The organism is Achromobacter sp. ACM02 (assembly GCF_014851605.1).
In the GTDB taxonomy this organism is placed as follows: domain Bacteria; phylum Pseudomonadota; class Gammaproteobacteria; order Burkholderiales; family Burkholderiaceae_B; genus Achromobacter; species Achromobacter aegrifaciens.
Genome location: NZ_JACUZY010000002.1, coordinates 57,179 through 168,650, shown reverse-complemented (window position 1 = coordinate 168,650; position 111,472 = coordinate 57,179). Strand labels below are relative to the sequence as shown.

107 protein-coding genes and 2 riboswitches (2 of these 109 cut by a window edge) are annotated in these 111,472 nt (G+C 66.8%); of the genes, 35 read left to right on the top strand and 72 right to left on the bottom strand.

Annotated features, from left to right (window positions below):
- Positions 1-416 carry the 3' end of a 3-hydroxybutyryl-CoA dehydrogenase gene (locus IB258_RS05615; protein ID WP_370539813.1) on the top strand. 580 nt of this gene lie to the left of the window's left edge, so 416 of the gene's 996 nt are visible here — the last part of the coding sequence; its start codon lies beyond the left edge, outside the window; its stop codon occupies positions 414-416.
- Between the two features lie 5 nt (positions 417-421).
- Here IB258_RS05615 and ampC read toward each other — a convergent pair whose 3' ends face one another.
- A complete protein-coding gene (gene ampC / locus IB258_RS05610) occupies positions 422-1,582 on the bottom strand; it encodes a class C beta-lactamase (RefSeq protein WP_370539812.1) in 1,161 nt (386 codons plus the stop codon).
- Positions 1,583-1,710: 128 nt separating this feature from the next.
- A riboswitch (glycine riboswitch) is annotated at positions 1,711-1,802 on the top strand.
- Position 1,803: 1 nt separating this feature from the next.
- A riboswitch (glycine riboswitch) is annotated at positions 1,804-1,895 on the top strand.
- Between the two features lie 44 nt (positions 1,896-1,939).
- Between ampC and IB258_RS05605 the strand changes: the two genes are divergently transcribed.
- Positions 1,940-3,169, top strand: coding sequence for a D-amino acid dehydrogenase (locus IB258_RS05605; RefSeq protein ID WP_119449954.1), 1,230 nt, complete (start codon positions 1,940-1,942; stop codon positions 3,167-3,169).
- Between the two features lie 37 nt (positions 3,170-3,206).
- Here IB258_RS05605 and IB258_RS05600 read toward each other — a convergent pair whose 3' ends face one another.
- Positions 3,207-4,517, bottom strand: coding sequence for an amidohydrolase family protein (locus tag IB258_RS05600; RefSeq protein WP_175181816.1), 1,311 nt, complete (start codon positions 4,515-4,517; stop codon positions 3,207-3,209).
- A 66-nt stretch (positions 4,518-4,583) separates the two neighbouring features.
- On the bottom strand, positions 4,584-5,366 hold the full coding sequence (locus IB258_RS05595) for an alpha/beta fold hydrolase (protein WP_192352276.1): 783 nt from the start codon (positions 5,364-5,366) through the stop codon (positions 4,584-4,586).
- Between the two features lie 258 nt (positions 5,367-5,624).
- Between IB258_RS05595 and IB258_RS05590 the strand changes: the two genes are divergently transcribed.
- Positions 5,625-6,479 carry a helix-turn-helix domain-containing protein gene (locus tag IB258_RS05590; protein WP_054452761.1) on the top strand — a complete coding sequence of 285 codons (855 nt, stop codon included), beginning with the start codon at positions 5,625-5,627 and terminating at the stop codon, positions 6,477-6,479.
- A 34-nt stretch (positions 6,480-6,513) separates the two neighbouring features.
- On the opposite strand, the gene nadB is transcribed toward IB258_RS05590, so the two are convergent.
- The 7 genes from nadB to IB258_RS05555 form a co-directional block, all read right to left on the bottom strand.
- Entirely contained in the window at positions 6,514-8,076 is a 1,563-nt protein-coding gene (gene nadB, locus IB258_RS05585) for an L-aspartate oxidase (RefSeq protein WP_119449957.1), read from the bottom strand.
- Between the two features lie 20 nt (positions 8,077-8,096).
- Positions 8,097-9,236 carry a quinolinate synthase NadA gene (gene nadA, locus IB258_RS05580; protein WP_125470548.1) on the bottom strand — a complete coding sequence of 380 codons (1,140 nt, stop codon included), beginning with the start codon at positions 9,234-9,236 and terminating at the stop codon, positions 8,097-8,099.
- A 146-nt stretch (positions 9,237-9,382) separates the two neighbouring features.
- Positions 9,383-10,171: a PhzF family phenazine biosynthesis protein gene (locus IB258_RS05575; protein ID WP_175163126.1), complete on the bottom strand. Its 789-nt coding sequence runs from the start codon at positions 10,169-10,171 to the stop codon at positions 9,383-9,385.
- Between the two features lie 93 nt (positions 10,172-10,264).
- Complete coding sequence (locus tag IB258_RS05570) at positions 10,265-10,762, bottom strand: transporter suffix domain-containing protein (RefSeq protein WP_119449960.1); 498 nt, start codon at positions 10,760-10,762, stop codon at positions 10,265-10,267.
- A 13-nt stretch (positions 10,763-10,775) separates the two neighbouring features.
- Positions 10,776-11,834 carry a DUF2955 domain-containing protein gene (locus IB258_RS05565; RefSeq protein ID WP_175214097.1) on the bottom strand — a complete coding sequence of 353 codons (1,059 nt, stop codon included), beginning with the start codon at positions 11,832-11,834 and terminating at the stop codon, positions 10,776-10,778.
- A complete protein-coding gene (locus IB258_RS05560; protein WP_175181812.1) occupies positions 11,824-12,933 on the bottom strand; it encodes an HlyD family secretion protein in 1,110 nt (369 codons plus the stop codon). Before IB258_RS05560 ends, IB258_RS05565 begins: the two co-directional genes overlap by 11 nt.
- Positions 12,926-14,473, bottom strand: coding sequence for an efflux transporter outer membrane subunit (locus IB258_RS05555; RefSeq protein ID WP_054452776.1), 1,548 nt, complete (start codon positions 14,471-14,473; stop codon positions 12,926-12,928). Before IB258_RS05555 ends, IB258_RS05560 begins: the two co-directional genes overlap by 8 nt.
- A gap of 246 nt (positions 14,474-14,719) precedes the next feature.
- Here IB258_RS05555 and ppk2 point away from each other — a divergent pair, with 246 nt between their 5' ends.
- The 3 genes from ppk2 to IB258_RS05540 all read left to right on the top strand — a co-directional run bounded on the left by ppk2 (position 14,720) and on the right by IB258_RS05540 (position 16,419).
- Positions 14,720-15,541, top strand: a complete 822-nt coding sequence (gene ppk2 / locus IB258_RS05550; RefSeq protein ID WP_119449962.1) for a polyphosphate kinase 2 — start codon at positions 14,720-14,722, stop codon at positions 15,539-15,541.
- Positions 15,542-15,584: 43 nt separating this feature from the next.
- Entirely contained in the window at positions 15,585-15,839 is a 255-nt protein-coding gene (locus IB258_RS05545) for a hypothetical protein (RefSeq protein WP_054452780.1), read from the top strand.
- Between the two features lie 133 nt (positions 15,840-15,972).
- Complete coding sequence (locus IB258_RS05540) at positions 15,973-16,419, top strand: SRPBCC family protein (RefSeq protein ID WP_054452782.1); 447 nt, start codon at positions 15,973-15,975, stop codon at positions 16,417-16,419.
- 19 nt (positions 16,420-16,438) lie between these two features.
- Here the strand turns inward: IB258_RS05540 and IB258_RS05535 are convergent, their stop codons facing one another.
- Positions 16,439-17,023, bottom strand: a complete 585-nt coding sequence (locus tag IB258_RS05535; protein WP_119449963.1) for a cyclopropane-fatty-acyl-phospholipid synthase family protein — start codon at positions 17,021-17,023, stop codon at positions 16,439-16,441.
- A gap of 125 nt (positions 17,024-17,148) precedes the next feature.
- Here IB258_RS05535 and IB258_RS05530 point away from each other — a divergent pair, with 125 nt between their 5' ends.
- Complete coding sequence (locus IB258_RS05530) at positions 17,149-17,604, top strand: DUF1801 domain-containing protein (protein WP_192352275.1); 456 nt, start codon at positions 17,149-17,151, stop codon at positions 17,602-17,604.
- A 38-nt stretch (positions 17,605-17,642) separates the two neighbouring features.
- Here IB258_RS05530 and IB258_RS05525 read toward each other — a convergent pair whose 3' ends face one another.
- On the bottom strand, positions 17,643-18,599 hold the full coding sequence (locus IB258_RS05525) for a LysR family transcriptional regulator (protein ID WP_054452788.1): 957 nt from the start codon (positions 18,597-18,599) through the stop codon (positions 17,643-17,645).
- A 160-nt stretch (positions 18,600-18,759) separates the two neighbouring features.
- On the opposite strand from IB258_RS05525, the gene IB258_RS05520 reads away from it, so the two are divergent.
- Together IB258_RS05520 and IB258_RS05515 are read left to right on the top strand one after the other, a co-directional pair.
- Positions 18,760-19,770, top strand: a complete 1,011-nt coding sequence (locus tag IB258_RS05520) for a tripartite tricarboxylate transporter substrate binding protein (protein WP_119449964.1) — start codon at positions 18,760-18,762, stop codon at positions 19,768-19,770.
- Between the two features lie 28 nt (positions 19,771-19,798).
- Complete coding sequence (locus IB258_RS05515) at positions 19,799-21,514, top strand: amidohydrolase family protein (RefSeq protein WP_119449965.1); 1,716 nt, start codon at positions 19,799-19,801, stop codon at positions 21,512-21,514.
- Between the two features lie 34 nt (positions 21,515-21,548).
- On the opposite strand, the gene IB258_RS05510 is transcribed toward IB258_RS05515, so the two are convergent.
- Positions 21,549-22,469, bottom strand: coding sequence for a LysR family transcriptional regulator (locus tag IB258_RS05510; RefSeq protein WP_125470557.1), 921 nt, complete (start codon positions 22,467-22,469; stop codon positions 21,549-21,551).
- A 140-nt stretch (positions 22,470-22,609) separates the two neighbouring features.
- Between IB258_RS05510 and IB258_RS05505 the strand changes: the two genes are divergently transcribed.
- Positions 22,610-23,014, top strand: a complete 405-nt coding sequence (locus IB258_RS05505; protein WP_054452797.1) for a RidA family protein — start codon at positions 22,610-22,612, stop codon at positions 23,012-23,014.
- 15 nt (positions 23,015-23,029) lie between these two features.
- Here IB258_RS05505 and IB258_RS05500 read toward each other — a convergent pair whose 3' ends face one another.
- Positions 23,030-23,677: an IclR family transcriptional regulator gene (locus tag IB258_RS05500; protein ID WP_225590294.1), complete on the bottom strand. Its 648-nt coding sequence runs from the start codon at positions 23,675-23,677 to the stop codon at positions 23,030-23,032.
- A 94-nt stretch (positions 23,678-23,771) separates the two neighbouring features.
- On the opposite strand from IB258_RS05500, the gene IB258_RS05495 reads away from it, so the two are divergent.
- On the top strand, positions 23,772-24,740 hold the full coding sequence (locus IB258_RS05495; protein ID WP_119449967.1) for a tripartite tricarboxylate transporter substrate binding protein: 969 nt from the start codon (positions 23,772-23,774) through the stop codon (positions 24,738-24,740).
- Positions 24,741-24,754: 14 nt separating this feature from the next.
- Positions 24,755-25,630, top strand: coding sequence for a TauD/TfdA family dioxygenase (locus tag IB258_RS05490; protein WP_175181806.1), 876 nt, complete (start codon positions 24,755-24,757; stop codon positions 25,628-25,630).
- Positions 25,631-25,657: 27 nt separating this feature from the next.
- On the opposite strand, the gene IB258_RS05485 is transcribed toward IB258_RS05490, so the two are convergent.
- Complete coding sequence (locus IB258_RS05485; protein WP_119449968.1) at positions 25,658-26,137, bottom strand: thioesterase family protein; 480 nt, start codon at positions 26,135-26,137, stop codon at positions 25,658-25,660.
- 360 nt (positions 26,138-26,497) lie between these two features.
- Here IB258_RS05485 and IB258_RS05480 point away from each other — a divergent pair, with 360 nt between their 5' ends.
- Positions 26,498-27,052 carry a hypothetical protein gene (locus IB258_RS05480; protein ID WP_054452807.1) on the top strand — a complete coding sequence of 185 codons (555 nt, stop codon included), beginning with the start codon at positions 26,498-26,500 and terminating at the stop codon, positions 27,050-27,052.
- 64 nt (positions 27,053-27,116) lie between these two features.
- Here IB258_RS05480 and IB258_RS05475 read toward each other — a convergent pair whose 3' ends face one another.
- Positions 27,117-28,097, bottom strand: a complete 981-nt coding sequence (locus tag IB258_RS05475) for a GlxA family transcriptional regulator (RefSeq protein ID WP_125470559.1) — start codon at positions 28,095-28,097, stop codon at positions 27,117-27,119.
- 170 nt (positions 28,098-28,267) lie between these two features.
- Between IB258_RS05475 and IB258_RS05470 the strand changes: the two genes are divergently transcribed.
- Positions 28,268-28,624 carry a DUF1428 domain-containing protein gene (locus tag IB258_RS05470; protein WP_054452811.1) on the top strand — a complete coding sequence of 119 codons (357 nt, stop codon included), beginning with the start codon at positions 28,268-28,270 and terminating at the stop codon, positions 28,622-28,624.
- Between the two features lie 51 nt (positions 28,625-28,675).
- Positions 28,676-29,179 carry a VOC family protein gene (locus IB258_RS05465; RefSeq protein ID WP_125470560.1) on the top strand — a complete coding sequence of 168 codons (504 nt, stop codon included), beginning with the start codon at positions 28,676-28,678 and terminating at the stop codon, positions 29,177-29,179.
- Here the strand turns inward: IB258_RS05465 and IB258_RS05460 are convergent.
- Together IB258_RS05460 and IB258_RS05455 are read right to left on the bottom strand one after the other, a co-directional pair.
- Positions 29,176-29,697, bottom strand: a complete 522-nt coding sequence (locus IB258_RS05460) for a DUF1993 family protein (protein WP_119449970.1) — start codon at positions 29,695-29,697, stop codon at positions 29,176-29,178. The two genes, IB258_RS05465 and IB258_RS05460, sit on opposite strands and share 4 nt — an antisense overlap.
- A gap of 113 nt (positions 29,698-29,810) precedes the next feature.
- Complete coding sequence (locus tag IB258_RS05455; RefSeq protein WP_054452817.1) at positions 29,811-30,893, bottom strand: PHB depolymerase family esterase; 1,083 nt, start codon at positions 30,891-30,893, stop codon at positions 29,811-29,813.
- A gap of 209 nt (positions 30,894-31,102) precedes the next feature.
- Between IB258_RS05455 and IB258_RS05450 the strand changes: the two genes are divergently transcribed.
- Positions 31,103-31,747 (top strand): hemolysin III family protein, encoded by a 645-nt coding sequence (locus tag IB258_RS05450; protein WP_192352273.1) that lies wholly within the window; start codon positions 31,103-31,105, stop codon positions 31,745-31,747.
- Positions 31,748-31,765: 18 nt separating this feature from the next.
- Here the strand turns inward: IB258_RS05450 and IB258_RS05445 are convergent, their stop codons facing one another.
- Together IB258_RS05445 and IB258_RS05440 are read right to left on the bottom strand one after the other, a co-directional pair.
- A complete protein-coding gene (locus IB258_RS05445) occupies positions 31,766-32,953 on the bottom strand; it encodes an NAD(P)/FAD-dependent oxidoreductase (protein ID WP_192352272.1) in 1,188 nt (395 codons plus the stop codon).
- 63 nt (positions 32,954-33,016) lie between these two features.
- Positions 33,017-33,784, bottom strand: a complete 768-nt coding sequence (locus tag IB258_RS05440; RefSeq protein WP_119449973.1) for a helix-turn-helix domain-containing protein — start codon at positions 33,782-33,784, stop codon at positions 33,017-33,019.
- A 151-nt stretch (positions 33,785-33,935) separates the two neighbouring features.
- On the opposite strand from IB258_RS05440, the gene IB258_RS05435 reads away from it, so the two are divergent.
- Positions 33,936-34,748 (top strand): sulfite exporter TauE/SafE family protein, encoded by an 813-nt coding sequence (locus tag IB258_RS05435; protein ID WP_119449974.1) that lies wholly within the window; start codon positions 33,936-33,938, stop codon positions 34,746-34,748.
- Between the two features lie 209 nt (positions 34,749-34,957).
- Positions 34,958-35,371 carry a DUF4168 domain-containing protein gene (locus IB258_RS05430; protein WP_054452827.1) on the top strand — a complete coding sequence of 138 codons (414 nt, stop codon included), beginning with the start codon at positions 34,958-34,960 and terminating at the stop codon, positions 35,369-35,371.
- A gap of 40 nt (positions 35,372-35,411) precedes the next feature.
- Here IB258_RS05430 and IB258_RS05425 read toward each other — a convergent pair whose 3' ends face one another.
- Entirely contained in the window at positions 35,412-35,852 is a 441-nt protein-coding gene (locus IB258_RS05425) for a helix-turn-helix domain-containing protein (RefSeq protein WP_125470565.1), read from the bottom strand.
- 80 nt (positions 35,853-35,932) lie between these two features.
- Between IB258_RS05425 and IB258_RS05420 the strand changes: the two genes are divergently transcribed.
- From IB258_RS05420 to IB258_RS05410, 3 genes are all read left to right on the top strand, one after another.
- Positions 35,933-36,427, top strand: a complete 495-nt coding sequence (locus IB258_RS05420) for a DUF2938 domain-containing protein (RefSeq protein WP_192352271.1) — start codon at positions 35,933-35,935, stop codon at positions 36,425-36,427.
- Positions 36,428-36,509: 82 nt separating this feature from the next.
- Positions 36,510-37,061 (top strand): GNAT family N-acetyltransferase, encoded by a 552-nt coding sequence (locus IB258_RS05415; RefSeq protein WP_233564528.1) that lies wholly within the window; start codon positions 36,510-36,512, stop codon positions 37,059-37,061.
- An 89-nt stretch (positions 37,062-37,150) separates the two neighbouring features.
- The gene (locus tag IB258_RS05410) at positions 37,151-37,849 is read left to right on the top strand and encodes a glutathione S-transferase family protein (RefSeq protein ID WP_054452837.1); all 699 of its coding nucleotides are present in this window, start codon (positions 37,151-37,153) and stop codon (positions 37,847-37,849) included.
- Positions 37,850-37,874: 25 nt separating this feature from the next.
- Here the strand turns inward: IB258_RS05410 and IB258_RS05405 are convergent, their stop codons facing one another.
- The 6 genes from IB258_RS05405 to IB258_RS05380 form a co-directional block, all read right to left on the bottom strand.
- Positions 37,875-38,636, bottom strand: coding sequence for an ABC transporter permease (locus tag IB258_RS05405; protein WP_042794334.1), 762 nt, complete (start codon positions 38,634-38,636; stop codon positions 37,875-37,877).
- On the bottom strand, positions 38,633-39,556 hold the full coding sequence (locus IB258_RS05400) for an ABC transporter ATP-binding protein (RefSeq protein ID WP_054452839.1): 924 nt from the start codon (positions 39,554-39,556) through the stop codon (positions 38,633-38,635). The genes IB258_RS05405 and IB258_RS05400 overlap by 4 nt, the downstream gene beginning before the upstream one ends.
- 104 nt (positions 39,557-39,660) lie before the next feature.
- Positions 39,661-40,590, bottom strand: a complete 930-nt coding sequence (locus IB258_RS05395) for a dihydrodipicolinate synthase family protein (RefSeq protein ID WP_054453666.1) — start codon at positions 40,588-40,590, stop codon at positions 39,661-39,663.
- Positions 40,591-40,592: 2 nt separating this feature from the next.
- Positions 40,593-41,765, bottom strand: a complete 1,173-nt coding sequence (locus IB258_RS05390; RefSeq protein WP_192352270.1) for an L-rhamnonate dehydratase — start codon at positions 41,763-41,765, stop codon at positions 40,593-40,595.
- A gap of 45 nt (positions 41,766-41,810) precedes the next feature.
- The gene (locus IB258_RS05385) at positions 41,811-42,845 is read right to left on the bottom strand and encodes a 4-hydroxythreonine-4-phosphate dehydrogenase PdxA (RefSeq protein ID WP_192352269.1); all 1,035 of its coding nucleotides are present in this window, start codon (positions 42,843-42,845) and stop codon (positions 41,811-41,813) included.
- 7 nt (positions 42,846-42,852) lie between these two features.
- Positions 42,853-43,827 carry a tripartite tricarboxylate transporter substrate binding protein gene (locus IB258_RS05380; RefSeq protein WP_119449980.1) on the bottom strand — a complete coding sequence of 325 codons (975 nt, stop codon included), beginning with the start codon at positions 43,825-43,827 and terminating at the stop codon, positions 42,853-42,855.
- A gap of 125 nt (positions 43,828-43,952) precedes the next feature.
- On the opposite strand from IB258_RS05380, the gene IB258_RS05375 reads away from it, so the two are divergent.
- Both IB258_RS05375 and IB258_RS05370 read left to right on the top strand, forming a co-directional pair.
- A complete protein-coding gene (locus tag IB258_RS05375) occupies positions 43,953-44,885 on the top strand; it encodes a LysR family transcriptional regulator (RefSeq protein WP_192352268.1) in 933 nt (310 codons plus the stop codon).
- A gap of 109 nt (positions 44,886-44,994) precedes the next feature.
- A complete protein-coding gene (locus IB258_RS05370; RefSeq protein ID WP_119449981.1) occupies positions 44,995-45,336 on the top strand; it encodes a zinc ribbon domain-containing protein YjdM in 342 nt (113 codons plus the stop codon).
- 46 nt (positions 45,337-45,382) lie between these two features.
- Here IB258_RS05370 and IB258_RS05365 read toward each other — a convergent pair whose 3' ends face one another.
- From IB258_RS05365 to IB258_RS05320, 10 genes are all read right to left on the bottom strand, one after another.
- The gene (locus tag IB258_RS05365; protein WP_054452851.1) at positions 45,383-45,619 is read right to left on the bottom strand and encodes a hypothetical protein; all 237 of its coding nucleotides are present in this window, start codon (positions 45,617-45,619) and stop codon (positions 45,383-45,385) included.
- Positions 45,620-45,634: 15 nt separating this feature from the next.
- Positions 45,635-45,844, bottom strand: a complete 210-nt coding sequence (locus IB258_RS05360; protein ID WP_054452853.1) for a FixH family protein — start codon at positions 45,842-45,844, stop codon at positions 45,635-45,637.
- A gap of 20 nt (positions 45,845-45,864) precedes the next feature.
- The gene (gene ccoG / locus IB258_RS05355) at positions 45,865-47,355 is read right to left on the bottom strand and encodes a cytochrome c oxidase accessory protein CcoG (RefSeq protein ID WP_054452855.1); all 1,491 of its coding nucleotides are present in this window, start codon (positions 47,353-47,355) and stop codon (positions 45,865-45,867) included.
- Between the two features lie 76 nt (positions 47,356-47,431).
- The gene (ccoP, locus tag IB258_RS05350; RefSeq protein ID WP_054452857.1) at positions 47,432-48,382 is read right to left on the bottom strand and encodes a cytochrome-c oxidase, cbb3-type subunit III; all 951 of its coding nucleotides are present in this window, start codon (positions 48,380-48,382) and stop codon (positions 47,432-47,434) included.
- Positions 48,379-48,555, bottom strand: coding sequence for a CcoQ/FixQ family Cbb3-type cytochrome c oxidase assembly chaperone (locus IB258_RS05345; protein ID WP_192352267.1), 177 nt, complete (start codon positions 48,553-48,555; stop codon positions 48,379-48,381). Before IB258_RS05345 ends, ccoP begins: the two co-directional genes overlap by 4 nt.
- Before the next feature lie 2 nt (positions 48,556-48,557).
- Positions 48,558-49,292: a cytochrome-c oxidase, cbb3-type subunit II gene (ccoO, locus tag IB258_RS05340; RefSeq protein WP_054453668.1), complete on the bottom strand. Its 735-nt coding sequence runs from the start codon at positions 49,290-49,292 to the stop codon at positions 48,558-48,560.
- A 10-nt stretch (positions 49,293-49,302) separates the two neighbouring features.
- Positions 49,303-50,790: a cytochrome-c oxidase, cbb3-type subunit I gene (ccoN, locus tag IB258_RS05335; protein ID WP_054452861.1), complete on the bottom strand. Its 1,488-nt coding sequence runs from the start codon at positions 50,788-50,790 to the stop codon at positions 49,303-49,305.
- 149 nt (positions 50,791-50,939) lie between these two features.
- Positions 50,940-51,101, bottom strand: coding sequence for a cbb3-type cytochrome oxidase assembly protein CcoS (gene ccoS, locus IB258_RS05330; RefSeq protein ID WP_042794347.1), 162 nt, complete (start codon positions 51,099-51,101; stop codon positions 50,940-50,942).
- The gene (locus IB258_RS05325) at positions 51,098-52,072 is read right to left on the bottom strand and encodes a hypothetical protein (protein ID WP_119449982.1); all 975 of its coding nucleotides are present in this window, start codon (positions 52,070-52,072) and stop codon (positions 51,098-51,100) included. Before IB258_RS05325 ends, ccoS begins: the two co-directional genes overlap by 4 nt.
- A gap of 98 nt (positions 52,073-52,170) precedes the next feature.
- Complete coding sequence (locus IB258_RS05320; RefSeq protein WP_175163155.1) at positions 52,171-53,439, bottom strand: adenosylmethionine--8-amino-7-oxononanoate transaminase; 1,269 nt, start codon at positions 53,437-53,439, stop codon at positions 52,171-52,173.
- A gap of 146 nt (positions 53,440-53,585) precedes the next feature.
- Between IB258_RS05320 and IB258_RS05315 the strand changes: the two genes are divergently transcribed.
- The 5 genes from IB258_RS05315 to IB258_RS05295 all read left to right on the top strand — a co-directional run bounded on the left by IB258_RS05315 (position 53,586) and on the right by IB258_RS05295 (position 66,097).
- On the top strand, positions 53,586-54,773 hold the full coding sequence (locus IB258_RS05315; protein WP_054452865.1) for an aminotransferase class I/II-fold pyridoxal phosphate-dependent enzyme: 1,188 nt from the start codon (positions 53,586-53,588) through the stop codon (positions 54,771-54,773).
- A gap of 26 nt (positions 54,774-54,799) precedes the next feature.
- On the top strand, positions 54,800-55,456 hold the full coding sequence (locus IB258_RS05310; protein ID WP_225590293.1) for an alpha/beta fold hydrolase: 657 nt from the start codon (positions 54,800-54,802) through the stop codon (positions 55,454-55,456).
- On the top strand, positions 55,453-56,889 hold the full coding sequence (gene bioD, locus IB258_RS05305) for a dethiobiotin synthase (protein WP_192328738.1): 1,437 nt from the start codon (positions 55,453-55,455) through the stop codon (positions 56,887-56,889). The genes IB258_RS05310 and bioD overlap by 4 nt, the downstream gene beginning before the upstream one ends.
- A gap of 376 nt (positions 56,890-57,265) precedes the next feature.
- Entirely contained in the window at positions 57,266-61,438 is a 4,173-nt protein-coding gene (locus IB258_RS05300) for a hypothetical protein (RefSeq protein ID WP_192352266.1), read from the top strand.
- A gap of 9 nt (positions 61,439-61,447) precedes the next feature.
- Positions 61,448-66,097 carry a hypothetical protein gene (locus IB258_RS05295; protein WP_192352265.1) on the top strand — a complete coding sequence of 1,550 codons (4,650 nt, stop codon included), beginning with the start codon at positions 61,448-61,450 and terminating at the stop codon, positions 66,095-66,097.
- 73 nt (positions 66,098-66,170) lie between these two features.
- On the opposite strand, the gene aceA is transcribed toward IB258_RS05295, so the two are convergent.
- Positions 66,171-67,490, bottom strand: coding sequence for an isocitrate lyase (gene aceA / locus IB258_RS05290; protein ID WP_042794353.1), 1,320 nt, complete (start codon positions 67,488-67,490; stop codon positions 66,171-66,173).
- Positions 67,491-67,814: 324 nt separating this feature from the next.
- Here aceA and queF point away from each other — a divergent pair, with 324 nt between their 5' ends.
- Positions 67,815-68,639 (top strand): NADPH-dependent 7-cyano-7-deazaguanine reductase QueF, encoded by an 825-nt coding sequence (gene queF / locus IB258_RS05285; protein WP_054452874.1) that lies wholly within the window; start codon positions 67,815-67,817, stop codon positions 68,637-68,639.
- Between the two features lie 15 nt (positions 68,640-68,654).
- On the opposite strand, the gene IB258_RS05280 is transcribed toward queF, so the two are convergent.
- The 13 genes from IB258_RS05280 to IB258_RS05220 all read right to left on the bottom strand — a co-directional run bounded on the left by IB258_RS05280 (position 68,655) and on the right by IB258_RS05220 (position 84,761).
- On the bottom strand, positions 68,655-69,656 hold the full coding sequence (locus IB258_RS05280) for a cytochrome-c peroxidase (RefSeq protein WP_054452876.1): 1,002 nt from the start codon (positions 69,654-69,656) through the stop codon (positions 68,655-68,657).
- Positions 69,657-69,767: 111 nt separating this feature from the next.
- The gene (locus IB258_RS05275) at positions 69,768-71,072 is read right to left on the bottom strand and encodes an MFS transporter (RefSeq protein ID WP_175181793.1); all 1,305 of its coding nucleotides are present in this window, start codon (positions 71,070-71,072) and stop codon (positions 69,768-69,770) included.
- A 201-nt stretch (positions 71,073-71,273) separates the two neighbouring features.
- On the bottom strand, positions 71,274-71,846 hold the full coding sequence (gene pgsA / locus IB258_RS05270) for a CDP-diacylglycerol--glycerol-3-phosphate 3-phosphatidyltransferase (RefSeq protein WP_119449989.1): 573 nt from the start codon (positions 71,844-71,846) through the stop codon (positions 71,274-71,276).
- Between the two features lie 177 nt (positions 71,847-72,023).
- On the bottom strand, positions 72,024-73,850 hold the full coding sequence (gene uvrC / locus IB258_RS05265) for an excinuclease ABC subunit UvrC (protein ID WP_054452880.1): 1,827 nt from the start codon (positions 73,848-73,850) through the stop codon (positions 72,024-72,026).
- Positions 73,813-74,871 (bottom strand): beta-N-acetylhexosaminidase, encoded by a 1,059-nt coding sequence (nagZ, locus tag IB258_RS05260; RefSeq protein ID WP_175181792.1) that lies wholly within the window; start codon positions 74,869-74,871, stop codon positions 73,813-73,815. The genes uvrC and nagZ overlap by 38 nt, the downstream gene beginning before the upstream one ends.
- 57 nt (positions 74,872-74,928) lie before the next feature.
- Positions 74,929-75,360, bottom strand: coding sequence for a holo-ACP synthase (gene acpS / locus IB258_RS05255; protein ID WP_054452884.1), 432 nt, complete (start codon positions 75,358-75,360; stop codon positions 74,929-74,931).
- A 48-nt stretch (positions 75,361-75,408) separates the two neighbouring features.
- Positions 75,409-76,149: a pyridoxine 5'-phosphate synthase gene (gene pdxJ / locus IB258_RS05250; RefSeq protein ID WP_054452886.1), complete on the bottom strand. Its 741-nt coding sequence runs from the start codon at positions 76,147-76,149 to the stop codon at positions 75,409-75,411.
- Positions 76,146-77,633 carry an efflux transporter outer membrane subunit gene (locus IB258_RS05245; protein WP_054452888.1) on the bottom strand — a complete coding sequence of 496 codons (1,488 nt, stop codon included), beginning with the start codon at positions 77,631-77,633 and terminating at the stop codon, positions 76,146-76,148. Before IB258_RS05245 ends, pdxJ begins: the two co-directional genes overlap by 4 nt.
- Positions 77,630-80,860, bottom strand: coding sequence for a multidrug efflux RND transporter permease subunit (locus IB258_RS05240; RefSeq protein WP_119449990.1), 3,231 nt, complete (start codon positions 80,858-80,860; stop codon positions 77,630-77,632). Before IB258_RS05240 ends, IB258_RS05245 begins: the two co-directional genes overlap by 4 nt.
- A gap of 62 nt (positions 80,861-80,922) precedes the next feature.
- Positions 80,923-82,185, bottom strand: a complete 1,263-nt coding sequence (locus IB258_RS05235; protein ID WP_054452892.1) for an efflux RND transporter periplasmic adaptor subunit — start codon at positions 82,183-82,185, stop codon at positions 80,923-80,925.
- A 196-nt stretch (positions 82,186-82,381) separates the two neighbouring features.
- Positions 82,382-82,747: a winged helix-turn-helix domain-containing protein gene (locus tag IB258_RS05230; protein ID WP_054452894.1), complete on the bottom strand. Its 366-nt coding sequence runs from the start codon at positions 82,745-82,747 to the stop codon at positions 82,382-82,384.
- Positions 82,748-82,943: 196 nt separating this feature from the next.
- A complete protein-coding gene (locus tag IB258_RS05225; RefSeq protein WP_054452896.1) occupies positions 82,944-84,137 on the bottom strand; it encodes a patatin-like phospholipase family protein in 1,194 nt (397 codons plus the stop codon).
- Positions 84,138-84,170: 33 nt separating this feature from the next.
- Positions 84,171-84,761 carry a DUF4136 domain-containing protein gene (locus IB258_RS05220; protein WP_192352264.1) on the bottom strand — a complete coding sequence of 197 codons (591 nt, stop codon included), beginning with the start codon at positions 84,759-84,761 and terminating at the stop codon, positions 84,171-84,173.
- 158 nt (positions 84,762-84,919) lie between these two features.
- On the opposite strand from IB258_RS05220, the gene IB258_RS05215 reads away from it, so the two are divergent.
- Positions 84,920-85,714 (top strand): TOBE domain-containing protein, encoded by a 795-nt coding sequence (locus tag IB258_RS05215; protein ID WP_054452900.1) that lies wholly within the window; start codon positions 84,920-84,922, stop codon positions 85,712-85,714.
- A 5-nt stretch (positions 85,715-85,719) separates the two neighbouring features.
- On the opposite strand, the gene IB258_RS05210 is transcribed toward IB258_RS05215, so the two are convergent.
- From IB258_RS05210 to IB258_RS05175, 8 genes are all read right to left on the bottom strand, one after another.
- Entirely contained in the window at positions 85,720-86,406 is a 687-nt protein-coding gene (locus IB258_RS05210; RefSeq protein WP_088153547.1) for an ATP-binding cassette domain-containing protein, read from the bottom strand.
- Positions 86,403-87,089 (bottom strand): molybdate ABC transporter permease subunit, encoded by a 687-nt coding sequence (gene modB / locus IB258_RS05205; RefSeq protein ID WP_054452904.1) that lies wholly within the window; start codon positions 87,087-87,089, stop codon positions 86,403-86,405. Before modB ends, IB258_RS05210 begins: the two co-directional genes overlap by 4 nt.
- A gap of 23 nt (positions 87,090-87,112) precedes the next feature.
- A complete protein-coding gene (modA, locus tag IB258_RS05200; RefSeq protein ID WP_054452906.1) occupies positions 87,113-87,871 on the bottom strand; it encodes a molybdate ABC transporter substrate-binding protein in 759 nt (252 codons plus the stop codon).
- A gap of 117 nt (positions 87,872-87,988) precedes the next feature.
- A complete protein-coding gene (gene speD, locus IB258_RS05195) occupies positions 87,989-88,339 on the bottom strand; it encodes an adenosylmethionine decarboxylase (RefSeq protein WP_054452908.1) in 351 nt (116 codons plus the stop codon).
- The gene (locus IB258_RS05190; RefSeq protein WP_175163941.1) at positions 88,336-88,497 is read right to left on the bottom strand and encodes a hypothetical protein; all 162 of its coding nucleotides are present in this window, start codon (positions 88,495-88,497) and stop codon (positions 88,336-88,338) included. Before IB258_RS05190 ends, speD begins: the two co-directional genes overlap by 4 nt.
- Before the next feature lie 5 nt (positions 88,498-88,502).
- Positions 88,503-89,972, bottom strand: a complete 1,470-nt coding sequence (locus tag IB258_RS05185) for a DUF4178 domain-containing protein (RefSeq protein ID WP_192352263.1) — start codon at positions 89,970-89,972, stop codon at positions 88,503-88,505.
- Positions 89,973-89,978: 6 nt separating this feature from the next.
- Positions 89,979-91,007 (bottom strand): SPFH domain-containing protein, encoded by a 1,029-nt coding sequence (locus tag IB258_RS05180; protein WP_054452912.1) that lies wholly within the window; start codon positions 91,005-91,007, stop codon positions 89,979-89,981.
- A gap of 41 nt (positions 91,008-91,048) precedes the next feature.
- A complete protein-coding gene (locus tag IB258_RS05175) occupies positions 91,049-91,435 on the bottom strand; it encodes a DUF350 domain-containing protein (protein WP_054452914.1) in 387 nt (128 codons plus the stop codon).
- 89 nt (positions 91,436-91,524) lie between these two features.
- On the opposite strand from IB258_RS05175, the gene IB258_RS05170 reads away from it, so the two are divergent.
- The 3 genes from IB258_RS05170 to IB258_RS05160 all read left to right on the top strand — a co-directional run bounded on the left by IB258_RS05170 (position 91,525) and on the right by IB258_RS05160 (position 96,014).
- On the top strand, positions 91,525-93,036 hold the full coding sequence (locus tag IB258_RS05170; RefSeq protein ID WP_054452916.1) for a polyamine aminopropyltransferase: 1,512 nt from the start codon (positions 91,525-91,527) through the stop codon (positions 93,034-93,036).
- A complete protein-coding gene (locus IB258_RS05165) occupies positions 93,036-94,670 on the top strand; it encodes an NAD(P)/FAD-dependent oxidoreductase (RefSeq protein WP_192352262.1) in 1,635 nt (544 codons plus the stop codon). Before IB258_RS05170 ends, IB258_RS05165 begins: the two co-directional genes overlap by 1 nt.
- Positions 94,671-94,766: 96 nt before the next feature.
- Positions 94,767-96,014, top strand: a complete 1,248-nt coding sequence (locus tag IB258_RS05160; protein WP_192352261.1) for an FAD-binding oxidoreductase — start codon at positions 94,767-94,769, stop codon at positions 96,012-96,014.
- 48 nt (positions 96,015-96,062) lie between these two features.
- Here IB258_RS05160 and IB258_RS05155 read toward each other — a convergent pair whose 3' ends face one another.
- The 3 genes from IB258_RS05155 to IB258_RS05145 form a co-directional block, all read right to left on the bottom strand.
- Complete coding sequence (locus IB258_RS05155; RefSeq protein ID WP_013395026.1) at positions 96,063-96,857, bottom strand: ABC transporter ATP-binding protein; 795 nt, start codon at positions 96,855-96,857, stop codon at positions 96,063-96,065.
- Positions 96,858-97,003: 146 nt separating this feature from the next.
- Positions 97,004-97,891, bottom strand: coding sequence for an ABC transporter permease (locus tag IB258_RS05150; RefSeq protein ID WP_054452922.1), 888 nt, complete (start codon positions 97,889-97,891; stop codon positions 97,004-97,006).
- A 418-nt stretch (positions 97,892-98,309) separates the two neighbouring features.
- Complete coding sequence (locus IB258_RS05145) at positions 98,310-99,281, bottom strand: ABC transporter substrate-binding protein (RefSeq protein ID WP_054452924.1); 972 nt, start codon at positions 99,279-99,281, stop codon at positions 98,310-98,312.
- A 272-nt stretch (positions 99,282-99,553) separates the two neighbouring features.
- On the opposite strand from IB258_RS05145, the gene IB258_RS05140 reads away from it, so the two are divergent.
- Together IB258_RS05140 and IB258_RS05135 are read left to right on the top strand one after the other, a co-directional pair.
- Positions 99,554-100,510, top strand: coding sequence for an aldo/keto reductase (locus IB258_RS05140; protein WP_054452926.1), 957 nt, complete (start codon positions 99,554-99,556; stop codon positions 100,508-100,510).
- A gap of 143 nt (positions 100,511-100,653) precedes the next feature.
- Positions 100,654-101,667: a CAAX protease gene (locus tag IB258_RS05135; protein WP_225590292.1), complete on the top strand. Its 1,014-nt coding sequence runs from the start codon at positions 100,654-100,656 to the stop codon at positions 101,665-101,667.
- A gap of 22 nt (positions 101,668-101,689) precedes the next feature.
- Here IB258_RS05135 and IB258_RS05130 read toward each other — a convergent pair whose 3' ends face one another.
- The 10 genes from IB258_RS05130 to IB258_RS05085 all read right to left on the bottom strand — a co-directional run.
- Positions 101,690-102,661 carry a tripartite tricarboxylate transporter substrate binding protein gene (locus IB258_RS05130; RefSeq protein ID WP_119449996.1) on the bottom strand — a complete coding sequence of 324 codons (972 nt, stop codon included), beginning with the start codon at positions 102,659-102,661 and terminating at the stop codon, positions 101,690-101,692.
- Positions 102,662-102,853: 192 nt separating this feature from the next.
- A complete protein-coding gene (locus IB258_RS05125; RefSeq protein ID WP_192352260.1) occupies positions 102,854-104,395 on the bottom strand; it encodes a malonyl-CoA synthase in 1,542 nt (513 codons plus the stop codon).
- A gap of 5 nt (positions 104,396-104,400) precedes the next feature.
- Positions 104,401-105,192 carry an enoyl-CoA hydratase/isomerase family protein gene (locus IB258_RS05120; RefSeq protein WP_054452933.1) on the bottom strand — a complete coding sequence of 264 codons (792 nt, stop codon included), beginning with the start codon at positions 105,190-105,192 and terminating at the stop codon, positions 104,401-104,403.
- A 45-nt stretch (positions 105,193-105,237) separates the two neighbouring features.
- On the bottom strand, positions 105,238-106,554 hold the full coding sequence (locus IB258_RS05115) for a malonyl-CoA decarboxylase domain-containing protein (RefSeq protein WP_192352259.1): 1,317 nt from the start codon (positions 106,552-106,554) through the stop codon (positions 105,238-105,240).
- Entirely contained in the window at positions 106,505-107,257 is a 753-nt protein-coding gene (locus tag IB258_RS05110) for a GntR family transcriptional regulator (RefSeq protein WP_175163182.1), read from the bottom strand. The genes IB258_RS05115 and IB258_RS05110 overlap by 50 nt, the downstream gene beginning before the upstream one ends.
- A gap of 167 nt (positions 107,258-107,424) precedes the next feature.
- Positions 107,425-108,195, bottom strand: a complete 771-nt coding sequence (locus IB258_RS05105; RefSeq protein WP_059372341.1) for a hypothetical protein — start codon at positions 108,193-108,195, stop codon at positions 107,425-107,427.
- Between the two features lie 33 nt (positions 108,196-108,228).
- Positions 108,229-109,260 (bottom strand): acyl-CoA dehydrogenase family protein, encoded by a 1,032-nt coding sequence (locus tag IB258_RS05100; RefSeq protein ID WP_175163178.1) that lies wholly within the window; start codon positions 109,258-109,260, stop codon positions 108,229-108,231.
- Positions 109,261-109,265: 5 nt separating this feature from the next.
- Positions 109,266-110,453 (bottom strand): acyl-CoA dehydrogenase family protein, encoded by a 1,188-nt coding sequence (locus tag IB258_RS05095; protein ID WP_192352258.1) that lies wholly within the window; start codon positions 110,451-110,453, stop codon positions 109,266-109,268.
- Between the two features lie 4 nt (positions 110,454-110,457).
- Positions 110,458-111,426, bottom strand: coding sequence for a tripartite tricarboxylate transporter substrate binding protein (locus IB258_RS05090; protein ID WP_125473428.1), 969 nt, complete (start codon positions 111,424-111,426; stop codon positions 110,458-110,460).
- Positions 111,427-111,455: 29 nt separating this feature from the next.
- Positions 111,456-111,472 carry the 3' portion of an acetate--CoA ligase family protein gene (locus IB258_RS05085; RefSeq protein WP_192352257.1) on the bottom strand. The gene runs 2,068 nt beyond the window's last position, so only the last 17 of its 2,085 coding nucleotides appear in the window; its start codon lies beyond the right edge, outside the window; the stop codon is at positions 111,456-111,458.

Sequence of the window (111,472 nt, the reverse complement as noted above, 5' to 3'; positions counted from 1 at the left end):
CGGGCTACATCGTGCCCCGCATCCAGGCCCTGGCCATGAACGAAGCGGCCCGCATGGTGGAGGAAGGCGTGGCCAGCGCCGAAGACATCGACACGGCCGTGCGCCTGGGCTTCGGCCTGCGTTTTTCGGTTCTGGGGCTGCTGGAGTTCATCGACTGGGGCGGCGGCGACATCCTCTACTACGCCTCGCGCTACCTCGCCGATGCCATCGATCCGCGCTTCGCCTCGCCTGCGGTCATCGCCCGCAATATGGAACAAGGGCGCAACGGGCTGCGCGACGGCCAGGGCTTCTATGACTACGCCGGCATGGACGTGAATGCCTACAAGATGGAGCGGCTGGCGCAATTGTGCAAGCGCCTGGAAGTGATGGACCTGCTGCCCCGCTACGGCGCGGCGAGGCAGCCGCCCGCGCGATAGCGGGCCTACTGCTCCAGTTCGCCCAGGATCCGGTACGCCAGCCGGACCCTGGCCTCGTTGGGATAATTCCGGTTGGCCAGTATCACGATGCCCAGCTTCTTCGACGGCACGAACGCCACATAGCCGCCGAAGCCATTGGTCGAACCCGTCTTGTTGATCCACACGGCCTCCTGCGGCGGCAGCGGCGGGTTCAACGCCGACACAGGCTGGCTCTGGCTGTTGTAATTGCCAGCATTGGCCGTCAACAGCGCGTCCAGCGTTGCCGGATAGCGCAATTGCTCCCAGGCCAGGTCCTGGGTCATGTCGCCCAGCTGGTAATAACCGACGTGCGTCTGCGCGATTGCGCCGCGCAGTTCGGCATCCGCAAGGTTCAAGCCCATGTTCGCGTCGACGAAACGGATCAGGTCGCGTGCGCTGGTCTTCACGCCGTAGGCTTCGTCGGCCAGCACGCCCGGATTCACGCGCACGGGCGCATCCTGCTTGTTGTAGCCCTGCGCGTAGTCCGCCATCCTGGCGGCGGGCACGTCGATGTAGGTGCTGGTCAGGCCCAGCTTCGGAAACAGGTCCCGTTCCATGGCCGCCTTGAACGGCCGGTTCAGGCTCTTGGCCGCCACCATGCCCAGCATGCCGATACTGGGGTTGGCGTAGGTGCGATACGTGCCAGCGGCATGCTCGGGCTTCCAGGCCTTGAGATAGGCCATCAGCTGCGCCTGGTTCTTGATCGCGTCGGGCACCTGCAAGGGGAAGCCGCCGGTCGTGTGCGTCCCCAGGTTGATCAGGCTCAGCTTGGCGAAGTCGCTGCCGGCGAGCTCCGGCAGGTACTTGGCCGGACTGTCGCTCAAGGCCAGGCGGCCGCGCACCTGTGCATAGGCTGCCAGGGTTGCCGTGTAGGTCTTGCTGATGGAGCCGATCTCGTACAGCGTATCGCTGCCGGCCGGCCTGCCGGTCTGCCTGGACGCCACGCCATAGTTGTAGAAATGCTGCGCCCCGTTGCGGGTCACGGCGATCGACATGCCCGCAATGCCGTGTTCGCGCATGACGGCCTGGACCGCCTCGTCGACCTTGCGGTCCGTCTCTGCCTGGCCGGCCTGCGCCAGCGCGCAGCCTGCGGCCATCAGCGCAAACAATCCCGTGCGCAGCATGCTGTTCAAGCGCATTCTCGTCATTCCCTGTCGTGTCGGATCCGTGGCGCCGCGACGGCGGCGCGCATGCATCGTAGCGCGATGCGACGCCTTATTGGTACTAACCCTTGGTCTCATCCCAGGGGAATTTGGCTATTCTCGCCTCGTCGATCCAAAACCCCGCAGAAGAGACCTGCCCCCGCGGCAGGCGCCGACGGAGCAACCGCCCCGGAAACTCTCAGGCAAACAGGACTGCGCGGTCTAGACAATCTGGAGAGAGGCGCCAAGCGCGCCCACCGAAGGGGAACCCGCCGCCGTCTGCGCCGCGGGTGAAGCTCTCAGGTACAGAGACAGATGGGGTGCTGCGGCCGGGTGGCCGCGGCCACTCAATCTGGAGCCATCATGCCCCGCATCGCCATCATTGGCGCCGGTATCACCGGCGTCACGTCCGCCTATGCCTTGAGCAAACTGGGATATCACGTCACTGTCTATGACCGCCAGCGCTATCCGGCCATGGAGACCTCCTACGCCAACGGCGGCCAGTTGTCGGCCAGCAACGCCGAGGTCTGGAACAGCACCGCCACCATCATGAAAGGCCTGCGCTGGCTCGGCCGCCACAACGCCCCGCTGCTGCTCAATCCCCGCTTCAGCTGGCACAAGTACTCCTGGCTGGCGCAGTTCATCGGACAGATCCGCAACTACCGCCGCAACACGATCGAGACCACCCGGCTGGCCATCGCCGCGCGCCAGCATCTGTACGCCATGGCGGAAGAAGAAGGCATAGATTTCGACCTGGAGCGCCGCGGCATCCTGCACATCTACCACGACGCCGCCAGCTTCGAGACCGCGCGCCGCGCCAATGCCCTGCTGCAGGAAGGCGGGCTGGAGCGCTACGCGGTCTCGCCCGAGGAAGCGCGCAGCATCGAACCCACGCTGCAAACCGCCTGCCATGGCGGCTTCTACACGCCTTCGGACGCCACCGGCGACATCCACAAGTTCACCAGCGGCCTGGCCCGCGCCTGCGAACGCCGCGGCGTGCGCTTCGCGCAGGACGCGGACATCCGCAACATCAGCCTGGACGGCGCGCCCTACGTGCTCGACGTCGTACGCGAAGGCGGCACGCGCCGCGAACAGCACGAGGCCGACGCCATCGTCGTCTGCGCCGGCGCCGTCAGCCGGCAGTTCGCCAGGCAGCTGGGCGACACGCTCAACATCTACCCGGTCAAGGGCTACTCCATCAGCGTGCATCTGGACGACGCCGCCAGCCAGGCGGCCGCGCCGCGCGTCAGCCTGCTGGACGAAGCCGCCAAGATCGTCACCAGCCGCCTCGGCGACCGCTTCCGCGTGGCCGGCACGGCGGAGTTCAATGGCTTCAACATGGACATCCGCGCGGAGCGCGTGCAGCCCCTGGTGGACTGGACCCGCAAGCACTTCCCCGGCATCCGCACCTCGCGCGTGGTGCCGTGGTGCGGGCTGCGCCCCATGACTCCAAGCATGATGCCCCGCGTGGGCCCAGGCAGGCGGCCCGGCGTGTTTTACAACACGGGGCATGGGCACCTGGGCTGGACCTTGTCGGCGGCGACGGCGCAGATGCTGGCAGCTAGCGTGAGGGAGGGGGTGGGAGAGGCTTGAGCGGGTGAACGCGGCGCCTGGAAAGGCGCCGCCAGACTCACAACACCAGCGCAGCTTCCCTGCCCGCCTCGGCACGCAGCGGCTCCGCATCCAACCCCTGCCGGGAAATGTCCTTACACACCTCCCCATCCTTCATCACCAGCAAGATCCGCTCCGGATCCACCAGCAACGACAGATCCTTCAGCGGATCCCCATCGACCATGACCACGTCCGCCAGATAGCCAGGGCGCAGCATGCCCAATTCGTGCGGACGTTGCATGATCTCGCCGCCCAGCCGGGTGGCGGACACGAGCGCTTCGGTCGGGGTCATGCCGATGTAGTCCACGAAGTACTGGAGGTCGCGGGCGTTGGTGCCGTGGGGCATCCAGGCAAAACCGTAGTCGCCGCCGGGCAGGATGCGGATGCCGCGCTTGTGCATCTTGCGCAGCGACTCCGAGGCGATTTCCAGCTCGCGCTTGTAGCCCATCTGTTCGGCGATGGCGGGCGTGATGCCGTATTCGGAAGCGTTGAAGGCGGTGCGGATCAGCCAGCCTATGCCGGGCGCAACGAAATGGCGGTCCTTGTTGGCTTCCAGCATGTCGAGCGCCTCTTCGTCGGCAAAGCTGGCGTGGTAGATCATCTCGATGCCATGGCGCACGCATTGCTTGACTGACTCGCTGGAGCGCGCGTGCGCCGCGACCCGCTTGCCATAGCGCTTGGCCTCGTTCGCCAGCATGGCGATCTCGTCTTCGGCGAAGGGCGACATCTCGGCCGGCAGGCCGGCGATGTACTCGCCCGACAGGTTGATCTTCAGGTGGTCGACGCCGTACTTGATGAAGGTGCGCGCCGAGCGCCGGATCTCTTCGGGGCCACAGCACACGCTGCCGAAGCTCAGTTCGTCGAACGGCATGTGCGGCAGCGAGTTGTCGCCCAGCGCGCCTATGGTGGTGATCTCCTGGCTGCCCGCCAGGTAGCGCGGCCCCGGGCATTCGCCGGCATTGATGGCATTGCGCAGCACCACGTCCAGGCGCGGCTTGGCCGCGGCCGCGCCGATGGCCGAGGTCCAGCCCATTTCCAGATAGCGTTTGGCCACGCGCACGCACCAGAGTATGTGCTCTTCCGGCGGCATGAACTGGATCGCGGCCAGCGTGGGCTGGTCGTTCCAGGAAAAATGCGTATGCGCTTCCGTCATGCCCGGCATCAGGAAGCGGCCGCGCCCATCGATGATGCGCGCGCCCTCCCGGCTCACCTGCTCGGGCGTGCGCGCGACCTGCGAAATGCGTGCGCCGTCGATCAGCACCTCGCCTTGAAAAGGCTGCTTGCCGCTGCCATCGAAGATGACGACGTTGGTAATGGCAATTCTGGACATGACAGGTCTCCTCCGGCCCGCGTTTGGGGGCCGATTTCTTATGTTGAAACGCCAGGAAAACGTGGCTTAGCGCAGCGCCGCGTGGAACTCCCGCAGGGCCTCGATGCAGGCCTGGGGCTTTTCGTAAGTGGTCCAGTGGCCGCATCCGTCCAGCACGATGCGGCGGCTGCCTGCCATGCGCGCGGCCAGGGCCTCGACATTGCCGGGCGGCGCCACGCCGTCCTGATCGCCGGTGACCAGCAGGGCCGGTGCGCCGATAGTCTCGACGGCGGCCGGCTGCGCATCCGCCAGCGCCTCGCAGCTCTGCGCATAGCCTTGCGGCGGTTGGCGCATCACGCTCTCGCGCACGAGCGCCAGCACGGCGGGTTGATCCTGCTTGGTCTGGGCGCTGGTCGCGCCTTTGACGATGGCGTCGGCGATCTCCTGCATGGCCGCGTCGCCGCCGCGCGCCAGCTCCGCACGCGCGCGGATGCCGGGCCGGCCCGCGTCGGACGGAGCGGCCAGCGGGCCGAACAGGGCCAGCGACTTGACCCTGCCCGGATGCGCCACGGCAAGATGCTGGGCCACGACGGTTCCGAGCGAATGGGCGGCGACATGCGCCACATCGATATCCAATGCGTCCAGCAGTCCGACCAACGCGTCCACGTAGGTAGCGATGGACAGGCGCTTTTCGCCCAGCGGCGAACGAGCGCTGCCCGGTAGATCAGGACGGATCACGCGGAAACCGTCGAAGGCGCCCATGACGGGCGTCCAGGTATTCGATGAACCGCCCAGGCCGTGTATGCACAACAGTGCCGGCCCTTCGCCGTCGATTTCCACGGCCATGCCGTTGACGTGTTGCGTGCTCATGCTGCCGCCTCCCTTTATCTGAACAGTCGCTGTTTGCATCGGCACCGCGCCGGCAATTTTTCAGGACTGTATCGGCGCAGGCGGTGGCGCGCTTATCGCTGCGTGCGCGGACTTATCGCAGAGTCAGATTTTGTGCCTAGTGAATACACCTAGCGCGGACAAACGCGTAAACGCCCATAAAATTCCCTGAGCGCCGCACCCGCCCGCACGCAGGCCCTGGCTTGCGCGACGAGGCGATAAGAAAAACGGGAGACAGACATGCAGGAGACCTACGCCTTGCACGAAGGCGCGTTCGGCCGCGCCGTTGTGCTGGAACTGCGCGACGACCTGATCGCGCACGCGCATGCGGAAGTGCAGCTGGCCCTGTGGCTGGGCGGCGCGCGCGTGCTGGGGCATGTCGGCCAGACTCCGGTCCCCTACAGCGAACACCTGGCGCTAGGCACCAATACGTACGAATCGCACGACGCCAGGCTACTCGAACGGTCGGGCCCGGCCATCTTCCTGGTGCTCTACATCGCCAAGCCCTGGCTGGACGAACGGCGGGCCGCCACGGGGCGGCCATTCCACTTCGCCGCGCCGGGCGTGCCCATCGACGCGGCGGTGCGCCAGGGCTGTTGGCGCTTGCTGGACAAGATCGTGGCGCCGCAGGACCACCCCGGCGCGGACCTGGATGCCGAAGTCGAGGCCTTGCTGCAAGCGGCAATCGAATCGTCGATCGAACCGGAGCGCCCACGCAACCAGATGCCCGCGACGCCGGCGCTGGACCGCCGGCTGCGCGCGGCGATCGCCTACATGCGCGAGCACGCCCATGAACCCATCACGGCCGAAGAAGTCGCCAGCCGCGTGGGCCTGTCGCGCGGCCATTTCTTCGCGCTGTTCCGCGATCAGCTCAACACCACGCCGCAAGTTTTCTGGAGCGCCGTGCGCGTCGAAGAAGCCGTGCGCCTGCTGGTACACCAGGAGCAGCCCCTGACCTCCGTAGCGCTGGACCTGGGCTTCTCCACGCCCGGCAATTTCTCCCGCTTCTTCCGCGAGCACATGGGCGTGTCGCCGTCGCGTTTCAGGCGCGCGGCGACGGGCGCGGCGCAGCATCTGCTGACCGGGGTTTCCTGAGCCGCTGGCCGGCCGGACACTGCCCTGCCCGCGCCTAGGCGGTTGCGGCAGGCGCGCGCAGCCGCAAATCCACGGCGTCCTGGCCCGGACGATCGCGGTTGAAATGCGCCCCGCGGCTTTCACCCCGCGCACTCGCCGCCCGCACGATGAGATCAGCCGCCAGAGCCAGGTTGCGCAGCTCCAGCAGTTCCAGGCTCAAGCCCTCGCGCAACAGCCGCGCTTCCGTCTGTGCTCGCAGCGGACCAATGAAGGCCGCCGCACGCGCCAGCGATGCATCGCTGCGCAGCACGCCCACGTCCCGGCTCATCAGTTGTCGCAGGTCGCGCCGCAGCCGCGCCAGATCGGGCGACGCCGGCACGGCGATTGCGTCGGGTGCCGGAGTTCTGCGGGAAACATCGGCCCGCTTCTGCCCGAGTATGTCTTGCGCCGCAGCCCGCCCCGTCACCACACATTCCAGCAACGAATTGCTGGCCAGGCGGTTGGCGCCATGCAGCCCGGTGCAGGCGGCCTCGCCCACCGCGTACAGGCCGGGCAGGTTGCTGCGCCCGGCCATGTCGGCGGCGATGCCGCCGCAGGTGTAATGCGCGGCGGGCGCAACCGGGATGGAAGCCGTCGTGATGTCGATGCCCAGCGCCAGGCAGCGCGCCCGGATGGTGGGAAAGTGTTCCCGCAGGAATTGCGGCGATTGGTGGCTGATGTCCAGCTGCACGCATTCCAACCCATGGCGTTCCATCTCGCCCTGGATCGCGCGGGCCACGATGTCGCGCGGCGCCAGCTCGGCGCGCGCATCGTGCGCCGGCATGAAGCGCGCGCCGTTGGGCAGGCGTAGCACACCGCCCTCGCCGCGCACGGCCTCGGAGATGAGGAATCCGCCCGCCTGCGCGTGGTGCAGGCCGGTAGGATGGAATTGCGTGAACTCCATGTTGGCGATCTGGCAGCCCGCGCGCCAGGCCATGGCGATGCCGTCGCCGGTCGCGGCCGGCGGCGCGGTCGTCGTCTGGTATGCCTGCCCCGCGCCCCCCGTGGCCAGCACGACATGGCCGGCCGTTGCGTCGAAGATCCGCCCGCTGCGCAGGTCCAGCAGGCGCACGCCGCGGCAGCGCGCCGCGGCCGTACCCGCGGCGCCGTCCAGAATCAGGTCCACGGCGCAATGCGCCTGCAGCAGCGTGATGCCGGATTGCCGCCGCACTCGGTCCTCCAGCGCCGCGACGATGGCGCTGCCGGTCGCGTCCGCCGCGTGCGCGATGCGGCGCAGGCCGTGCCCGCCTTCGCGCGTCAGATGCAAGCCGCCTTGCTCCAGGGTAAACGCGACGCCCTGCTCCTGCAGCCAGACGATCGCGCCGCAGGCCCGGGAGATGATGTGCCGCGTGGCCGGCAAGTCGCACAGGCCTGCGCCCGCGACCAGGGTGTCGCTGACATGCGCCTCGATGCTGTCGTCCGCGCCCAGCGGCGCGGCGATGCCGCCCTGGGCGCGGTTGCTGGCGCTGTCGCGCAACTCGCCCTTCGACACGAGGGCGACCCGCCTGCGCGGGGCCAGTTCCAGCGCCGCGGCCATGCCGGCCAGGCCGCTGCCGATGATGATGACGTCGAATTCCATGAGCGGACCTCCGGTAGTCCTTAGGCCGGCCCGACGCTGGCGTATAGCGCCGTGTCGCGTGCGAAGTCGCCGCTGGCCTGCACGCGGCGCTTGCGTTGTTCCGCGAAGTCCAGCATGCGGTCGATCGGCGCCTTGGCGCGCAGGCCCAGCGCGGGGTCCAGCGTGATCTCGTTGCGGCCGTGCTCCAGTGTCTCGGCAAGGTTGCCCAAGGCGTTCATCGCCATCCAGGGGCAATGCGCGCAGCTCTTGCAGCTGGCGCTGTTGCCCGCGGTGGGCGCGGCCAGGAAGGTCTTGCCGGGCGCCTGCGCGCGCATCTTGTGCAGGATGCCCTGGTCGGTCGCGACGATCAGCAGCCCGGCGTCGAACTTGCGCGCGGCCTCGATCAGCTGGGTGGTCGAGCCCACCACGTCCGCCTGCGCCAGCACCGCCGCGGGAGATTCCGGATGCGCCAGCACCTTGGCCTGGGGATGCTCGGCGCGCAGCAGCTCCAGTTCGGTGCCCTTGAACTCGTCATGCACCAGGCAGGACCCCTGCCACAGCAGCATGTCGGCGCCGGTCTGGCGTTGCACGTAGTCGCCCAGATGGCGGTCCGGCGCCCAAAGGATTTTCTCGCCGCGCGCATGCAGGTCGGCGATCACGTCGAGCGCGATCGACGAGGTGACGACCCAGTCCGCGCGCGCCTTCACCTCTGCGCTGGTATTGGCGTAGACCACCACCGTCCGGTCCGGATGGGCATCGCACCAGGCGGCGAAATCGGCGGCCGGACAGCCCAGGTCCAACGAGCAGGTGGCGTCCAGGTCCGGCATCAGGATGCGCTTGTCCGGGCTCAGGATCTTGGCGGTCTCGCCCATGAAGCGCACGCCGGCCACCACCAGCGTGCGGGCCTCGTGGTCGCGGCCGAAGCGAGCCATTTCCAGCGAGTCGCCGACGCAGCCGCCGGTCTGTTCGGCCAGCTCCTGCAACTCCGCATCGACGTAATAGTGGGCGACCAGCACGGCGCGTTCACGCGCCAGGAGTTCGCGTATGCGCGCCACGCAGGCGGCGCGTTCATTGGCTGGCAAGGGTTCGGGCACGCGGGCCCAGGCCTGGCCGACGGCGCTGGGGCAGCTAGTCGTGGCAGGCAGATCGAATTCGACGTACCGGCGGTTGGGGGTGTCCATGGACGCGTCTCCTCGCGAAATATTATGCTCATATTGAGCATTTAATGGTCAAAAAAAGAGCACGGTTTATGCTAGTGTTGAGCATAAACCGTGTCAACGTCTCTTTTGTTACGCCGCCGCGCGCCTGCGCCGCGGCCCGCCAGGCCTCAGATGAAGATCGAGCCGCGCAGGTACAGCGCCGCCTGGCCGCTGATGATCACCCGGCCGTTATCCAGCACCTCGCATTGCAACTGGCCCTTGCGCGCCCCGCCCTGCTGCGCGCTCAGGCTGCGCTTGCCCAGGCGCTGGGCCCAGTACGGCGCCAGCGAGGTGTGCGCCGATCCGGTCACCGGATCCTCGTTCACGCCCACCCGCGGCCCGAACCAGCGCGTCACGAAATCGAATTGCGCCGACGGCGCCGTCACCGCCACGCCGCGCGTCTCGAAAGCCGCCAGCGCGGCGAAGTCCGGCTTCAAGGCATCGATCCGCGTTTCATCGTCGATCACCACCAGATAGTCGTCCGTCTTGTAGAACGCCTGCGCGCCCGGCAGGCCCAGCGCCTGCAGCAGACCCGGCGGGATCTCCTGCGCTTCGGGCCGCTTGGCCGGAAAATCCATCGCCAGCCGGTCGCCCGCGCGGCGCACCTGCAGTTCGCCGCTGCGCGTGGCAAAGCGCAGCACGTCTTCCGTTGCGCCCAGCTGTTCGAACAGCACCCAGGCCGACGCCAGCGTGGCATGGCCGCACAGGTCCACCTCCACCGCGGGCGTGAACCAGCGCAGCTCGTAGACATCGCCCTTGCGCACGAAGTAGGCGGTTTCGGACAGATTGTTTTCTTCCGCGATGCGTTGCAGCGTTTCGTCCGGCAGCCATGCCTGCAGCGGCACGACCGCCGCCGGATTGCCGCCAAAGGGCGCGGCGGTGAAAGCGTCTACCTGATAGATGTCGAGTTGCGGCATGGCGGATCCTGGTTGATGGCTGAGGTTACGCGTCGGAACGCAAGCCGGCATTTTCCTATGAAAACGCCGGCTCCGGCCGTGGCGGCCCGCCCGCTACACCGTCCGCACGAACAGGCCGCGCAGCTTGCTCCAGAAATCCCCGCCCAGCACGAAGAAGCTGGCGATCAGCATGATGTCTCCGACCAGCTGGGCCTGCCACAGATTGGGCCGCAGGCCCGGCCACATTTCGTCGATGTAGGGTTCCAGCACCGAGGTCAGGATGGGCAGGAAGAACATGACCAGGCCGATGGCATGGCGCACGGGGCCGACCTTCTGCACGGGCGCCAGCTTCTTGGCATGGCCGAACACGATGGACTTCAGCCGTTGGAAGCCTTCCTTGCCCATGACGGCGATGCAGCTCAGCAGCAGCACCTTGTTGGCGATGAAGATGGTGCCGGTCAGCGCGGCGATGCGCGGGCCTGGCACGTCCAGGTAGCCCGCCACCGGGATGAGGAACCACAGGGCGAAGGCGATGATGAACAAACCTATCCCGCATTTGAAGCGCCAGCCCGCTGCGGGCGCGGGTTGGACCGGTTCGTCTGGCAATGGCATGGCTGCCTCCTGGTCAAGCGTTTGAGGGGACTGCGGTTGAAGGATTCGCTCCAGGCTTCGGGCTGCCCGACGCCCGCGATTCGAGCAGGCGCAGCATCAGGCAGGCGTAGAGCGTGACGCCGATGAACAAGCCCATGCGCACCGCGAACGCGGTATAGACGTCCTTGCCGGCGGCGCTATCCTGCACCGACTGGCCCAGCAGGATGATGAGCGTCACCAGCGTGTTCAGCCAGAAGCTGGGGGGATGGCGGGTCGGACTCAGCCGGTAGAGCTTGCGCGCGGCGATGAGGCCGAACAGCAGCATCCAGAGAAAGAACATCCAGAGGTTCACGAACAGGCTGAGGGCGCACCAGAAAGCCACTGCCAGCGCGCCGCCCAGCAAGGTCGAGCCCAGCAGTTCGCGGGCCGCGCCCTGCGCGGCGGTGACGCAGCTCTGCCGCCCCAGGCTGACCGATTTCAGGATGATGGGCATGTAGCCCAGCGGGTCGGTCAGCGCCAGCAGGAACGCCGGCATCACAACGAGCGAGGCGCGCAAGGCCAGGCGGCTGGCCTGGTCGGGCGGCAGCACGGGCGCCGCCGGCGGCGCGGGCGCGGCCGCCGGCTCGGGAAACAGCAGGTGGCAGCCGCCCAACACCAGGACCGCGACCAGCAACCCTTTGCCCAGCGCCTCGATCACCAGGGAAGCCAAGGCGAAGTCGACGGTGCCGGCGGCGGAGATCATGGTCAGCCCGATGATGAGGAAGGTCGACAACAAGCCATTGCCGCCGCGCAGCCCGTGGCGAAAAGCGAAAAAAAGGCAAAGGGCGATGAGCAGCACGCCGCTCAAGGGGTAGTAGCGCAGCAAGGGACTCAGCAGCAATCCGATCGCGGTGGTAAGAAGCGCCATCAGCATCAGGCCCAGCCCGCTCCTGAACGAGAGGGGCCGGTTCATCGACGCCAGCAACATGACGCCCAGCACCGGCGCGACCATGGCGATGGGCAGGTCCAGGCCATAGCTGATGGCCGTGCAGAAAGCCGCGCCCGCGCCCACACGCAGCGCGCGGCGTCCGCGAGGATCGGGATCAGTACGCATAGGAAAGCCAGCTCATCAGCCGCATGTACGCGCGGCCCAGCAGGTTGAGCGGATTGCCGGAACTGGGAAACGCCATGACCTCGGCCTGGCCGCCCACGCGCACGCCGCTCAAAGCCGGCAGGTCGTCGCGATCGAATTCCACGATCACGGGAAAGCGCTGCGCGGGCCGCAGCCAGTCGCGGCTGTTCTGCACCGTGGGCAAGGCGCCGGGCGGCGTGCCCGGTCCCACATTGACGCCATACCCAACGCTGCGCACGCGGCCCTTGAAGATTTGCCCGGGCAGCGCGTCCAGGATGATGGACACCGGCGTGCCGGGCTCTACGTGGCCCAGGTTGTTCTCGGTCATTTCAGCGCTGATCCAGACGTCGTGGATCGCGATCAGCGTCATGACGGGGTTGCCGGCGGCCGCGAACTGCCCGGTGTCGGTGCGCAGGTCGGTGATCAGGCCCGCCGAACGCGCCCGCACCTGCGTGTTGGCCAGGTCCAGCTCGGCCTTTTCCAGGGCAGCGGCGGCGCTGCGCAGCTTGGCGTTGTCTTCCTCGCTGCCGCCTTCCTGTTCGCGCGCGCGCTGCACCTCGGCGCGCGCGGCCGCGACCTGGCTGATGGCCTGCGTCAGATTCGCCCGCGCGATTTCCAGCCGCCGCAGCGATACGGTGCCCTGGTCCTCGCGGTACAGCCGTTCGAGCCGCGTGCTGTCCTGGCGGGCCTTCAGCTCATTGGCCTGCGCCGCGCGCAAGGAAGCCTGTGCCGAATCGATGCCCGCCGTGCCGGCGCCGATCTGCCGGCGCGTGGACTCCAGGTCGGCGCGGGCGCGATCCACGGCGATGCGGTAGTGCTCCGGGTCGACGTCGAACAGCGTCGCGCCGGCCTCGACATCCTGGTTGTTGCGCACGTACACCCGCGTCACGCGCCCCGATACCTCGGAAGCCACCGGCACGACAAAGGCCTGCACCCGCGCCTGCTGCGTGTAAGGCGTATAGCGGTCGGCCAGCAGATACCAGGCCAGGCTCAGCACGATGAACAGAACCGTCCATCGGACGCCCTTTTTCGCGGGATCGGGCGCGGGGGCTGCGGCGGGCTGGGACGGCGAGTCACTCATCGGGTCGCACCTTTTGCGCGGACAGGGCTGTTGGGGAGGCAGGCGCCGGCTCGGATAGCAGATCGCCCCAATCGGTACGCTGCCGCATCTGTTCGCGGGTCGCCGGGTCGAGCACCGGTTCCGCGCTATACCAGCCGCCACCCATCGCCTTGTACAGCGCGATGAGATCGCTTACGGCGCCGCCCCGGTTCACGACGTAGGCGTCCTGCTGGACGGCCAGTGCCTGCTGCGCGTCCAGCACCCGCTGGAAATCGGTATAGCCTTCGCGGTAGAGCGCGTTGGCCAGCGTGAGCGAACGCCCCGCGGCCTGCGCCGACTGTTGCAGGATGCCGTCGCGCTCCAGCGCCTTGATCAGGCCGCTGGCCGCGTCGTCGGCTTCGCGCGCCGCCTGCCGGACGTCGTCCTGGTAGGCCACGATCAGTTGCTGCAGCCGGGCATCCTGCACCCGCACATTGTTCTGCAGGCGGCCGTGGTCGAATACGTTCCAGCTGAGGACCGGGCCGGCCAGCAGCGCCGCGCCGCCCGCCGTGCCCGCCAGCGAGGTGGCGGACCAGGCGATGCTGCCCAGCAGGGTCAGCGAAGGATAGAGGTCCGCTGCGGCCACCCCCACCTGTGCCGACTGTGCGGCGATGCGCAGTTCGGCTGCGCGGATGTCGGGACGGCGCAGCAGCAGGTTGGCGGGCACGTCCTGCAGCACGGCGCGGTCGATCAGCGGCACCTCCGCCGTCTTGTTGTCCAGTTCCGGCATGGGTCCGGGCGGCCGGCCGACCAGGACCGCCAGGGCGTTGCGGGTCCGCATGATCTGGCTTTCGAATTCGGGAATGGTGCCCAGCGTGCTCAGGTACTGCGTGCGGGCCTGCTGCAGGTCCAGTTCGTCGGTCTCGCCGCTGCGGAACAGCTTTTGCGTGATCTCGTAGCTGCGCTTCTGGATGGCGGCATTGTCGCGGGCGATCCGCAGCCGCGCCTCGGCGGTGCGCAGCGCGTAGTAGCTTTCGGCCACCTGGGCGTGCAGCAGCACCAGCACGTCGTCGCGATTGGCCTGGGCCTCGAAGTACAGGGCGTCGGCCGACTCGATGGCGCGGCTGAACCGGCCCCAGAAGTCCAGCTCCCAGCCTATGTCGAAGCCGGCGCTGTATTGCCAGAAGCTGCTGGGGCGCGGATTGCCTTCGGCCGAGCGCGAGGACCGGTGCTGATACAGGGCATTGGCCCCGATCACTTGCGATTGCGGGTAGCGTCCGCTTTGGGCGATGCCCAGCTGCGCGCGCGCTTCCATGATGCGCAGGCCGGCGATGCGCAGGCCCGCGTTGTTGGCATCGGCCTGGGCGATCAGGGCTTCCAGGACGGGGTCGCCGAAAATCTGCCACCACTGCCGGGCGTCCGGCTGCTGTTGCTGGAGGCTGGCCTGCTGCAGCGCGGGAGTGCTCCAGTCCGCGACCCAGCTGGTGCGCTGGGGCTCGAAGTCCGGCCCCACACGCATGCAGCCGCCCAGGCAGAGCATGCCGATCAGCAACAGCCGATTCAAACAGATCAGCGGCGACATCGGTTATCGGGTCCGTGTAGAGCCTGACCGCCATGGTCCACGACGCAGCTCCGACCTTGCCGGAGCGCTGTGCGCGAATTGATTCTATTGGCCTTTTCCGCTTCTCGCCAGAGGATAGTATCGATGCAAGCACTAAATAAAACGAACTGCTCCTACCTGCCTGTGTACAAAGGGCAACGGTCGGCGCTAAAGTGAAAAATTCCAACGTTCCGACCGTTTCCCCGCAGCATATTCTGGAGTGCCATCATGAACGCTCAGAAGAAGGCAGCAGCAGAGGACAAGCAGCCGGCGCAAGCCAAGCTTTCGGGAAAGCAATACGCCGAGGAACTGGCCCGGCTGCACGTGGAGCTGGTCAAGCTCCAGGAATGGGTCAGCCAGACGGGCGCCAAGGTCTGCATCATTTTCGAAGGACGCGACGGCGCCGGCAAAGGCGGAACGATCAAGGCGATCACGGAGCGGGTCAGCCCGCGCGTCTTCCGCGTGATCGCCCTGCCCGCCCCTTCGGACCGCGAGAAAACCCAGATGTACATGCAGCGCTACCTGCCTTACCTCCCGGCGGCGGGCGAGGTCGTGATCTTCGACCGCAGTTGGTACAACCGGGCCGGCGTCGAACGGGTAATGGGGTTCTGCTCCAAGGACGACGTCAAGATCTTCCTGAAAGGCGTGCCGCTGGTCGAACGGGCCATCGTGGGCTCGGGCATCATCCTGCTCAAGTATTGGCTGGAGGTCAGCGAAGAAGAACAGACCCGCCGGCTCCAGGCCCGCATCAACGACGAGCGCAAGATCTGGAAGCTGACCAAAATGGACCTGGATTCGTACAGCCGCTGGTACGACTACTCGCGCGCCCGCGACGACATGTTCGCGGCCACCGATACCGGCGTGGCGCCCTGGTATGTTGCGCAATCCGACGACAAGAAAAAGGTGCGCCTGAACATCATCAGCCACCTGCTCGCCCGCATCCCCTACAAGCGCATGCCGCGGGCCAAGGTGAAGCTGCCCAAGCGGCAGAAAGCCGGCGGCTACCGCGACCCGGGACATCCCTTGCGCATGGTCCCCGCCAAATTCTGAGCGGTGCGCCTCTGACGCCCGCAGGCTTCCAAGGAGAACGCTCATGGCCGCCCTGCTGATCAACCATGTGGAAGAAAGCACCTCCGACGAGGACATCCGCGGTTTTCTCATGAAATACGGCTTTCCATCCTGCGACCGCATCCAGCGGGTGCCTAGCGAGGGCGAACGGCCCGCGGTCCTGGTGACGTTCGATGGCGCCGGGCCCGAGGAGCTGCGCGCGCTGGCGCCCCGCATACACCAGGTGTTCTGGAAGAACCATACGATCGCCGTGCTGGTGATGCGCGAGCCCATCGAATAAAGGTCCGCATCGGCCCGGCCAATCGTGACCAGATGTGCCGTTTAAGGGTTTCCCCCAGGATTTCGGTTGTCGATTTCCGGTCAACTCGTACGTCGTGTCAGTACGCACAACTTTCCTGAAAGGCGAACTTACCATGACTACCGGAACCGTAACCCTGCATCGCGTCATGCGCGCGCCGGCCGAACGCATCTATCGGGCCTTCCTGGAACCCGACGCGATCGCGCGCTGGCTCCCTCCTTACGGCTACACCTGCCAGGTCCATCAACTGGATGCAAAGGTCGGCGGCATGCACAAGATGTCGTTCCGCAACTTCGGCACGGGCCACAGCCACGACTTCGGCGGCGAGTACCTGGAATTGTCGCCGGGCCAGAAGATCCGGTACTCGGACCAGTTCGACGATCCGAACCTGCCCGGCCGCATGCAGACCACCGTTACGCTGCGGCAGGTCGCCTGCGGCACGGAGGTAAGCATCGTGCAGGAAGGCATACCGGCGGCGATACCGCCGGAGATGTGCTACCTGGGCTGGCAGGAGTCGCTGGCGCAGCTGATGCGGCTGGTCGAACCGGAGATTCCCGATTGAGGAGTGGGCCTGGCCGCCCTCACGTCTTTCTGGCGATGAACTGCACCACGCATGCCGGACCCGTGTGGAATATGCCTTCGACCACGTCGCGTTCGATTTCCTGCGAAAGCAGCACCTGGCAATTCGGGAAGTCCTGCTCCAGGTCCTCGCGCGCCATGAGCATGTCCGCATCTGGAGGCCCGCCCGTGCCGCGACCCAACTGCGCTTTCCGGTATGCCTCCAGCAGGATGATGCCGCCTGGCCGCAGGGAGCGTTCCGCCAGGCGGTGCAGCCTCCTGCGCACGTGGCTGGGCATGTGGGCGAAGATCGACACCACCGCGCCGAAGGATGCCGGCGGCGGCTCGTACCCGGCGAAGTCCGCCGTTTCGGTGCGGATCGATACGCCCTTCGCCCCCGCCAGCCTGCGCGCCTTGGCGAGTCCAACGGCGGAACCGTCCACACCAAGCACGTCCAGGCCCAGCGAGGCCAGGAAGACGGCGTTGCGCCCCTCTCCCTCGGCCAGGCTGAGCACCGGCCCGGACAGCAAGCCGGCGTTTTCCGCCAGGAAAGCGTTCGGCTCGGTTCCATACACGTATTCGTCGACGGCGTAGCGTTCATCCCACATATGCTTGAACTCCCAGGTTGTTGGTCACGGCTCAGGGCAAGGGAACACTCCCGTCCGTCTCGTGCCGGAATGCAGATAGTCTTTCACTTCAAGTCGACTTGAGGTCAAGCGAAAGGAGCCCACGCATGGCAGAAAAATCCACGGCGAAATCCGTGAAGGCCACCAAGAAAGCAGATTCGCAACCCGTCCTGCTGTCCGGCGGCAATCCGCAGATCGCCAAGGGCGCGGGCGACGCGCCGGTGCAGGCCTATATCGCGGCCATGCCTGGCTGGAAGAGCGATCTCGGACGCCGCCTGGACGCCTTGATCGAGCGCGCAGCGCCCGGCGTGCAGAAGGCGGTCAAGTGGAATTCGCCGCTGTATGGCATGGACGGCCAGGCCTGGTTCCTGAGCATCCATTGCTTTACCAAGTACGTGAAGGTGGCGTTCTTTCGCGGCGCGCAGCTGCGGCCCGTGCCGCCGGGACCGTCCAAGAGCCAGGACACGCGCTATCTGGATATCCGTGAGGACGATGAGCTGGACGAAGCGCAGTTCATGGACTGGGTGCAGCAGGCCTGCGCGCTGCCCGGCGAGCGGATGTAGGCGCGGCCCCTGGCATTCAGCCCCCTTGGGCCGCGACGCTAGCGCCGCGCCCGGCGCGTTTTCCCGGAGACGGCCTGCGGCGCGGCCGCGCCCGACAGCAGGTCCTGCACCAGCTCGATGACCCGCTCGGCGGTCGGGGACAGGGTACGGCGCGCGCGGTGGATGACGCTGTAGGTCAGCGGGCCGGCGGCGGGATAGGACAGCGGCAAGGGCTCCAGCACACCCTGCGCAAGTTCGGACGCGATAGCCTCGCGCGTGCAGAACAGCACCACGTCGCTGCCCAGCGCCACCTCGCGCAACGTCGCGACGCTATCGCATTCGAAGGCGATGGGCAGGTCTTCCGGCCGTGCCACCTGATACAGCCGGGCCAGGTACTCGCGCGCCCGCAGCGGCAGGTCGGTGGCGGCCAGCCGGTACTGCGCCAGCGCGGCGCGCAGGCGCGGCTTGCCCAGGCCCTGCAGCGGATGGCCGGCGCGCGTGAACAGGCCGCCATGCTGCGGAGGCAAGGGCCGCACCGAAAAGTCGTCGGGCGGCGGCAGGCTGTGCGTCACGGCCACCGCGAAATCCAGCTTGTCCTGCAGCAGCTTGTCCAGCAGGCGCTGCCAGCTTTCGATCTCGACGTGCACGCTCAGGCCCGGATGCTCGCGCGCGATGCGCACCAGCAGCGGCGACAGGAATCCGGCCGCCGGAAACGCCCCCACGCCCAGGTTCACCCGGCCGGTGTCGTGGCCGCGGATCAACTCGGCTTCGCGCCGCAGGTCGCGGGTTTCTGCCAGGATGCGCTGCGCGCGCTCCAGCACCATGCACCCGGCCTGCGTGGGCGTGACGCCCGTGGACGCCCGGTCCACCAGCACCAGGCCCAGTGAGTCCTCCAGCGACTGGATGCTGCGCGTCAGCGCGGACTGCGTCAGATGCAGCCGCTGCGCCGCGCGGGAGTAGTGCTTTTCCTCGACGAGCACGGCGTAGTGCTGGAGCGACCGTATTGTGAGGCTCATGTATTTTTCTCATCAATATTGCGCCAAATATGCATTTGATTGAGCGCAAAGGCAAGACTACAAAAGACTTGCAGCGACGGAAGATTGCAGCACCGGCGCCCTGTGGTGAACCTCATTCCAGAGCAATGCCAGACATTGCCTACCCCCAGGAGGAGACAAGATGAACCGCAAGTCGTTCTTGAAGCTGTTGGGTAGCGGCGGGGCTGCCATGCTGGGCGCCCTGGCCTGTCTTTCGGCGGCCGCCGCCCCCGTCACCCAGGCGCCGCCCTGGCCTGGCGGCGGCAAGCCCATCCGCCTGGTAGTGCCGTTTCCGGCCGGGTCCGGGTCCGACGCGCTGGCGCGCATGCTGGCGATGAAGGTCACGCAACGCACCGGGGCGCCGGTCATCGTCGACAACAAGCCCGGCGCGGGCACGATGATAGGCGCGCAGGAAGTGGCCCGCGCCAACCCCGATGGCTACACCCTGCTCTACACCATCGTCGTCACGCACACGCAGAATCCGCATCTGTACAAGAAGCTGCCCTACGACCCTGTCAAGGACTTCACCCCGGTCATCCAGGTGGTGCGTTCTGCAACCGTGCTGGTCGCCAACAAGGACGCGCCCTTTTCGACCACGGCGCAGATGATCGACTACGCGCGGGCCAATCCTGGCAAGCTGAACTTCGCTTCCTACAGCCCGGGGTCCACCTCGCATCTGAACGGCGAAATACTCAAGCAGCAGACCGGCATCGACATCGTGCACGTGCCCTACAAGGGCACGGCCGACGCCAGCCGCGCGCTGCTGGCGGGCGAGGTCCAGGTCTACTTCGACGGCACGGCCACCGCCGTGGAAAACGCGCGCGCCGGCAAGGTCAAGCTGCTGGGCCCGGCCACCGACCGCCGCCTGAGCGTGCTGCCGGACCTGCCCACCCTGAAGGAGCAAGGCATACCCGGGCTGGACATCGTCGGCTGGCAAGGCATCTTCGGCCCCGGCGACATGCCGCCCGCGCTGGCCGAGCGCGTGGCCCAGGTGTTCCGCGAGGCGCTGGACTCGCCCGACGTAACCCAGAGCATCGTGTCCCAGGGCAATGAAGTCAGCGGCGCGGGTCCCAAGGAGTTCGCGCAGATCGTCCAGCAGGACAGCGAACGCTGGGGCGCGGTGATCAAGCGCATCGGCCTGGTCCTCCAGTAACCGCGGCACGTATCGAAAGGAGAGCGCAATGCATGATCTGGTCATACGCGGCGGCACCATCGTCGATGGATCGGGACGGCCCCGCTACCAGGCGGACCTGGCGATCGAGGACGGACGCGTGGTCCAGGCCGAAGGCCGGGCCGGCGCGGCGCGCCGCGAGATCCGCGCCGACGGCTGCCTGGTGGCCCCGGGCTGGGTGGACATCCACACCCACTACGACGGCCAGGCCACCTGGGACCCGTATCTCAGCCCTTCCACCTGGCACGGCGTCACCACGGCCATCATGGGCAACTGCGGCGTGGGCTTCGCCCCCGTCAAACCCGAACGGCGCGAATGGCTGATCAAGGTCATGGAGGGCGTCGAGGACATACCCGGCTCGGTGCTTTCCGAAGGCATCCAGTGGGATTGGGAGACCTTTCCCGAATACCTGGACGCGCTGGACCGCCGCCCCAAGGCCCTGGACGTGGGCGCACAGATCCCGCACAGCGCGGTGCGCGCCTACGTGATGGGCGAACGCGCCATCCACCACGACGAGGCCTCGCCCAGCGACCTGATCGCCATGCGCGAAGTGGTGCGCGAAGCGCTGACCGCCGGCGCGGTGGGCTTCTCCACCTCGCGCACCTTCCTGCACAAGTACGACGAACGCAAGTATCCGCCCGGCACCTTCGCCACCGGCGAGGAGATCACCGCCCTGGGCTCGGTCATGGGCGAAGTCGGGCATGGCGTGTTCCAGATGACCGCCAACCATCCCGCCATGGAAGGCGAAATGCCGTGGCTGGAGCAGCTGGCGCGCCACAACCGCCTGCCCGTGCTGTTCAACCTGCAGCAGACCGACGCCGCGCCCGACGTCTGGAAGCAGATCGCCGGCAGCCTGGACCGCGCGCACCGCGCAGGCGTGCCGCTGCTGGCAGGCATCAGCGGACGTCCGCTGGGCATCCTGTTTTCGTGGCAGAGCACGCTGCACCCGTTCATCGCGCATCCCAGCTATCAGGCGCTGCATGCCCTGCCGCTGGCGGAAAAGCTGGCCCGCCTGCGCGACCCCGCCACGCGCAGCCGCATCATGAACGAACAGCGCGGCCTTCTGGACCGCCGCGCTGAAACGCTGTTCAGCAGCTTCCACAAGATCTTCCGCCTGGGCAGCGATCCCGACTACGAACCGCTGCCCGAGGAAAGCGTGGCCGCAATGGCGCAACGCAGCGGCCGCGCGCCGCTGGAGATCGTCTATGACCTGATGCTGGAGAACGAGGGCCAGGCGATCCTCTACTACCCGTCCTTCAACTATTCGTACGAGAACCTGGACCACCTGCACCAGCTGATGCAGCAGCCCTACACGGTCAACAGCCTGTCCGACGGCGGCGCGCATTGCGGCTACATCTGCGACGTGAGCATGCCCACCTTCATGCTCAGCCACTGGACCCGCGACCGCCGCCGCGGCCCGCTGCTGGAACTGGAGCATGTGGTCAAGCGCCAGACGCGCGACACCGCCAGCGTGTACGGGCTGCTGGACCGCGGCCTGCTGCAGCCCGGCTACAAGGCCGACGTCAACATCATCGATCCCGATGCGGTGCGCGTGCACTGCCCGGAGATGGTGTTCGACCTGCCGGGCGGCGGCCGCCGTTTGATCCAGCGCGCCGACGGCTACGTGGCCACGCTGGTCAATGGCCTGCCGATCTTCGAAGGCGGCGCGGCCACCGGCGAACTGCCGGGCAAGCTGCTGCGCGGAGCGCGCAGCCAGCAGGCTTGAAAGACGCGAAGCCGGCCCGCGCCGCGCGCCAGTCTCAGGCGCGCGGTCGGTCCGGCGTGTACTGCCCCAACAGCCCGGCGACCCAATCGATGAACACGCGCAGCTTGGCGCTCACGTGCCGGTTGGGCGGAAACGCCACGTACATCGGCATGGAATCCAGGCGCCAGTCCTGGAACAGCGGCACCAGCTCGCCGCTGTCGACGTGGGCGCGTGACATGTAGTCCGGCAACCACAGCACGCCCAGCCCGGCCAGGCCGGCCGCCAGATAGGCGTTGCCGTCGTCGACCGCCAGCACGTAGCGCCCGTGCACCTTGAGGCTTTCGCCGCCGCGGCGCATGGCGTAGGGCAAAGCCTTGCCGTTGCGCGCCCACAGAAAGCCCACGATACGGTGATGCGTGTCCTCCAGCTCGCGCGGATGCGCCGGCGTGCCTGCGCGCTTCAGGTACTCCGGCGCCGCGTACACGCCAAGCAGCAAGTCGCCCACGCGCCGTGCCATCAGCGACTGGTCGGTGAGTTCGCCGCCGCGCACCACGCAGTCGACGTTCTCGCCGATCAGATCGACGATCCGGTCGCTCACGCCCATGTCCAGCTGGATGTCGGGATATTGCGCATGGAACGCCGGCAAGGCCGGCACCAGGATCATGCGCGCCAGCGGGCTGGGCACGTCCACGCGCAAACGCCCCCGCGGCACCGCCGACGCCCCGGACAGGCTGGTCTCGGCATCGTCCATGTCGGCCAGCAGCCTCAGCACGCGCTCATAGTAGGCGGCGCCGTCGGCGGTCACGTTGACCTTGCGGGTGGTGCGGTTCAGCAGCTTGACGCGCAAGCGCGCCTCCAACTGCTGCACCAGTTGCGTCACGCTGGTCTTGCTCATGTGCAAGGTCTCGGCCGCCTTGGTGAAGCTGCCGGTTTCCACCACGCGGACGAAGGCCTGCATCGCGTCGAAACGGTCCATCTCTGCTCCCGCTCTTCCTGATTATTTGGATTCTACAAACAGTGATGGACGGACTTGCCCGTTTATCGCGGCAACGGGGGCACCTAAAGTGCCTACATCGTCAATCCCGGGCCGGATGCGGCCCATAGATGGAGATAGCCATGACCCAACGCGACGTTGTTTTTCCCCCGGGGCGTCACGCCTTGTATGAGCGCGACCGCTATTCACCCGCAATTCGTTCCAATGGATTCCTGTTCGTCTCGGGACAGGTGGGCAGCCGCGAGGACGGCACGCCCGAGCCCGACCTGCAGGAGCATGTGCGGCTTGCGTTCCGCAATCTGCAAGCCATCCTGGCGGCGGCCGGCAGCAGCTTCGATGACGTGGTCGACGTGACGGTGTTCATGGTCGACCCGGCATCCCGGTTCGAGACGATCTGGCAGGTGGTGCCGGAATTCTGGGGCGTGGCGCCGTACCCGGCGCTGACCGCGGTGGGCGTGACCTGGCTCAACGGCTTCGACTTCGAGATCAAGGTGATCGCGAAACTGCCGCAGACGGCCCAGGACTGATCCGGGCCGTCGCGCTCACACTACGCCGACCCGGATCACACCAGCGATGGTCTGCGCCGCCTGTTGCAAGGCGGGCACCATGTCCCCTTCCAGCCGGTTCCCTGCCACTTCCGGGGCGGCCACCGAAATCCCCACCGACAACAGGCGCGAGCCGGCCTGCGGCACGGGCACGGCCACCGACACCTGGTTGCTGTCCGGATAGTCGAACCGGGTCCACTGCCCCGGCCCCAGGCGCAAGCCGCCGGCCAGCGCGCTCGCCGGCGGCAGCACGCTGCCCACGCGCAGGTTCATCACCACCAGGCGGCGGCGCTCGGCCGGCGCCATGGCGCGGCCGATGATGATCACGCCTTCGGGGTTGGCCTCGCCCAGGTTGGACGTGCCTGAATAGGCGTCGGCCAGGTTCTGCAGGATCTCCTGCACGGCGTCCGTCACTCCCAGGCTCTCCATGGCCGCGAACCCCAGCTCGAAAACCAGCGGCGTAAGCCGCCAGCGGCTGTCTTCGCGCGCCGCGTAGCCCTCTTCTTCCAGCGTCTGCAGAAACCGCAGCACGGTCGCGTGCGGCAGGTCGACCGCGCGCGCAAGTTCGGCCAGCGTGGGTCGGCCGTTGCCGCGGAAGGTCCGCATGATGGATAGACACCGCTGAATCGATCTATTATTCTTCAATCGTTCACCTAATAAACGTATTGATCACTAGGTGAACAATACACATAAACGATGCTCCCGGCAAGACCGGCGAGCCCGGGAAGGAGACATAGCTATGAAACGCATCGCACTCGCCTTGGCGGCGGGTCTCGTGTTCTGTACGGGATCCGCCGCAGCGCAAGCAAGCTGGCCCGCGCAGCCGGTCAAATGGATCGTGCCCTACCCGCCGGGCGGATCGACCGACATGCTGGCCCGCTTGGTCAGCCACAAGCTCGGCGAACGGTTGGGCCAGCCAGTCATCGTCGAGAACAAGGCGGGGGCCGGCGGCAACATAGGCACCGATTTCGCGGTCAAGCAGCCGGCCGACGGCTACACCATCGTGATGGGCAATATCGGCCCCATTTCCATCAACCCCGCCCTCTACCCGGACCTGCCCTACAAGCCGCAGCGGGACCTGGCGCCCGTCACGATGCTGATGAGCGTGCCCAACCTGCTGGTGGTCAATCCCGCGTTGCCGGTGCGTTCGGTGCAGGAACTGATCGCCTACGCGAAGAAATCGAAAGCGCCGCTGGACTACGCCACCCCCGGCGCGGGCACCTCGCTGCACCTGGCGGGCGAATTGTTCGCCGCGTCGGCGGGCGTGCGCCTGACCCACGTGCCCTACCGCGGCAGCGCGCCGGGCCTGAACGACACCGTGGCGGGCCACGTGCCGATGATGTTCGACAACATGCCCTCGGCGCTGCAACTGGTGAAGGCCGGCAAGCTGCGCGCGCTGGCGATCACCAGCACGGCGCGCTCGCCGCAGCTGCCCGACGTGCCGACGATGGCCGAGGCAGGCCTGCCGGGCTACGAGATCGCCGGATGGTTCGGCGTGCTGGCGCCTGCCGCCACGCCCAAGCCCATCATCGAACGCCTGAACAAGGAACTGCTGGCCGTGCTGGCCATGCCCGACGTGCGCGAACAGATAGGCGCCATGGGCGGCATCATTTCGGCCGAAGGGCCGGCGGACTTCGGCCGCTACATCGCGGCGGAAACCGACAAGTGGGGCGCGCTGGTGAGCAAGGCGCAGATCAAGCTTCAATAGGCAAGGAGACAAGCATGACCACGTATCGCCATCTGGAAACCCAACCGATAGCCGGCGCGCTGGGCGCCGAGATCCGCGGCATCGACCTGTCGCGGCCGCTATCGGACGATCAGTTCGACGAAGTGCGCAACGCACTGCACGAGCACCTGGTGGTGTTCTTCCGCGACCAGCAGTTGACGCCGCAGCAGCACATCGATTTCAGCTCGCGCTTCGGCGAGCTGCTGGAAGTGCCCTTCGTGCGGGCGCTGGAAGGACACCCGACCATCCTGCCCGTGATGAAAGGCCGCGCGGAAACCACCCGGCGCCTGTTCGGCGGCCTGTGGCACACGGACATGAGCTATGCCGAAGAGCCGCCGCTGGGCTCGGCGCTATACGGCCGCGTCATTCCGCCCTACGGCGGCGACACCATGTGGGCGAACATGTACCGCGCCTACGACGCGCTGTCGGACCGGCTGAAGCAGATACTGGACGGGCTGGGCGCTGTGCACAGCGCGGTGCGCTCCTATGGCGCGGGTGGCGCGGTGGTGAACAACGGCGACCCGGCCCACAAGATGGACGTGCGCACCGACGACCGCGCCGCCAGCGAAGTGATCCACCCCGTGGTGCGCGTGCACCCGGCCACCGGCAAAAAGGCGCTGTATGTGAACAGCACCTATACATTGCGCTTTGACGGCATGACCCAGGAAGAAAGCGAACCCCTGCTGCAGTTCCTGTACCGCCACGCGGCGCGGCCGGAGTTCACCTGCCGCTTCCGCTGGGCGCCGGGCTCGCTGGCGCTTTGGGACAACCGCTGCACCCAGCACCTGGCCATGAACGACTATGACGGCTTCGACCGCGAGATGCACCGCACCACGATCTCGGGCGACCGGCCGATCGCGGTCGCGCGCTGAACGGTCGGGCCGGTCAGGCGGGATGACTCAACGCGGCGGCTTCAGCGGCAAGAGCCGCCGGTAGCCCGCCGGCAGCGGCTGGGCGGCGTGCTCCGTGACGGTGCGCGCCAGCCGCTGCGCCAACTCCGGCGGAAACGGCTTGGCGCGCCGCGTTTCCAGATCCACATGCAGTGACAGCTGCTCCATGGTGGCAGCGACGTAACCATCGCGGGTCTGCATCAGCTCCATCAGACACAGCAGGCGCTTGTCGTCCGCTTCCAGCAGCCGGATGCGCAACGCGAGCGGATCGCCCGCCAGCACTTCACGCAGATAAGCCACGTGCACGTTCATCGTGTAGATGCCGCAGCGCGTGGCCTCGGTGTAGTCCAGCCCCACCCCGACCTCGCGCAGCAACTGGAAGCCGACGCGGTCGAAGATGCCCACGTAATGGGCGGCATTCATGTGGCCGTACTCGTCGATCCAGGCGGGATCCACGCTCAGGGTCGTGGACGGAAGGGCTGATGTCATGGTTTCCTCGGCGGCGGGGTTGTAATCAGCCCATGACCTTAGCCGACGTCCGCTGGCGGATCAACGTCTGCGTCGTCGCGGCGGAAGGTCCGCCGAAGGTGGTCCGTCCTGTGCGCCGCGCGCCAGCCGGCCATCGCCCATCGAACTACTTCTTTGCGCCAGCCGGCGCCGGCCAGACGGCCGATGCATCGCTGCGCCGCCGGAACAATAGTCCATACGTGCACGGTCACCTTGCCGATAGGCGAACGGCGTCATATCCCGCACCCTGGCGGACAGGCGTAAATAGACAAGTTCGCGTCTTGATTCTCAAGGCGACGCTGACAACGCGCGGGGGCGCGCGCTCGAGGTCGGGGAACCAAGATGAATATCCTGTTGGCGTTCGCGCCGTTCATCGTGTTTGTCATCATTGAAAGAACCGTCGGTGTGCTGGAAGGGCTTGCTGCCGGCACCTTCGTATCCGCCGGGCTGGTGCTTCGCGACTGGCTCAGCCCCGAACGGCGCATCAAGATCCTGGAAACCGGCACGCTGCTACTGTTCACAGGACTGACCCTGTATGCCCCGATGGCGGACGGGGATTCCTGGACGATCGCCCAGGCGCGCCTGCGGGTCGACGCAGGAATACTGGTCCTGGTGTTGCTGACCCTGGCGCTGCGCCGGCCGTTCACACTGGAATATGCGCGGGAAAAAGAACCGGAATACGTCTGGAAGAACCGCCGCTATGCCCGCATGAACTATGCCGTGGCCACGGCCTGGGCGCTGGCGTTTGCGAGCATGGTGGCGGCCGACGCGCTGCTGCTGTACAAGCCCCAATTGCCGCAGGCGGTCGCCATCGCAGTGACGGTGGCGGCGCTGGCCGGCGCAATGAAATTCACCGCTTGGTATCCGGACAGGGTGTCGGCGACCACGCTAAGGTAGCGCGCCCGAACCCGCGGATGTCGCGGCGCGCGATACCCGGTCGCACCGCATTGCGCTAAAGCCGCTACTGGAAGTGGTAGCGCTCGCGATAGCCCACCGGCGACATGCCGCAGTACTTGTTGAAAATATCCCGGAAGGCCTTGGTGTCGTTGTAGCCGACTTCGTACATGACTTCGGCCACGCTCTTGCGCGAGGTCTCCAGGCGCTTCTTGGCCGCCTCCACCCGCACCCGCTGCACGTACTCGACGATGCTGTTGCCGGTTGCCTGGCGAAAGCGGCGCTCCAGCGTGCGGCGTCCCATGGCGTGGCGGTCCGCCAGTTCCTCGACGGTGATTTTTTCCGTGTAGCGGCCTTCGATGTAATCCTGCACCGCGCGCACGACCTCGTCGGCGTGGGCCTTCTGCCCCACGAACACCGCGAATGGCAACTGGCTCTGGCGGCTCCAGTCCAGCTGGAAGTACTTGGCGCACCAGATGGCAGTGTCGCGGTCGGTGTATTTTTCGATCAGATGCAGCACCAGGTGCGCGGCTGAGAACGCGCCGCCGCTGGTGTAGATACCGTTGTCCGCCATGACGACGCGGTCGCTGACCCATTGCACGTTGGGAAACATGCTGGCGTAGAGGTTCTGCGCCACCCAGTGGACCACCGCCTGCTGGCCGTCCAGGACGCCGCCCGCCGCCAGCAACGCGGCGCCCATGCACAGGCTGGCGACTTCGCCGCCATCGCGGTGATGGCGTGACAGCCATTCGATCAGTTCGCGGTTGGACAACACCGCGTCGGACACCGAGCCCAGCAGCGGCGGCGCGATGCAGATGTCGATGTCGTGGGCATCGGCCAGGACCATGTCGGCCTGCACCGTGATGCGGCCTTGGTCCAGGCGGACTTCGCGGTTCACGGCCAGGGTGCGCACCGTGAACCGGGGTTCGCGCCCGTGCGCAGCCAGGTATTCGTTGGCGACCAGGAAGCCATGCCTGGCGGTTTCCAGCGAGGCGATGTTCGCCCCCAGGGGCAGTAGGAAGGCGACGTTTTTCATCCTGCAAAGCATACGCCTGCCAGCTGTCGCAATCCACCCTCAAGATTGTCGCAATCGCCTATCTGAGATCGCCGCCGATCCCGATACAGTGACACTTACCGGAATGAGATCCGGGCAGCGCCAGGGGCGGCTTGCGGGGCGTCCTGGCGCGGAACAGAACAACGTGGATCAAGGAGTTACTGATGGAAAAGTATGTAGACGGCTTCCTGCTGCCCGTGCCCAAGGCCAACCTCGAAACCTACCGGAAGATGGCGCAGCAGGCGCAGACAGTGTGGCTGGAGCACGGCGCCCTCGACTACCGGGAATGCGTGGCCGAAGAGATCGACAAGGAAGGTTTCGCCGCATTCAGCGCCGCTGCCGGCGCGCGCGAGGACGAGACGGTGGTGTTCGCCTGGATCACCTACGCCAACAAGGCGGAGCGCGACCGGATCAACGCCAAGGTCATGTCGGACCCGCGCCTGGCCGAGAACTGCTGCGAAGGCGTGTTCGATTTCAAGCGCATGTGCTGGGGCGGCTTCGCCACACTGGTAGGCAACTGAGGCGGCAGGATCTTTCCCGCCCGTTCAAACGCAACAATCTGGAGATACCTCATGGCTAACCCTGCAAGCAAACCCATACCCGAGGGCATGCATACGCTCACCCCGCACATCGTGTGCGAAGGCGCGGCGCAGGCCATCGACTTCTACAAGAAAGCCTTCAACGCCGAGGAGCTGGCCCGGCTGCCCGGCCCCAACGGCAAGATCATGCATGCCGCCATACGCATCGGCGATTCCGTCATGATGCTGATGGACGACTTCCCCGAATGGGGCAGCCTGGGCCCGAAGGCGCTTAAAGGCACGCCCGTCACCCTGCACCTGTACGTGGCCGACGTGGACGCGGCGATGAAACAGGCGGTGGCGGCCGGCGCCCAGGTGACCATGCCCGTGGCGGACATGTTCTGGGGCGACCGCTACGGCCAGGTGGTGGACCCTTGCGGACACCGCTGGTCCATCGCCACGCACAAGTTCGACCTGACGCCGCAAGAAGTCCAGGAGAACATGGCGAAGATGGGGCCGATGGAAGGCTGCGGCGACGCGACCAAGAAACAGAGTTAAGCGGCCGGCTGCGGATACGGCCCCAGGAAATCCAGCTTGCCGATCTTCACGCCCGCGTGGCGCAGGATGGCGTAGGCCGTCGTGACATGGAAGTAGAAGTTCGGCAGCGCGAACGTCAGCAGGTAGTCGTCGCCGCGGAACTCCTGCTTGAAGTCGCCGAACGCCAGCGAAACCTTGCGGCCTTCGGCGCCATCCAGCCGGTCCGCCGGCACGTCCTGCAGATACGCGAGCGTGGCGGCGATGCGCTGCTGCAATTGCTCGAACGTGGTTTCCTCATCCGGAAACTTGGGCGCTTCCACCCGCGACAGGCGCTGCACCGCGAATTTGGACGCGTCGCTGGCGCGCTGGATCTGGCCGCTCAACGGATACATGTCCGGCGCCAGCCGGGCATTGATCAGTTCGGCCGGATCCATGCCGGCGGCGGCCGCGTGGTCGGCGGCCTTTTGCAGTAGCGCGGCCAGCACCTTCAGGCCGCGGACGAAGGCAGGCACGCTGGCCTGATACATGGATAGTGACATGTCGGAGCTCCCTACAGGGACGAGGCGGTAGGCGCGGAATACGCCGGGAACACGCTGATCTTACTGCCGAGGCGGTGACGGAACCGCCACCCGCTGCGCGGGCTGCCCCAGGCCTATTCCGCCTGCCCGCGCGCCACGCGACGGTGCGTCTGGAAGAAGCGCCAGATCAGCGCCGAGGCATCCGGCCCGCTGCGCGCGTGATAGCGTACCGAGGCGTCGCCGCCGCTCCAGGCGTGCTCCACGAGCGTGATTTCGCATAGCCGCAGCAGCGTGCGGCTGCCGCGCAGCATGTCGACGCGGCGGTAGGACTTATCCGTGCCCAACCCCAGCACGCGCTCGACCGGTACGCTTTCGGGCGGCAGATCGTTCACGGCGCGAAACTGTTCGAACAACTGCCGCGCGTTGCGCGGCGCCACCGTAGGATCCAGCTGCCCCTGCAGAATCATGGCGGGCATGCCCAGGCGGAACACCGCCGGGTCCGCGACCTTTTCCAGCAAGGGCAATAACGGCTTGAGCGCGCCACGCCGCATGGTGCCTATGCCCCCGGTGGCGCTGTGGGCGTCCCCCGCGACCGGCCCGGAATGCATGGCCACGGCGGCAATCAGGCGCGGATGCCGCAATGCCACCAGCGCGGCCATGCCGGCCCCGGCCGAAAGCCCCGCGATGTAGACGCGTTCGGGGTCCAGCGCATGCCTGGCGCACTCCGCGCGGATCAGGGCGGCAATCAGGTCGGCTTCCGCCCCGCCGTGCGCGTCGTCGGGCTGGAACCAGCGCCAGCAACGCTGCACCTGACGGGTCATGGATTGCTGCGGATACAGCACCATGAAGCCGCCCGCGTCGGCCCATTGATTCATGCGCGAACCGCGGGCGAACGACAGCGCCGTCTGCCTGCAGCCGTGCAGCATCACCACCAGCGGCATGCCGGCGCGCGGCGCCGCGGCGGGCGTGTAGCGCGCGAAGGTGAGACGGCGGCCCTGGGCGTCGGAGAATTGCCGGGAGGCTTCCCAGCGGCCCGTCCCCAGCGAAGGCGCGGCGGCGCTGCGGGAAGCGGAGGCCGCAGCGGGCTTGGCGGCCCGGCGCTTGGGCGCGCTGCGCTTCTTGGCGGCCTTGGGCGTGGCCATGCGCATGGCGGCGCGCTGCAGCTTGCCGATTTTCTTCGCGGCCTTGAAAAACAAGTTGGTGAAACTGCGCGCCATTGCTGGGCCTCGGCCAGTAAACCTGCGTTTGCTTGCGCGCTGAATGTATCACAGAGTAACTTCCAGGCAGCGCTTTCGGGACGCCGACGCGCAGGTCGATTTGCAGTAGATCAAACGGATACCGCCTCGACCGCGACCAACCGGCTCGCCGCCTTGAGCCGCCGCCCCAAAGCGCCTAAGGTGTAGGCTAAACCAACCTAGACGCATTCATGTTTCCCAACGACAGACCCCAGACCCTGGGCGAGGAAATCGCCAACGCCATCAGCCACGGCGTCGGCGCCGCCGGCGCCGTGGCCTCTGCCCCCATCCTGATCCTGGCCGCCGTGCGCCAGGGCGATGCCGCCTTCATCGCGGGCGCCGCGGTCTTCGCCGCGACGATGTGCCTGCTGTACCTGGCGTCCGCCATCTATCACGCGCTGCCCAGAAGCCGCGCCAAGCAGCTTTTCAACGTGCTGGACCATTCCGCCATCTATCTGCTGATCGCGGGCACCTACACGCCCTTCGCCCTGGGCGCCCTGCGCGGCCCCTGGGGCTGGACCCTGTTCGGCCTGGTCTGGGGCATGGCCCTGCTGGGAGTCGGGCTGAAAGCCAGCAAGCGGCTCAACCGCCCGGCCATCTCCACGGGCCTGTATCTGGCGATGGGCTGGCTGGTGATCATCGCAGTCAATCCGCTGATCGAGCGCGTGCCCACGGGCGGCCTGTGGTGGCTGGTGGCGGGGGGACTGGCCTACACCGGCGGCGTGGCCTTCTTCGTGCTCGACAACCGTTGGCGCTACAGCCATTTCATCTGGCATCTGTTCGTGCTCGCCGGCACCGTGTGCCACTTCTTCGCCGTGCTCTGGTACGCGGCCTGAGGGCCGCCGCGCGGCCGCTCAGCCGCGGCCCGATTCCCCCGGCTGCGGCATGGCGAGCAGGCCGCGCTTCATCAATGACTTCATCCCCGGCACGAGCAGCCCGCCGCCGAACAGCAGGTCGCGCCACAACCCCGGCCCTGAAGCCTGGAAGCACGGAGTCAGCGCCCGGCTGAGGCTCTGGTACAGGCGCGAAGGCAATAAGCGGCTGCGGGCGTAGCGCGCGGGTCCCGCGGCGGCGCCATGCTGCCCCAGGGCCCGCGCCAGCGCCATCGCATCCAGCACCGCCAGCGTCGTTCCCAATCCCAGCTGAGGACTCATCGCGTGGCCCGCATCGCCCACGGCGCAATACGGGCCCGCCGCCAATCCGCGCGGCCAGGTGTGCCGGTAGGTGGCCACCGCCAGGTCGTCGTGCCGCGAAATCTGATCGACCACGGGCGCGGCCTCCGGCCACAGGGACAGCATGCGGTCTTTCCAGGCGCCGATGGGCGCGGCGCGCCAGGCCGGCAAGGCGTCGTGCCGGATGCTCCAGAACAGCGACAGCCGCACGCCCTGCGGGTCGATCTCGGTGGGCAGCAAGCCCATCATTTCGCGGGTGCCGCGAAAGCGCTGCAACAGCTGCGTCGCGCCGTGCCATCCGGGCGTCCAGAACTGGCCCCACAACGCGCCCCAGGCGTAGGCGCGCGAACTTGCCGCCAATCCGACCTGCTCGCGCAGCGCGGACGCGGCGCCGTCGGCCACCACGAACACATCGAAACTGGACTCGGCCCGGGCTGCGCCCGCGCCATGCGTCACGTGCGCCCTGCCCTCGCGGGTCGCAAGCGTCTCGACCGGACAGCCGAACGAGAACTCGGCGCCCGCGCGCCGCGCGGCCTCGAACAGCACCCCGCCCAGCGCCGCCCGCGTCACGGCCCGCGCGCCGTCGCCCACGTAATCGATGTCCACGACCCGCCAGCCGCGATGCGACAGGCCCAGCAGGCGATCGATCGGCGCGCCTACGTTCAGCGCCGCGACGTCGACGCCCAGCGATTTGAGCGCGCGCACGCCGGGCGGCTGCAGCAGCAGCCCCGCGCCCAGGGTGGTGAACCCCTGGTGCTTTTCAAAGACGCGCACCTGATGGCCAGCTTGCGCCAGCGCCAGCGCGGCGGCCAGTCCGGCGCTGCCCGCGCCGGCGATGCCGATGGATAGCGGCGTATGTGTAATGGTCATGGAATGGCGTGGCCCGGCGGCCCGAAGGGGCCGCCACGGGAGCCGGCATAGTACCAACTGCCCTCAGCCCTCGCGCAGATACTCCGTGGGCGGACGGCCCAGCACCCGCCGGAACATCGTCGAAAACGACGCCGGGCTCTGGTAGCCGAAATCCAGCGCAATGGCGGTCACCGACTCGCCCGAGGCCAGGCGGGCCAGGGCCAGCACCACGCAGGCGCGCTGCCGCCATTCCGAAAACGCCATGCCCGTCTGCTGTCGGAAATGGCGGCTGAAGGTGCGCGGACTCATGTGCAGGCGCTCGGCCCAGGCCTGCGGCGCCGCGCGCGCGTCAGGCGCGGCGATGAAGGCCTTGCACAAGGGCGCCAGGCGCCTGTCGCGCGGCAGCGGGATATGCAGCGGCAGCACCGGCGCGCGCTCGACCTCGTGCAGCAGCAGCGCTGCAAGCGCGCCGTCACGCCCCGCCAGATCGTAGGCGGGTGGCATGTCGACCGCGTCCAGCAGCAGCTGCCGCAGCAGCGGCGACACCTCGATCACTTCGCAGGCCTCGCGGTCCGCGCGCGCCGCTCCCGGCTCGATGTAGGCGCTGCGCGTGCTGACGTCCAGCATGCGGACCTGGTGCGTCACGCCCGCCGGGATCCACACCGCGCGCTGCGGCGGCACCACCCAGTTGCCGTCGCGCGTGACCACGTGCATGACGCCGGTGGCGCCATACAGCAGTTGCGCGCGGCGATGCGCGTGGGCCGGCAGCAGCCGGCCAGGCGGATAGTCGTTGCCGATGGCGACGACGGCGCGGTTCAGATGGTCGTAGCGGTCGATGTGGGTATTGCGCATAGCCTGGGGCGCATAGCCTGGGAATCAGGGCCCGTTCAAGCGCCTTCACGGCGGGTCGATTGGCCGAAACTCGAACATTATTGTCTCATCCTCGAAAGCGGGCCAAGGCCGGCCGCCGTATCGTGGCGTTTTCCCCTGGAAGGACGCAGCAATGCTTTATCTGGTTCTGGCCCTGTTCGGCTGCTTGAGCGGCGTGACGACCGTACTGTTCGGCTTTGGCGGCGGCTTTGTCGTGGTGCCTGTGCTGTATGCGGTGTTGACGGCCGCGCACGGCGCGCACGACGCCATCGGCCTGGCGGCCATGCACATCGCGGTGGCCACTTCCACCTGCGTCATGATCGTGAATTCGGTGGCGGCCACGCGCAAACACCAGCGCGCCGGCAACATCCTGCGGGCCTATGTCTGGCCCCTGGCCGGCTTCATCGCCGCAGGCGCGGCGCTAGGCGCGCTCGCCGCCACGCGCGCCAGCGGCGACTTCGTGCGCTACGCCTTCATCGCCTACCTGGGCGTGACCATCCTGGATTGCCTGCTGCGCCAGGGTTTCATGGCGCAGCAGGACGCGTCTCCCCAGCCCCTGGACCGTGGCGTCCTGGTCGGCGGCGGCGTGATCATCGGTGCGGTGGCGGCCTTCCTGGGCGTGGGCGGCAGCGTCATGACGGTGCCGTTGCTGCGCCGTCGCGGCCTGCCCATGGCCAAGGCGGCGGCAATGGCCAACCCGCTGACGCTGCCGGTGGCGGTGGTGGGAACGCTGGCCTACATGGCTGCGGCCGGCGGCCTGGCCGAACCGCTGGCGCCCTGGATCGTGGGCTATGTGGACCTGCTGGCCTTCGCCGCGCTGGCGCTGGGCTCGCTGGTCGGCATCCGGTTGGCCGCGCCGCTGATCCCGCGCATCCCCGACCGCCTGCACGCCCGCGTCTACGTGCTGCTGCTGGCGCTGGTAATGCTGAGCATGCTGATCGTGTAGACCCGTCCCGCATAAATTTAAGGAAACATCGCGGCCAGCAGCGACTACGAAACCGCGCAAAACGTTTCCGCCGCGCCCCGGGGGACTCCCTCCCGGGGCGCGCGCCGATCCCGTGGCCTGCCGAAACAGGAAAACACATCGCGAAACTTGCCCCCGCACCGCCCCGGTCGTCATCATGGCCCGACATTCAACCGGAACAAGGAGGTTTCATGCAGCGTTCCACTTATGCATTCCTGTCCGCCGCCGTGCTGGCGACGGCGCTGTCCGGTGCTCCCGCCTTTGCGCAGCAAGCCAGCCAGGCGCAAGGCCAGGCCCAGGCTCAACCGCGCATGGCGCCCCCACCCGCGATCCAGCCGACCGACCAGCAATTGCAGCGTTTCGCTTCGGCTTCGCAGAAGATTTCCGGCGTCGTCGACGAATACCGTCCCAAGGTCGACGCCGCCAAGACAGATGCCGCCAAGCAGAAGGTCGTCGAGGAAGCCGACGCCAAGATGGTGAAGCTGGTGCAGGCCGACGGCCTGAGCGTCGAGGAATTCAACGGCATCGGCCAGGCCATCCAGCAGGACCCCCAGCTCAAGCAACGTTTGATGAGCATGGGCAAGGGCGCCCCCGCCGCGAAGTAGGGTAAGGCTCTCCGAGAGCTAGTGTTGGCGCCATCCGTCCTCAGGAACGGATGGCGTTTTTTTTCCTTGCGGCGGCCGGAGCCGTTCTGCTTTGCTTCACCCTGCCGGAAGCCGCCTTCAGCAAGCGCTGGAAAGTCGGGCATTGCGCATGGTTGGCGGCAGGACATACCGCCGCATGGCGCAGGCCCTGACTCATCGCCCGCAGGCGCTTGATGGTCGCATCTATGCTGTCGGCCTTGTCCAGCAACAACTGCCTGTCCACCCGCAACGCGCCGTCGGGCGCAAGCATGGCCTGGATCTCGTCCAGCGACAGGCCGCCGGCCTGCCCCAGCGCAATCAGCGCCAGTTGGTCCAGCACGCCGGGCGCAAAGCGCCGGCGCTCGCCGGCGGCGCTGACCGCCGCGATCAAGCCCCTGTTTTCATAGAAGCGCAGCGTGGAGGCCGGCAGGCCCGTGCGCCGGGCGACTTCCGAGATATCCATGGCATCCTCCTTGACTTGAAGTTGACTTCAACTTCTATCATGCCTGCAAACGATGCGGTCATCAACGGAAGGAACAGGACATGGAATCGATGGAATTGGCGGCGAAAGTGGTTTTGATCGGGATCGGCGCGACGGTCGTGATGGACCTGTGGGGCATGCTCCAGAAAGCGCTGGGCATGCCCACGCTGGGCTACGCGCTGGTCGGCCGGTGGGCCGGCCACCTGTGCCGGGGCAAGCTCGCCCACGCCAATATCGGCCGGGCCGAGCCCATCGCGGGCGAATCGGCGCTGGGGTGGACGATCCACTACGCCGTGGGCGTAGCCTTCGCCGCGCTGCTGGTCGGCGTCCAGGGCGCGGCATGGCTGCGTGATCCCACATGGCTGCCCGCCCTGGCCGTGGGCGTGGCAACCGTCGTCATGCCGTTTTTCGTCATGCAGCCTGCCATGGGCGCGGGAATTGCCGCATCCCGCACGCCCACGCCCTGGAAGAACCGCCTGCGCAGCCTGGCGACGCATGCGGTGTTCGGCTGCGGCCTCTATCTGTCGGCGGCGGCGCTCAGGCTGCTGTGGAACTGAGCGCGAATCGCCCAGGCTCCTGGCGGCGCAACTATGATGACGCCAGTTCGGGATACCCGAGCGAAAGGAACCAGGAGGCGTTGTGACCTTGACGGCAAACGAGACAAACCAGCTGACGATCCGCCGCGCACGCGTGGAAGATGCCCCCGCAGTATTGCGGGTCTTCGACGAAGTGATCGCCTGGTTCGTGGACATGGGCAATGAGGGGCAATGGGGCAGCGAGCCCTGGTCGGCCTTGCCCAAGCGCATCGCCAACGTGACCGAAGCCTGCGCGCTGCCCGGGGCGTGGGTCGCCGAGGAACCGGGCGGGGGCATCCATGGCGCGCTGGTGCTGGGCGCATCCATGCCCTATGTGCCTGCGGCGACCGCACCAGAAATCTACGTAAGGTTGCTGGTGGCCTCGCGCGACGACCGGGCGCGCGGCCTGGGCCGGCGCCTGTTGGCATTTGCCGATGAGCAGGCGCGCGCCGCCGGCGTGGAACGCATGCGGGTGGACTGCTACGGCGGCGGCAGCGGCGCTCTGGTGCGCTTCTACGAATCCTGCGGCTACGAACGGATTTCGACCTTCGACGTGAATGGCTGGCCCGGCCAATTGCTAGGCCGCACGCTGGCCCGGCCCGACGCCGGCAAATAGCGGGTCCGGCAAGCCTGAGCCACCCGCCCTGCGCAACCGGTTATCCTGTTCCGGATTCCCTCACCGACACGCAGAAGGAGCGCAGCATCTTGACCCCGGATCTCACTCTCTATGACCTGGCGGGCGCCGACGCCTCGCTGCGCTTCAGCCCGCATTGCTGGAAGACCCACATGGCCCTGGCCCACAAGGGCCTGACCGCGGCGACCGTGCCCTGGCGCTTCACCGAAAAGGAAGCCATAGACTTTTCCGGCCAGAAGCTGGTGCCGGTGCTGGTGCACGGCGACCATGTCGTCAGCGATTCCTGGCAGATCGCGTGCTACCTGGAAGACACCTTCCCCGAGCGGCCCTCGTTGTTCGGCGGCGCCAGCGGCCGTGCGCTGAGCCTTTTCGTGAATTCATGGTCGGACACAACCCTGGTGCCGACGCTGGCGCGGCTGCTGCTGCCCAGCATCCACGGCCTGATCCATGAAAAGGACCGGGACTATTTCCGCGCCACGCGGGAGAAGCGCTTCGGCCGGCTGGAAGACCTGCCGGCGGGCTATGAAGACCAGATCGCCGCGCTGCGCGCGGCGCTGCTGCCCTTGCGGCAGATGCTGGGCAAGCAGCCCTATCTGGCGGGCGCGCAGCCGGCCTATGCCGACTACGCGGTGTTTGGCATGTTCATGTGGGCGCGCTGCACCAGCACGCTGGAACTGCTGGCCCAGGACGATCCGGTCCACGCCTGGCGCGAGCGCCTGCTCGATGCCCATGACGGCCTGGCCCGCCGCGCGCCGGCGGCCCAAGCCTGAGCCACCGTCCCCCTGTCCGTCTGCGCTAGGTCTTCAGCCGGTAGCCGGTCTTGAAGATCCAGCGCACGCCGATCAGGCAGGCCAGCAGGAACACCAGCGTCATGCCCACGCTGACGCCGACGCTGACGTCCGCCACGCCATAGAAGGCCCAGCGAAAGCCGCTGACCAGATACACCACCGGATTGAACAGCGTGGCGGTCTGCCAGAACGGCGGCAGCATCTTGATGGAATAGAAGGTGCCGCCCAGGAAGGTCAGCGGCGTGATGATCATCAGCGGGATGATCTGCAGCTTTTCGAAGCCATCCGCCCAGATGCCGATGATGAAGCCGAACAGGCTGAAGGTCACGGCCGTCAGCACCAGGAAACCCAGCATCCAGAACGGATGCGCGACCTCGAACGACACGAACAGGCGCGCCGTGGCCAGCATGATGAGCCCCAGGATGATGGACTTGCTGGCGGCAGCGCCCACATAGCCCATGACGATCTCCACGTAGGAGATGGGCGCCGAGTGGATTTCGTAGATGGTGCCCGAGAAGCGCGGCATGTAGATGCCGAAGGACGCGTTGGCGATGCTTTGCGTCAGCAGCGACAGCATGATCATGCCGGGCACGATGAAGGCGCCGTAGCTCACGCCGTCGATCTCGACCATGTGCGAACCGATGGCGGAACCGAACACCACGAAATACAGCGAGGTGGAGATCACGGGCGACAGCACGCTCTGCATCAGCGTGCGCCACGCGCGGGCCATTTCAAACAGGTAGATAGCGCGGATGGCGTAGAAGTTCATGATTGACCGTGCACCAGGCTGACAAAGATATCCTCGAGCGAGCTTTCCGACGAATTCAGGTCGGTGAATTCGATCTCCAGGCGCGAGAGCTCATGCAGCAGCCGGGAGATTTCCCCGCCGCCCTGGTTGTCGTAGGTGTAGACCAGCTTGTGGCCGTTGTCGGACAGGTCCAGCTGGAAGGCGTCCAGCGCCGTGGGGATGCCCGGCAGCGGCGCCTTCAGCGTCAGCGCCAGCTGGCGCTTGCCCAGCTTGGCCATCAGCGCGTGCTTCTCTTCGACCAGGATGATCTCGCCCTTGCGGATCACGCCGATGCGGTCGGCCATTTCCTGGGCTTCCTCGATGTAGTGCGTGGTGAGGATGATGGTGACGCCGCTTTCGCGCAGGCGCCGCACCATTTCCCACATGCCGCGCCGCAACTCGACGTCCACGCCGGCGGTGGGCTCGTCCAGGAACAGGATCGCGGGTTCGTGCGACAGCGCCTTGGCGATCATGACGCGGCGCTTCATGCCGCCCGACAGCGCCATGATGCGGCTGTCCTTCTTGTCCCACAGGGACAGGTCGCGCAGCACCTTTTCGATGTAGGCGTGGTCGGTCGGCTTGCCGAACAGGCCGCGGCTGAAGTTGACGGTGTTCCAGACGCTTTCGAACGCGTCGGTGGAAATTTCCTGGGGCACCAGGCCGATCTTGGCGCGGGCCGCGCGGAACTCCGTGAGTATGTCGTGGCCGTCTGCCAGCACGCGGCCGGCGGTGGGATTGACGATGCCGCAGATGATGCTGATCAGCGTGGTCTTGCCCGCGCCGTTGGGCCCGAGCAGGGCGAAGATCTCGCCGCGCCGGATGTCCAGGTTAACGCTCTTGAGCGCCTGGAATCCGGATGCGTACCGTTTGGATAGATCCTGAACTGAAATGACCGGCTGCACACGCGCCCCCGACTGGATGGATAGCCAGGGATTTTAACCGTCACGCGTGACAGGCTTGTTCGCCGTGACGGAACAGTGTGTTTGGCAGGCTGATCAATCCCTGCTCAGCGTGCCCAGCGCAGGACCAGCGGATCAAGACGGCTCGCGGTCTCCAGCAGGCCCTGCCGGACCTCTGCGCGCATGGCCGGCCAAGGGTGGCGCGGCGCATCGCACGCGATCACGCCGCCGGCCTTCATCAAGGCCTTGGCCGTGAGGATGCCGCCCTGCCGGTTCTCGTAATTGATCAGGGGCAACCAGCGCTCGTACAGGCGGTAGGCCTCGTCGCGCCTGCCTGCGCGATGGGCCTCGATGATGGGCCGCAGGCCATCGGCGAAGCCGCCGCCGGTCATGGAGCCGGTGGCGCCGGCATCCAGGTCGGGCAGCAGGGTGATGGCTTCCTCGCCGTCCCAGGGCCCTTCCACGGCCTCGCCGCCCAGCGCGATCAGGTCGCGCAGCTTGCTGGCCGCGCCCGCGGTTTCGATCTTGAAGTAGGCGACGTGCTCGATCTCGCGCGCCATCCGCGCCAGCGCCGCCGCCGACAACGGCGTGCCTGCGACCGGCGCATCCTGGATCATGATGGGGATATCCACCGCGTCCGACACGCGCTGGAAGAATCCCGCCACCTGTTCCTCGGACACCCGGATCGTCGCGCCGTGGTAAGGCGGCATGATCATCAGCATGGCGGCGCCCTGCTCCTGCGCGCGCCGGCTGCGCGCGGCGCAGACCTGGGTGCTGAAGTGCGTGGTGGTCACGATCACCGGCACGCGGCCGGCGACGTGCTCCAGGATGGTCCGCGTCAGGATTTCGCGCTCGTCGTCCGACAGCACGAACTGCTCGGAGAAATTGGCCAGGATGCAAAGGCCATCCACGCCCGAGTCGATCATGAAATCCACCGCGCGCTTCTGGCTGGGCAGATCCAGCTCGCCGGATTCGGTGAAGGTGGTGGGCACGACCGGGAATATGCCGCGATAACGCGGGTTCTGGTAGGTAGCCATGTTCATTCGATGATGTTGAAGTCTTTGAGGTATTCCGTCCTCAACGTCAGGCCCAGGCCGGGCTTGTCGTCGTCCAGGTCGATGAAACCTTCCTTGGCCACCGGCTCGCCGTCGAAGATGTAATAGAACAGCTCGTTGCCGACTTCCACGTCGAACATGGGGAAGTACTCGCTCATGGGCGAGGCCAGCGTGCTCATGGTCAGGTGGTAGTTGTGCATCTGGCCGGCATGCGGCACCACCGGCACGCTGTAGGCCTCGCACAGCGCGTTGATCTTGTGCGCCGCCGTGATGCCGCCCACGCGGTTGGTGTCGTACTGCACCACCGACACCGCCTTGCGGTCCAGCAACTGTTTGAAGCCATAGAGCGAGAATTCGTGTTCGCCGCCGGAGATCGGGATCGAGGTCAGCTGGTTCAGTTCCGCATAGCCGTCGATGTCGTCGGCGATGACGGGCTCTTCCAGCCAGCGCGGCTCGAACTTTTCCAGCTTGGGCAGGATGCGCTTGGCGTACTCCAGGTTCCAGCCCATATAGCACTCCAGCATCAGGTCGGTGTCGTAGCCGATCACCTCGCGCACCGCCTCCACCGACTTCAGGTTCTCCGACACGCCCTTCTGCAGGTGCGCCGGACCGTAGCCGAAGCGCATCTTGAAGGCCGTGAAGCCCTGGTCCAGATAGGTCTGGGCCTCTTCCTGCATGGCCTTCAGGTCGGTGCGGTAGAGCTTGGAGTAGTAGACCGGGATCTTTTCCTTGGTTCGGCCGCCCAGCAGCTTGAAGACGGGCTTGTTCACCGACTTGCCCAGGATGTCCCAGATGGCCAGGTCCACCGCCGAAATCGCGGCCATGGTCACGCCCTTGCGGCCCCAGGCGTGGGTGGAGCGGTACATGCGCTGCCACAGGTATTCGTAATCCCAGGGATCCTGCCCGATCACGAGCGGGGCCAGGTACTGGTCGATGATGGCCTTGGCCACGCGCGGCGCCAGCGCCACGTTGCCCAGGCCCACGATGCCGTCGTCCGTCTCCACCTCGACCACGGTCCAGCCGTGGAAGCGGAAGGTGCTCATGGTTTCCTGCTTGGAATACAGCAGGTCCATGGCGTTGGAGCAGAAATTGCCCTGCGGCGGCACGGTCTTGCCGGTCCACTCGTAGACGCGGGCGCGGACGGATTTGATCTTCATGAGGATTTCCTGCTTGGAATAAGGGTATGGAATGAAAGCGGCGGATCAGCCCGCCCGCGTGCGCGATGCGCGGTGCGACAGGCCCATGCGGCAGGCGATGAGAAAGGCCTGCCAGGTGGCGTCCAGATTGGCGCGGCCCTGGCCGGCGATGTCGTAGGCGGTACCGTGGGCCGGCGTGGTGATGGGAATGGGCAGGCCGCCCTGCACCGTCACTCCACGCGAAAAGCCCAGCAGCTTGATCGCGATCTGGCCCTGGTCGTGGTACATGGTGACGATGGCCTGGAACTCGCCGGCCTGGGCCTTCAGGAAGATGGTGTCGGCGGGGAACGGGCCCTGCACCGGCAGCCCCTCATCGTTCAGTTGCCGCACGGCGGGCGCGATGATGTCCACCTCTTCGCGGCCGCAGGTGCCGCCGTCGCCGCCATGCGGATTGAAGGCCGCCACCGCCACGCGCGGCTCGGCAATGCCGTTGGCCTGCAACGAACGGTAGATCAGCCGGGTAGCGTCCTTGATGCCGTCGATGCTTAGCGCCGCCGCCGCGTCCTTCAACGGAATATGCGAGGACACGCGCGAAGTCCACAGGTCGCCCAGGGTATTGAACTCGCAGAAGTAGCCGGTCACGCCCAGGTACTGCGCAAAGTGGTGCAGTTCGTCGTCGTGCCTCAGGCCGCCCAGCTTCATGGCGTACTTGTTCAGGGGCGCGAAACAGATGGCGTCGACGTGGCCGTCGCGCGCGGCGTCCATGCAGGCGTTGAGCACCCGCAGCACCGACGCGCCGCCCGCGGCCTCGGCCTGGCCGACATGCACCTGGCCGGGGTCGATGGTATCCATCCCCAGCCAGGCGGGCGCGCCGGTGTCCGGCCGGCCGCGCACCGCCTCGATGCTGTCCACGGGCTGGGTGGCGACCTGCACGCCTGCCACCCGCTGACCTTCGCGCCACAGCCACTCGTCGCCCACCAGCACGATGTTCGCCTGTTGCATGGCTTCGGGTCTGGCCAGCAGGCGGGCGATCAGTTCGGCGCCGATGCCTGCGGGGTCGCCCAGGGTCAGGGCGATGACGGGTTTCTGCTGCTTGCTCATGTCTGGGTCATTCCACGGAAATGTTGTTCTTCTTGATGACGCCGGCGTAGCGCTGGTTTTCGCTCTTATGGAACTGCGCGAACTGCTCCTGGCTCATCGGGTTGATGTCGGCGCCGATCGCCTGCAGGCGGGCCTGCGTGTCGGGCAGGGCCAGGATGCCGTTGACGGCGTCATGGATGCGCTTCTGATTGGCGGCGGGCGTGGCGCTGGGCATGTAGATGCCGTACCAGGCGCTCATTTCCACGCCTGGGACGCCGGCCTCGGCCATCGTCGGCACGTCGGGCAACTGGGCGTTGCGCTTGGCGCTCAGCACGGCCAGCGCGCGCACCTTGCCGCTCTTGATGTGGGGGATCACGGAAGACGCGGTCTCGAACGCGATCTGCACTTGCCCGCCCATCAGGTCCACCAGCGCCGGGCCGCTGCCGCGGTACGGGATGTGGATCATCTGCACTCCGGTGGCGTCCTTGAACAGCTCGGCGGCGATGTGCTGGGTGCTGCCCGAGCCGCTGCTGGCAAAGTTGTAGGTGCCAGGCTTGCTCTTGAGCAGAGCGATCAGTTCCTGCACCGACTTGGCCGGCACGTCGTTGTTGACCACCAGGATGTTGGGAACGGCGCCCACGAACACCACCGGCGTCAGGTCGCGGTCGTTGTCATAGCCCAGCTTCAGCAGGTGCGGCGCGATGGCATGGGCGGTCGAGACCCCCATCACCATGGTGTGGCCGTCCGTGGACTTGGCCGCCAGGTCGGCCGCCAGCGTGTTGGACGCGCCCGGCTTGTTCTCGACCACCACGGTCTGCTTGAGCAAGGGCCCCAGCTTGTCGGCCACGGCGCGCGCCATGGCGTCGGTGCCGCCGCCCGGCGCGGATCCCACCAGCAGGCGCAGGGGCTTGTTGGGCCAGTCGGCGGTCTGCGCCTGGACGGGCGCCAGGGCCGACAGGCACAGGGCGCCGGCCGCCATCGCGGCCAATAGCCTAGTCTTCATGGTTGTCTCCTTGGTTGGTTTTTTGCCCGTTGAAGAGGCAATCTTTTGTGAGTCCATCTTAGAAAGAAGCGCTGTTTCCGTAAAATGAAACTTTTGCACTAATCGTTCACCTGAGGCGATCAATCATGGAACGCGCGATCCACGTCCCTTCCCTGTTGGCCCGGCTGCGCATGCGGCAGATCGTCCTGTTGCTGGCGATCGAGGAACGCGGCACGCTGCGCGCCGCCGCCAGCCAGCTCAACATGACCCAGTCCGCGGCCAGCAAGATGCTGCACGAGCTGGAACTGGCCATCGGCCAGCCTCTATACGGACGGGTCGGCCGCGGGCTGGCGCTGACCGCGGTGGGCGAATGCGTGATGGGGTACTTCCGGGGCATGCGCGGCACGGTCTCGTCGCTGGCGCGCGAACTGGAGGAGCTGCGCCTGGGCAGCGCGGGCAAGCTGTTCATCGGCAGCATCATGGCCGCATCGCCCGGCCATCTGACCGACGCCCTGCTGCGCCTGAAACAGACCTATCCGCTGCTGGCGGTAGAAATCTCCACCGGCACCAGCGACCTGCTGATCGGCCGCATGAACGAAGGCAAGCTGGACGTGGTGATCGGCCGCATGCTGACCCTGTCGGACAGCCAGTACGTCTTTCGCCCGATCGGCGACGAGGCGCTGTCGGTGATCGCGTCGGTGGACCATCCGCTGGCCGGCCGCAAGCGCGTGAGCTTTGACGCCATGCTGGACTATCCCTGGGTGCTGCAGCCGCATGGCAGTCCGATGCGCGACGTCATCGAACAGGAGTTCCGTTCGCACAACGCCTCCACGCCCAGGGGCCTGATCGAATCAGCGTCCATCCTGACCACGACGAACCTGGCGATGAAATCGACGATGCTGGGCGTGATTCCGGAATCGGTGGCCAGCCGTTACGCGGCGCATGGCCTGCTGGCGATACTGCCCTACCAGATCCGGCAAAGTCTGACGGCCTTCGGCAGCATCGTGCCGCGCGACCGTCCGCTGAGCGCCGCCGCGCGGCATTTCGTGGGCTTGCTGCATGGCGACGCAACAGCTTGAGAGCGCGCAATACAAAGGGGGAAAACTCTCGCGGCGCAGGGGAAAACAGCATGCCGCGCAGTACAATCGCGTGTTGCGCATCGCGCGTTTTTTACACTGAGGTCCACACGTGAGCGCACTGCCCGCCTGTCCCAAATGCCAGTCCGAATACACCTATGAAGACGGCGCCCTCTACGTCTGCCCGGAATGCGCGCATGAATGGCCGGCGCAGGCCGCGGAATCTGCCGATGAAGCCGCGCGCGTCTACCGCGACTCGGCCGGCAATGTGCTGCAGGACGGCGACACCGTCACCGTCATCAAGGACCTGAAACTCAAGGGTTCCGGCGGCGTGGTCAAGATGGGCACCAAGGTCAAGGGCATCCGCCTGGTCGATAGCGACCACGACATCGATTGCAAGATCGACGGCTTCGGGGCGATGAGCCTGAAGTCGGAGTTCGTGAAGAAGGTATAGGCCGCCGCTTGCGACGGCCCCGGGCCGCGGCCACGCCGCGCCCCGGCTACAGGTCCTCGGGTTCCTCGGCCTTGGGCATCAGGTACGCGGTCAGCGTGCTGGACAACCCCGCCATCACCCACAGCACGAAGAAAGACACGGTGTAGAAGCCGGTGCGTCCGGTAGGCACATGCCCGAAGATCGCCACATCCAGGGGGTCGATCAGGGCGAAGATCAGCGCGCTCCCCGCCGCGGCCGCCATGAAGGACGGCCACAGGATCCACATCAATGATCGCAAGCCCATCTGTGTTCTCCCCGATTACGGATTGGCGCTGGACGCGGCCTGCTCGATGACCAGGCCGCGCTTGACCACGCCCTCCTGGATCGGCTGATTGCTGAAGTTGGTGAAAGCGAAATAGATCGTGACGAAGCAGCCTATCATGGCCACGAACGGGCCGGCCATCAGGATCCAGGGCCAGGGCTCGCGGTACCAGGGCTTGGCGGTCTTGGCGGGTTGGGCGGCGGTCATGGGCTTGTCCTTTTCAGTATTCAATCGGGTACGTAGAAGCTGGCGGGCTCGTCGGTCTCGACCGGACGGCTCTCGCCGTCCTGGCCGCGCGCGCGCAGCGTGATGGCATGGGCGCCCGGCTCGGCGCCAGCCGGCGCGCGGATCACCATGGGCACCAGCTTGTTGGCAGCCGCCTCGACGTCGACCGTGTCCGAGCCCTGCTGTCCCATCATCACCTTCAGGCCGGGCATGCCCTCGACCGAGAGCTGCAGGCGCATCGGCTGGTCGGAAGTATTGATGATCTGCAGGCGGTACACGTTTTCGATCATGCCGCCGGCCACTTCGCGCCCCAGCGCGCCGCGGTCGCGGATCACGTCCACCCGCAAGGGGTTGCGCATGGCCAGCGACGCCACGAAAGCGATGGCCAGCGCCAGGATCAGCGTGCCGTAGATCAGCACGCGCGGACGCAGCAGATGGGAGCGGGCGCTCTTGGCGGACAGCCCGTCCAACATGGCGCGTTCCGAGGTATAGCGGATCAGGCCGGGCTCGTACTGCATCTTGTCCATGACCTGTTCGCAGGCGTCGATACAGGCGCCGCAGCCTATGCACATGTATTGCAGGCCGTCGCGTATGTCGATGCCGGTCGGACAGACCTGCACGCACAGGCTGCAATCGACGCAGTCGCCCAGCCCGGCGGCCTTGTGGTCCACCTTGCGCGAGCGGCCGCCGCGCGGATCGCCGCGGCGCTTGTCGTAGGTGACCACGAAGGTGTCGGGGTCCACCATCACGCTCTGGAAGCGCGCGTACGGGCACATGTACTTGCACACGGATTCGCGCATGAAGCCGGCGTTGCCCCAGGTGGCGAAGCCGTAGAACAGCATCCAGAACCACTGCCAGGGGCCGAGTTGCAGCGCGAACAGCTCATGGCCCAGTTCGCGGATGGGTGCGAAATAACCGATGAAGGTGGAGCCCGTCCACCAGGCCAGCGCGATCCACAGGAAATGCTTGGTGAGTTTCAGGCGCACCTTGCGCCAGGTCCAGGGCGATTCGTCCAGGCGGATGCGCGCGACGCGGTCGCCTTCGACCTTGCGCTCGATCCACATGAAGATCTCGGTGTACACGGTCTGCGGACAGGCGTAGCCGCAGAACAGCCGCCCCGCCACCGCGGTGAACAGGAACAGCGCCAGCGCCGAAATCACCAGCAGCACCGCCAGGTAGACCACGTCCTGCGGCCACAGCACCAGGCCGAAGAGATAGAACTTGCGCGCGCCCAGGTCGAACAGCACGGCCTGGCGGCCGTTCCATTGCAGCCATGGCAGGCCGTAGAAAATCAGCTGGGTCAGAAAGACGAACGCGATGCGCCAGCGCGCGAAGATGCCGCTGACGGACCGCGGGTAGATCTTGCTGCGCACGCCCGCCAGCGTCTGCTCCAGGGTTTCCGTCCCCGGACGCGGCGGCCTCACATGCGGCCGCCAGGGCGGCGGGTCACCGTCAGGCGTAGTGCCGACCCTTGCGGCTGACCCATCTTCCATTTCCTGCTCCCTGCTGTATGTCCAGTGATATGGGGGCCACGCCAGGCGCGGCCCCCAAAAACGCGCTGTAAAGCCTTTACTTCGTTGCCGTGCCCGGCGCGGCGCTGGCCGTCGCTTCGGGCTTGTTCGACAAGCCCCAGACCCAGGCCGTCAGGATCTTGATCTGCTCCGGCGTCAGGATGTCGCCATGCGCCGGCATGCGATTGTCGCGGCCATCCAGGATGGTCTTGACGATGGTCGCTTCAGAGCTGCCGTAGAGCCAGACGTCGTCCGTCAGGTTGGGCGCGCCCAGCGCCTGGTTGCCCTTGCCGTCGACGCCGTGACAGGCCACGCAGTAATTGGCGAACTCGCGCTTGCCGCGGAACACGCGGACCGGATCCGCCGTCAGGCCCGACAGCGAGCGCACGTACTGGGCGATATCGGCAGCCGTCTTGGCGTCGATCGCGGCCTTCCAGGGCGGCATCACGCCCACGCGGCCCTGCGTGATGGTCTGCATGATGGCTTCAGGCGAGCCGCCGTGCAGCCAGTCGCCGTCGGCCAGGTTGGGAAAGCTGGGGCCGCCCTTGGCGTCCGAGCCATGGCATTGCGCGCAGGTGTTCAGGAACAGGCGCTGGCCGATTTCGCGAGCGCCTGGATCCTGGGCGATCTGCGGAATGTCCATGGTCTCGAAGCGCGCGTAGATCGGACGCACGGCTTCGGCCATCTTGGCCTGCTGCCTGGCCACTTCCTCGGTGCTGCTGTAGCCCAGCTGGCCCTTGTACTCACCCAGGCCCGGCATGAAGAACAGATAGCCCAGCGCGAAGGCGCAGGCCAGCAGGTACATCCAGGTCCACCAGCCCGGCACCGGGTTGTTCAGCTCGGTCAGGTCGCCGTCCCAGACGTGGCCCGTGTCCTCGACCTTGCCGTTGGCCGGCTTGGTGCTGAGCCAGCGGCGCTGCGTGTACAGCAGCCACACGCACCAGACCACGCCGCCCACGGCGACGATCGAGATGAAATACCCCCAGAAGCCGCTAACGAAATCGCTCATGACCGATTCGCTCCATCTTGTTGTCCCTGCCCGAACTCATCGGGCAGTGCGAACGGCAGCATGGCCGATTCGAGGTTGGCGCTCTGGCGGCCGCGCGAGCAGGCCCACCAGACGATGCCGAAGAAAGTTGCCATCGAAATGGCGGTGACGACGGCGCTCAGATAGCCCAGCATGGTCAGCCTCCCGCGGCCGCGGGCGCGGCGGCTTGGGTGGCGGGTTGCGCCGCAGGTTGTGCGGCGGCCTTCTTGGCCTCTTCCGCCTTCTTGGCCTGCTCGGCCTGCTTGGCCTTGCGCACGCCCACGCCCAGCCCTTGCAGGTAGGCGACCAGCGCGTCTTCCTCGGTCTTGCCTTCGATGGCCTTGGGCGCCTCGGCGATCTCCTCGTCCGTGTAGGGCACACCCAGCTTGCGCAGGGCGCGCATGCGGTCGCTCACGTTCTCGCCAGTGATGACGGTCTTTTCCAGCCAGGGATAGGCGGGCATGTTGGACTCCGGCACCACCTTGCGCGGGTCGCGCAGGTGGATGCGGTGCCAATCGTCGGAATAGCGTTCGCCCACGCGCGCCAGGTCGGGACCGGTACGCTTGGAGCCCCACAGGAAGGGATGGTCAAAGACCGATTCCGAGGCCAGCGAGTACGAACCGTAGCGCTGCACTTCGGCCGCCAGCACCCGCACCTGCTGCGAATGGCAGCCGACGCAGCCTTCGCGGATGTAGACGTCGCGGCCCATCAGGCGCAGCGGGCTGTAGGGTTCCACGCCCGCGATGGGCTGGGTCGTGCTGTGCTGGAAGAACAGCGGCACGATCTGGACCAGGCCCGCGAAGGACACCACCAGGATGCTGGCGATGATCATCCAGCCGATGTTCTTCTCGAGCGTCTGGTGCGAAAAGAAACCAGATTTATTGTTGGCCATGATGTCCTCGTCAAACAGTGGCCGGCACAGCGGTCGCGGGAACCGGCTGGCGTGCGGCATGGGGATCGTCTTGCGGAATGGCGGGGTTGACCGGCTGCGCGCCGCGCACCGTCATCCACACGTTCCAGGCCATGACGAACACACCCGACAGGAACAAGGTGCCGCCCAGCAAACGGATCAGGTAGTACGGGACGCGCGTCTTCAGCTCCTCCACGAAGCTGTAGACCAGGGTGCCGTCGCTGGCGGTGTCGCGCCACATCAGGCCCTGCTGCACGCCGGCGATCCACATGGCGGCGATGTACAGCACCACGCCGATGGTCGCGATCCAGAAATGCAGTTCGATGGCCTTGACGCTGTACATCTTCTCGCGGCCGTACAGGCGCGGGATCAGGTAGTAGAGCGAACCGAAGGAGATCATGGCGACCCAGCCCAGCGCGCCGGAGTGCACGTGGCCGATGGTCCAGTCCGTGTAGTGCGACAGCGCGTTGACCGTGCGGATCGACATCATCGAGCCTTCGAAGGTCGACATGCCGTAGAACGACAGCGCCGTCACCATGAACTTCAGGATCGGATCGGTGCGCAGCTTGTACCAGGCGCCCTGCAGGGTCATGATGCCGTTGATCATGCCGCCCCAGGACGGCGCCAGCAGGATCAGCGAGAAGGTCATGCCCAGCGACTGGGTCCAGTCGGGCAGCGAGGTGTACAGCAGGTGGTGCGGGCCCGCCCACATGTAGGTGAAGGCCAGCGCCCAGAAGTGGACGATGGACAGGCGGTAGGAATAGATGGGACGGCCGGCCTGCTTGGGCACGAAGTAATACATCATGCCCAGGAAGCTGGTGGTCAGGAAGAAGCCCACGGCGTTATGGCCGTACCACCACTGCACCATGGCGTCCTGCACGCCCGAGTAGGCGGAATAGGACTTCCACATCGACACCGGCATTTCAATGTTGTTGAAGATGTGCAGGATGGCGATGGTCAGGATGTACGAGCCGAAGAACCAGTTGGCCACGTAGATGTGCTTGGAACGGCGCTTGATGATGGTGCCGAAGAACACGATGGCGTAGGCCACCCAGACCAGGGTGATCAGGATGTCGATGGGCCATTCGAGTTCGGCGTATTCCTTGCTGCTGGTGAAGCCCATGGGCAAGGTGATGGCGGCGGCGACGATGACGATCTGCCAGCCCCAGAACGTGAAGGCGGCCAACGGGCCGCAGAACAGGCGCGCCTGACAGGTGCGCTGGACCACGTAGTACGACGTCGTAAACAACGCGCTGCCGCCGAAGGCGAAGATCACCGCGTTGGTGTGCAGCGGGCGCAGGCGGCCGTAGCTCAGCCATGCGGTGTCAAAGTTCAGCTGCGGCCAGATAAGCTGCGCAGCGAGAAAAACGCCCACAGCCATGCCGACGATGCCCCACACTACCGTCATGAGCGCGAATTGCCTCACGATCTTGTAGTTGAAGGTATCGGCCTTGCTTGCGATTGCGGCGCAATCGTTCATCGCCCTTCCCCTAAAGTTACAGATAGCTCCAGGCTGCAATGATGGGACTAGTCAAACAAGGCAGCGTTGATCTGGATCAAGCATCTGGTTACACGGTGGGGAACGCGGCGCCGGCGCAACGGGTCCAGGCGCGAAATCAAGCGCGCCGCTCAGCCGCGGCTGGCGGGGCCGCTGTCGTCATCGAGCAGGATGGCGCGGCCGGCGTCATCGGTGTCGTCATACTGGCCGTTGAACACGGCCCACCACAACGACACCCCGATGGCCAGCACGAACAGCAGGGACAGGGGCAGGAGCAGATAGAGGATGGTCATTGCGCCGCTTCCAGCGCGGCGGCGGGCGCGGGCGCGCCAGCCCAGTCGCGGCGGCACAGGCGCCACGAGTTGTAGGCGACCGCAAGCGAGGACACCAGCATGGTGATCGCGGCCAGCCATGGCGTGACCCAGCCGACCAGCGCCAGCGGGGTCATCAGCAGGTGCCAGACCACCGATCCGTTCAGGTTCTGACGAGCGCGACGGCGCGCCTCGCCCAGCAGCTCGTCCAGCGCCGCATCGGACATGTTGGGATGGGCGGCCAGCGCCGAATGGGCGGAGGCCATGGCGGTGGGCACCGCCATCGACATGGCGCAGGGACAGCTCATCACCAGGAGCGCCACCATCACCGGGATACTGTGCGCCGGATCGATGTAGGCCCAGGCGGCCGCAGCGGCCAGCGCCAGCGCGACCTGGACCATGACGAAGCGCGAGGCCAGCCGGTCGGCGCGCGCGCCCAGTTCCAGGCGCTGCGCCTCCACGCGCTCGTGGCGCAAACCGCCTGCCGCGCCGCCGAAGGACTGGCGGGCGCACAGCTCCAGGTAGCGCGCGGTCAACAGGAAGGCCACGAACATCGTGACCGAATCGAAGTAGACCTCGCCGCGCCCCGTGTAGGTGGCGTGGACGCTGGGAATGAAGGCGGCGACGATGCCCAGGGCCACCGGCACGTCCATGCCGGCGCGGCCATGGCGCAGGTTGTCGCCGGCGTGGCGCCAGATCGGCCAGGCCGAATACACCACGACCGGCACAGTCAGCGCAAAGCTGGCCCAGTTCATCAGCACGATGGCCCAGTCCAGCGTTTCCAGCGCATCGGCGGGCATGCTTTCATGCCGCAGGTAGCCGGGCCAGGCGAACATCATCACCTGCATCATCGCCAGCCACGCCAGCGACAGGCGCACCAGCGCATGGCGGCGCTGCTGGCGGTCGGCGTCGGACAGGCCGGCCGGGACGGCGAAGATCGATTTTGCTCGCATGCGCCGATGTTACTCAGCGCGTTACAAAGCCGCCTTGATCTGGATCAAGGCGGATCTGGCGGGTTTGCCCCGGCAACGCCGACCGGGCGCGATCCGGCTCAGGGACGCTGGCGGCGCAGCACGTCCACTACCGCCCGCATCAGGCTGGCGAGTTCGCCGTCGGCGATCGTCAACGCCGGCGTCAGGTAGACCACATTGCCGAACGGCCGCACCCACACGCCGGCTTCGACCAGGCGCCGCTTCAGGCCCTCGCGGTCGGCGATGCCGTCCAGTTCCACCACGCCGATCGCGCCCAGCACGCGCACGTCGCGCACCCAGGGCAGCTCGCGGCACGGTTCCAGGCCGGCTGTCAGGCTCGCGGAGATCGCTTGCGCCTGGGCCAGCCGCGGTTCGGTCTCAAAGAGATCCAGCGAGGCGTTGGCTGCGGCGCAGGCCAGCGCATTGCCCATGAAGGTGGGGCCGTGCATCAGCGCGTGCGAAGGATCGTCGGACCAGAACGCCTCGAATACCCGGCTGCTGGCCACCGTGGCGGCCAGCGGCAGGGTGCCTCCGGTCAGCGCCTTGGACAAGGTCACGATGTCCGGCCGGATGCCGGCCTGCTCGAAGGCGAACATGGTGCCAGTGCGGCCGAAGCCGGTGAAGATCTCGTCGAAGATCAGCAGCAGGCCGTGCCGGTCGGCCAAACGGCGCAGACGGCGCAGTACTTCCGGGTCGTGCAGCAGCATGCCGCCCGCGCCCTGAACCAGCGGCTCGACCAGGATGCCGGCCAGCCGCGAGCCATGGGATTCCAGGTGGGCCTCCAGCGCAACCAGCTCCGCTTCGCCGCGCGGCAGGTCGACGATGTCGTGTTCGGCCAGCATGCCGCGGTACAGGCTGTGCATGCCCTCGTCCGGATCGCACACCGCCATGGTGCCGAAGGTGTCGCCGTGATAGCCGCCGCGGAACGCCAGGAAACGGCTGCGGCCGCGTTCACCCTGGTTGAGCCAGAACTGCAGCGCCATCTTCATGGCGACTTCCACCGCCACCGAGCCGGAATCGGTATAGAAGACGCGGTCCAGTCCCGGCCCCAGCATGCCGGCCAGGCGGCGGGCCAGGGTCAGTGCGGGTTCATGGGTCAGTCCGCCGAACATGACGTGCGGCATGGCGTCCAGTTGCGCGCGCACCGCCTGGGCGATGTGCGGATGGTTGTAGCCGTGGCAGGCCGTCCACCAGGACGCGACGCCGTCGATCAGGCTGCGGCCGTCGGCCAGCTCAAGCCGGCTGCCATGGCTGCGCACCACGGGCAGCGGCGGCGTGGCCGTCTTCATTTGGGCATAGGGTAGCCAGATATGGGGCTGGCCCTGGGCCACCCAGTCGGGCGTGTGCATGATTCACCTCTCGATACCGGCGGCGCGACCCGGGTCCGCCCGGCGCATCCGGCCGGAACGGGGGCAGCGTCCGCCTCCACTACAATGGCCCGCATTCTACGGCCTGGCGCGGCCTCCCCCCTGCCCGGCCGCTGCCGGAAATATAGATGTCCAAGCTGGATCCGCTTTTCTCCTCCGAGCTGGCGCGCGCGGAAGCGCGCCGCGTGCGCCGCCGCCTGCGCACGGCCTCCGCCGCCGCCCCGGGACGCCTCGTCCTCGAGGGCGAGCCGGTCCTGAACTTCTCCAGCAACGATTACCTCGGCCTGTCGCGGCATCCGCTGCTGGTCGAGCGGTCGCGCGAATGGGCAGCCCGCCACGGCGCGGGCGCCCAGGCGTCGCGCCTGGTGACCGGCAACCTGGACCTGCACGAACAGGTGGAAGCTAAGCTGGCCCGGCTGAAAGGCACCGAAGCCGCGCTGCTGCTGGCCTCGGGCTGGCAGGCCAACGCCGCCGTGCTGCCCGCCCTGCTGCGCGCGGCCGCCAGCCAGGGCGAGGTCGAGCTGTATGCCGACAAGCTCAACCACGCCAGCCTGCACCATGGCTGCCAGGCGGCGGGCGTGAAGCAGATCCGCTTCCGGCACAACGACCTGGACCATCTGGAAAGCCTGCTGGCCGCCAGGGCGGACAGCGCGGCCGGCCAGCCCGTATCGCGATTCATCGTCACCGAAAGCGTGTTCAGCATGGACGGCGACCGGACCGACGTGGAACGGCTGGCAACCCTGGCCGACCGCTACCGCGCCTTCGTCTACCTGGACGAAGCGCACGCCACCGGCGTCCTGGGCCCCCGCGGCATGGGGCTGGCAGGGCTGGCGCCCGGCCGCATCGACCTGGCCATGGGCACGTTCAGCAAGGCGCTGGGCGGATTCGGCGCCTACGTCGCCGGTTCGCGCGCGCTGTGCGACTACCTGGTCAACGCCTGCTCGGGCTTCATCTACACGACGGCGCTGCCGCCCGCGGTGCTGGGCGCCATGGACGCGGCACTGGACCTGGTGCCCACGCTGGACGCCGAACGCGCCCGCCTGGCGGCCGCGGGCGACAACCTGCGCGCCGCGCTGCGCGGCATGGGGCTGGACACGGGGGCATCCTCCACCCAGATCGTGCCGGCCATCGTGGGTGACGAAGCCCGCGCGCTGGCGCTGGCCTCGGGACTGGAACAGCGCGGCTTGCTGGCCGTGGCGATCCGCCCGCCCACCGTCCCCGCCGGCACCAGCCGCCTGCGCGTCACGCTGAGCGCCGCGCACCGCGACGTGGACGTGGCGCGGCTGATCGACGGTTTCGCCGCCGCGCTGGCGTGACGGCCGCCGTTCCCATGCAAGCCGGCATGCCCCGCCCCACCCTGCTGTTCGTACACGGCTGGGCCTTCGACGCCTCGGTCTGGACGCCGCTGCGCGCCGAACTCGCAGACTGGCCGCAAGCCGTCTTCGACGCGGGCTACTTCGGGCCGGCGCAGGAGCCTGCCATGGCCGGCCCGGTGATCGCCATCGGCCATTCGCTGGGCGTGTTGCGCCTGTTGCGCGAACTGCCGCAAGACTGCCTCGGCCTGGTGTCGATCAACGGCTTCGCCCGCTTTTCCGCCGGCCCCGACTTCGAGGCCGGCGTGGCGCCGCGCGTGCTGGATCGCATGTCCAGGCGCCTGTCCTCCGACCCCGCGGCGGTGCTGGGCGACTTCCGCCAGCGCTGCGGCGACGCCACCGATTTCAGCGAGCCGCAGCTGGCGCCGCTGGCGCGCGACCTGCAAGCCCTGCGCGACGAGGACCGGCGCGAGGCCCTGGCGGCGCTGCCCGTGCCGCTGTTGGTCCTGGCTGGCGCCGACGATCCCATCGTGCCCCCGGCCATGACGCAGGCAGTTTTTGCCGGCAAGGCCGACATGGAGATCCATGAGCGGACTGGCGGCGGCCACCTGCTGCCGGTGTCGGATGCGCCCTGGTGCGCGGAGCGGATCCGCGCCTTCTTTGCCGGACTGGTGCACGCCGCATGACGCAAGCCCCCCGCAACGCTGGCATCGGCGCGCGCTTTGGCGCCGCCGCCCCCGCCTATGAAAACCACGCGTCCGTCCAGCGGCTGGCAGCCGAGCGGCTGGCCGGCGATATCGCGCTGCTGCCCCTGCCATCCCGCCCGCGCATCCTGGAGATCGGCTGCGGCACCGGCCTGCTGACCCAGGCGCTGGCGCGCCGCATCGGTCCCGCCGACTGGACCGTCACCGACATCGCTGCCGGCATGCTCGCGGCCGCGCAGCGCGGCCCCGCATTGCCAGGCCAGGCCCGCTATCAATTGCTGGACGGCGAGCACCCCGCTGGGCTCGAAGGCGGCTACGACCTGATCTGCTCCAGCCTGGCGGTGCAATGGTTTTCCGACCTGAATGCCGGGCTGGGCCGGCTGGCCGCGCTGCTCGCCCCGGGCGGCTGCCTGGCCGTGGCGACGCTGGCGGACGGCACATTCCAGGAATGGCAGGCCGCCCATGCTGTGGCAGGGCTTGCCGCCGCCACGCCGCGTTACCCGGCCGCCGCCTCCATCCATCCGGACAGGGGCAATCTGGCGGGTGGCGTGCGCAGCGAACGGCTGATACAAAATCATCCTGACGGGCTGCATTTCCTGCGCGCCCTGAAAGGCATAGGCGCCACCACGCCCGCTCCAGGACGCGCGCCGCTGGGCGCGGCGCAACTGCGGCGGGTGCTGGCGGCGTTTGACGAACAAGGAGCCGGGGTGACCTATCACCTGGCCTACGGTATGTGGAAAAAATCGAACCAGTCCCCCGCCGGCGTTTTCGTGACCGGCACTGATACCGGCATCGGCAAGACCCTGGTGTCCGCGATCCTGGCGCGCGCCTGGAACGCCGACTACTGGAAGCCCGTGCAGACGGGCGTGGCGGAAGAACCCGGCGACACCGAGACCGTGGCGCAACTGGCCGGGCTGCCGCCCGAACGCCTGCACCTGCCCGCCTACGTGCTGCAGGCGCCGCTGTCGCCCTGGGCCGCGGCCACGCTGGAAGACACCATCGTCGACGCCACCAGCATCGTCCCGCCGGCCACGCAGGCGCCGCTGATCGTGGAAGGCGCGGGCGGCCTCTACGTGCCGATCGACGACACCCACATGATGATCGACCTGATCGCCAGGCTGGATATGCCGGTGGTGCTGGCCGCCCGCAGCGGACTGGGCACCATCAACCACACCCTGCTCAGCCTGGAGGCCCTCAAGCGCCGCGGCATTCCGGTTCTGGGCGTGATCATGAGCGGACCGCTTTCGGCGGGCAACAAGGAAGCCATCGAGCGCTTTGGCGACGTCCGCGTGCTGGCCGAGATTCCGCCCTTGGCCAAGGTCGACGCGCAAACCGTCCAGGCCCTGGCCAGCGCCATTCCTCCGCTGGCGGAATGCCTGCAGGCGCTGGGCGGTGCGCCCGCGGTCGCCAGTTGAGATCCTGGCGCGGCCGCGGATGGCGTGATTTCCGGGGCCGTAGCCGTTACGCATTCGTACAAAATAAATTCCGCTGACGGCCACCCGTCCCCCACGCGGACAGGTACCCCCGCAGCACTTCGCGTGGCTGAGGATGGCGGCAAAAGTCTCATGCAAAGCATGAACTTCCCCCGCGTAAGCATGCCTCTCCTACATCTTTCAGCCACATCCGGATTCTCAAGCCGGCGCGGCCGCGGCGACGGCGGCCGCATGCTCGTGCGTTGTTGACTACTAACGCAACACAACGATAATTTTCGCCACATTGGCAGTTCGATTCGCAGGTAGCTGGACGTGCAGGATTTCGTTCCTGGGTTTCCTTATTTGCAGGAGAACTGGCATGGTCACCAGAAGGCTGAACATTCCTGTTTTGGCCCCCAATCCCAACCGTAATTTCTTCGACGGCACCCGCCCCGGCCACGCCGTGCTGCGCCCGGCCGATCTGCTGGCCTTGCGGCTGGAGCTGCGCAACCTGACGGTCGCGCCGGGCCAACCTCCTCGCCTGAAAAAGGCTGGCGACGGGGCCGCCACGCTCATCGTTCACTTCCCGCCGCAGTCGATCAGCGAAGAGACGTTCTTCGAACGTCCGCCTCCCGGCACCGCCAACCAGCCGCCGCCCCGTCCCACGCCGGGCAAGCCGGAACCAGGCGGCGTGGAAGATCCCACCGGTCCGCCGGTGCGCGCTCGCATCGCCGGCGAATCGCGGCTGGCCTTTGACGTTCCCGACGGCTTCGACGTGCCCTACACGCTGGAAGGCGTGCTGGCCGCGATGGAGTCGCTGCCGTTGACCGTGGCCGCCAATGCGCGCCCGCCCGGGCCCAGCGCGCCGCGCCTGAACCTGCGCGATCTGTTCGACACCCGCATCGACAAGCTCTCGCCGGTGCAACGCGCCGCGCTATCGAGCTTCGCGCTGCGCAGCGCACGCATCGCCACGCAGCAGAACGCGCCCGGTGCGCTGTTGCTGCGGCAGGCCGGCGGCGCGCCAGGCCTGCGCGCATTGCGCCTGGGCGGCGGCGCGCCGGTCCGTGAGGTTCAGCGCACCAGCGCCCTGATCGAAATCCTCAGGCGCGGCCCCAAACCCGCGCTGCCCGCCGCGCAGCAGACGGCGATAGAACTGCCGTGGCGGCTGATCCTCAGCCCGCATGCGGACGAACGCTGGCGCCACGCCAAGGCGCCAGCGACTTCCGCCGCCACGCAGCACACCGAGCTCTGGCATACCCAGCTGCTGGCCGCGCAGCCGGAGAACAGCGCAACGGCGCCGCAGGCGGACGATCCCAAGCCGACCCTGCGCGCCATCTGGGCGCTGGGCGGCGAAGGCACGACCAAGCCCATGCAGGCAGCGTTTCCCGTGCCGGCGACGACCTATCTGCCGCAACCGAACACCTCGCCCTTCCGCATGCCGATGGACGATTTCGACCGGTTCCAGATCGCGCACCTGTCGTCGAATTTTTCCGTCGCCAACTACACGCCGCAGCCGGTGGACGCCAAGCTGCTGATGCTGTCCGCGCTGGGCGCCTGGCTGGACTCGCGCGGCAACTGGGACGCGCCCGGGCTGTCGCTGGAAGAATGGACGCATCGCGGCGCCATGGGCCGCGACCACTACGTCCGCGTGGTCTACAAGGGCCTGCTGTTCCCCTTCGGCCACCGCGCTTCGCTGGTGAAGGTCAGCGAACGCAAGTTCCATACGGCCAGGGCGGGTAACCCGGCCTACCTGCGCCAACGCCTGTTCATCATCGTGCGCCAGCGCGAACGCGTGTATGCCGATCCGCAGCTGCAGGCGCGGGACGACTCGGGGAACATGATCTTCCTGCATCGGCAGATGCCATTCTCCAGCGTGCGCATCCTGACCACCGTCACGCCAAGTTTGGATGCCCCTACCTCCCAGGCCAGCAACATCGATGGCCTGGGACAATTGCTGTTCTGGCCGTGCATAGGCGGAACCCCCTTCCGCTTCGCCTGTTCGGCCACCGACATCGATGGCCGCATCGTGCAGTTCGACCTGCCCATGATCTTCATGGACGGCGGCCATGCCTGCCCGCGCAAGCTCAGCGGCCAATGGCTGACGCCGGACTACGTGAACGCGGAGATTTTCGCGAAGCAGACGCGCAAGGCCTGGCGCGATGCCGAATCCGGCCGCCGCACCGCGCAGTTCAAGCAGCAGCGCGTCACGTTCGCCTCCCCGCTCAAGCCCGGCGATACCGCCGCGCAAGCGGAGACGATCGAGTTCGACGGTTTGGTCGATCCGGGCAATACCCAGCTGCGCGCCTACAGCGACTCCTTGAACGGCCCGCTGTTCTATCCCGGCATCAAGCGCGCCGAGATCCGCATCGCCGCGCTGGCTGAACTGACCGGCAGCGACAGCAACAGCGTGCTGAGCTGGAACGACCATTACCTCCGGTTCGGATTCGATTCCGGCAACGTCGGCCAGGTCTTCGGCAACATAGACGCCGAGCCCGGCTATCGCGGCGACGCGGTGCTGAACTTCTCCGCGCAGGGCGACCGCGCGGGCGGCTTCGTCCAGCCGAATCTGCGCCCCACGGCGCTGTCGCGCATGGCGGGTCCGGTCAGCGGCAAGGTCTCGGACTTCGTCGCCGGCAAGATGAGCGGCCCGGATATCTTCCCCAAGGTCATGTCCTCGGACCTGCCCTTTCCGCTGCTGTTCGGCTGCATACCGCTGGGCGACGTGATTGAAGCGGTGTCCAACGCCGCCGGCACGCCGGAGCGGGTGCCGCGCTTCGTATCGGAAGCCTGCTCCCAGCTGGAAAGCCTGGTCAACGAAATGGGCCGGCTCTACGCCCTGGTGGCGGATCTGGCGCAGCAACCAGGCCGCATCGCCGAGGCCGCGTTGCAGGTGTTGAAAGACACCTTGCAGGATCTGCTCGGCCAGGCGCAGGCCTACGCGCAGAACCTGGTGCAGGACGCAAAGGCCCGCGTCAACGATCTGATCGCCGCGCTGGACGCCGTGCGCGCGCAGGTCGCGCTGCTGGCCGGACTGTCCTTCGACGCCGCGCCCGCGCTGCCGGGATTGCCCGCCGTGCTCACCGCCGCGCGCGATGCCGCGCGGGCGTTGAGCACCGCGGCGGACGCGCAGGTGAACGGCGCGCACTTGCCTGATGGCCTGCGGCAATCGCTGCGCCAGGCCGCCAACACCGCCCAGACGCTCTTGGACAGCGTCGGCGTCGTGCCGGCGCTGCTGGTGCAGGGCAAGGCGCTGTACGACGCGCTCGACGCGGTTGTGGGCCACCCCGACCAGCTGGACGACCTGTTCGCCGACGCCGCGACGCTCAGGCCGCGTCTGCAGGCCATCACGGCCGCGGTCGATCCGCTGTCCGGCACCATAGGCGGCGCACGCCTGCTGGAAGGCGCGCCGCGCCAGATCGCGCAGACAGCGCTGCAGGCGGTCAAGCTGGCGGTCGATGCGGTGCTGGCCAGCGCGGGGCTGCTGGAACTGCTGACCGGCGATGAGCTCACCCTCCGCTTCGACTGGAATCCGGTGATCAAGAGCTGGTCGATCAAGCCTGGCGACCCGCCGCTGTTCCGCGTCAACGATACGCATGGCTTTCGCGTGGCGGTGGAAGCGCGTGTGCGCAAGAACGGGCAGAGCGCGCCCAAGATGTCGGTGGTCTGCTCGCTGAAGGACTTCGACCTGGTCCTGATCGCGCCTGCCAGCTTCATGGAGCTGAACTTCGAGAAGATCGAGTTCCGCATCGACACGGCCGCGAAGATGAACGTGGACGTGCTGCTGACAGACATCAAGTTCGTGGGCCCGCTGTCCTTCGTCGAAACGCTGCGCGACCTGATCCCGCTGGACGGATTCTCCGATCCGCCTTATCTGGATATCTCGGCCAAGGGCGTGGACGCCGGTTTCGACCTGGCGCTGCCGGCCGTCGCCATCGGCGTCTTCAATCTGTCCAACCTCAGTCTGGGCGCGGGCTTCACCGTGCCCTTCATCGGCCAGCCCCTGTCCGTGCGCTTCAATTTCTGCACGCGCGAACAGCCTTTCAACCTGTCGGTATGCATGTTCGGCGGCGGCGGGTTTTTCGGCATCACCCTGGATCCCAGCGGCATCCAGCTGATGGAAGCGGCCTTCGAGTTCGGCGCCAGCGTGTCGGTGAATCTGGGCGTGGCCTCCGGCGGCGTGCACGTCATGGCCGGCATCTACTTCCGCATGGAAAAGAACGCCTGCTCGCTGGCCGGCTACTTCCGCATGGGTGGCTGCGTCAGCGTGCTCGGCATCGTCAGCATTTCCATCGAGATCTACCTGGAACTGCGCTACGAGTTCGAAAGCGGCAAATGCGCGGGGCGCGCCACCATCACCGTCGAGATCGAAGTCTTCATGTTCTCGATGAGCGTGTCGCTGTCATGCGAACGCAAGTTCGCCGGGTCCAATGGCGACCCCGGCTTCCGCGACCTGATGGGGCCGCATCCCGACCTGCCGCTGGCGCAGGAGCTGGCGCAGATCGACGACAGCAGCGAGTACGCCTGGCGCGAATACGCCGAAGCCTTTGCCTGAGGAACGTCCATGGCCAAGCAAACGATAGTCTGGACCGCGATCCCCAACGGCCGCGTGCCCGCCGGCCCCGACGCCGGCCGGCTGCGCATCTCCATCGTGGCCTCGCCGCGCCTGACGCCGCAGGCCGTCAACGAGCAGCAGTTGCACGCGTTCGCCGACTGGGTCAACTGGCCGCGCACGCTGGAGCGCGTGCGCTTTGCGCTGAACACCGGCGCGGCGGAGATCGAACTGGAGCCGCAGGCGCAGGCCGACGCGGCGCTCTGGGAACGGCTGCTGCCCAAGACCACGCCGGTCGCCGGCTTCGTGTTCCGCGACATGAGCAAGGTCAACCTGTTCTCGTATTCGGTGGCGGGTGTGCTGGGCCTGGCGCGCAAGCACTACGGCAGGCTGGCGGTGCAGGCCACCGGCACGCCGCCCACCCTGCTGCCCTGGCGCGACGCGCATCCGGGCCTGAAGGACATGCTGGGCGACTGCGGCACGCGCACGACCTTCATCTCGCTGGGCGACCGGCGCGTCGAAATGCCACTGCCTGGCTTCGACCGCTTCTTCGACGACGGCGGCGACGGCGCGGAGCGCGTGCTGCGCTCGCAGGTCTACGGCCCGCACAGCGTCTACGAAGGCCACGCCGCCGCGCCGGGCATGAACGCCGAAGGCAATCCCCAGCCCGGGGTGAGCTTTCCGCTGCGCGCCCTGCCCACCCGCTGGAACGACGGCGGGCTCGCCGGCCCCGACCAGAACCTGATGAAGCTATGGAACTCACAGGCCGAGTACACCCTGTTCCAGGCCAACCGCTTCTATCGCCGCGATCCGCCCACGGCGCAACAGCGCAGCATCCGGCGGCCGGACGGCGAGAACGTACCCGCGCCGCCCGTCCAGCCGGAAATGGATTTCCACGCCATCGTGGCGTCCTACGGCGATTACCCGGCGCTGCTGCGCCAGCTCGGATTGGTCATTGATTGCCTGGTCCCGCCGGGCTCGGCCTTGGAACAGCAGTTGGCGGCGGCGCCCGCCGCGCAGGGCTATTTCTTCCTGACCCTGCGCTGGGAGGACGGGCACGACGCCGGCGATGACGCCTGTCCCGCCACCGCCTGGACGGGCGACGCGGAACGCTTCACCACGCGTCCGCGAAACCCCGCCGACCATGAGCGCGGCATGCTGAAGCTGCGCCGCGCCGACGACAGCTGGAACCTGTACGAACCCCGCACGCCGTTCGACGTCTACCAGGTCGACGCCGACGGCGCGGCGCTCAAGACTGTGGACTTCGTGCTCAGCGCACAAAATCTGATCGCCAGGAGCCTGGCGCTGGGCGCCGACGGCGCGGTGACCTACACCACCGGCGACAAACAGGGCGTGGCCGCGCTGCGCTCGGGCGGCCTGGGCGTGGCGCGGCGCGGCCGCGCCTGGGAAGTGGCGCAGAACGCGGCGGCCGCGGCCCTGAAGAATGCCGCCCTGTCGGGCGCGCCGGGCAGCATCGTGCTCTATGCCGAGGATCTGCTGCGCGGCTATCGCGTGGATGCGCAAGCGCAGGCTCCAGGCGATTCCCCGAAATGGCGCTCGTTGTGCCAGCGCGCCGGCACCTACCGCTGCACGGACGGCGGCGCGCCGCTGCAATTTCCTGATGACGAGGGCTATGTGAAAGGCGCCTCCACCAGCGGCGGTGAGAATCCGGACGACCAATACCTGCATGAATCCCTGTTCCGCTGGACTGGCTGGAGCCTGGTGGCGCCGCGTCCGGGACGCACCCTGCGCGACCGCGTGGATCCGGACAGCGGCGTGCAGGGCGAAACGCCGGAAGACGTGCAGGACACGGCCACGGAAAAAGGCAACGGCCTGGCGGTCAGCTTCGCGGCGGCCAAGGGCAGCCTGCCGCGCCTGCGCTTCGGCATGCCCTACCGCTTCCGCGCGCGCCTGGTGGACCTGGCCGGCAACAGCCTGGCGCATGACGATCCATCGCTTGAGCGCGACGACAACGCCACCCAGCCGGTCGTCTACTGGCGCTTCGAACCGGTGGATCCGCCCGCGCTGGTGCAGCGCGCCCGCCTGAGCGAAGGCGAGTCGCTGGAACGCATGGTGATCCGCAGCAATACCGGCATGGACCCGGCGGCCTACCTCGACAGCCCCGATTTCAAGGCTGCACGCCAGGAGGACGCATCCAAGGACTACGCGTATACCGCCATCAATGAACGCCACGTGGTGCCGCCCAAGGCCTCGCAGCTGCAATGCGAAACACATGGCCTGTTCGACGGCATGATGGGCAACCCCGCCAACATCAAGCAGGCCTATGAAATCGCAGCCCGCGACGCGGGCACGCTCTACGACCAGGGGCCGGGCACGGACATAGAACTCGTGACGCCGCAGGCGTTGGACCAGATCGCCACCACCGCACAGGTGCCGCCGAAAGAGCCCTCGCCCGAGCACCCCACCGGCGAGCGCCTGGCCGCCGGGCAATATGTCATCCACCGCGAAGCCCAGGTGCTCACGCCCTATTTGCCGGACCCCGCTGCGGGCGGCATCGCGCTGCGCGCCCAGCCCGGCCATGCCTTGCCTGGCGTCACGGGACCGAAGGTGCTGGGACCCAGCGCGGTGATCGCGCTAACGCCCGCGCAAGAACTTGTGCTGCTGGTGGCGCATGCGTCCAAATGGCCGGACACGCTGGGCTTGCGCATCGTGCTGGAAGAGCGCCGCGCCACCCTGGCCGATCCGCCCTGCTCGGAGGATTTCCTCGACGACGGACTCCCAAGCTGGGACGAGGCCAAGCGGGTCCTGACCTTCTACCTGCCCAAAGGGCGCATTGCCCGCTTGCGCTATTCCAGTTTTGTGAATCCCGGCCTGGCCAACACCTTCGGCATCCCCGCCTGGGCGAGCAACGAAGGCGAGCGCGCGACGCTGCGCCTGTCGTCCGTGCTGGGCGGCTGCTGGATGGTCACGCCGTACCGCTCGCTGGTGCTGGTCCATGCGACCCAGCAGCCGATCTGCGAGCCCCTGCTGCTGATGGCCGAGGAACCGCAGCGCGGACCTGGCGATGCCCATGCAAACCTGTATGCCCGCGTGCGGTTGCACGGCCCCACCACCGGCAAGGTCGAGATCGAGGCCGACTGGCACGAATGGGTGGATGACCTGCAGAAGCCGCGTCCGGAACGCCAGGCCGGCCATGGCGTGCTGGCGGAGGTTCCCTTGTCCGAGAACTACGCAAACCTCTTCACCCTGAGCAATGCGGTGAAGGAACAACTGAACGCGGACGGCAAGCTGCGCGCGCGCGGCGACCGCCATGAATTCGGCGACACCCGCTTTCGCCTCATCCGCTACCGCCTGCGCGCGGCCACGCGGTTCCGCGAATACCTGCCGCCCTCGCTGTACGCGCAGACGGACAAGGTCACGCGGCTGGGGCCCGTTGCCGACGGCCCGCTGGTGGAAACAGGCGCGGACGATGACCCGGGCGCTCCGGTGCTCAGGCGCGACGGCACGGCGCAGAACACCATCGTGCGCGCCAGCGCGCCGCCGGACGCCCCCGTCCTGACCTACGTCGTGCCGACCTTCCGCTGGGAGGAAACGGCGAGCAACGGCAAGCTGGACGTGACGCGACTCGGCAACGGCCTGCGGGTCTGGCTGGAGCGGCCCTGGTTCTCCTCCGGCGACGGCGAGCTGCTGGGCGTGGTGATCGCGGGCGACGGCCAGAACTTCACCGACATCACCAACCCGCTGACGCCGTTGGTGACGCAATGGGGCATGGATCCGCTCTGGGAGACGCCCCCGCCCAAGCACAAGGCGCGCGTATCGGACTTCTCGGCGCGCGTCACCGACGAGCAGGTCTATCTGCAGGAAATCCCGGCCCAGCTGGTCCACGTGGTCGGACACCGCGTGCGCTGGAGCGAGGAACGCGCGCGCTGGTATTGCGACATCGAGCTCGATCCCGGCCGGACCTACATGCCCTTCGTGCGCCTGGCGCTGGCGCGCTATCAGCCCAACGCCATCGGTTCGGCCAAGCTGTCGCGGGTGGTGCAGGCCGAGTTCTCCCAGGTGCTGCCGCGCCGCCGCGCGGTGTTCGAGGTCAAGCGCGGCCGGCTGGCGTTCAGCCTGCGCGGCGTGGTGCCCAAGCATGGACCCATGAAGTTCCCGCTGGACTCCGAGTACCTGAACATCTCCTTCATCCCTGGCATAGGCCAGACCGCCGAAAGCGGCCGCAACCGCGTAGAGCTGGTGCTGCAGACGCGCGACCCGGCGCTGGACAGCGACCTGGCCTGGAGCGACGCCGCCGTGCTGGCGTCGGGCCTGCTGGACCCGTCCGGGCCGGCGCCCCAGCCGCCCGGCCCGATACCTGGCCCCATACTGATAGACCGCATGCGCGAACTGCCCATCCTGGAAACCGCCACGCCCGCGACGCTGGCCGATCTATCGCGCCTGGGCAACGTGGCGGTCGGCCCGGTGGTGCGTTTTCCGCCGGTACTGGAGGGGCCTCTGCTGGGCGAACTGCTGGACCCGGTCATCTGGTCCGCCAGCGTCACGCTGCCCGACCGCGGCGGCAAGCCCGCGCGCATCGCGGTGCGCGAGTATGAACGCTATTACACCGACAACGCCGTGCCCGAACGGCGCGCCGGCGCCATCCAGCAGCGTCGCGTGGTGGAGGAAAGGCTGGTGTATTCGGCGTTCTTCGGGCTCTAAAAAAAAGGGTGCCCGAAGGCACCCGAATCCACCCTACAACAGCAACTACAACTGCATAACTCTCCTGCGATGCTTACGCGGCCTTCTGTTCCTTGCCGTGTTCGAACTGGGCTTCCTCCGTCGAACCGGTCAGCGCGGTGGTCGAGGACTGGCCGCCTTCGATGGTCTGCGTCACGGCGTCGAAGTAGCCGGTGCCGACCTCGCGCTGGTGCTTCACGGCGGTGAAGCCCATTTCAGCGGCAGCGAATTCCTTCTGCTGCAGTTCGACGAAGGCGCTCATCTGGCGGCGGGCGTAGCCGTGGGCCAGTTCGAACATGCCGTAGTTCAGCGCGTGGAAGCCGGCCAGCGTGATGAACTGGAACTTGTAGCCCATGGCGCCCAGCTCGCGCTGGAACTTGGCGATGGTGCCGTCGTCCAGGTTCTTCTTCCAGTTGAACGAGGGCGAGCAGTTGTAGGCCAGCAGCTTGCCCGGGAACTGGCGATGGATGGCCTCGGCGAACTTGCGGGCGTATTCCAGGTTGGGCGTGGACGTTTCGCACCAGATCAGGTCGGCGTACGGCGCATAGGCCAGGCCGCGCGAGATGGCCTGGTCGATGCCGGCCTTGGTGCGGAAGAAGCCTTCGACGGTGCGCTCGCCGGTGATGAAGGGACGGTCGTTCTCGTCGACGTCGCTGGTCACCAGGTCGGCCGCGTCAGCGTCGGTGCGGGCCAGCAGCACGGTGGGCGTGCCCATCGTGTCGGCCGCCAGGCGCGCCGACACCAGCTTGGCGACGGCCTCGCGGGTCGGGACCAGCACCTTGCCGCCCATGTGGCCGCACTTCTTGACCGAAGCCAGCTGGTCTTCGAAGTGCACGCCCGAAGCACCGGCCTCGATCATCGCCTTCATCAGTTCGAACGCATTCAGCACGCCGCCGAAGCCGGCTTCGGCGTCCGCCACGATCGGGGCGAAGAAATCGATGTAGCCTTCGTCGCCCGGGTTCTTGCCTTCCATCCACTGGATCTGGTCGCAGCGGGTCAGCGAATTGTTGATGCGGCGGACCACTTGCGGCACCGAATTGGCGGGGTACAGCGACTGGTCGGGATACATCTCGCCGGCCAGGTTGGCGTCGCCGGCAACTTGCCAGCCGGACAGGTAGATCGCCTTCAAGCCGGCCTTGACCTGCTGCATGGCCTGGTTGCCGGTCAGGGCGCCCAGCGAATTCACGAAAGGCTCGCTATGCAGCAATTCCCACAGGCGGGTGGCGCCACGGCGCGCCAGCGTGTGTTCCACGCCGATGGAGCCGCGCAGGCGGATGACGTCCTCGGCGCTGTAGTCGCGCTTGATGCCTTGCCAACGGGCGTTTTCAGCCCAGTCCTTCTGCAGATTGCGGATTTCGGTTTCGCGGTTGCTCATGTTGATGCTCCTGGTCAGTGATGGGAAGACTTCAAAAGATTCGCGTCCTGCGTTGCGTGAATCGTTGGACAAAGTCTATGCCTCTGCTGCGGAGCAATGTGGACTGATGTCTTATAGAAGACGAAAAATATTATTCTTATAAATCAATAAATTACAAACTTGATTTCGTATTGCGGAACGCAATTATCATCTGTGAAATGGGCTCCCGCTGCTGCGCAGCAGTGGCTTTCACATGACGAAGGTTACATTTCACAATGTGGAAAATCGGCCTTTTTTACGACCGCCTACAATGCGTTCATTCTTCAAGTTTCCGATGACTCCGCTATGACGCTGTCCCACGGCCCGCTGGGCCAGAGCGTGGCCTACGCCTCGCAATACGACCCCTCCCTGCTCTTCCCCATCGCGCGTTCGCACAATCGCGCGGCGCTGAACCTGGAAGCCGGCAAGCTGCCCTTTACCGGCGTGGACCTGTGGAATGCCTATGAGCTGTCCTGGCTGGACGCCAAGGGCAAGCCGCGCGTGGCCATGGCCACCTTCTCGGTGCCGGCCGACAGCCCCAACATCATCGAGTCCAAGTCCTTCAAGCTCTATCTGAACTCGTTCAACCAGACCCGCCTGGTCAATTCGGCCGCCCTGCGCGGTCGCCTGGAGCGCGACCTGAGCGCCGCCGCCGGCGCGCCGGTGGGGCTGGATTTCTTCCTGCCGCAGCGCTTCTCCGAATTGCAGATGGGCGAAATGGATGGCGTCTATATAGACAAGCTGGATATCGAAATCGATACCTACGAGCCCGCCCCCGAAGTGCTGCGCACCCGCGCGGGCGACGTGGTCGAGGAAACGCTGGCGTCGCGCCTGTTGAAATCGAACTGCCCCGTCACGGGCCAGCCCGACTGGGCCAGCGTGCAGATCCGCTACCGTGGCGCGCCCATAGACCGCGAGTCGCTGCTGCGCTACGTGATCTCGTTCCGCCAGCATGCGGAATTCCACGAGCATTGCGTGGAACGCATCTTCAGCGACATCATGCAGGCCTGCCGGCCGGAGCAACTGACGGTCTATGCGCGCTATACGCGCCGCGGCGGGCTGGACATCAACCCCTGGCGCAGCAATTTCGAAGCCGGGCCGCCGGCGGACGTGCGTACCGTCCGCCAGTAGGCGCCGGAAACCGCGTTACTTCACAAAAGGCTCAGGCCGCGGCGTATCGTCCGCCGACGGCGGCAACACCGGGTACTGGATCGCCGGCTGATCGCCCGTCAGGGTCTTCAGGAACGCCACGATCTGCGCGTTCTCGTCGGGCGTGAAGGTCCGGCCCAGCTGCAACCGGCCCATCACGTCCACGGCCTGCGTCAAGGTAGCTGCCTCGCCATCATGGAAGTACGGATAGGTCAGCGCCACGTTGCGCAGCGTCGGCACCTTGAAGTTGAAGCGGTCGGCGTCCTTGCCCGTCACCGCCGCGCGGCCCTCGGCCTTGTTCTCGGTGACGTAGGGCGTGACCAGGCCCATCTTCTGGAACGAATTGCCGCCCACCGCCACGCCGTTGTGGCAGGCCACGCAGCCGCTGTTCTTGAATAGTTCGTAGCCGGCCAGCTCGCGCACCGTCAGCGCCTTCTGGTCGCCGCGCAGCCACTGGTCGAAGCGCGAATTGGGCGTCACCAGCGTTTCCTCGAACGCGGCCAGGGCGCCGGTGACCTCGTCGATGGTGATGTCGTCTTTGCCGAAGACCTGCTTGAATTCCGCCCGGTAGCCGGGAATGGAATTCAGCACCTGCACCGCTAGTTCGTGAGTGGACGCCATCTCCATGGGATTGGCGATAGGGCCGCCCGCCTGCTCGCGCAAGTCCTTGGCCCGGCCGTCCCAGAACTGGGCGATGTTCAGGCTGGAGTTGAGCACCGTCGGCGAATTGATCGAGCCCTGCTGCCACTTGTGCCCGATCGAGGCCTTGAGATTGTCCGAACCGCCCATGCCCAGGTTGTGGCAGGAATTACAGGAAATCGCGCCGGACCGGGACAGGCGCGGATCGAAGAAGAGCTTTTTGCCCAGTTCGACCTTGGCCGGCTCCTTGATGACCGCCGGCTCCACCGGCTGTATCGGTTCCTGCGAAGCCGCCTGGGCCAGACCCATCCAACTGCCCAAGGCGACCCCGGCCGCCAGCAACGCGCTTGCCCTTCTCATTTCGCTTCTCCTGTGAATAACCTTTGTCCCATAAAGGTCATTACATCAGAGGGAAACGGGTCGAACCTTGCGCCGGGTCAAACGGTCGGGCCCGTGCAGGGCCCGCCATGATCAGGAACGCACAGCCGCCGAAGCCGCAGCGGCGGGTTCCGCACGCCGCGCCTGCACCGCGATCCATTGCGCCAGGAAGGCGGCGGCAGCGAATGCCACGCCCGCGCCCACCCAGGGGCCCTGCCGCAGCCCGGCGTCCAGCAGCAGGCCGAAGGCCAGCGGCCCCAGGGCCGAGCCCACGTCCATGCCGGAGTACACCAGTCCGTAGACCGAGCCGGTGGAACCCTTGGGCGTGACGCGGCGGATCAGCATGTCGCGCGACGGCGCCGCGACGCCGGAGCAGAAGCCCGCCAGGGCCACCACCGGTGCGGCCATCACAGCCGGCACCAAACCCAGCGCCAGCACCACCAGCGTCAGGCCCGCCAGGATCAGGGCCACCATCACGGTGCGTTCGGTGCGCGGATTGGCCGACACCAGAAAGCCGCCCGCGGCCATGCCGACGGCCGAAGCCACCATGTAGCCGGACAGCGCCGAACTGGCCGCGACCTTGGACAGGTCGTACAGCTGGCCCAGCAAGGGGATGGTGTAGTTCTGCACCGAGGACAGCGCAATGGAGGTGCAGGCGAAGAACAGGAACGCGCCCCACAGCGCCGGCTTGGACAAGAGCGTGGTCAGCGTCGTCAGCACGCTTTCCTGCGGCTTTGCCGCGGGCTTGGGAGCGGCCTTGCCGGCTTCCACGTCCGCGTGGCCTTCCAGCGGCGACGGGCCGCCGATCAGATCGCGACCCAGAATCGTCAACAACAGCACCAAGGCCACCAGCCCGGCGGCGCTATAGGCCGCTACGCGCCAGTCTGCGAGCAAGGTGATGCTGGTCATGAAAACCGGGGTAAGCGCCCAGCCCAGATTGCCCGTCAGCCCGTGCGTGGAGAAGGCATGCCCCAGGCGCGGCGCGGAAATGCGATGGTTGATGATGGAATAGTCGGCCGGGTGGAAAACCGAATTGCCGATGCCGCCCACCACAGCCGCCGCCACCAGCATGGCGTAGCCGTTGGCCGATCCGATCAGCACGCCGGACAACACGAAGCACGCCAGCCCGAACCACAGCACCGGCCGCGCGCCGATGCGGTCCACCACGAAGCCCGAGGACGCCTGGCCGATGCCGGAAACCACATAGAACGTGGACACCAGCAGCCCAAGGCGGGCAAAGTCCAGGCCGAACTCGTTGCCCAGCGAGACATAGAGCGAGGGCAGGACCAGTTGGAAGAAGTGGGAGGAAGCGTGGGCGACCCCGATCAGCAGAATGATCTTCCAGTCGCGCCGGCGGGCGGCGGCGTCCAGGGCCAGGGTATTCGCAGCGGTGTTCATTGCAGGCGGCCGCGGTCAGCGGCAGGTGGCGCGGCGCCGATGCGGCGGTGCGCGGGTTGTCTCCGGCAACGTCCGGATGTTCCGGGCGTTGGACTGTAGGCGCCGTCCCGGACACGCCGGCGGATCGCTCTTGGTATGTAACGGCGGCCGCCTTGCGCGAGCCGTGCCGCCGCTCTGCCAAACAAAAATACGGACTCTGGACTACATGGCCTTTTCGCGGATGGCAGGCCACGCGCGCTGCAGGTAATACAGCATCGACCACACCGTCAGTACCGCCGCCACGATGATCAGCACATCGCCCAGCAGGCGCGAGCTGACGCCGTAGATCGGCTGGTTGTACAGCAGGCAGGGAATCGCCACCATTTGCGCGGCCGTCTTGAACTTGCCCAGCCGGTGCACCGCCACGCTGGCGCTGGCGCCGATCTTGGCCATCCATTCGCGCAGCGCGGAAATCGTGATTTCACGGCCGATGATGATCAGGGAAATAAAGGCGTCGACGCGGCTGAGGTCCAGCAGGACGATCAGGGCCGCGCAGACCATCAGCTTGTCGGCGACCGGATCCAGGAAGGCCCCGAACGCCGAGGTCTGGTTCCAGCGGCGGGCCAGCCAGCCATCGAACCAGTCGGTCAGCGCCGCAATAATGAAAGCCCAGGCGGCGAAAGTGTCGCGCACAGGGACCGACATCCAGCTTTCGGGCAGGTAGAACAGCCCGACCACCAGCGGAATCATGGCGATGCGCAGCCATGTCAGGATAATGGGTACATTAATTGGCATAGTGTCCGTATGCTAACAGTAAGACGCCCCCCCGAAGCGCCTGAGGCGCTTCCCCCCCAGGGGGGCGCCGCTGCGGACCGGCGGAGCCGGATCCGCGCGGCCCGGCGGGCGCTACGCCGGTTGCTGCGTCTGTAACCGAGCAGAGGGTGAGTAACCGCCGGCATTTATGCATGGCGGCTACCGCAGGGCTTCATAGATGCGGATCGCCAGGTCTTGGGAGATGCCGTCGACCGAGGCCAGGTCTTCGATGCTGGCCGAAGCCACGCCGGAGAAGCCGCCGAAACGGGCCAGCAGGCGCTGGCGGCGGCGGGCGCCGATGCCTTCGATTTCTTCCAGGCGAGAAACGTTGCGGGCCTTGGCGCGGCGGGCGCGCATGCCGGTGATGGCGAAGCGGTGCGCCTCGTCGCGCACTTGGGCGATCAGCATCAGCGCGGCGGATTCGCCGCCCAGCGCCACCGGCGGGCGGGCGTCGGCGAACACCAGGGTCTCCAGGCCGACCTTGCGCCCTTCCCCCTTGGCCACGCCTACCAACGTCTGGATATCCAGGCCCAGTTCCACGAACACCTGGCGGGCGACTTCCACCTGGCCCTTGCCGCCGTCGATCAGCACCAGGCCGGGCATGGGCGCCTCGCCGTCCGCCACCTTGGCGAAGCGGCGGCTCAGTACCTGGCGCATCGCGGCGTAATCGTCGCCCGGCGTGATGCCGGCGATGTTGTAGCGGCGGTACAGCGACGGCTGCATGTCGTGGTGTTCGAACACCACGCAGGACGCCTGGGTTGCTTCGCCCGCCGTGTGGCTGATGTCGAAGCATTCGATGCGCAACGCGTCGAGCGCGGCTTCGTCCGTGTCCAGGTCCAGCGCCTCGGCCAGCGCCAGTGTCCGGGCGGCGCGGGCGCCGGACTCGGTCAAGGCGCGGGCCAAGGCCATTTCGGCGTTCTTGGCCGCCTGCTCCAGCCAGGCGCGGCGCGCGCCTTGCGGACGCGTCAGCACCCGCGACGGGCGTCCGCCCGCCTGTTCCACCAACAGGCCGATCAGGTCAGGATCCGGCAAGGCGTGCGAACAGACCAGCACCGGCGGCATGGCATTGTCGGTGTAGTGCTGGGCCACGAAGGCTTCCAGCACCTGCGGCGCGGCCTCGCCCTCGGCATGCGTGGGAAAGAATGGCTTGTCGCCCAGATGGCGGCCGCCCCGCACCATGGCCAGATTGACGCAGACCTTGCCGCCCGCGATCGCCACCGCAATGATGTCGGTGTCCTCGCCGCTGACGTTTTCCATGGTCTGCTGGTGCAATACGCGCGCCAGCGACCCCATCTGGTCGCGCAGCGCCGCCGCTTCCTCGAAGCGCAGTTCGCTGGCCGCCTGCTGCATCCGGCTTTCGATTTCGCCCATCACCTCCTTGGCTTCCCCGTTGAGGAAGCGCACGGCGCGCTGCACGTCGCGCTCGTAGTCGGCGGCTTCGATCGCGCCGACGCAGGGCGCCGAGCAGCGCCCGATCTGATGCAGCAGACAGGGTCGCGAACGGTTGGCGAAGACCGAGTCCTCACAGGTCCGCAGGCGGAATACCTTCTGCAGGATCTGGATGGTCTCGCGCACGGCCCAGGCATTGGGGAACGGCCCGAAGTACTGGCCGCGCTTGTTGGTAGCGCCGCGGTAATAGGCAATGCGCGGCCATTCGTGGCCGGTGATCAGCAGGTAGGGATAAGACTTGTCGTCGCGGAACAGGATGTTGTAGCGCGGCTTCAGGGTCTTGATGAGGTTGTTTTCGAGGATCAGCGCTTCCGCTTCGGAGCGCGTCACCGTCACCTCCAGCCGCGCCACCTTCGCCACCATCTGGGCGATGCGGGGGCTGGCCAGGTTTTTCTGGAAATACGACGAGACGCGCTTCTTCAGGTCGCGCGCCTTGCCGACATACATGACCTCTCCGGCCGCATCCAGATGCCGGTACACGCCCGGCAGATGCGGCAGGTCAGCCAGGAACGATTTGAGATTGAAGTCGTCGGGCATTCTGATAACGGCTTTCAGCCTGCAAGGTATCCCAGTCCGGCGCGTCAAAGCGCGGCATCAGGCGGCGGATGCGCGCCACGGACTCGGGCGCGTGCTCGAACTTCAGGCGTTCGAGCAATTCGTCCGCCAGGTCCGGCCGGTTGCACACCAGCACCATATCGCAGCCGGCGCCCAGCGCCGCGTTGGCGCGGTCCAGGATGTCGCCCGCGACCGAGGCCCCTTCCATGGTCAGGTCGTCCGAGAACACCACTCCATCGTAGCCCAGGCGGGTGCGCAGGATGTCCTGCACCCAGCGCTTGGAGAAGCCGGCCGGGTGCTTGTCGACCTTGGGATAGATCACGTGCGCAGGCATCACCGACGGCAGCACTGCATCGCCCAGCCAGGCGTACGGCGCGGCATCGTCCTGCAGGATCTTGTCCAGCGGACGCGGGTCCACCGGGATCTCGTGGTGCGAATCCGCCTCCACGAAACCATGGCCGGGGAAATGCTTGCCGCAGGCCGACATGCCCGCCAGCTGCAAGCCCTGGATCAGCGCGCGCGACAGCATCGTGACCACGCGCGGGTCTTGGTGGAAGGCGCGAGTGCCGATCACCTTGCTGACGCCGTAGTCCAGGTCCAGCACCGGCGTGAAGCTCATGTCCACGCCGCAGGCGCGCAGCTCGGCGGCCAGCACGTAGCCGGCTTCGGTCGCAAGGCGCATGGCCTGCAGCGGATCGCGGTCCCACAACGCGCCCAGGTCGCGCATGGCGGGAAGCGCCGTGAAGCCGTCGTCGCGGAAGCGCTGCACACGGCCGCCTTCGTGGTCCACCAGAATCAAGAGCGGCTCCTTGCGGGCCTTGTGGATCTGGCGCGTCAGCTCGGTCAGTTGCTTGCGGCTTTCGAAGTTGCGCGCAAACAGGATCACGCCGCCCACCAGCGGATGGCGCAGGCGCTTCTTCTCCGCCTTCGTCAGCGAGTATCCCGCCACATCGACCATCACGGGGCCGGGCGGCAGGACCGCCCTGGATTTCTTCTTGGCCATGTCAGGCTGTCCTTCTGTCTAAGTCTGGCAAGCCGGCGGCGGACACGAGTCCGCCGATCAGGGCTTGCGTTCGACCACCACGTAAGCGGCGGCCATGTCGGATTCGTCGGTAATGGAAACGTGGGCCGCACCAAAGCGCTGCTCGTACCATTGCAGCAGTTCGGGCGCGATCACCAGCACGGGACGCCCGCCGGGCGCGTTCAGCGTCTGCACGCGCCGCCACGTCATGGGCATGCGCATGCCCAGGCCTATGGCCTTGGAAAACGCCTCCTTGGCCGCGAAGCGCGTAGCCAGGAAACGCAGGCCGCGCACCGGGTCGCGGGCGCGGCGCGCGTGGAACTTCTGCAGTTCTTCGACGCCCAGGATCTTTTCGGCAAAACGGTCGCCGTGGCGCGCCAGCGCGCGCTCGATGCGGTCGATGCGCAGCAGGTCCATGCCGATGCCGGCAATGGCGCCTGCGGGCGCAGCGGGGCGGGAAGCGTCAGACATGGGAATCAGCGCGCGGCCGCAGGAAAAAACGGGATACCGGGCTCGCGGTCACAGCCCGCGCAGCGCTTGCAGGCGGGCCTGCACCATCAGCGCCTTCATGTCGCGCACCGCTTTTTCCCAGCCGTCGAACACCGCCTGCGCCACGATGGCGTGGCCGATGTTGAGTTCGGAAATGCCTTCCAGCGCGGCCACCGGCTTGACGTTGCCGTAATGCAGGCCGTGGCCTGCGTTCACGCGCAAGCCGTGGCGCAGCCCTTCGGTCACGGCCAGGCGCAAGCGCTGCAGTTCGGCCTCGGCGGCCTCGCCTTCAGCTTCGGCGTAGGCGCCGGTGTGCAATTCGATCACCGGCGCGCCGGCCTTGGCCGCGGCCGCGATCTGCACAGGATCCGGATCGATGAAGAGCGACACGCGGATGCCGGCCTCGGCCAGCAGGCCCACCGCATCCGACACCGGCCCCATGGCGCCCGCGACTTCCAGGCCGCCTTCGGTCGTCAGTTCGGTGCGCTTTTCGGGCACCAGGCAAACGTCGCTGGGCTTGACCGCGCAGGCGATCTCCAGCATTTCCGCCGTCACCGCGCATTCCAGGTTCATGCGCGTACGCAATTGCGGACGCATGGCGTAGACGTCCTTGTCCTGGATATGGCGCCGGTCTTCACGCAGATGCAGCGTGATCAGATCGGCGCCGGCGTCCTCCGCGCGCAGCGCGGCGAGCACCGGGTCCGGATAGGTCGTGTGGCGCTGTTGCCGCAGCGTGGCAACGTGATCGATGTTTACACCAAGTTCTATCATTGCACTTTCGTTGTTTCTTCCCAGCCGCCGCCCAGGGCCTTGTACAGCTCCACGCGGTTGATCAGCGCGGCCAGGCCAGTCTGGACCAGGGCGAGCTGGGCATTGAAAAAGTCCACCTGCGCGGTCTGCACCTGCAGGTAGCTGTCGATACCATTGGTATAACGCAGATTCGACAGTTCCAGCGTGCGGCCGGACGCGTCCTGCAGGGCGCGCTGGGCATCCAGTTGCGCCCCGTAGGTGGCTTCGCCGGCCAGCGCGTCCGACACTTCGCGGAACGCCTGCTGGATGGACTGTTCGTACTGCGCCACGGCGATATTGTCGCGCGCCTTGGCCAGGTTCAGCCCTTCGCGGATGCTGCCGCCGGCAAACAGCGGCGTGGTGATCGACGGCGAGAAGCTCCAATAGCCCTGGCCGCCCTTGAACAGGTCGCCCAACGAGGGGCTGGCCACCCCTAGCAGGCCGGTCAGCGAGATGGTCGGGAAGAACGCCGCGCGCGCCGCGCCGATATTGGCGTTGGCGGACAGCAGCTGGTTTTCCGCGGCCATGATGTCCGGACGGCGCTCGAGCAGATCGGACGGCAGGCCGGCTGGCACCGTCGCCAGAAGCTGGTCGCGGCCGAACACGGCCGGCGCCGGCAGGTCCGGCGGCAAGGGCGTGCCGACCAGCAGCACCAGCGCGTTCATGGCCTGGGCCTGGGCGCGGGCCAGTTGCGCCAGATCGGACGAGGCCGTATCCAGCAGCGACTTGGCCTGGTTCAGGTCCAGCTCCGAAGCCACGCCGCCGTCGAAACGCCGCTTGACCAGGTCATAGGATTCCTGGCGCGACGCCAGGGTGCGCTGCGTCAGGTCCAGCTGGACCTCGGCGGCGCGCAGGTTGAAGTACGACTGCGCGACCGCGCCGACCAGCGTGATCTGCGCACTCTTCTGCGCCTGCTCGGTCGACAGGTACTGCTGATACGCCGCCTCGGAGAGGTTGCGCAGGCGGCCGAACAGGTCGATCTCGAAGGTGGTCAGGCCGATGCCTGCCTGGTACGAGCTGCTGATCGAACCCGCGCCGGGCTGCCGCATGTTCTGGGGCAGATGCTGACGCTGGCCCTGGATGCCGGCGCCGATGCTGGGCCATTGCGCGCCGCGCTGGATGCCGTATTGGGCGCGAGCCTCTTCCACGCGCTCCACCGCCACGCGCAGGTCGCGGTTGTTGACCAGCGCCAGCTCGATCAGGCTTTGCAGGCGCGGATCGCGGAAGAACTCGCGCCAGCCCAGATTGGCCGCCGGCGTGCCGTCCTGCGGCATGACCGCGGTGGACGGCTGGGTGCCCAGCGAGGTGGGCTTGGCGTAGCCGCCATACTGCACCTTGGGCTGATCGGGCCACGTACCGGAAACCGGCGCATCGGGGCGCTTGTAATCGGGCGCCAGCGAGCAGCCGGCCAACGCCACCGCCACGAAAGCGGACAAGGCGGTCTGTTTGAACTTCAGGGCTTTCATTCCTTGCCCTCCTGGCCACCGTTGGGTTGTGCGGGGTGTTGCGCGGCAGCGTCCGGGGCAACCTGACCGGCCGCCTTCTTGGCCGCCTGCTCTTCCTCGAAGGCGCGCAGTTCGGCGCCCAGCAGGCGCGGCCGGGTCTTGAACAGGCCCAGCACCACCACGAAGAAGGTCGGCACGAAAATCACCGCGAACGGCGTGGCGGCCAACATGCCGCCCAGCACGCCCAGACCCACGGCGCGCTGGCTGGCGGCGCCTGCGCCGGTCGCCATGGCCAGGGGCACCACGCCCAGGATGAAGGCCAGCGACGTCATCAAGATGGGACGGAACCGCAGCCTCGCGGCTTCCACCGCGGATTCATACAGCCCCATGCCGCGAGCGTACTGATCCTTGGCGAATTCCACGATAAGAATGGCGTTCTTGGCCGCCAAGCCGATCACGGTCACCATGCCCACCTGGAAGTACACGTCGTTGGACATGCCCAGCGCGCTGATCAACGCCACCGCGCCCAGCATACCCAGCGGCACCACCAGCATCACCGAAATCGGGATGGCCCAGCTTTCATACAGGGCGGCCAGCACCAGGAACACCACCAGCAGCGACAGGCCCATCAGGATCGGAGCCTGGTTGCCGGCCTGGCGTTCCTGGTAGGAAAGGCCGTTCCACTCGTAGCCGAAGCCCTGCGGCAACTGGCCCACCAGACGCTCCATCTCGGCCATCGCCTCGCCCGTGGTGTAACCAGGGGCGGCGTCGCCGCCGATACGCATGGACTCGTAGCTGTTGTAGCGCACCACCTGCACCGGACCCTGCTTCCACTCGGCCTTGACGAAGGTGGACAGCGGCACCATGCCGCCCTGGCTGTTGCGGGCGTTCAGCTGCAGCACGTCATTGAGCTGCATGCGGTACGGCGCGTCGGCCTGCACCCAGATGTTCTGCATCCGGCCCAGGTTGGGGAACTTGCTCAGGTAGGCGGAACCGACCGCGGTGGAAATCAGCGAGGCGGCCTCGTTGAAGTCCACGCCCAGCGCAGCCGCTTTCTCGCGGTCGATGGTCAGGCTGAGCTGCGCGCCCGGCCCCAGGCCGGTGATGCGCACCTGCGACAGCACGGGGCTCTTCATGACCAGGCCCATGAGTTCGCCGGTGGCCGCGGCCAGGGCGGCGGAACCCGCCGCGCCGCGATCCTGCAGGCGGAAGTCGAAGCCGGTCGCGTTGCCCAGGGACGAAATGGCGGGTGGCACCAAGGTGAACACCTGCGCGTCATGGATGCCCATCAGCTGCTTTTCGAAGGCATGGAAGGCAATGGCGCCCGCCGAGTCCTGGCGCGACTTGCGCTCGCTGAAGTCCTTCAGCGTGACGAAGGCGATAGCGGCGTTCAGGCCGTTGCCGTTGAAGCTGTAGCCCTGCACGGCGATGATGTTCTCGACCGCGGGCACGTCCGAGAAGTACTTCTCGACCTGCTCGATGACCTCGACCGTGCGGTTGGCGGTAGCGCCGGTGGGCAGCTCGATGTTGCTGACCACGTAGCCCTGGTCTTCCTCGGGCAGGAAGGACGAAGGCAGGCGCAGGTACAGCCAGCCCAGCAGCACGACCAGCAGCAGGAACGCCAGCATCATGCGGCCGCCCTTGTGCAGGATGCGCGACACCCAGTTCTGGTAGTTGTGGGTGGTGGCGTCGAACTTGCGGTTGAACCAGCCGAAGAAGCCCTTCTTGTCCTCGTGGTGGCCCTTGGGCACCGGCTTGAGGATGGTGGCGCACAGCGCCGGGGTGAAGGTCAGGGCCAGCAGTGCCGAGAAGAAGATCGACACGGCCATCGCGATCGAGAACTGGCGGTAGATCACACCCACCGAACCGCTCATGAAGGCCAGCGGCAGGAACACCGTCACCAGCACCAGCGTAATGCCGATGATGGCGCCGCTGATCTGCGGCATCGCTTTCTTGGTGGCTTCCTTGGGTGGCAAGCCCTCTGTGGACATGATCCGCTCGACGTTTTCCACCACCACGATGGCGTCGTCCACCAGAATCCCGATGGCCAGCACCATGGCGAACATGGTCAGCACGTTGATGGAGAACCCGAGCGCCAGCATCACCGCGAACGCCCCCAGCATGGCCACCGGCACCACCAGGGCCGGGATCAGGGTGTAGCGGACATTCTGCAGGAACAGGTACATCACCAGGAACACCAGCACCATGGCTTCCGCCAGGGTGTGGACCACCTGCTCGATGGACACCTTGACGTAGGGCGCCGTGTCGTACGGAATGGAGTACGTGATGTTGCCCGGGAAGTACTTGGACAGCTCTTCCATCTGCTGGCGCACGCCCTGGGCGGTGGCCAGCGCGTTGGCGTTGGGCGACAGCACGATGGCGAATGCGGCCGTCGGCTTGCCGTTCAGGCGGGCGCCGAACTGGTAGTTGTCCGCGCCGACTTCGATGCGGGCGACGTCGCGCAGCAGCACCTTGGAGCCGTCGGTGTTGGCGCGCAGGACGATCTTGCCGAAGCCCTCCACCGTGCTCAGCTGGCCGTTGGCCGTGACCGTGGCGGTGATGCGCTGCGAATCCGGGTTGGGCGGCGCGCCGATGCTGCCGCCGGAAATCACCACGTTCTGCTGGGCGATGGCCTGGTTGACCTGCGACATGCTCAGGTTGAACCCGACCAGCTTGGCGGGATCGACCCACACGCGCATGGCGCGCGGCGCCGCGAACAGCTGGAACTGGCCCACGCCGGGCACGCGGGAAACCGGGTTCTTGATGTTGCGGGTGATGTAGTCGGCCAGCGCCGTCTGGTCCAGCGAACCGTCCGTGGACGACACCGCCGCCACCATCAGGAAGCCGGTACTGGTCTGCTCATATTGCAGGCCCTGCTGCTGCACGGCGGTGGGCAACTGCGCGACCACGTTGGACACGCGGTTCTGCACGTCCACCTGCGCCAAGTCTGGATTGGTGCCAGGAGCGAAGGTCGCGGTGATGGTCGAGGTGCCGTAGGAATCGCTGACCGACTCGTAGTAGATCAGGCCCTTGGCGCCGTTGAGCTGGTCTTCGATGATACTGGTGACCTGCTCGGCCACTTCGTTGGCCGACGCGCCGGGGTACGTGGCCGTGATCGTGATCGCGGGCGGCGCTACGTCCGGGTACTGCGAAATCGGCATGTTCGGGATCGCCAGCACCCCGGCCAGCAGGATGAACAGGGCGACTACCCAGGCGAAAATCGGTCTATCAATAAAAAATTGCGGCATGTGGGCTGACTCTGAAAGCGATGCTCACCAAAGAGGAACGCGGCGCTTGCGCCGCGTGCCGCTTAAGATTTCTGGCCTGCGGCCTTGTCCTGCTGCGCAGGTTCGGCCGGCTTGGCGCCAGGCTGCGGGGCGGATTCCGCTGGCTTGGCACCCGGTTGCGCGGGCGCCTGGCCGCCCGGGGCGGGCGTGCCGTTCTTCCATTCGCTGGCCTGAACCGGAGCGCCCGGGCGAACCTTCTGGAATCCTTCCACCACGACCACGTCGCCGGCCTTCAGGCCGCTGGTGACGATCCAGTTGCTCTTGAGGGCGCCGCCGGTGGTGACCGGAATCTGCTCGATCTTGTTGTCCTTGACCAGCATCAGGCTTTGCAGGCCGTCCGCGGTACGCTGCAGCGCTTGCTGCGGCACCATCAGGGCCTTGTCGTCCACGCCCTGCTCGAGGCGCACGCGCACGTACATGCCGGGCAGCAGGATGCCATCGGGGTTGGGGACTTCGGCGCGCAGGTTCACCTGGCCCGTGGTCGGATCCACGGTGATGCCGGTGAACAGCAGCTTGCCCGGCTGGCCGTATTCGGAGCCGTCTTCCAGCACGATGGTGGCGCGCGCCGTATCCTTGCCGACCTGTTGCAGTTGGCCGCTGGCGAAGGCGCGGCGCAAGGATGCGAGTTCCGCGGTGGACTGGGTGAAGTCGACGTAGATCGGATCCAGCTGCTGCACCGTGGCCATCTGCGTGGCCGAAGTGGCCTCGACCAGCGCGCCTTCGGTGACCAGCGGCTTGCCGATGCGGCCGGTAATGGGCGAGGTGACGTCGGTGTAGCCGAGGTTGATGGCGGCATTGTCCTGCGCCGCCTTGGCGGCGGCGACGGAGGCGTCGGCCTGGCGGTACGAAGCCACGGCGTTGTCGTATTCCTGCTTGCTGACGGCGTTGGCCTTGACCAGCGGGGCGTAACGGTCGGCCAGCAGCTTGGCGCTGAACAGGTTGGCCTGCGCCTGCTTGAGCTGCGCCGTCGCCTGATCGTAGGCAGCCTTGTAGGGCGCCGGATCGATCTTGAAGAGCAGTTGGTTTTCCTTGACGTCGCCGCCTTGCTCGAAGGCGATCTTCTGGACGATGCCGGTGACCCGCGAACGGATCTGCGCATCCCGGACGGCGTCGACGCGGCCGGGCAATTCGGACACGATGGGCGCGCGCTGCGGCTGGATCGTAATGACGCTGACCTGGGGCATGCCTGGATTCATGTGCGGCTTTTCGCCGCAACCAGCCAATATCAGTGCGAGGACCCCGCCGGAAAAAGCCAGCCCTGAAACACGTTTAGGCGAAAACCGCATTGAAACCCCCGCGTAGCGTAATTAACCGTAATCGCGTCATGTAATCGCAGTATTTAAGCGCGGCATTGGCCACGTTAAATAAGAAGCATGCGTCATCAAGGCACGTAATCAGCCCAGTAATGTAACTCAGTTATTGGGGAAATCACTGATTTTTAGTGCTTCAAATGCCACGCGCGCGGGGATTTCATACAACAGATCAGCTCTCGGAAAGCTCCCGCAACTTGCCCAGGAACACATAGCCCATGCCGTGCACGGTATGCAGCGGCAGCCTGGCGCCGGCCAGCAGGACCTTGCCGCGCAGGCGGCAGATCGCCACATTCAGTGTGCGCATGGTGGTGCGTTTGCGCACCGCCATGAATTCATCGCGCCGCAATTCCCTGGCGGGATTGCCCGCCAGGCAAAGCAGGCAGGTACGCTCCAGGGCTGTCAGGCCGATGCGGGCTCCATGGGGCGTAAGCAGTGTCCAGCCCTGGTAGACCAGGGACCACCAGCCGTCCATGGCGTAAGAAGTGTCGGCCGCGCGGGCGGGCGCGACCTGTGCAAGGCGAGCGGGGGCATTCACGACGGATCTCCACCAGGAAGGCCCGCGCCGCACGGGGTGGCGGCCGGTTCCCGGAACAAGGTTGCAATTGGCCCCGAAAGCCTACCGCTGGAACCCGTGGGCGTTGAAATTGCAAGGCATCTATAAGACCAATCCGGCAGGAAATCCGTCCGGACTTTGTCCAGATGTGCCGCACTCGCCCCCCCTGCCCGCCAGCTCAGGTGCGCTTGCCGTTGCGATGGATATCGTGAGTGACGAAACAACTGTCCTGGGTCGGACGGGCCAGGATCCCGGGCTTGGCGAGCGTCGCGCGGATGTCGGCCAGGCCCGACTCCCAGTGCTCGCGCATGGCCTCGGTGCCGAATTCGTAGTCCTTGGAAAAGCGCTCGCGGTGCTTGGACTCGTAGATGAGGTTGATGATGTTGGTGGCCGGCGTATGGGACAGCTTGCGGATCTCGGCGAACTCCGCCGCGTTGCGCTCGGCCGCCGGCAGCTTCGCCAGCAGGCGTTGCAGGCCGTGGCGCAGCTTGAGCACGCGCCGCAGCTGGTCCGTGACCAGGCGGGTGCGGCTGGAGTACTGGATATCCTTCTGGCGCTCGGCCACTTCCTCCAGGTTGCTCGGCAGGCCGCCGCGCGCTGGCCACAGATCGACCTGGAACGCCAGCGTGTCCCGCATGCTGTCGGTGGTCAGCACTTGTGCCAGCGGCGTGTTGGACACGACGCCGCCGTCCCAATAGTGTTCGCCGTCGATCTCGACGGAAGGGAAGCCTGGCGGCAAGGCGCCCGAGGCCATGATGTGCTCGGGCCGCAGCGTGTCCTTCAGGCTGTCGAAGTAGGCGAAGTTGCCGGTCCGCACGTTGACCACGCCAAAGCTGGCGCGCACGGCCCCGCTATTGAGCAGGTCGAAGTCCACGAACTCCCGCAAGGTCGCAGCCAGCGGCGTGGTGTCGTAGAAGCTGGTGGACGCCGCGCCCCTGCCATGCACCAGGTAGGGCGGCGGAAAACGCGGTTTGAAGAAGCCTGGCTGGCCCGAGAACAAGGCCTGGAAGGCTGACACATGCCCGTTCATGACCGGCGAACCAAAGCCGAACGGCAAGCCTTCGAACATGGGACCGAGCGTCTCGCCCCAGGGTACCGAAGCGAAACCCGCCGGCCGGCAGATGGCTTCCCAGAAGCCGCGCAGGCGCTCCACGCGCTCGTCCTCGGGCGACCCCGCGATGATGGCCGCGTTGATCGACCCGATGGAAATGCCGGAAATCCAGTTGGGCCGGATACCCGCTTCGTGCAGCCCCTGGTACACCCCGGCCTGGTAGGCCCCCAGCGCCCCGCCGCCTTGCAGCACCAGGGCGACGACTTCATAGGGCGGCGTATCGCCGGTGTCTTGCTTCGGAGCCTTGCGGCGAGTACTCATGCGGCTTCCTCTAGGCAGGGCCGGCGGACCGCCCTACTTGTTTTTGTCCGGCAACTGCGGCGCAGCCACGCCCGCGCGGAACGGATACTTGGAGAAGATCTGCGCTACCACCTTGTCCGTGTTCTCGGGCGAGGCGCTGGCATCGGGCTGGACCTCGCCCACCGCCACGCCTTCCCACACCAGCTGTCTGCGGCGCGCGTCGACGAGGTCGATGTTCAAGGTGCCCTCAGTATATTGGTAGACGTCATCGCCCCAGCCGTAGCCGGGCCAGCCGCCATAGAAGCCGGCGCGATAGCCGTAGTACGGACCCATGGGCGGCGCGGCCGGAGTGACCTGCACCTTCTGCTGCAGCTTGGCGCTGAAGTTGACCAGCAGGTCGGGATTTGCTGCGCTATAGGTATAGCCGCGCATTTCCATCTGGCCGCGCGTGGCGTTCTTCAGGCGCTCGGTCAGCAAGGTGCTGTAGCCGGCCTTGTCGGTGCCCAACGGCGTCATGTACCCGAAGGTTCGGTACTGCGCGAAATTTGCCTGATGATCGTAGTCGCTCTTGACGTCAGGGCCAGTGGCGCAGGCCGCCAACAACGCCGTCATGGAACCCGCAACCAGCAATTTGAACGCTTTCATGTCGTTTTCTCCGTGAGCCCGATGCCTGAACATAGTGCCGCGAAGCCTGCAAAATTTCAACAGAATCTCATTCGCATCGCGTCCGCCGTGAACCACGGGCACAGCCCCCGTCCATTACACTTTCAGCTATCCCATACCCTGACCACGGCACGACAAAGATGTTGGAACTCGACGGCTCGATTTGGTTTCGCTCCGGCGCCCAGACCTGGGGCGGAAAAAACCGCATAGACCTGCTGGCGCAGATCGACGCCACGGGATCCATCACGGCCGCCGCGCGCGCCGTGGGCATGAGCTACAAGGGCGCATGGGACGCCATCGACGCCATGAACAATCTGGCGGGCGAGCCTTTGGTGATCAGGGCCGCCGGCGGCAAGGGCGGCGGCGGCACGCGCCTGACGGACCGCGCGCGCGGCCTGATCGGCACCTTCCGCGCCCTGGAAGCCGAACACCGCAAGTTCATGGAAAACCTGACCCGCGCTGGCGTGAACGCCAGTGGCGACATCGATCTCATGAGGCGTTTCATGCTCAAGACCAGCGCACGCAACAAACTGCTAGGCACCGTCATCCAGATCCGCGCCGGCGCCGTCAATGACGAAATCGTGCTGCGCATCGCGGGGGGCCTGACCATCACGGCCACCATCACCCGTGAAAGCACGCAGGAATTGGGGCTGGCGACCGGCAAGGAAGCCATCGCGCTGATCAAGGCGTCGTCCGTCATCGTGGGCGCGCCCGGCCCCGGCCTGCGCCTGTCGGCGCGTAATCAGCTGCCGGGCAAGATCACGGCATTGCGCCCGGGCGCCGTCAATAGCGAGATCCTGATCGGACTGGACGGCGGCATGACGCTGGCGGCCATCGTCACCAATGAAAGCGCGCAGGACCTGGGATTGGACGCAGGCGCCGACGCGGTGGCGATCTTCAAGGCTTCCAGCGTGATTCTGGGCGTGCTGGACTGAGCCGATCAGACGCCCACGTCTTCATCGTGGCGTCGCACCCTGCCCTCGCGCACTTCGAACACCTCGTCGGCCAGCGCATCCACATCCGCCGGGTCGTGCGTGATCAGCAGCATCGGCACGTCCAGCTGGCGCTGCAAGGCATTCAGTTCCAGCCGCATCTTGCCGCGCAACTGCGAATCCAGCGCTGAAAAGGGCTCGTCCAGCAGCAGGATGTCGGGCCGCAGCATGAGGGCTCGAGCCAACGCCACCCGCTGCTTCTGGCCGCCGGATATCTCGCTGGGATAGCTGCCCACGATGGAACCCAGTTCGAACGCGTCCACCCAGCGCTGCGCCTCGGGCCCGACCTCGCGCCGGGGCGGGTTGCGCCAGCCGCGGCGCAGCCCGAAAGCGATGTTCTGCGCCACTGTCAGGTGGGGAAACAGGGCGTAGTCCTGGAACAGGTAGGCCACCCGGCGCGATTGCGCCGGCAGGTTGACGCCGGCGTCCGTGTCGAACAGCACGCGGCCGTTGATCTCGATGCGGCCCGCGTCAGGGCGCAGCAGGCCCGCCACCGCGCGCAGGGTCAGGCTCTTGCCCGCGCCCGAGGGGCCGAACAGCGCTATACGCTTGGCTGACGAATCGAATGCGACGTCCAGCGCGAAGCGCCGGTCGCCGGACACCATCTGCTTGCGCACCTGGATGCTGACGCTCATAGCGCGCTCCCGTTGCGCCGGCCGCTGCTGACGGGCACCAGCTTGCCGGCCAGCAGCAGGACCACCACGCAGGTCACCGAGGTGACCAGCACCAGCATGTTGGCCGTGGCGTCGTCGCCCGCCTGCACCGCCTCGTAGATGGCGACCGACAGAGTCTGTGTCCGTCCCGGCAGGTTGCCGGCGATCATCAGCGTGGCGCCGAATTCGCCCAGCGCCCGCGCGAAGGCCAGCAGCACCCCGGCGGCGATGCCGCGCGCGGCCAGCGGCAAGGTGACGCGGAAGAAGACCCCCGCTTCGCACACTCCCAACACGCGCGCCGCGCTTTCCAGTTGGCTATCAACGTTCTCGAAGGCGGCCCGGGCGGATTTGAACACCAGCGGAAAAGCCACCACCGAAGCCGCGATCACCGCGCCCTGCCAGGTGAAGACCAGTTCGATGCCCCAGCCCGCCAACGTCTCGCCGATGATGCCGCGGCGCCCCAGCAGCACCAGCAGGTAGTAGCCGAGCACCGTGGGCGGCAACACCAGCGGCAAGGTCAACAGCGCGTCCAGCAGGTCGCGCCCCGGCCAGCGCCAGCGCGACAGGCCATAGGCCGCGGCGGTGCCCGCCACGGTCGCCAACAGCGTTGCCCAGCCCGCCACTTTCAGGGAAAGCAGCAGGGGCACCCAAACCGGATCACTCATCAATGCCTACGATTCAACGGATATCAGGGCTTCTGGAAGCCGTAGCGCGACAGTATCGCCTGACCTGCGGGAGACAGCACATAGGCAACGAAGCTTTCGGCTTCCTTGGCAGCGGCTTCACGGGTGGTGACGGCGATGGGATAAGTGACCGGCGTCTGCGAAGGCACGCGTACCGCGACCTTGACCTTGTCCGCCATGATGGCCGCGTCGGTCGCGAACACGAAGCCCGCATCGACCTCGCCGCGCGCCACGTAGTCCAGGCTCTGGCGCACGTTCTGGGCCAGCACGCTCTTGGCCTGCACCGCGCTCCAGAGGCCGGCCGTCTCCAGCGCGCCCTGCGTGTAGCGGCCCACCGGCACCGATGCCGGGTTGCCATAGGCGATGCGCTTGATGTCGTCGCGGGTCAGGTCCTTGAGCGCGGTGATGTTGGCCTTGCTGTCCGTCGGGACGATCAGCACCACCTGATTGGCGGCAAAGTCCACGCGGGAGGCCGGCTTGACGGCCTTTTCCTCGACCGCCTTGTCCATGGCCTTCTGGTCCGCCGAGGCGAACACATCGGCCGGCGCGCCCTTGACGATCTGCTGCAGCAGCACGTCGGACGCGCCGAAGTTCAGGATGACCTTGGTGCCGGCATGCTCTTTTTCGTAGCCTTGCGCGACTTCCTTGAAGGCGTTGGTCAGGCTGGCGGCGGCCGACACCACCAGGTCGCCGGCAGTGGCGTTGGCGCTCCATGCGGCGGCCAGCGCCAAGGACAGCGCCACGATCGGACGTTTGCGGAACATGTTCTTCTCCCGGGGAAATCGCTAAGTCGGTAACGAAATATATATAGGTATATAACGCTCGTCAATTTGGCTACCCAGAGAGCATTGAGCAATATCAAGGAGTGGCGGGCGCGGGCTTCAGCCGCGCGCCACCGTGGTCGCGTGCACCGCCTCGGGCGCCAGCCGCGCCTGCAGGTGCTCCAGCGCCAGCTCGGGCCGCGCCGCGCCGCACATGAAGATGTCCAGCGCCGCGAACGCATGCTCGGGCCAGGTGTGGATGCTGATGTGGGATTCGCTCAGCAGGACCACGCCGGTCACGCCCGCGCCCTCGCCGAAATGATGGAAATGCGCGCTCAGCACGTGCGCGCCCGCCGCCTGCGCCGCGGCGATCAGGTCGCGTTCCAGCGCTTGCGCGTCTGTCAGGCGATCCGCCGGCACGCCGCGGAAATCCGCCAGCACGTGGCGGCCGGGTGTGGCGTGCGGGGTCACTTGTGGGACCCACCCGAGGACCAGCCCGATCCGCCCGAAGAACTGCTGCCCCAGCTGCTGCTGGAGCCGCCGCTGGACATGCGCGCACCGGGGGTGTTGAAGCCGGTGGCGAAAATCACCACCACGATGGCGTAGACGGTGTAAAAGAGCTTGCCCATCCTGTTTATTCGTCCTTGCCAGATAATTTGTCCGCCACCGCCGCCGGAATCCACAGGAACGCCGCGCCGATCAGGATCGGAACGATGCCGCCACTGAAAATGGTGTCGATATTCAGGAAGGCCAGCACGATCATGGCCGTCCAGGCGAACTTGCGATAGCCCCCGGGCTTGCCGCTGAGCGGCATGGCCTTCTGCTTGGCAAGTTCGGGATCGCCGAACCATTCAGCCAACTGCGCCGGCGCCACCGGCCCCGAGGCGGACCAGCCCAATTCGGACTCGCTCAGTTCGCGGGTCAGCTTGAGGTTGCCGGCCTTGTAATCCGTGATCTTGGTGCTGTCGCCGACCTTGACGCGCCAGTTGAAGGCGCCCAGGGCCAGTTCCACGCGCGAGGTGTAGTCGTACAGCTTCTGATAAAGCTTGGAGCGCCAGCGCACGCTGCTGGCGTTGTTGTGGCTGGGCCAGGTGTCGCATACCTGCGCCCGCTCCCAGCCCTCGTCGGTTTCCACCAGCCAGATGAAACCCTTTGCGGGATTGAACAGCAGGTATTCGATCCAGTCGGACGGTTCCTCGGGATCCGGATCGGCGCACTTCATCAGGCCGATGAGCGTATAGGACGCGCCATCGATCTTGGCCACCGCGCCCAGCGACAAGGTGGTCTTGATGGCTTTGACCTTGCGGGCCTTTTCGATGACTTCGGCCGTGGGCCCCGAGCAGTCGACCGCGGCGGCGCACGAGGGGCAGACCACTTGCGTGGCCATGGCGGCCACGAAGCTTATCGGGCCGCCGCAGTTGGGGCAGTCCAGCGCCTTGATCTGGCCGCGGAAACGGCCGGCGGTCTCCTCGACCTGCTCGTTGGTCCGCAGCGATGCCGCCTGCATGGCGGACAGGTCGAATGCCTTGCCGATGTACAGCTCGGGCTCGGGCCCGTCGGAAAAGTCCAGCGTCAGGAACGCGTCCAGGCAGCGGTAGTCGGCCACCTTGGCCAACCAACCTTCGCCCGGCACGAAGGGCAACTCGCCTTGCGTGCCGCCCGCCTGGCAGGCGCGCACGTCGGCGGCCGTGAAGCGCTGGCCGTCCAGCTTCAGTTCATCGCCGGGCGCGATGTCGTCGAACGCCGGCATGCCCTGCGTAGACTTGACCTTGCGCCGCCGGGTCACGGCGTACTGGCCCGACGCGTCCGACAGCCAGCCGTCGGAACCGTCCTCGAACCACAGGTACCACTCGTTCCAGAAGCCGTCGTCGTAGCGCAGCTGGACGCGGCCGATCAGGTCGAAGCGCTTGCCTTCATAAGTGCCGGCCGCGCCCAGGCACAAGGGCGAGTAGTCCTCCAGGACCTCGGCCGCCTCGCCGATGCGCTTGACCGACTCGGCGTCCTTCAGCAAGGTGCTGCGGCAGGCGCCGCAGACCGCCATGACCGATGCCGCGGACGTGAACTTGACTGGGGCGCCGCACTGCGGACACAGAACCTGCTGCATGGAGCCTTAGCTGGTGAGTTTCTTCAGCACTTCGGCCTTGGCCGAATCGTAGTCCGCGGCCGTGATCAGGCCCTTGTCCAGCAGATCCTTGAGCTGCTGCAGCCGCTGCGCCGGATCTGCGCCCGCGGCGGCGGGCGCCTGCTGGGCGGGCTGCGGCGCGGCCTGCGGCTGCCCCTGGGCGCCTGCCAAGCCCGCGGCCATGGTCTGGCCCAGCGCCGCGCCGGCCGCCAGGCCCGCGCCGATGCCGGCGATGCCGCCTTCGTTCTGCGCGGCCATCGGTATGGCCGTGGCGGTCTGGTACTGGGTGAACTTGCCCAGGTCGCCGGCCATGCCCATGGAGATCCGCGTGTCCAGCGCCTTCTGCAGCTCTTCCGGCAGCGACACGTTCTCGACCGTGAAGTTGTCCAGCTTGACGCCGTAGCGGTCGAACACCGGCGCCAGCTGTTCAGCGATGCTTTGCGACATCAGCCCCTGGTTGCCGGCCATGTCCAGGAACGGCACCTTGGAGCCGCCCAGCGCCGTCGTCATCGCCGCGACCACCATGTTGCGCAGTTGCGCTTCCAGGTCGTCGACGGTGTATTCGTCGCGCGTGCCGCTGATCTCGCGGTAGAACTTGGCGGGATCGGAGATCTGATAGGAATACACGCCGAAAGCGCGCAGCCGCACCATGCCGAATTCGCTGTCGCGCAGCGTCACCGGCTGCGCCGTGCCCCAGCGCCGGCCCAGTTGCAGGCGCGTGCTGAAGAAGATCACATCCGACTTGAAGGGAGACTCGAACAGCTTGTCCCAGTTCTTCAGGTAGGTCAGGATCGGCAGCGTCTGCGTGGTCAGCTTGTACATGCCGGGGCCGAACACGTCGGCCACCTTGCCTTCGTTGACGAACACCGCCATCTGCGATTCGCGCACGGTCAGGCTGGCGCCGTACTGGATTTCGAAATCCTGCATGGGATGACGCCAGGCGAGCACGCCGTCGCGGTCCTCGTTCCATTGCAGGATGTCGATGAACTGTTTGCGGATGAATGAACCGAGACTCATGAGTCGTTCTCCTGTCAGATCGAGTGCGGCGCGCGGCCGCGTCAGGTCAGGCTGGCGGCGTTGACGATGCCCGCGGCGATGGAAATCGAGCCGATCAGCCCGCCCATGGCGATGTTGTTTTCTTCGATGGCCTCGTTCATGCCGCGCACGGTCTGGGATACGCCCACGTACACGACCAGCTGCACCAGCATGGCCACCAGGCCCCACAGCAGGAACATGGCATAGCTGGCATGGATCGCGATGCTGGAGCACAAGGTGAAGCTGAAGCCGACCAGCGCGCCGCCATACGACAGCGCGGCGGCGATATTGCCTTCGCGGATCAGCTCGAATTCCTTGTAGCGCGTGACGGCCGTGTAGACCAAGGTGAAGACACCCAGCATGGCAAGCGCAGATGCCATGTAGATAAGATAGGTCACCACCGGATGCATTGCTTCTCCCATTGCCGCCCTCCTAATTGCGCGCAGTATATACGGCGCGTTCGATATACTGCGAACGCATTTTTCGTGTCGGACACCTCATGCGCGACCGCGTTCTCATCCTTTCGGTATTGATCGTCGCCTCCTGCGGTTTGGGCTATGAGCTCATCAGCAGCGCGCTGGCCAGCTATTTGCTGGGGGATTCGATACTGCAGTTCTCTTCCGTCATCGGCTGCTATCTCTTCGCCATGGGCATAGGTTCATGGTTGTCAAAATATGTAAGAGACGAAGACGTTTTGAATCGCTTCATCGACGTGGAGCTGCTGGTCGCCCTGTTGGGCGGCGTCTCCGCCGCGGTGCTGTTCCTGGTCTTCGCCTGGCTTTCCGCGCCCTTCCGCGCCGCCCTGTATGTCGGCGTCTTCGTCATCGGCCTGATGGTCGGGATGGAGATTCCGCTGGTGATGCGAGTGTTCAATCAGCGCAAGGCCGAGTTCCGCGAAATCGTCAGCCGCGTGCTGACCTTCGACTACCTGGGCGCGCTGGCCGTGTCGCTGGTGTTTCCCCTGCTGCTCGCGCCCAAGCTCGGATTGCTGCGCACCAGTTTCCTGTTCGGCATCATGAACGCCAGCGTGGCGCTGTGGACCACCTGGCTGTTCCGCGCGGAACTGCGCAGGCCCGGCGAAAAAGCCATCCGCGCTGGGGTGGTGATCGGGTTTTTGGGGATGGGCTTCATCTATTCCGGCAGCATGACGGCCTGGGCCGAGAAAGGCCTGTACGGCGACGACGTGGTGCACGCGGAAACCACGCAGTACCAGCGCCTGGTGGTCACGCGCTGGCACGACGACCTGCGCCTGTACATCAACGGCAACCTGCAGTTCTCGTCGCGCGACGAGCACCGCTATCACGAAGCGCTGGTGCACCCCGGCCTGCAAGCCCTGCCCTGGGCGCGCAATGTGCTGGTGCTGGGCGGCGGCGACGGCCTGGCGGTGCGCGAAATCCTCAAGTACAAGAATATCGAACATGTGACGCTGGTGGATCTGGATCCGGCCATGACCGGCCTGTTCTCCCGCTCCGAACCGCTGGTCAAGCTGAACCAGGGGTCGCTGAAGGATCCCCGGGTCACGGTGATCAATGACGACGCCGGCCGCTGGCTGGAAACCCACGCCGAGGTCTATGACTACATCGTGGTGGATTTTCCGGACCCGTCCAACTTCGGCCTGGGCCGCCTCTACTCGGTCCCGGTCTATCACCTGATGGCGCGCCACCTGGCCGAGAACGGCTATATGGTGGTGCAGTCCACCTCGCCCTACTTCGCGCCGCGCTCATTCTGGAGCGTGGACGCCACCTTGAAGGAAGCCGGCCTGAACACCTGGCCGTACCATACCTACGTGCCGTCCTTTGGCGACTGGGGCTTCATTCTGGCCAGCAAGCGCCGCGACTACGAGCCGCCCACCACGATTACCGTGCCCACGCGCTACCTGGACCCGGTCACGACGCGCGAACTGTTCCACTTCCCCGCCGACATGCCCGCGCTGGCGATGCCTCCGAACCGTCTGAACGAGCAATCGCTCGTGCGCTACTTCGACGAGGACTGGCGCAAGGTCATCCGCTGATGCGGCGGCGCAGCTTCCTCTTGGGCGCGGCCACGGCCGCCGTCGCCGGCACCGCCGGGTACTACCGTTCGCGCATCGTCGAGACCACGCCGGAAATCCATTACCCGGGCATGCAGGCAGGCCATGCCTTGCGCGACGCAGCGGCCTGGCCTCAGCCCTCCGCCAGCCGCCAGCGCGACGTCGTGATCCTGGGCTCGGGCGTGGCAGGCCTGTCCTGCGCCTGGAAGCTGGCGCGCGAAGGGCACACGGATTTCCTGGTGGTGCAGGGCCCCGAACTCGAAGGCAACGCGGCCGCCGGCCAGCGCGACGGCCTGGACTACCCCTTGGGCGCGCACTACCTGCCGCTGCCCTCGATGGCCTCCACGCACATACGCGAAATGCTGGCCGATTTCGGCATCATCGAGCGCGGCGCAAGTACCCCCCGCCCCTACTACGACGAGACCGCGCTGGTGCACTCGCCCCAGGAGCGCCTGCTGCGCGGCGGCCATTGGGAAGAGAACCTGCTGCCCATGAGCGGGCTGCCGGAAGCGGACCTGGCGCAGCACCGCAAATTTCTTGCGCTGATCGATCGTCTGCACACGCAGACCGGCAACGACGGCCGCAAGGTCTTCAGCATTCCGCTCACGCTGTCGTCGCAGGACCCGGCCTGGCGCGCGCTGGACGCGATTACGTTCAAGCAATGGCTGGACCGCGAGGGCTATACCTCGCCCGCGCTGCACTGGTACCTGAACTATTGCTGCCGCGACGACTACGGCGCACAGTACGACGCGATTTCGGCCTGGGCGGGCCTGCACTACTTCGCCAGCCGCGACGGCCATGCCGAAAATGCCGGCGAAGGCGCGGTGCTGACCTGGCCTGGAGGCCTGTCGACGTTGATGCAGCGCATGCGCGACGCCATCACGAACAAGCTCGGCCATGTCGACTGGCTGGCCGCCGGCACGGCGGTCCGGGTACAGGAGACGCCTGCCGGCGCGCTGGTCACCTGCCTCGCCTCGTCTTCCAGCGCCTACACGGTGCAGGCGCGCCGCGCCGTGTGCGCGATGCCCTTGTTCGTGGCTCAGCGCATCCTGCCCGACATCCGCTCCTATGGCTACGATCCGGCGGTGCACGCGCCGCCGCACGCGCCCTGGATGGTGTCGAACTTCGTCATGGAAGGCTACCCGGCCGAAGCCCCGGGCGAACCGCTGTCCTGGGACAACGTCGTCTACCAGGGCAAGGCGCTGGGCTATGTCGTCTCCACGCACCAGCTGCTGCGCGTGGCCCGTACGCCGCGCTGCGTCTTCACGGCGTATCACGCGCTCAGCGGACAGACGCCCCAGGCCGCGCGCGAGTGGCTGACCCGCGCCAGTCCGGAAGAACTGCGGGCCGAGGCCGCGTCCGACCTGGTCGCGGCCTACGGCAAGGAGTTCTGGCGCCATGCGCGCCAGCTGGAAATCACGGTGCGCGGCCACGCCATGGCCTCGCCGCTATGCGGCTACCTGTCCAATCGGGGATTGGCCGCGCTGCGCGACGTGGACGGTCCGGTGCTGTTCGCGCACTCAGACCTTTCAGGCTATTCCGTATTCGAGGAGGCCTCGTGGTGGGGCGTGGCCGCGGCAGGACGGATCATGGGCCGGAAGCCGCCGCAGGCCTGAAGTTCGCGCGCCGCATTTTCTCCGGCCGCCTGCAATACAATTCCGCGAGCTTGCCGGGCATCACGGCACCTCCTGACCGGACTCAGATAAAAAGACATGGGAAAGCACGTCGTTGTCCTAGGCGCGGGTATCGTGGGCGTCTGCTGCGCCCTGGAACTGCAGCGCCGCGGCCTGTCCGTCACGCTGGTGGACCGGCAGGAGCCGGGCCTGGAAACCTCGCTGGGCAACGCCGGCGTGATCGCGCGCAGTTCGCTGATGCCGTTCAACCACCCCGGCTTGTGGCCGCAGTTGCCGCGGCTGCTGAAGAACGACACCGTGCAGTTCCGCTACAAGCTGAGCTATCTGGCGCGGAACCTGGGCTGGGCCGCCCGCTTCCTGCTCAACGCCCGGCCGGCGGTGTTCAGGCAGACCGTGGAGGCGCTGGATGGCCTGATCCGGCTTTCGGCGCCCGAGCACCTGCGGCTGCTGAACGAATCGGGCGCGGCGCACCGGCTGCGCGATACGGGTTGGGTTTTCCTGTACCGCTCGGAACAGGGCTGGAACAGCGGCGAACTGTCGCGCAAGACCTTTGCCCAGTACCAGGTGCCGACCCAGGTCTTGCAGCCCGCGGAACTCGCGGAGATCGAACCCGCGCTTGCGCCCATCTTCCACCGCGCCCTGTGGATCCAGGGCTCCTACTCTGTCGATGACCCGCACGAAGTGGTCGCGGCCTATGCCGCCCTGTTCCGGCGCTCGGGCGGCGCGTTCCAACGCCTGACCGCCAGCGCCATCCGCCGCGAGGGCCAGGGCTGGATCGTGCAAGGCGTGCAGGGGTCCGGGTCAGTAGCGGCGGATCGATTGGTGGTGGCGCTGGGTCCCTGGTCGAAGGGCCTTTTGAAAACGGCGGGCATAGACCTGCCCATGGCGTTCGAGCGCGGCTACCACATGCATTACAGCGGCGCAGACGGCGCCAGCCTGACACGCCCGGTCTACGACACCGGCGGCGGCTACGTGCTGTCGCCCATGGCACGCGGGCTGCGCCTGACCACGGGAGTGGAACTGGACGCCTGCGAAGCGCCCGCCCGGCCGCTGCAGCTGGACCTGGCGGAGGCGCGGGCCCGCGAGGCGTTTCCGCTGGACCGGCGGCTGGACGCCGAGGCGTGGCTGGGGCGGCGTCCGACGCTGCCCGACAGCCGGCCGATGATAGGCGAAGCGCCGCGCCATCCCGGCCTGTGGCTGGCGCTGGGCCACCAGCACATCGGCTTCAGCACCGCGCCCGGCACGGCCAGGATACTGGGAGAACTGATGTGTGATGGCGGCGCTGCCTCGCGCCACGAGGCCTTCCGGCCGGGTCGGTTCATCTAGGGCGGCAGGAAGCCGCCGGCTGTGGTTCACACAACCGGCGCCTGGCGCTTACCCCAGCAACAGGGCGTCGTCCGAGATCTTCTCGCCGCGCACGCGCTCGAACATGGCCAGCAGATCCGGCACGTCCATGCCGCGGCGCTCGTCGCCCGACACATCCAGCACCACCTGCCCTTGATGCAGCATGACGGTGCGGTCACCCACGTCCAGCGCCTGGCGCATGCTGTGGGTCACCATCATCGTGGTGAGCTGGCTTTCGGCCACGATGCGCGCGGTCAGCTGCAGCACGAAGTCCGCCGTGCGCGGGTCCAGCGCCGCGGTGTGCTCGTCCAGCAGCAGGATGCGCGAGGGCTGCAAGGCCGCCATCAACAGGCTGACCGCCTGGCGCTGACCGCCAGACAGCAGGCCGATGCGGTCGGTCAGGCGGTTTTCCAGGCCCAGGCCCAGCGTGGCCAGGCGCTCGCGAAAGCCCTCCTTCATGGAGGCCTTGACCGCGCGGCTGTAGCCGCGGCGCGCGCCGCGCATCTGCGCCAGCGCCATGTTCTCTTCGATGGTCAGGTCTTCGCAGGTGCCGGCCATGGGGTCCTGGAACACGCGGGCCACACGGCCCGCCCGCGCCCACACCGGCTGGCGCGTGACGTCGACGCCATTGATGTCGATGCGGCCGGAGTCGACCGGCAGGTCGCCCGACACTGCATTCAGGAAGGTGGACTTGCCGGCGCCGTTGGAGCCGATGACGGTCACGAACTGGCCCGAGGGAATCTCCAGCGACAGGCCGCGCAAGGCGCGGGTTTCGATGGGCGTACCCGCGTTGAACGTGATCTTGAGGTCTTTTGCGGACAACATATTTCAGTACTCCATTGTGCAATCGCAGCACACAGGCCACATCAATTCCATACAGCCCGATCGGGGCCGCCGCGGAGCCGGCTTTGCCGGTCCGCGCGCGACGCCCCCTTGAGGGGGAAGCGCCGCAGGCGCTTCGGGGGTGGGCCTCATCCTTTCTTGCCGACCAGGCGGCGCTTGAGCATGGGAATGACCAGGGCAAACGTGACCAGCACCGCAGTGACGAGGTTCAGGTCTTGCGCCTTCAGGCCGATGAAATCGCTGTTCAGCGCCAGGGCGATGAAGAAGCGGTAGACAATGGCGCCGATGATGACGGCCAGCGTGGCCAGCACCAGCTTGCGCGACGGCAGGATGCTTTCGCCCACGATCACCGCGGCCAGGCCGATCACGATGGTACCGATGCCCATCGAAATGTCCGAACCGCCCTGGGTCTGCGCGAACAGCGCGCCCGCCAGCGCGACCAGCGCGTTGGACAGCGCCATTCCGCCCAGAATCATGCGGCCGGTGTTGACGCCCTGGGCGCGGGCCATGCGGCCGTTGGAACCGGTGGCGCGCACCGCCAGGCCGGTCTGCGTGGCGAAGAACCAGTCCAGCGCCAGTTTGGCCAGGATCACGATCACGATCAGGATCAACGGGCGGGCGACGTAGTCCGACAACCACTCAGGCTGCAGGATGGTGAATACGGTGGGTTCGGTGATCAGCGGGACATTGGGCTTGCCCATGATGCGCAGGTTGACCGAGTACAACGCGATCATCATCAGGATGCTGGCCAGCAGATCCATGATCTTGAGCTTGACGTTCAACCAGCCGGTGACCAGCCCGGCTGCGGCGCCAGCGATGGTGGCGATGACGGTGGCCATGAACGGGTCGGTGCCCGAGGCGATCAGCGTGGCACAGACCGCGCCGCCCAACGGGAAGCTGCCGTCAACGGTCAGGTCCGGGAAGCGCAACAGGCGGAACGAGATATACACGCCCAGAGCCACCAGGCTGAAGATCAGGCCGATCTCCAACGCACCTAACAACGAGAACAATGACATGGGTCAAATCCAATCAGTAAGAAGCGGGCATATTAAAAACTTGCACGAAGGCAAGAAACGAGCATATTAAAGAGTTGCCGCGTCGGATATCTTGCGTTTCGGGGTCAGTTTTACCCCAGCTTTCGCAAGAAACGTTTCCCTGCGAGGGATTTTCTCCGGTTTCCTGCCAAAGCCTTCCCGTGCCGGACGGCCGGGCCGCCAGCATGAGTCTGCAGGACCATTCAGGGAGCAAAAACGCCGGGCGGGCACAACGCCGTAAGGCGGGCCGCCGGCCATTCAAGACCAGCACATTGCGCCGGGCCGCGAGCATCTTGTGAATGCTGCCGCCCTGAAGACCATGGGGTAAGGCAAGACACCAGAACATAAAACAAGCCCCGCTCACGCCGGGTAGGCATGGCGGGGCGGGTACGGCTGATTATTACTTCACAACCACCGCGGCCGACTTGATGATCGCATCGGACAGGGTCACGCCCTGCTTGGCGGCAGCGCCCGGGTTCACGTAGAGCTCGAGCTTGGAGATGGTTTCCGAGGGAATGGCGCCGGGCTTCTCGCCCTTCAGGATGCGCACCACCACCTTGCCCGTCTGCACGCCCAGGTCGCGGTAGTTGATGCCCAGGGCGGCGATGCCGCCGCGCTTGACGCTGTCGGTGTCGGAAGCGATCAGCGGGATCTTGGCGTCGTTGCCGACCTTGACCAGCGACTCATAGGCCGACACGACGTTGTTGTCGGTGTTGGTGTAGATGACGTCGACCTTGCCGATCAGGCTGCGGGCGGCGGAAGCCACGTCCACCGAGCGCGGCGCTGCCGCTTCGACCAGGCTCATGCCAGACTTCGGCAGGATTTCCTGCAGCTTCTTCACGACCACGACCGAGTTGGCCTCGCCCGGGTTGTAGACGATGCCCACGCGCTTGGCGTTAGGGACGATTTTCTTGATCAGTTCGACCTGCTTGTCCAGGGCCAGCAGATCCGACACGCCGGTCACGTTCGTGCCCGAGGCGTCCATGCTGGCGACCAGTTGGGCAGCGACCGGATCGGTCACGGCGGAATACACCACCGGCACGTCCTTGGTAGCGGCGACGACGGCCTGTGCCGACGGCGTGGCGATCGCGACGATGGCGTCGGGCTTGTCGCCGACGAACTTGCGCGCGATCTGGGCGGCGGTGCCGTTGTTGCCCTGGGCGCTCTGGTATTGCCACTTCAGGTTCTTGCCCGGCTCGTAGCCGGCCTGCTTGAGGGCATCCTGCACCCCGTCACGCACGGCGTCCAGCGCCGGATGCTCGACGATGGCGGTGACCGCCACGGATTTCTGCTGCGCGGACACAGGCGCGGCGATAGCCATCGCCAGCGCCATGGCGCCAACCGTCAGAAAATGTTTTTTTCCGATCAGCATAGATAAGCTCCTTGAACCCTTGTTTTTGCTCATTATTACGGCGCCGCTGGCGGCTCCCCGCCGGCCGGACTAGCCATAAAGCCGTATAGTCTAACTTGCCGCCCACCCAAAGCGTTTCGGGGGAATCCCTGAAATGGTGCATGCCGCAACAGCATGCCCCGCAGCGGGGCGCAGCGGCGTCAATATACTGAAAAGCCCGGAATCGCAGCGGCCGGATCCGCAGAAACCGGACTTCTTTCACGCCGCCAACCGCAGCATCCAGAGGCCTCACCATGATCAAACGCGCATTGGGCCGTTCCGGCCTGCAGATTCCTCCCCTCACCTTCGGCGGCAACGTCTTCGGCTGGACCGTGGACGAAGCCGGCACGTACTCGCTGCTGGACGCGCTGGTTGACGCCGGCCTGAACTTCATCGACACGGCGGATGTGTATTCGCGCTGGGTTCCGGGCAATCAGGGCGGCGAATCCGAGACCCTGATCGGCAAATGGCTGAAGCGCTCCGGCAAGCGCGACCGCGTGCTGATCGCCACCAAGGTCGGCATGGAAATGGGACCCGACGCCAAGGGCCTGGCGCCCGCCTACATCCGCCGTTCGCTGGAAGCCTCGCTGGCCCGGCTGCAGACGGACCACATCGACCTCTACCAGTCGCACCAGGACGACCCCGACACGCCGCTGACCGACACCCTGGCCGAATACGCCAAGCACATCGAGTCCGGCAAGGTGCGCGCCATCGGCGCCTCCAACTACACCGCGGTGCGGCTGTCCGAAGCGCTGATCGCGAGCGAACGGCACAGCCTGCCGCGCTACGAGAGCATCCAACCGGAATACAACCTGTACCGCCGCGAACCCTTCGAGTCCGGGTTGCAAAGCCTGGTGAAGACGCAGCAGATGGGCACGATCAACTATTACGCCCTGGCCAGCGGATTCCTCAGCGGCAAGTACCGCAGCCCCGCGGACGCGGGCAAAAGCCCGCGCGGACGCAAGATCGTCGACACCTATCTCAACGACCGCGGCTACCGGATTCTGAAAGCGCTGGACGAAGTGTCCGAGGACGCCAACTGCACGCCCGCCCAGGCCGCGCTGGCCTGGCAGATCGCGCAACCCGGCATCACCTCGCCCATCGTCAGCGCGACCTCGCTCGAGCAACTGGACGAACTGGTCAAGGCGGCCAGCCTGGCGCTGACGCATGATCAGTTGGCCAAGCTGAGCCAGGCGAGTGAATGGCGGTGAGGGAGGGGTGAAAATACCGGACGAGCCGCAACGGCACGTCCGCGCCCCGAATAGGACAAACTTTACAGGGCTGAAAAAGAAATCCCCGGCTCAAGGCCGGGGTGACATCAGGTCTTACATGATGGGTCGTAGGCTTGCGCCAATTGGAAGCCATCACCAACCTTAGAGAGATCTTATTCCGCGAGGCTGTCCAGAGTCAATCTTGGACACCTGCGGATCTTTCCAGGGTGAGTGACATGCCAACAACACTGCAATATCGGCCGATTCTGATAGACACGCTCATTAGCAACGAGCGCATGAGCAGTTATCAGACCGTCTTCAGCCCAGCCAATGATGTGGAACTGATGGGCGCCTATTTATGGAACACCCATGCCAGCGGCGCCTTGTACCCGTTGATCAGCGCGGTTGAAATCACCTTGCGCAATGCCATCGACCGGGCGCTGACCGCGGACCTGGGGTCGTTCTGGTGGTCGGGTCCGCGGCTACTGTATCGCTCGTATGCGCCCGGCGCTGCGCCACCTCAAGCCGTGCAGGCGGTGCATGACAATTTTGTCAAGGCAACGCGCAAGTACATCAGCGAGGTCCGCAGTCGTCACCGGCTACGCGGTCACATCATTCCCAACCATGCAGGCGTGATTTCCAAGACTGAATTCTCATCCTGGGAGTTCCTGCTCAATGCCGATTTCATGGGACGGGGCCTGATCTGGCCCAAGCATCTATCCACCGTGTTTCGCGGACCTTGGCCCACGCGCCAGGCGAGCGCCGTACTGGCCCACGGCAGAGACCTGGTTGCGACGCTGAGGGAGTTCCGCAATCGTCTTTTTCATCACGAACCTGCCTGGAAGCGGTACGGCGTCCAGACGGAAGCCGAGGCCCTGCAACACTTGCACGAGAAGATCGACAAAGCGGAAAGCCTCTTGGCGTTGATCCACCCGGAGAATCTGCGGTTGCTGCAGATCCATGGCCTGCTGCGCCATGCGCGCCGGGCCTGCACCTCGGTTGAAATCCGCCGTTTCCAACATCGGCTTCAGTCTCGCAAGATCCATTCCCCGCGCAAGCTGGCCAGGCTGGTGGATCAATCACGACGGGAGCACAGAGCTCTGGCGGCGAAGATCCACCAGGGGTGCAGGCGGCGCTTCCTTGTCCTGCCGGAGTGACGGACAAGAAAGCGCCGGCTCATCAATCCAGCTTCACCCCCGAGTCCTTCACCACCTTGGCCCAACGCCCAACCTCGCTATCGACGAACTTGCCGAACTCGGCGCCGGTCAGGGTGGGCACGGCCGAGCCGTTGCCGGCCCAGGTTTCCTTGATCTTCGGCGCATTCAGGGCCTTGGTGATCTCGGCGCTCATCCGATCCACCGCTTCCTTGGGCGTGCCAGCGGGCGCCCAGATCGCGTACCAGGTCGACACCACGTAGTTCGGTACGCCGGCCTCGGCGGCGGTGGGCACGTCGGGCAGCGATTGCGAGCGTTCGGTGGCAGCCACGGCCAGGGGCTTGATCGTGCCGGAGCGTATATGGCCGGCGGACGAACCCAGGCCGTCGAACGCCAGGTCCACCTGTCCGCCGATCAGCGCCGACAGCATGGGCCCGGCGCCCTGGTAGGGCACGTCCACCAGTTTGATGCCGGTCTGCATGGCGAACAGCTCGCCGGCCAGGTGATGCGTGCTGCCCTTGCCGGCAGTGCCGAAGTTGATTTCTCCGGGACGCTTCTTGGCGTAGTCGATCAATTCCTGCACCGTCTTCACCGGCAGCTTGGACGGATTGATGACGATGACCTGCGGCGGCTGGGCGACCAGCGCGACCGGCACGAAGTCCTTCTGGATGTCGTAGTTCAGGTTCTTGTACAACGAGGGGGCCAGCGCATGGTGCGCGCCGCCCATGAAGAAGGTGTAGCCGTCAGGCCTGGCCTTGGCCGCGACGCCCGCGCCCACGGTTCCGCCCGCCCCGCCCTTGTTGTCGATGACCACGGGCTGGCCCAGCTGCGTGGTCAGTTGCTGGGCCAGCGGACGGGCAAAGGTGTCCGTGCCGCCGCCTGCGGGGAACGGGACGATCAGCGTGATCGGGCGTTCAGGCCATTGTGCGGCGGCGACGCCGCCAAAGCCCAGGGCGGCCACGGCGAATACGGCCGCGGCGGTGGTGCGATATTTCATATTGTCTCCTCTTGCTGCAGCATGGGGACGGCGCGGTTATGTGCGTCTCGTCTCTTGAAGTTTTTGTATGGAATGGGCTGCTGGGACTTGCGGTTTTTTTGGGGGCGAGCGCTCCTGAAAGATGGCCTGCGCATCACACGCCGGGCCTGAAGAAAACCCGCTCCCCAGATCGGGGAGCGGTCGGCGCGTACGTCAGAGCGCCTTGTAGGTTTCGCGCAGCACGTTCTTCTGCACCTTGCCCATGGTGTTGCGCGGCAGTTCGCCGATGATGTGCACGCGCTTGGGCACCTTGAAATTGGCGATGCGCGATTTCAGCTCGGCCTGCATCGCGTCCGCGTCCAGCGCCGCGCCGTCCTTGGGCACCACCACGGCCACCACGGCCTCGCCGAAGTCTGCGTGCGGCACGCCGATGACCGCCGATTCGGCCACGCCGGGCATGTCGTCGATCAGCGTTTCGATCTCCTTGGGGTACACGTTGAAGCCGCCGGAAATGATCAGGTCCTTGCTGCGGCCCACGATGGACAGGTAGTCGGCGGGCACGTCGCGTCCCGCGGACTCGCCGCCCCAGCGGCCCACGTCGCCCGTCTTGAACCAGCCGTCGGCGGTGAATTCCTCGGCGGTCTTTTCCGGCATGCGCCAGTAGCCCGAGAACACGTTCGGCCCGCGCACCTGCACGTTGCCGATCTCGCCCGGCGCCAGCGCGATGCCGGCATCGTCGACCACCCGCACCTGCACTTGCGGCAGAGCGCGGCCCACGGTACCCGCCAGGCGTTCGCCCAGCTTGGCGTCATAGGGATTGGAGGTAAGCATGACCGTTTCGCTCATGCCATAGCGTTCCAGGATGGCGTGGCCGCTGCGTTTCTGGAAGTCCGAGAAGGTCTCTGCCAGCAAGGGCGCCGAGCCCGAAATGAAGAGGCGCATGTTGGCGCAGACGCTGCGGTCAAAGCGCGGGTCGGCCAGCAGACGCACGTAGTACGTTGGCACGCCCATCATCACGGTGCTCTGCGGCAGGTAGTGCAAGGCCTGGTCGACGTCAAGCTTGGGCAGCCAGATCATCCTGGCCCCTGCCAGCAAGGCGCCATGCGAGGCCACGAACAGGCCGTGCACATGGAAGATCGGCAGCATGTGCAGCAGCACGTCGTCCGGGCGCCAACCCCAATAGTCGTGCAGCACGCGGGCGTTGGCGGCGAGGTTGCCGTGCGACAGCATCGCGCCCTTGCTGCGCCCGGTGGTGCCGGACGTGTACAGGATGGCGGCCAGATCGTCGGGCTTGCGCGCGACGGTCTTGAAAGTCTGCGGCAGGCCGCCCGCGGCATCCAGCAGCGTGCCGCTGCGGTCTTCATTCAGCGTGTACACGTGCGCGGTGCCCGCCTTGTCTGCCGCGCGCTGCACCCAGTCCAGGTTCTTGCTGGCGCAGACCACCACGGCCGGCTCGGCATTACCCAGGAAGTACTCGATTTCCGATTCGCGGTAGGCGGTATTCAGCGGAAGGTAGACCAGGCCGGCACGCAAGGTGGCCAGGTACAGCAGCAGCGCTTCGGGCGACTTTTCGACCTGCACCGCCACGCGCGAACCGGCCGGCAGATCCAGCGAGGTCAGCAGATTGGCCAGGCACGCGGTGGCGCGATCGATGTCGTCCCAGGTGTATTGCAAGTCGGGCGTTTCCAGCGCGACTTTGCTGCGGTCTTTGGGAAAGCCGCCTTGCAGGACAGCATATAGATTAGCGTTGCTCACCTTGTCTAGTCTCCGGAAAAGGAAGGGTCCACGCCGGCCAGGAAGGCGCGCACGCCCTCCTTGTGGTCCCGGCTGTCGGCGTACGAGAAATAATCCTGGTATTCGTCTTCGGTCAAGGCGCCGCCGGCGGCGAGCCTGCGCGACAGGCGCTTGTTGATGCGGGCGGCCAGCGGCGCGCCAGCCGCGATGCGCTCGGCGCTGCGTTTGGCCGCGTCGACCACCTGGTCGTCGGGAACGACGCGCGTCAGCAGGCCCAGCTCGCGGGCCTCGGCCGCGCCGAACACGCGGCCTTCGAGCAGGATGGCCAGGGTGGCGGCGCGTCCGACCAAGGCCAGCAGGCCGCTCATTTCGTCCGGCGCCATGGGGAATCCCAGGCGGTTGATCGGCACGCCGAAACGCGCGGATTCGCCCGCGATCCGCAGATCGCACTGGCTGGCGATCTCAAGCCCCCCGCCCACGCATACGCCTTCGATCTGCGCGACGACCGGATGCGGACACAGGGCGACCGCCTGCAAGGCAGGCGCCAGCACCTCGCGGTGGTAGCGCTGCACGCCGGCCATGTCGCCGCGCTGCGCGGGGAACTCGCGAATGTCGGCGCCGGCGGCGAAGTTGCCGCCCTCGCCGCGCACGATCACGCAGCGCACGGTATCGTCCTGCGCAATGCGCGTGAATACGTCCCGCAGTTCATGCCACATGCCCACGGTGATCGCGTTCAGGCGCCCCGGGTGCGATAGCGTCACCCGCGCCAGATCGCCCTCGCGTTCCAGCAGCACGCGGCCGGCCACGTTGTCCGTCATGTCTCCTGCCCTCTTTCTTATGTAGTTGCGCCGCGGGCGCGACGCCTATGCCACCCGCCCCACGCCGCGGCTGACCTGGGGCTTGCCCTCGCCCAGCCGGGCCAGGTTGTCATCCAGCTCGTCGAGGTCGTAGAGGTAGTTCACCATCAAGCCGCAGGACTGCTTGAGTCCCTTGGGCGAGGTATCCGCGGCCCAATTGAGCCGTTCGATGCGCGCGCCATTGCCCAGGTGGAAACGCGCCACCGCGTCCACCGGCATGCCGTTCTTCATGGACTGCAGATAATTGGCTGTCAGGCGGAAACCCGCGCGCTTGACCACGTCGGCGGCCTTGCCCTGGGCCGCCTTGGCCAGGCGCGCAACCCAGCGCCGCCCGTCGGGCACGCCCTCGCGCTTGCGCGCCTTGGCGCGCACCTTGTCCTCGCGCACGATGGCCTCCACCGCCTCGGCGTCCAGCTTGCCCAGCCAGTCGGCGAAGCCCGGGATGGGCGACAGCGTGGCGAAGGACTTCAGCTTGGGCAGTTCATGCAGCAGCTGCTCCACCACGCGCTTGAGCAGGAAGTTGCCGAAGCTGATGCCCTTCAGGCCGGGTTGCGTGTTGGAGATGGAATAGAAGATGGCCCAGCGCGCCTTGTCCAGGTCCTGCGGCGGCAGGGTGCTGTCCAAAAGCACCTGCACGTTGTCGGCCATCTGGCTGGCGAAGGCGACTTCCACGAAGATGAGCGGCACGCCCGGCATCTGCGGATGGAAATAGGCGTAGCAGCGACGGTCCGGCGAAACACGACGGCGCAGGTCGTCCCAGGAGGTGATCTCGTGCACGGCTTCGTAAAGGATCAACTTTTCCAGTAGCGATGCAGGCGAATCCCAGGTCAGCGGCCGCAGTTCCAGCAGGCCCACGTCGAACCAGGCGGACAGCAGACCCTCGAGGTCCTTGTCCAGCATCTGAATGCCCGCCACCTGCTTGCGCCAGCGCAGCATGTCCGCGCGCAGCTCCACCAGGAAGCGCAGGCCCTGGGGCTGCGCATTGAAGCGCTTGAAGAGGCGCGCGCCCTCGCCGCCTTCGCCAGCGTAGCTGCCGCGCGCCTGCGCCAGCGCGGTCAGCATCAGCCGGCGGTCCTTGCCATCCGCGGCGCTGTACTGTTCGCACCAGCGGCGGGCCAGCTTGTTGGCGGCCACGTCGGTCAGGCGCGCTTCGAACAAACGCCGGACTTCGGATTCGCTGGGCAGCCGGCCGCGTTCCCACAGCTTGCCCAGGCGGGACATCAGGCCCGCGCTTTCGGCGGCGGCCGCTTCATAGATGGCATCGGCCTCGGGCTCAGGCGTGCGTGCGCCGCGCGCGGGCGCGAGATTGGCGGGTGCGGACATGGGCGGGCTCCTCGATGACGATGGGATCGGACGGCGCCGCATCGGCGGCGTCCGCATGGCTCAATGCGCGCAGCGCTTCCAGCTGGCGCATCAGGTGGTTGTGCGCGAGCGCCTGCGCGGCCTCGCTGTCGTGCGCCTTGAGCGCTTCGAATATGGCCAGGTGCTCGGCGCAGGACTGCTGGATGCGGCCGGGCTGGGACAGGCTGCGGTGGCGCGACAGGCTCAGCACCTTGCGCAGATTGCCCACCATGTCCGACAGCCATTGGTTGCCGGCCAGGGCCTGCACCGCTTCGTGGATCAGGTAGTTGGTCTTGTAGTAGGCATCGATGCGGCCAGCCTGGGCATGGCCCGCCAGCGCCGCGTGCAGGGGTTCCAGCTCGGCCAGTTGGGCATCGCTGGCCTTGCGCGCGGCCTCGAAGGCGCAGCGCCCTTCCAGCATGGCCATCAGCGGGAAGATGTCTTCCAGGTCTTGCGCCGAGAGTTCATTGACGAAGCAGCCGCGGCGCGGCTCCAGCCGCACCAGCCCCTCGGTGGCCAGCACCTTGAGCGCCTCGCGCAAAGGGGTGCGGGAGATGCCGAGCTCGCCCGCCAGGCGCAGTTCGTCGATCCATTCGCCGTTGCGCAGGGAACGCGCGTGGATCATGCCGCGCAGGCGATCCGCGACTTCCAGGTAGAGGGCTTGCCGGACGATGGGAAGAGTCATGGGTCAGCGGCCTGAACTGCACCGTAATTCATAATTATGAATAAGACCATGATAGTGCTGGATGCGGGAAAAAGAAAACCCCTTGCTCCTCGGTAGCTACCCTAGGAATAAAAAGGGCCTCCGGCATCCGGAGGCCCGTCGATTCATCCCGAAAAATGGGGACAAAATCAGAAGTGCAGCACCCCATCGACCGCGTGTCGGGTCAGGGAGCGGGCCCAGCGGCGCGCCGGCAGGCCGTATTTGGCCTCCACCACCTCGGCCCTGGCCAACAGCTCGGCGGGGGTGACTTCCAGGCGCGGGCCGGAGAACGCCAGCACGATCTGGTTGCCCGCCTCGACCTCGGGCAGCAGCACGATGCGGTCGTCGAAGGCCTTGGACAGATTGTCGATGTTCTTGCCGAAGCTCTCGTGGCGGCCGAACAGGTTCACCGCCAGCACGCCGACCTCGCCCAGCACGCGGCGGCAGTCGCGATAGAACTTGACGCTGTCGCGCACCGGTCCCTCGGCCATGGCGTCGTACAAGTCCACCATCAGCACCGGGCAACGCCCCGCGTTGAGCGGATCGGCCACCCAGGCGCCGGCGTCGGCGTGTTCGACTTCGAGGCGGTTCGCGCCCGGCAGGCGGAAGAACATATGGCAGGCCGCCGTCACCCGCGGATTCCATTCCACCGCCAGCAAGGGGCTGCGCGTGTGCTTCACGCAGTAGCGCGCCAGCGAGCCGGCGCCCAGGCCCAGCATGCCGATGGCTTCGTCCTTGGGCGGCTCCAGGAACAGCAGCCAGGCCATCATCTGGGCGGTGTACTCGAGCACCAGCTCCGACGGGTTCTTGATGCGCATGGCGCCCTGGACCCAGACGGTGTTGAAGTGCAGATAGCGGACGCCGTCCACCTCGGACAGGGTCGGCTGGTCCAGCTCGGAAGGAAAGTTCGATTTATGCATGGCGGCGATTGTAGGTCGGACGCCGCCTCTGCGTCAGGCGGCCAGCCGGTCGTCCCCGCTCTCCCAGATGCGTTCCAGCAGTTCCGCGCGGGACGTTTCGGCTTGCAGGCCGGCCGCCAGCCGCAGCACCCGCTTCAGGTAAAGGTGCGCATCGCACTCCCAGGTGACGCCCAACGCGCCGTGGACCTGGATGGCGTTCTGCGCCGCGCGCCGGCCCGCCTCCACCGCAAGCAATGGCGCGAACAGGCTGTCGCGTTCCGCCGAAGCCGCGTCCGCGTCATGCGCCGCAACCGCTGCCACGCCCGCCAGCCTGGCGTCGTCCAAGGCCATCCAGTCTTCCGCCAGCCGATGCTTGATCGCCTGGTTGGCGCCGATGGCGCGGTCGAATTGCCGGCGTTCGCGTGCATGGGCCGCCGCCATGTCCAGCGCGGCCGAGGCAGCGCCCAGCAGCTCAGCCGAACGCAACAGGCGCAGGCGCGTCCGCAGGCGCTCCCAGGTTCCCGCCTCGACCTCCAGATCGACGCTGTCCAGCAATTGCGGGCGGGTCACGCGCGCCACCGGCATGGTGGGATCGAGCCGCGCCTCGCCGGATACGGGCGCCAGCGCCTCCAGGCGCAGGGCGGTGGCGCTCAAGCGCCGCACGGCCAGTGCACGCACGCCCTCGCCCGCGCCTTCGATGAAGACCGATCCGTCGGGACGCACGGCAGCGTCAGCAAAGTAGGTGTCGCCCGCCATCACGGCGGCAGCCCATCCCGCGGCCGGCCCCGCCGCGCACAGGGTCGGCAGTATCGCCATGTTGGCCGCCAGCGGCAGGCTCAACAGGTGCCGCCCGGCGGCTTCGGCCACGATCCAGGCTTCGCGCATGCCCAGCCCCAGTCCGTCCTGCGCGGCCGGCGCCAGCAACGCCGGCCAGCCCTGGGCGGCGATCTCGCGCCATTGCGCCAGGCGCGCTTCATAGGGTTTGCCGGCCGCGGCGCGTGCCGTGGCGGGCGGATGGCGGTCGGCCAGAAAGCGCCGGGCCGCGTCGTCCAGCATGCGCTGGTCTTCGGTCGGATGCAGATCCATGAGGTTCAAGCCTTGGGCAGGCCGAGCATCTGCTCGGCGATGATATTGCGCTGGATTTCGGAGGTGCCGGCCAATATGGTTTCGGCGCGCGACCACAGATAGGCATGCGTCAGTTCGGCGGCATGCGCGTCGCTCGCGTCGTCCGCCAGGCAGGCATCCTCGCCCAGCAGTTGCAGCGACAGTTCCAGCAGCCGCTGATGCGCTTCGCTCCAATGGATCTTGGTGGAAGACCCCTCGGGCCCCGGCGGATCGCCGCGCATCGCGCCGGCCAGCGCGCGCTGCGACTTCAACGCCAGCACATGGCTGTCGGCCGCGAGCCGCGCCCACTGATGGCGCACCGCCGCCGAGGACGCCGGAACGTGGCCGTAGGCGTCGGCGCGCAACGCCAGTTCGCGCACCTGGCGCAGTTCCTGCGCGAAGCGCACCAGCCGCGGGATGAAGTAGGTGCCGCGCTCGAAGCTGGCCGCGGCCATGGCGATTTTCCAGCCCTGGTTCGGCGCACCTAGCAGGCAGTCTTCAGGCACGAACACATCCTCGAAGAACACCTCGCAGAATTCGGCCTCGCCCGTGATCTGCCGGATCGGTTCGACCCGCACGCCCGGGCTGCGCATGTCCACCAGCAGGAAGCTCAGCCCCTTGTGCCTGGGCGCCTGCGCATCGGTGCGCGCCAGCACGAAGCACCATTGCGCGCGGTCGGCGAACGAGGTCCAGATCTTGTGGCCGTTCAAGCGATAGCCGCCCGCCGCTGCCTCCGCCCGCGTGCGCACCGACGCCAGGTCGGAGCCGGCGCCAGGCTCCGAATAGCCCTGGCACCAGACCTCGCGGTTCGACAGGATTCCGGGCAAAAAGCGGCGCTTCTGCGCCTCGGTGCCGAAATGCAGCAGCGTCGGCGCCAGGATGCCGTGTCCGATCAGGTTCACGCCCAGCGGCGCGCCGCAGCGCGCGTGCTCTTCGTGGAACACCGCCTGCCGCGACAGCGGCAGGGCGCGGCCCCCATGCTCCTTGGGCCAGCCCAAACCGGACCAGCCGTTGGCGCACAGGGTGTCTTCCCATGCCCGCCGGAAATCAAGGTTGCGCGGCTCGGCCCCGCCCGGCCAATCCTTGACGAAACCGGCGTAGGCCGATGCCAGCCAGCCGCGCAAGTCCAGGCGGAACGCCTCGTCTTCCCGCGCGGCGCTTTCCAACTGCGTCATGCCATTACTCCAGGCGGATGTTCGAATCGCGCGCGACCTTGGCCCACGTGGTCACGTCCTGGCGGATGAAAGCGGCGAAGGTCTTGGGATCGCTGCCGATGATGTCCAGGCCCAGGCCCGTGAATTGCGCCTTGACGTCGGGCTGCTGCAGGATCTGCGCGAGATTGCTGTAGATCTTGTCCACCACCGGCTGCGGCGTACGCGCCGGCGCCACCAGGCCCAGCCAGGGCATGGCGGAATAGCCCGGCAGGCCCGAGGCCGCGACGGTCGGCAGGTCCGGCACCGAGGCCGAGGGCTGGGCGGTAGTCACCGCCAGCACGCGCAGCTTGCCGTCCTTCACGAAGGGGCCGGACGAGGCCCAGGCGTCGAACATGACCTGCAGGCGGCCCGCCACCAGATCGTTGAGCGCTGGCGCGCTGCCCTTGTACGGGATGTGCGTCATCTGCACGCCCGCCATGCTGTTGAAGAGTTCAGCTTCCAGATGGGTCGAGCTGCCGGTGCCGACCGAACCGTAGCTGACCTTGCCCGGATTCGCCTTCAGGTAGGCGATCAGCTCGCCCACGTTCTTGGCCGGCACCGAGGGATGCACTTCCAGCACGTGCACCACCGAGGCCACCTGGCTGATGGGCGCGAAGTCCTTGATCGGGTCGTAGTTCACCTTGGCGTAGATGCTGGGCGCGATGCCCAGCGACGAAGCCGCCATCAGCAAGGTATAGCCGTCGGGTTCGGCGCGCGACACGTAGTCGGACGCGATCATGGTGCCGCCGCCCGGCTTGTTTTCCACGATTACCGGCTGGCCCAGCTTGCCGCTGAGCTTTTCCGCCAGCAGGCGGCTCATGATGTCGGTCGCGCCTCCTGGCGAGAACGGCACCACGATGCGTATCGGACGGTTGGGATAGCTGTCCTGGGCCATGGCCGGACCCGTGACGCCGATGCAAGCCAGCGCGACGCCGGCCAATAGTTTCTTCATCATGCTTGTCTCCTCCTGGGATGGATTGCGCGCTAGGCGCTACGGGTTG

Bases quoted from the DNA above. Each gene is read 5' to 3' on its own strand.
- ampC (WP_370539812.1), bottom strand. From the start codon at position 1,582: ATGACGAGAATGCGCTTGAACAGCATGCTGCGCACGGGATTGTTTGCG.
- IB258_RS05605 (WP_119449954.1), top strand. From the start codon at position 1,940: ATGCCCCGCATCGCCATCATTGGCGCCGGTATCACCGGCGTCACGTCC.
- IB258_RS05600 (WP_175181816.1), bottom strand. From the start codon at position 4,517: ATGTCCAGAATTGCCATTACCAACGTCGTCATCTTCGATGGCAGCGGC.
- IB258_RS05595 (WP_192352276.1), bottom strand. From the start codon at position 5,366: ATGAGCACGCAACACGTCAACGGCATGGCCGTGGAAATCGACGGCGAA.
- IB258_RS05590 (WP_054452761.1), top strand. From the start codon at position 5,625: ATGCAGGAGACCTACGCCTTGCACGAAGGCGCGTTCGGCCGCGCCGTT.
- nadB (WP_119449957.1), bottom strand. From the start codon at position 8,076: ATGGAATTCGACGTCATCATCATCGGCAGCGGCCTGGCCGGCATGGCC.
- nadA (WP_125470548.1), bottom strand. From the start codon at position 9,236: ATGGACACCCCCAACCGCCGGTACGTCGAATTCGATCTGCCTGCCACG.
- IB258_RS05575 (WP_175163126.1), bottom strand. From the start codon at position 10,171: ATGCCGCAACTCGACATCTATCAGGTAGACGCTTTCACCGCCGCGCCC.
- IB258_RS05570 (WP_119449960.1), bottom strand. From the start codon at position 10,762: ATGCCATTGCCAGACGAACCGGTCCAACCCGCGCCCGCAGCGGGCTGG.
- IB258_RS05565 (WP_175214097.1), bottom strand. From the start codon at position 11,834: ATGCGTACTGATCCCGATCCTCGCGGACGCCGCGCGCTGCGTGTGGGC.
- IB258_RS05560 (WP_175181812.1), bottom strand. From the start codon at position 12,933: ATGAGTGACTCGCCGTCCCAGCCCGCCGCAGCCCCCGCGCCCGATCCC.
- IB258_RS05555 (WP_054452776.1), bottom strand. From the start codon at position 14,473: ATGTCGCCGCTGATCTGTTTGAATCGGCTGTTGCTGATCGGCATGCTC.
- ppk2 (WP_119449962.1), top strand. From the start codon at position 14,720: ATGAACGCTCAGAAGAAGGCAGCAGCAGAGGACAAGCAGCCGGCGCAA.
- IB258_RS05545 (WP_054452780.1), top strand. From the start codon at position 15,585: ATGGCCGCCCTGCTGATCAACCATGTGGAAGAAAGCACCTCCGACGAG.
- IB258_RS05540 (WP_054452782.1), top strand. From the start codon at position 15,973: ATGACTACCGGAACCGTAACCCTGCATCGCGTCATGCGCGCGCCGGCC.
- IB258_RS05535 (WP_119449963.1), bottom strand. From the start codon at position 17,023: ATGTGGGATGAACGCTACGCCGTCGACGAATACGTGTATGGAACCGAG.
- IB258_RS05530 (WP_192352275.1), top strand. From the start codon at position 17,149: ATGGCAGAAAAATCCACGGCGAAATCCGTGAAGGCCACCAAGAAAGCA.
- IB258_RS05525 (WP_054452788.1), bottom strand. From the start codon at position 18,599: ATGAGCCTCACAATACGGTCGCTCCAGCACTACGCCGTGCTCGTCGAG.
- IB258_RS05520 (WP_119449964.1), top strand. From the start codon at position 18,760: ATGAACCGCAAGTCGTTCTTGAAGCTGTTGGGTAGCGGCGGGGCTGCC.
- IB258_RS05515 (WP_119449965.1), top strand. From the start codon at position 19,799: ATGCATGATCTGGTCATACGCGGCGGCACCATCGTCGATGGATCGGGA.
- IB258_RS05510 (WP_125470557.1), bottom strand. From the start codon at position 22,469: ATGGACCGTTTCGACGCGATGCAGGCCTTCGTCCGCGTGGTGGAAACC.
- IB258_RS05505 (WP_054452797.1), top strand. From the start codon at position 22,610: ATGACCCAACGCGACGTTGTTTTTCCCCCGGGGCGTCACGCCTTGTAT.
- IB258_RS05495 (WP_119449967.1), top strand. From the start codon at position 23,772: ATGAAACGCATCGCACTCGCCTTGGCGGCGGGTCTCGTGTTCTGTACG.
- IB258_RS05490 (WP_175181806.1), top strand. From the start codon at position 24,755: ATGACCACGTATCGCCATCTGGAAACCCAACCGATAGCCGGCGCGCTG.
- IB258_RS05485 (WP_119449968.1), bottom strand. From the start codon at position 26,137: ATGACATCAGCCCTTCCGTCCACGACCCTGAGCGTGGATCCCGCCTGG.
- IB258_RS05480 (WP_054452807.1), top strand. From the start codon at position 26,498: ATGAATATCCTGTTGGCGTTCGCGCCGTTCATCGTGTTTGTCATCATT.
- IB258_RS05475 (WP_125470559.1), bottom strand. From the start codon at position 28,097: ATGCTTTGCAGGATGAAAAACGTCGCCTTCCTACTGCCCCTGGGGGCG.
- IB258_RS05470 (WP_054452811.1), top strand. From the start codon at position 28,268: ATGGAAAAGTATGTAGACGGCTTCCTGCTGCCCGTGCCCAAGGCCAAC.
- IB258_RS05465 (WP_125470560.1), top strand. From the start codon at position 28,676: ATGGCTAACCCTGCAAGCAAACCCATACCCGAGGGCATGCATACGCTC.
- IB258_RS05460 (WP_119449970.1), bottom strand. From the start codon at position 29,697: ATGTCACTATCCATGTATCAGGCCAGCGTGCCTGCCTTCGTCCGCGGC.
- IB258_RS05455 (WP_054452817.1), bottom strand. From the start codon at position 30,893: ATGGCGCGCAGTTTCACCAACTTGTTTTTCAAGGCCGCGAAGAAAATC.
- IB258_RS05450 (WP_192352273.1), top strand. From the start codon at position 31,103: ATGTTTCCCAACGACAGACCCCAGACCCTGGGCGAGGAAATCGCCAAC.
- IB258_RS05445 (WP_192352272.1), bottom strand. From the start codon at position 32,953: ATGACCATTACACATACGCCGCTATCCATCGGCATCGCCGGCGCGGGC.
- IB258_RS05440 (WP_119449973.1), bottom strand. From the start codon at position 33,784: ATGCGCAATACCCACATCGACCGCTACGACCATCTGAACCGCGCCGTC.
- IB258_RS05435 (WP_119449974.1), top strand. From the start codon at position 33,936: ATGCTTTATCTGGTTCTGGCCCTGTTCGGCTGCTTGAGCGGCGTGACG.
- IB258_RS05430 (WP_054452827.1), top strand. From the start codon at position 34,958: ATGCAGCGTTCCACTTATGCATTCCTGTCCGCCGCCGTGCTGGCGACG.
- IB258_RS05425 (WP_125470565.1), bottom strand. From the start codon at position 35,852: ATGGATATCTCGGAAGTCGCCCGGCGCACGGGCCTGCCGGCCTCCACG.
- IB258_RS05420 (WP_192352271.1), top strand. From the start codon at position 35,933: ATGGAATCGATGGAATTGGCGGCGAAAGTGGTTTTGATCGGGATCGGC.
- IB258_RS05405 (WP_042794334.1), bottom strand. From the start codon at position 38,636: ATGAACTTCTACGCCATCCGCGCTATCTACCTGTTTGAAATGGCCCGC.
- IB258_RS05395 (WP_054453666.1), bottom strand. From the start codon at position 40,590: ATGGCTACCTACCAGAACCCGCGTTATCGCGGCATATTCCCGGTCGTG.
- IB258_RS05390 (WP_192352270.1), bottom strand. From the start codon at position 41,765: ATGAAGATCAAATCCGTCCGCGCCCGCGTCTACGAGTGGACCGGCAAG.
- IB258_RS05385 (WP_192352269.1), bottom strand. From the start codon at position 42,845: ATGAGCAAGCAGCAGAAACCCGTCATCGCCCTGACCCTGGGCGACCCC.
- IB258_RS05380 (WP_119449980.1), bottom strand. From the start codon at position 43,827: ATGAAGACTAGGCTATTGGCCGCGATGGCGGCCGGCGCCCTGTGCCTG.
- IB258_RS05375 (WP_192352268.1), top strand. From the start codon at position 43,953: ATGGAACGCGCGATCCACGTCCCTTCCCTGTTGGCCCGGCTGCGCATG.
- IB258_RS05365 (WP_054452851.1), bottom strand. From the start codon at position 45,619: ATGGGCTTGCGATCATTGATGTGGATCCTGTGGCCGTCCTTCATGGCG.
- IB258_RS05360 (WP_054452853.1), bottom strand. From the start codon at position 45,844: ATGACCGCCGCCCAACCCGCCAAGACCGCCAAGCCCTGGTACCGCGAG.
- ccoG (WP_054452855.1), bottom strand. From the start codon at position 47,355: ATGGAAGATGGGTCAGCCGCAAGGGTCGGCACTACGCCTGACGGTGAC.
- ccoP (WP_054452857.1), bottom strand. From the start codon at position 48,382: ATGAGCGATTTCGTTAGCGGCTTCTGGGGGTATTTCATCTCGATCGTC.
- IB258_RS05345 (WP_192352267.1), bottom strand. From the start codon at position 48,555: ATGCTGGGCTATCTGAGCGCCGTCGTCACCGCCATTTCGATGGCAACT.
- ccoO (WP_054453668.1), bottom strand. From the start codon at position 49,292: ATGGCCAACAATAAATCTGGTTTCTTTTCGCACCAGACGCTCGAGAAG.
- ccoN (WP_054452861.1), bottom strand. From the start codon at position 50,790: ATGAACGATTGCGCCGCAATCGCAAGCAAGGCCGATACCTTCAACTAC.
- ccoS (WP_042794347.1), bottom strand. From the start codon at position 51,101: ATGACCATCCTCTATCTGCTCCTGCCCCTGTCCCTGCTGTTCGTGCTG.
- IB258_RS05325 (WP_119449982.1), bottom strand. From the start codon at position 52,072: ATGCGAGCAAAATCGATCTTCGCCGTCCCGGCCGGCCTGTCCGACGCC.
- IB258_RS05320 (WP_175163155.1), bottom strand. From the start codon at position 53,439: ATGCACACGCCCGACTGGGTGGCCCAGGGCCAGCCCCATATCTGGCTA.
- IB258_RS05315 (WP_054452865.1), top strand. From the start codon at position 53,586: ATGTCCAAGCTGGATCCGCTTTTCTCCTCCGAGCTGGCGCGCGCGGAA.
- IB258_RS05310 (WP_225590293.1), top strand. From the start codon at position 54,800: ATGCCCCGCCCCACCCTGCTGTTCGTACACGGCTGGGCCTTCGACGCC.
- bioD (WP_192328738.1), top strand. From the start codon at position 55,453: ATGACGCAAGCCCCCCGCAACGCTGGCATCGGCGCGCGCTTTGGCGCC.
- IB258_RS05300 (WP_192352266.1), top strand. From the start codon at position 57,266: ATGGTCACCAGAAGGCTGAACATTCCTGTTTTGGCCCCCAATCCCAAC.
- IB258_RS05295 (WP_192352265.1), top strand. From the start codon at position 61,448: ATGGCCAAGCAAACGATAGTCTGGACCGCGATCCCCAACGGCCGCGTG.
- aceA (WP_042794353.1), bottom strand. From the start codon at position 67,490: ATGAGCAACCGCGAAACCGAAATCCGCAATCTGCAGAAGGACTGGGCT.
- queF (WP_054452874.1), top strand. From the start codon at position 67,815: ATGACGCTGTCCCACGGCCCGCTGGGCCAGAGCGTGGCCTACGCCTCG.
- IB258_RS05280 (WP_054452876.1), bottom strand. From the start codon at position 69,656: ATGAGAAGGGCAAGCGCGTTGCTGGCGGCCGGGGTCGCCTTGGGCAGT.
- IB258_RS05275 (WP_175181793.1), bottom strand. From the start codon at position 71,072: ATGAACACCGCTGCGAATACCCTGGCCCTGGACGCCGCCGCCCGCCGG.
- pgsA (WP_119449989.1), bottom strand. From the start codon at position 71,846: ATGCCAATTAATGTACCCATTATCCTGACATGGCTGCGCATCGCCATG.
- uvrC (WP_054452880.1), bottom strand. From the start codon at position 73,850: ATGCCCGACGACTTCAATCTCAAATCGTTCCTGGCTGACCTGCCGCAT.
- nagZ (WP_175181792.1), bottom strand. From the start codon at position 74,871: ATGGCCAAGAAGAAATCCAGGGCGGTCCTGCCGCCCGGCCCCGTGATG.
- acpS (WP_054452884.1), bottom strand. From the start codon at position 75,360: ATGTCTGACGCTTCCCGCCCCGCTGCGCCCGCAGGCGCCATTGCCGGC.
- pdxJ (WP_054452886.1), bottom strand. From the start codon at position 76,149: ATGATAGAACTTGGTGTAAACATCGATCACGTTGCCACGCTGCGGCAA.
- IB258_RS05245 (WP_054452888.1), bottom strand. From the start codon at position 77,633: ATGAAAGCCCTGAAGTTCAAACAGACCGCCTTGTCCGCTTTCGTGGCG.
- IB258_RS05240 (WP_119449990.1), bottom strand. From the start codon at position 80,860: ATGCCGCAATTTTTTATTGATAGACCGATTTTCGCCTGGGTAGTCGCC.
- IB258_RS05235 (WP_054452892.1), bottom strand. From the start codon at position 82,185: ATGCGGTTTTCGCCTAAACGTGTTTCAGGGCTGGCTTTTTCCGGCGGG.
- IB258_RS05225 (WP_054452896.1), bottom strand. From the start codon at position 84,137: ATGAGTACTCGCCGCAAGGCTCCGAAGCAAGACACCGGCGATACGCCG.
- IB258_RS05220 (WP_192352264.1), bottom strand. From the start codon at position 84,761: ATGAAAGCGTTCAAATTGCTGGTTGCGGGTTCCATGACGGCGTTGTTG.
- IB258_RS05215 (WP_054452900.1), top strand. From the start codon at position 84,920: ATGTTGGAACTCGACGGCTCGATTTGGTTTCGCTCCGGCGCCCAGACC.
- IB258_RS05210 (WP_088153547.1), bottom strand. From the start codon at position 86,406: ATGAGCGTCAGCATCCAGGTGCGCAAGCAGATGGTGTCCGGCGACCGG.
- modB (WP_054452904.1), bottom strand. From the start codon at position 87,089: ATGAGTGATCCGGTTTGGGTGCCCCTGCTGCTTTCCCTGAAAGTGGCG.
- modA (WP_054452906.1), bottom strand. From the start codon at position 87,871: ATGTTCCGCAAACGTCCGATCGTGGCGCTGTCCTTGGCGCTGGCCGCC.
- IB258_RS05190 (WP_175163941.1), bottom strand. From the start codon at position 88,497: ATGGGCAAGCTCTTTTACACCGTCTACGCCATCGTGGTGGTGATTTTC.
- IB258_RS05185 (WP_192352263.1), bottom strand. From the start codon at position 89,972: ATGCAGCAGGTTCTGTGTCCGCAGTGCGGCGCCCCAGTCAAGTTCACG.
- IB258_RS05180 (WP_054452912.1), bottom strand. From the start codon at position 91,007: ATGAGTCTCGGTTCATTCATCCGCAAACAGTTCATCGACATCCTGCAA.
- IB258_RS05175 (WP_054452914.1), bottom strand. From the start codon at position 91,435: ATGCATCCGGTGGTGACCTATCTTATCTACATGGCATCTGCGCTTGCC.
- IB258_RS05170 (WP_054452916.1), top strand. From the start codon at position 91,525: ATGCGCGACCGCGTTCTCATCCTTTCGGTATTGATCGTCGCCTCCTGC.
- IB258_RS05165 (WP_192352262.1), top strand. From the start codon at position 93,036: ATGCGGCGGCGCAGCTTCCTCTTGGGCGCGGCCACGGCCGCCGTCGCC.
- IB258_RS05160 (WP_192352261.1), top strand. From the start codon at position 94,767: ATGGGAAAGCACGTCGTTGTCCTAGGCGCGGGTATCGTGGGCGTCTGC.
- IB258_RS05155 (WP_013395026.1), bottom strand. From the start codon at position 96,857: ATGTTGTCCGCAAAAGACCTCAAGATCACGTTCAACGCGGGTACGCCC.
- IB258_RS05150 (WP_054452922.1), bottom strand. From the start codon at position 97,891: ATGTCATTGTTCTCGTTGTTAGGTGCGTTGGAGATCGGCCTGATCTTC.
- IB258_RS05145 (WP_054452924.1), bottom strand. From the start codon at position 99,281: ATGCTGATCGGAAAAAAACATTTTCTGACGGTTGGCGCCATGGCGCTG.
- IB258_RS05140 (WP_054452926.1), top strand. From the start codon at position 99,554: ATGATCAAACGCGCATTGGGCCGTTCCGGCCTGCAGATTCCTCCCCTC.
- IB258_RS05130 (WP_119449996.1), bottom strand. From the start codon at position 102,661: ATGAAATATCGCACCACCGCCGCGGCCGTATTCGCCGTGGCCGCCCTG.
- IB258_RS05120 (WP_054452933.1), bottom strand. From the start codon at position 105,192: ATGACGGACAACGTGGCCGGCCGCGTGCTGCTGGAACGCGAGGGCGAT.
- IB258_RS05115 (WP_192352259.1), bottom strand. From the start codon at position 106,554: ATGTCCGCACCCGCCAATCTCGCGCCCGCGCGCGGCGCACGCACGCCT.
- IB258_RS05110 (WP_175163182.1), bottom strand. From the start codon at position 107,257: ATGACTCTTCCCATCGTCCGGCAAGCCCTCTACCTGGAAGTCGCGGAT.
- IB258_RS05105 (WP_059372341.1), bottom strand. From the start codon at position 108,195: ATGCATAAATCGAACTTTCCTTCCGAGCTGGACCAGCCGACCCTGTCC.
- IB258_RS05100 (WP_175163178.1), bottom strand. From the start codon at position 109,260: ATGGATCTGCATCCGACCGAAGACCAGCGCATGCTGGACGACGCGGCC.
- IB258_RS05095 (WP_192352258.1), bottom strand. From the start codon at position 110,453: ATGACGCAGTTGGAAAGCGCCGCGCGGGAAGACGAGGCGTTCCGCCTG.
- IB258_RS05090 (WP_125473428.1), bottom strand. From the start codon at position 111,426: ATGATGAAGAAACTATTGGCCGGCGTCGCGCTGGCTTGCATCGGCGTC.